This is a genomic window from Parasedimentitalea denitrificans, assembly GCF_011813015.1.
In the GTDB taxonomy this organism is placed as follows: domain Bacteria; phylum Pseudomonadota; class Alphaproteobacteria; order Rhodobacterales; family Rhodobacteraceae; genus Parasedimentitalea; species Parasedimentitalea denitrificans.
In genome coordinates, this window is sequence record NZ_QHLQ01000004.1 from 1 (window position 1) to 115,343 (window position 115,343).

A 115,343-nucleotide genomic window follows, 5' to 3' on the forward strand; every position below is an offset into this window, starting at 1 on the left:
AAACCAGATCGACAGCGAACCGCGCTGTTTTAGGGCTAGGTTGTAGTCTGACCAGTTCCTGGTCTTGTAAGTCGTCGGTGTCCACCTGCTCATGAACTCCAACTATCACGCTGGATTCATACAGTGAATCCCATCAACCGATTTGTGCAACAAAGCCATCACCTGCAAGTCCGCTTTTGGCAAAACTGAAGGCGGCGAAGGTGAATGCCTTCGCTCCAAATGGCGAAGACTTTAGCCCGCTTTATCTCCGCGAAGATGTCGAGGCAGTTCAAAGATAGCTTTCAAATTGTTCGGAAGTCGGTCCATGAACCCTGATATGGCCAAGGCGACAATGCCGAGTGCGCCATACATTCCGCCGAGTGAGATCAGCAAAATCGCACACACTCCACCTGCCTTAATGACACCCGCAGCAAAAACAAACTTATTGACATCGATATGCACGAAGAATGCCAAATCGGCACGCTTATGCCCCATTGGCAAATGTTAAGCTGGTGGGCCGTGCAGGAATCGAACCTGCGGCTTCCAAATTAGGAATTTGGCACTCTATCCGGCTGAGCTAACGGCCCACACACTGAGTGTATTGAAAGAAACCCTTACTCATGTCAACTCAGTAGGTATTAGTAGACCTACTAGAAATAAACACCTGCAAACACTACACTTACACACACACAGTAAGACGTAGGTGGTTATTTTCGCTCTATCCAGTTGAGCCACGGGGCCATATGCAGTGATTGACTGCACCTCCCTCTAACAAATAGAAATTGCGAGCTCAATCCCGTGGCTTGAACCGCGTTGATATTTTGCGGCGGTAGGTTGGGCTGTCTGAATGTTGCCAAATTCAACGCACTTACACCTTATCAACCGGTTACAAATGGCCCCATTGTACTGTGGGGCTTGATTGCGCTAACCTTGTGTGAACAACAACATGAGGCGACACAGTGACATCGGACAACAAACGCCCCCTGACGCTCCGCGATGTATCCGACGCCACGGGCGTTTCCGAAATGACCGTCAGCCGGGTGCTGCGCAATCGGGGCGACGTGTCGGAAAAGACCCGCGTCAAGGTGCTCGCCGCAGCCAAAGAGCTGGGTTATGTGCCCAACAAGATCGCTGGCGCGCTGGCATCAAACCGGGTCAATCTAGTGGCGGTGATCATCCCGTCCCTGTCCAACATGGTGTTCCCCGAGGTGCTGACCGGCATCAACGAAGTACTAGAGACAACTGCCTTGCAACCCGTTGTTGGGGTTACTGATTATCGGGCAGAGAAAGAAGAGAAAGTTCTGTACGAGATGCTGTCGTGGCGGCCCTCTGGGGTGATCATTGCCGGTCTGGAACACTCTGACGCTGCGCGTGCGATGCTAAACGCTGCTGGAATTCCTATTGTTGAGATCATGGACACCGATGGCAAACCCGTTGACGCGATGGTGGGTATCTCACACCGTCGGGCGGGCAGTGAAATGGCCAAGGCAATCCTAAAGGCCGGGTATCGCCATATCGGTTTCATGGGCACTAAAATGCCGCTGGATCACCGCGCCCGCAAACGGTTCGAAGGTTTCACCGAGGCGCTGGCCAAGGAAGGTGTCGAGATCGAGGATCGCAATTTCTATTCAGGTGGGTCCGCGCTGGCCAAGGGCCGCGAAATGACCGCCGAGATGCTGGAACGTTCGCCTGATCTGGATTTCCTGTATTATTCCAACGACATGATCGGCGCGGGTGGCCTGCTGTATTTGCTGGATCAGGGGATCGACGTGCCGGGTCAGATCGGTCTGGCAGGTTTCAACGATGTTGAGTTGTTGCAGGGATTGCCCCGCAAGCTGGCCACTATGGATGCCTGTCGGCTTGAGATCGGACGCAAAGCGGCTGAGATCATCGCAGCCCAGCTCGACAATCCCGAGGAAGAGATCGAAAACCGCATCACTCTGACCCCGACCATCAGCTATGGCGATACGCTAAAGCGACGCTGATGGCTGTTCAACACCTCGACAATCGAGCAGCTCGACGGTTGTTCATGGATCGGCATGCGCTGATTGAGACCCCAACCGGTGCCGCCAAGGGGCCTGCGTTGCTGGATCTGATCACACGTTTGGGGTTTGTGCAGCTGGACAGTATCAACACCGTGGCACGTGCCCATGATATGATCCTGTATTCTCGACGGCCATCGTATCGGGCTAAGCACCTGAAGCAGTTGTACGAAGGCGATCGCGCGCTGTTCGAACACTGGACCCATGACGCCGCCGTTATCCCGATGCAGTTCTATCCCCTGTGGCATCTGCGGTTCCAACGTGATGCAGCCCGGTTGAAATCGCGATATCGGAACTGGCACCGTGATAACTATGAGGCGCAGTTCGACACCGTCCTGAAACACATCCGCGATCACGGGGCGGTTGGGTCGTCTGACGTGGGCAAGGATGAGAAAAAGGGATCCGGTGGCTGGTGGGATTGGCATCCGTCAAAAACCGCGCTGGAGTATCTGTGGCGGTCTGGCGCGTTATCGGTGGTCGGGCGCAACGGGTTTCAAAAGCAATATGACCTGACCGAGCGCGTGATCGAGGAACACCTGCGCCCCGGCGCCCTACCCTGTGTTGAGGCTGATACGGTGGACACCCTGTGTAACGGCGCTTTGGATCGGTTGGGCTTTGCTACATCAGGCGAAATCGCTGCGTTTTGGGACACCGTCTCGTCAACCGAGGCCCGCGCATGGTGTAAGTCGCAGTTGGATCAAGGGGAGCTAGAAGAGATTGAAGTTGCCCATACCGATGGCAAACTGCGCCGCGCGTTTGCCCGACCGGGAGTGGTAGAGGCGGCGCAGGACATTGGCCCTGCCCCAACACGCATGCGGGTGCTTAGCCCGTTTGACCCGGCAATACGCGACCGTAAGCGGGCTGAACGGTTGTTTGGCTTCCATTATCGGATCGAAGTCTTTGTCCCCGCGCCAAAACGCATCTACGGCTATTATGTTTTCCCACTTTTCGAGGGCGAGCGCATGGTGGGCCGGATCGATATGAAGGCGCAGCGCGATGCTGATCGGTTGCAGGTAACTGCAGTCTGGCCCGAGCGCGGTGTTAAATGGCCAGCCGCCCGAGTTCGCAAGCTGGAGAGCGAGTTGCAGCGGGTGGCTCGCTTTGCTGGGCTGTCGCAGGTGGTATTTGCGGACGGATGGCTGCGGGACGCGGTTTAGCAAACTCAAGCCTCAGCCGGCACGGCCCTCAGCGATCTCTATTAACCGAGAAACCCGCGTTCGTGGACCAACCCAACCAGTTCATCCAAGCTTTGCTGGACCTCTCTGCCTGAAGTATCCAATTGCGCCAATGCCTTGCTGTATAACGCTTCGCGACTTGCTAGGATCGACCTAAGCTGCTCCATCGCTTCGGGATTTCCAGCCATTGGGCGTTCATCGCCCTGCGCACGGACACGCGCCATGTGCTCTTCGGCGTCGGCCTTGACCCAAATGGTGTGAAACCCGGTTAGCAGGCTATTATAGGTTTCCGGCTCGCCCACCACACCGCCAGCAGCGGCAAGGATCAAACTGTCATGGGTGGCGGTAATCCGTGAAATCGCCTGCGCCTCTAGGGTGCGATAGCCTTCTTGACCATATAGCGCCATGACCTCGTCCACCGGCATACCGCTTTGGGCCTCAATTTCTGTATTCAGTTCAACAAACGGCAGATCCAGCGCCTGCCCGGCTAATGCGCCCAAGGTCGATTTACCCGCACCGCGCAGCCCGACCAGACAAATCCGTCCGGCACGAAGGTTCGCTTCGGGACCGGGGGACAGCAGGTCCCTTACCATCTGCTGCGTTGTGGCGTTTGAGCTTCGATAAAGCTCGCCCACGCGCAGCGCCTCAGAGGTCCAAGGGTCATCTTCACCAGTTAGCCATTCAATACGATGGTCCAACGCGATGGCCACACGTTGCAGCAACCCGATAGAGATATTTCCCGCGCCGCTTTCCAACTGGGCCAGATAGCGAGGTGATACACCTGATTGCTCTGACAGAACACGCCGCGAGATGCCTTTGCGTTCGCGCGCATGCCTGACCCGCTCGCCCACACGAGTGATCAACCTCTCCACCGAGGTATCCGCATCATCGCGTTCAGAGACCGCCTTGGCCTCGCCGCGGAAATTGGTGATCTCACTCATCAGGGTGCCAAATATGAATCATACTGCATGAATTTAGATCGACAGCTCTGCACCTTCAAACAGAAACCGGCGAATTCGCACACAGGTTGCATTATTTTGCGAAGATATCGCTATTCGGGCCGGATCAGTGGTGTGACGATGTCGCGAATGTCCGGTGGTGCTGGTTTTGATGTGAATGTTTCAGGCGCGATAAAGACGCAGACAAATTTGCCTTCGAAACACAGTTTGCCGTCTTGGCGGGCGTTGACGCGGAACGCGATGGAACTGCTGCCCAGCTTGCAGGGCCAGACCTCACAGATCAGCCGATGGCGTGGGGTAACGGGCGAGCGGAAATCGAGGCTCATATGCACAAAGGGCGTGCCAGTGCCGCGATCCAGCTCCATTTGGAACCAACCGTCGCCGCCCAAGTTATGCTCCCACCAGGCATCAATCGCTTCGAGCGCAAACCAAGGCAACCGACCGGTATATGCAATGCGCGCGGGATCACAATCGCCCCAGCCAACCCGGATTTCATGGGTAAAGTTGGCTGGATCAGCCGCTGTTTCCTGCGATGTCATTCAGTAGGTTTCCACATGGTATCTTCCGTCATCGCGCATGCTATCGCGCAGATCAGACCAGTTCAAATCGATACCACGGGCGATATCCTTCAGCGCCTCTTCAACCCCCTGCTCCATCGCCTTTAGGCCACAGATGTAGATATAACCGTTGGGGTTTTGCAGCAGCTTAGCCACCCGACCAACCTCTTCGCGCAGACGGTCCTGCACATATTGTTTGGGCGCATCTTCCTGACGGGAGAAAGCAAAGTGTTTTGCCATGAAACTGTCGGGGATTTTCTTAAGTGGACCAAAGTACGGCAGCTCAGCCGGCCGACGTGCACCGAACACAAGGGTCATGTGGTCCTGATCCTGTGGCGACACCCGCTGGCGTCGCATGGTGAACCCACGAAACGGGGCAGACCCGGTGCCAGTGCAGATCATCAGGATGTCGGCCTGTGGGTCGCTGGGCAGCAGAAAGGTAGAACCAAACGGGCCAGTCAGTTGCACGTCGTCACCGGCGGCCAGATCACAGACATAGTTGGAGCAAATACCTTCGGGCTCTCGTTTCACCGTCAGCGAGATGTTCAGATAGCCCGGGCGTTCACCATCGCGGGGACTGGAGACCGAATAGAGCCGAGGCAGATGGGGGTGGCCATTGTCATCTGTGCCCGGCGGGATAATGCCAACACTTTGCCCTTCGAGCACGGGAAACGGCAGGCCTGCCATGTCCAGAATGATGTGGCGCACATCAGCGTCACTGTCGGCCTCGGTCAGCCGGTAATTCCCCTGAACCCGCGCGGTAGCTGGTTTGCCGAGGTTATACATGTTGATCGTCGGCTTTGATGCACTCGCCGGGGCCTTGGCCTTGCCGCCTGCCCCAGCATGGGCCTTGGCCAAAAGTTCAGCCATCGCATCATCCAAGGCCTCAAGCCCGCTTTCCGCTTCGCCACCTTCGGCGATGTCGGCCTGTACGGGCATTTCTTCCCAGCTGAACTGATCCTCGACTGAGTGCGGTTCGGTCACAATTCGCCATTCGTCGATCGAGCCGGTTGGGCAGACCGGAATGCAATCCATGCAGAAATTGCACTTGGACGCATCAACAACCACGTTGACGTCATCATGCACGATCGCCTCTTCTGGGCATGTCATCTCGCAGGTGTAACAGCGAATACAGATTTCCGGGTCGATCAGGTGCTGCTTTTGGGCTTGGGTCATTGCGGCCTGCTGGATTTGTTCAAGATGAGATCTGGAACGGTGAGCGCGTCAATCAAGGCCTGACACATACCGGTACAATTACTGCATCCGACACAGGGCCCCTGCAGCCCAACAATCTGGGCTGAGAGGTTGTTGATATTTGGTGTTTCCACCTTGTTGCGGCTGATCTTCATTTCAAATCCTCCGTTGCATAAGACTGACCCGGCTCATAGCAGAGCCGGGTCAATGGCTGGTTTACGCCATGTGCAGTTTTACATACTCAAAATCGCCCGGCTTATTATCAATGCCGACCTTGGGCGGCGCGATCCAGCTGGCGTATTTTCCGGGCTCTGTGCAGGGCTTCATCAGCGACTGGATAAAGTCGCCATCGGCCTTGGTTGGCAACCAATCCTTGACGCGCGCATCCCACTGTTCCTTGGGGATGATATCGCCATCCGGAGTCACACTGACGGCTGAGAACACTCCGATTTTACGGTGGAACCCTTCGTGCGGGATGGTCATTTCAAAATCGACGCCCATCTTGGCGATCAGCTTGTTCCAGCGGCCAACGCCACCAGCTGCATCTTTGACATAGTCATCACGCAGTCGCATGTTGATCGCGGTTAGGGCGGGAACTTCCTCGGCTACGATTTTGCCTTCTTTGATTGACCGAACCACATAGCTGTCATTGTTCAACATGTGGTCGTCTTTGATCCGCTGCTCCATAAACCGTCCCTTGATGCCGGCGTTGAAGGCGTTGGCCGCGTTGGTCGATACCTCTTGGCCGAACAGATCCAGCGAAAGGGTATAGTGCAGATTCAGTTTCTTCTGGATCGTGGGCAGGTCGATGACGCCCAGGTCGCGGATCTTATCGATGTCGTACGGGTCAGTGATGCCTGCAGCCTTCATCGCGTCACAGGTGGCCTGAATAGTGCGGCCTACCCCGGTTTCACCAACGAACATGTGGTGGGCTTCTTCGGTCAGCATAAACCGGCAAGTGCGGCTAAGCGGGTCAAAGCCAGATTGCGCCAGGCTTTCCAGCTGCATCTTGCCATCGCGGTCGGTGAAGTAGGTGAACATGAAGAACGACAGCCAATCCGGCGTTTCCTCGTTGAACGCGCCCAGCATCCGTGGAGCCTCTTCGGAACCCGAGGACCGAACCAGCATGTCATTGGCTTCTTCACGGCCATCGCGGCCAAAGTATTTCTGCAGCAGGTAAACCATCGCCCAGAGGTGGCGGCCTTCCTCGACGTTCACCTGAAACAGGTTGCGCATGTCATACAGCGACGGCGCGGTCAGGCCCAGAAAGCGTTGCTGCTCAACGGATCCCGGCTCAGTATCGCCCTGAATTACAATCATCCGTTTCAGCATGTTGCGGTATTCACCGGGGACCTCTTGCCAGGCAGGTTCACCGTAATGTTCACCACAGGGAATGGTGCGGCCTTCGACCTGCGGGGCCAGCAGGACACCCCAGCGGTATTCCGGCATCTTTACATAGTCGAATTTGGCCCAGCCCTTGGGGTCAACCGACACGGCGGTGCGCAGATAGATCATGCTTTGCTGGAACTGCTGTGGGATCAGGTCGTTCCACCAGTTGATGTAACCTGGGTGCCATTTCTCCAGCGCTTTCAGCACCTTCTTGTCGCTGCTAAGGCCAACGTTGTTGGGGATTTGGGTGTCATAGCTGACGTTAATGAGATCCATCATTTCATTCTCCTATGGGGCGGTGCTGTTACACACGTTCCATGTTGTATTCGCCGCGTTTACCGGTGCCGTAGCGTTGCAAGGCGCCATCCGTGCCAACCGCATTGGGGCGCTGGAAGATCCAGTTCTGCCAAGCGGTCAGGCGGCCAAAAATTCGGGTTTCCATGGTTTCGGGACCGGCAAAGCGCAGGTTGGCCTCCATCCCGGTCATCGCATCAGGCGAGAAGCTAGCGCGCTCTTCCATGAAAATACGAACCTCGTCCTCCCAGTCGATGTCGTCAAAAGCGAAGGTGATCAGGCCCAGTTCTTCGGCGTCATCTGCCTCTAGCGGCTCACCGATCCGTTCTTGCAGGGCGTCGACATCAGCCGGGTCGCTTAGGAAGCGGGTCTGCAGGCGGGTCAGGTCGTTGCCCATTGGGTATGTGCCAAAATTCGATTGGCTTAGAGTGATGGCTGCCAGAGGGCGATTGTCGTCTTCGAATTCTTCCAGCATCATATAACTGCGATCCACCGACCATAGAAGTTCAGCCAGAACGCCAGCAAAGCAGGATCCATGCTCGACCAGTGCCACCAGCGAGCGTGAGGTCATATCGACCCGTTTCAGGACCCGTTTCCAGTACTTCAGAATCTCGTTGGCCAGCCAGTGATCGCGATTCGATAGCAGCAGCTCTTCGTGCGCCAGCAGGGTTTCGGAACTGCCTTGGGTGTGAAACGCGACAAGACCGATTTCACGCTCGTTCAGGCGTAGGTGCAAGATAGCATCGTCGAACTCACGGGCCAATCGAAGCATATACGCCTCGGCACCCTGCGCTTGTAGCGCGGACATTTCTGCAGGTGCACCTTCTGTGGGTCCGTGCAAAGTGACGTTGGCACGTCCGTTTTCCCGATCAATTGTGACTTCGACAGTTGAATACGTAACCGCCCCATCTTCGCCAAAGGTTCGGTTCAGCGGCGTCAGTTCGATGCCGGTCAGACCTGAAGGTTTATCGCTTGTTGCAACAAATTCCGCTGCGCGTTCGATCACTGTAGCGTCAAACTTGGAGTTGGCGACCACTTCGTCCACCAGCTTCCAGTCAACAGCCCGCTGGCCCTTGACCCCCTCTTCGATTGAGCAGAACACATCTGCCAGATCCCGGCGTACTTTGCGTTTGTCGGTGACGCGTGTCAGCCCGCCAGTGCCGGGAAGAACGGCCAGCAACGGCACCTCGGGCAAGGCAACCGAGGAGGCGCTGTCGTTGGTCAGCATGATGTGATTGCAGGCCAGAGCCAGCTCGTATCCACCACCAGCACAGGCGCCTTTGATTGCGGCCATGTATTTCTGACCAGAGTCTGCTTCTGCTGCCTCAAACGTGTTGCGGGTTTCGTTGGTGAATTTGCAGAAGTTCACCTTGTGCGCGTGACTGGCGCCGCCCAGCATTCGGATATTGGCGCCAGCGCAGAACACCTTGTCTTTGGCGGATTGCATCACAACCACTTTGACTTCGGGGTGTTCGAACCGCATGCGCTGCACCACGTCCGCCAGCTCGATATCGACGCCCAGATCATAGGAGTTCAGCTTCAGCTCATAACCAGGAAACAAACCGCCCGTTTCATCGACATCCATAAACAGATTGGCGATTTCTCCATCATACTCGACTCGCCAGTGTCGGTATTTCGACGGGTCGGTCTGGAAATCAATCACCTTGGTCATCGCGCGCACTCCTGAGTCTGTCTTGAGACACAATATAACGTGCAGCAAATGTATGGGTAAAGCTAAATGTGCACGATAATGCTCATTCGCGCTACATTAATTCGACATATCGCACCACGCCTTCCCGCATTGTGCATTATAGCGCACAGATTTTGGGGTTTTTCTTATTCAGGCACTTTATCGCGAAGTTTGAAACGCTGGATCTTGCCGGTTGACGTCTTGGGAAGATCTTCGACGAATTCAATCCAGCGCGGGTACTTCCATTTGCCGATTTCCTCTTTGACAAACTCTTTCAGCTCGGCGGCCAGTTCATCGCTGGGGGCCCCTTCTTTGAGAACGATATAGGCCTTGGGCTTTTCCAAGCCTTCGCCATCACGGGCCGATACTACGGCAGATTCAAGAACCAGAGGATGTGAAATAAGGGCCTGCTCTACCTCAAACGGGGACAACCAGATGCCGGAGACTTTGAACATGTCGTCGGTTCGGCCGCAGTAGATGTAGCGCCCCTGCGCGTTGCGTTCGTATTTGTCGCCTGTGCGGGTCCATTCACCCTGAAAAGTTGCACGACTTTTTTCGCGCTGGTTCCAATACCCATCAGCCGCCGAGGCACCCCGAACCAGAAGTTCGCCAATTTCACCCTGTGCGACCTCATTTTCTGCCTCATCCACCAAACGCAGGTCATAACCCGGAACTGCAATACCAGAGGTTCCATAGACCACGTCATCCGCCCGGTTCGAGAGAAAGATGTGCAGCATTTCGGTTGATCCGACTCCATCTAGGATGTCGACACCCCAAAGAGCGCTCCACCGGCGACCAATGTCCTCTGGCAGGGCTTCACCAGCCGAGATGCAGCGACGAAGCGGGATATTCGGCTTTTCAACCATTTCAAGCTGCGCAAGCGTTGCAGCATATAGGGTCGGCACACCGCAAAACACTGTCGGCTTTTCGGATTCGAGGATGTCCAAAACCACTTCAGGTGTTGGGCGTGCATTGTACAACACGGATGTCGCACCTACCGCCATGGGCATGCTAAGGGCATTGCCCAGGCCATAGGCAAAGAACAGTTTGGCGACCGAGTAGACGACGTCGTCTTCAACCAGTTGCAACACCTGGTCACCATAGGTTTCAGCAGTTGCGCCAAGGGCGCCATGAACGTGACGAACCCCTTTGGGCAACCCGGTAGAGCCCGAAGAATAAAGCCAAAAGGCAACTTCATCTTCGGAACAGTCGACTAGTGGCATTGGTTCGGCGTCAGCGATAAAATCTTCGAGGCTTACAGTTCCGTCCGGTGCATCGCCACCAATGACTACGACTTTCTCTAGATCGGGGACTGCCTTGGCGGCAGGTTCAACAGACGACCACAGTTCAGCGCTGACAAACAACACAGTTGCACGGCTGTCGCGAAAAATCGCCTCGTAAACCGGGGGGGCAAGTAATGTGTTCATTGGTACCGGCACGACACCGGCCTTGATCGTGCCCCAGAATATCTGTGGAAATTCTATCTGATCCAGAACCAGCATTGCAGCACGGGCTTCGCGGCGTATTCCGGCACGACCCAAGGAACTGGCAAGCACACCGCTGTCTTGGGCCAATTGACCGTAACTAAGTTGTCGCTTCTTTCCGGCAGCCTCACGAAAGGCGATCTTGTTCGGTCTTATGTCTACGTGACGGTCGACAAAGTAGCTGGCCGCATTTGCGCTGGCTGTCATTCTTAATTCTCCCTAGACGCCCCCCGGATAAAGCAACCCGGCGGCATGTCGCACAATCTATTGGCGAACGTTCGTGTGCACTCATAATGCACCGGAACGAGAGGCGTGCAAGATATTGCGAGCCAATTATGCATAATAATGCAGGTTCTTGTGAGGGAGATGTAACCCATGGGTTACCCAAACCCACAACCACAAGGAACAATCGAACGATGCCCCTTGTGGATTAAGGCTTGGTTACCTGGGCGGTCAGTGCATCAACATCAGTGGCAACAGGGTGATGACCGGGAACAACACCAGAATGATCACGCGCACCAGATCCGATGCGACAAAGAACATCACCGCCTTGTAGGTGTCGATCATCTTAGTCTTGCGGTCCATCGCATTGATGATGAACAGGTTCATCCCTACGGGCGGAGTGATCAGGCCCACTTCGACCACGATCAGAACCAGGATACCAAACCAAATGGCGACGTATTCAGCCTCGATCCGGTTGGCCATGCCCTTGGTCACGCGAATACCCAGTTCCTTCATCTGGTCGCGGGTCAATTCAGCTCCGGTAGCCATAGCCTCTTTGATCGCGGCAAGCGTTCCATCTGTCATACCCTCGGGCACCCCAGCATTCAGAACCTCACGGGCGGCGTCCGCTTGCATCGCAGCCAAATTGACCAGATCAAAGTCCATGGCGGAAATCACCGGGAAGAAGATGGGAATGGTCAACAGGATCATGCTTAGACTGTCCATCAGGCAGCCAAAGACCAGGTAAAATACCAAAATCAACGCAAGGACCATCCAAGGGCTGAAACCTTGGCTAACCACAAAGTCGGCCAGTTCCTGCGGTACTTGGGTCAGAGCAAGAAAGCCGTTGTAGAAGCCTGCGCCCAGCACAATGAAGAAGATCATTGCGGTTGAACGCGCAGTGACCATGAAGCTGTCGGTCAGATTTGCGCGATCCAACCCGCCGTTCAACCATGCGATCAGTCCAGTACCAAAGGCCCCGACTGCGGCGCCCTCGGTTGGGGTGAACCAGCCCAGATAGATACCGCCAACCACCAGTCCAAAGACGGTCAGAACCGGCCAAACATGGAACAGCGCCGCAAAGCGTTCGCGCATTGGCACCGCTGGACGAGTACCTGCTGCATCGGGGTACAGGCGCACGTAGATAGAAATCACGATCACATAACCAAGCGCCGCCAGAATACCTGGGATAAAGGCGGCAAGGAACAGCTTGGCGATGTTTTGCTCGGTCAGGATGGCATAGATCACCAGCACAACCGAGGGCGGGATCAGAATGCCTAGCGTGCCGCCGGCAGCCAATGTTGCAGCGGAGAACCCGCCGGCATAGCCGTATTGCTTCAGTTCAGGCAGGGCTACCCGCCCCATAGTGGCAGCGGTGGCTAGCGAACTGCCACAAATCGCACCAAAGCCGGCACAGGCACCAATCGCGGCCATGGCAACACCGCCCCTGCGGTGACCTAGGAAGCCCTCGGCTGCTTTGAACAGAGCGCTGGACATGCCGCCCAGTGTTGCAAAGTGCCCCATCAGAAGGAACATCGGTACGATGGTCAGGGAATAGGATGAAAAGGTCGAGTAGGTTTCGTTTTTCAGACGGCCAAAGGCGACTTGGGTTCCGTCGGTGACGATCATCAAGCCCCCTAAGCCAACGAGAAACATCGACAGGCCAATAGGCACCCGCAAGAAGATCAGCGTCATCAGGACGGGGAAAGAGGCAATTCCGATTTCAAGAGTAGTCAATGGTCTGTCTCCACGCCGTCCCAGATAAGGATGCGGCCGGTAAGAAATTCGATAGTGCGCACGGCACCCATGTAGACGCCGACAATGGCGGCAACCACCGCAGCAACCAGGCTGGCGGAATAGGCCCACCACACTGGGAATTCGAGCAAGAGAGAGGTTTCGCCGTTGTGAAGCTTGCTGAGCATCCCTGCTCCAAGCCGCCAGGCGATCAGGACCAGCACTCCGGCAAAGGCAATTTCAGTCACCATACGCAGAAATCTGCTTGCGCCGCGCGAGAAGGAATTGACCAGAATATCAACCGAGGCATGCCCCGCAGTGATCTGACACAACGGAAGGAATGCGAATATCGCGAAGGCAACGCCGGCCTCGACCACTTCGAAATCGCCATTAATTGGACCGACGCCGATAGCGATCATCCATTCCGCAAATTCCGGAGCCAGGCTGGCCATGAGGTCGCCGTGAAAGAAACCATTCAACAGGCGGCCTGAAATCGAAAGACAAGTGAGAACTATTAGCAGCGTGAGAACCACGCCACCGATGGCGGCCATGGACCTAGCAAGCTTCATCATGAACTTGTGCATAGTTACGCATCCCTTTCGCGTCACAAGTAAGGCCGCAGCGGAGTGCTCGCTGCGGCCTCTTTGGTCTGTACCAGACTTACTTCGAGTATTTCTCGATCAGCATGGTGGCTTCGTCGATCAGCGCCTGACCGTCGATACCTTTTTCGGTCATGTCAGCCAGCCATTTGTCGTAGATCGGCTGAGCGCGCGCACGCCATTCGGCAGTCTGAGCGGCATCAAGTGTGATGACGTTGTTGCCCATATCCAGCGCCATTTCACGCGACGGACCATCGGCATCAGCCTGAGTACCACCGGCAAATACTGAGAATTCCAGACCCGAATTGTCGTCGATGATCTGCTGCAGGTCGGCAGGCAGGCTGTCAAACTTAGGTTTGTTCATCGCCAGAACGAAGGTCAGAGTGTACAGCGCTTTGCCAGTAAACTCGGTGTGGTTTTCAACCAGTTCTGGAACCTTCAGCGCTGCGGTCACTTCCCATGGGATGGTTGTGCCGTCGATCACGCCTTTGGACAGACCTTCTGGAACCGCTGGAACTGGCATGCCAACCGGGGTTGCACCCAGCTCTGTCAGCAGCGAGTTGACCGAGCGCGAACCGCCACGGATTTTCATGCCGCGCAGGTCGTCTGGTGTCGCAACCGGATCCGAGGTGTGGATCATGCCGGGGCCGTGAACCCAAGTGCCTAGGATTTTGAGATCCTTGAACTCGGTGTCTTTCATGTGGGTTTCGAACATTTCCCAATATGCACGCGAAACAGCACGGGCGTCGGTCATCATGAATGGGAGTTCGAACACTTCGGTCGAAGGATAGCGGCCTGGCGTATAGCCAACCACAGTCCAAACAATGTCAGCAACGCCATCGATAGCCTGGTCCATCAGCTCTGGTGGCTTACCGCCCAGCTGCATGGAAGGATAACGATCAATCTTGATGCGACCTTCGGAGGCCTCTTCGATCTTGTCCGCCCAAACGTCCAGGATCAGTTTTGGCACGTTAGCCTGTGCTGGCAGAAACTGGTGCAGTTTCAGGGTGACTTCCTGAGCCATTGATGATGTCGCAGTAAGTGCTGCGATGGCTGCGACACCAAAGGCGCCGAGTAGCTTTCTCCGAGTGGTCATGTGATTCCTCCCTTAGGACCATAGTCTCGCACTATAATGCCTTCATTTTAGAAGTTTGCAATATAGTGCATTAATCTTCTCGTTTCTTCCTCTTTCTGGCGGCGCTTCCCCCTGTCTCCCTCATTGGGCGCCACCGTTTTAACTCATTTTTCAATCCGGTCTGACTTTTGCTATTAGTAGAGTTTGTAACCATCAACCGAATATATGCGGTTTTGATTCATCAATGATCCGCGCGTCTTGCTTGGGGTCACGATCATTGCACTGATCCGGCTTCGGCATTTATTTCCATTTTGATGGGCTGAAGTCCGTCTATCCCACCTTCGATAACATCGCCGGACACAACAGGGCCAACACCCGCTGGCGTGCCGGTCAGGATCACGTCACCGGGGCGTAGGTGATAGAACTGTGACAAGTGGCACAGGATTTCCTCGATCGACCAGATCAGCTCGGCCAGCGTAGCATCCTGACGTGTTTCGCCGTTCACATTCAGATGGATGCGCCGTTCGGCGGTTGCTGCCCAATCTGACGCCCGTGTGAAGGGGGCCAAGACAGTGCCGTTTTCCAGGTCTTTGCCCAAGCTCCACGGTCGCTGCTTCTTACGTTCGCGAATTTGCAGGTCACGGCGGGTCATATCCAGAGCGCAGCCAAATCCAAAGATCGCTGCGCGGGCTTGTTCTGGTGTGGCCTGAAACAATGGCGAACCAAGTGCCAGCGCCAGTTCCATTTCGTAGTGAAAGTTATCGGTGCCCGGCGGATAGGGCACCTGCGCACCGCTTAGGACCATATTTGCTGGCGATTTTGTGAAGTAGAACGGCGCCTCTCGGTCCACCTCGACACCCATCTCAGCGGCATGAGCTGCGTAGTTACGTCCAACACAAAAGATACGACCGACCGGGTATCCAGCGCATTCGTTCACGACCGGAACCACTGGAATGGCAGGCAGTTCGAAAAGTGTATCAGTCATGCATGTGCCCCTTTGGGGATAAGTAATACAAAGAGGACTTGGGATTGCAACTTATCGAAGGGGCCAAACTGTTTTGCTATTGGATAAGGCGAAGATGCCGCAGGCACGTGGTGAAGTTTTGCCTGCCGGGTGGAGACCCCAGCAGGCAATATGGATGTTAACCGGCCAGAATCACTTCGAGTGGATCATGTTCCGCGACAAAGTGGTTTGGACTGACCTCATTCAGCTTGGGAACATAGTCGGTCTCCCCGGCGTTCAACCGGCTGGGCAGAAACCGCAGTGCCGCCCTTGGATCCAGTGGTGAGGGAAGTTCGCCCGGAATGTTGATTCGGGTTCGCTGCCGTTCAATCACGGGGTCTGGGATCGGCACCGCTGAAATCAGCGCCTGCGTATAGGGATGCTGCGGACGGGCGCAGATGGTTTCGCCATCACCCAGCTCCACGATACGGCCCAAATACAGAACCATGATCCGGTTAGAGATGGTGCGTACAACCGACAGATCATGGCTGATGAACATCATCGACACGCCGAACTCGGCCTGAAGATCCTTAAGCAGAGTCAGGATTTGCGCCTGGATGGACACGTCCAGCGCCGACACCGCCTCGTCGCAGATCACAAGACGTGGGTTGTTGATCATCGCGCGTGCAATGCCCACCCGCTGGTTCTGACCACCTGACAGTTCGTGTGGGTAACGGTTGATCATGTTCAGATCCAACCCCACACGTTCCATCATCTTCTCGACCGTTTTACGGCGCTCACCCGAGGTCAGATCAGGACGAAAGGTTCTTAGTGGTTCCTGAATCGACGCCGAAATGGTCATACGCGGGTCAAGCGAGGCCAGCGGATCCTGGAACACGATCTGCAGGTCCTTGCGGCGCTTGGTCAGCTCTCGTTTGGCAAGTTTATTCAATGGCGCTCCCAACCAGGTCACGTCGCCGGCTGTGGGTGGAATGAGCTGCAGAATAGATCGGGCCAAAGTGGATTTACCACAGCCAGATTCACCCACGATGCCCAGTGTTTCACCTTCGGCCAGCGAGAAGCTAACACCGTTGACGGCCCGCAATGGGGTTGGCTTGGAGAACAGCCCCTTGTTCTTGATGTCGAAGTTGACCCGAAGATCATCGACCTCAAGCAGTTTGGGTGCCTCAAGCGCGGTGCCGGTAGGTGCATTTTTGGAATCGATACGTGGCATCGAGTCCAAAAGCTTGCGGGTGTAGATATGCTTGGGCTTGGCAAAAATCTCTTTGACGTCGCCGTATTCCACAAACTCACCTTTGCGCATGACCTCGATCCGGTCACACATCCGCGCCACCACACCCATGTCATGGGTGATCAGCGCAATTGCGGTACCCTGCTCTTTTTGCAGTGCGGCCATCAGGTCGAGGATTTCAGCCTGAACAGTCACATCCAACGCGGTGGTGGGTTCATCCGCTATCAGCAGTTTCGGATCACACAACATCGCCATGGCGATCATCACCCGCTGGCGCATACCGCCGGACAGTTCGTGTGGGTACTGCTTCATCCGGCGTGCGGCTTCGGGGATACGCACACGGTTCAGCCAGTCCAGACAATGGGCGCGGGCCTTGGCACCGGTCATGTCTTTGTGGACTTTCAGTACCTCACCCATCTGATCGCCGACGGTCAAATGTGGGGTCAGCGCGGTCAGCGGATCCTGAAAGATCATACCAACGTCATCGCCGCGGATTTTGTTCAGCTTGGAGAGTGGGAGATTGAGGATCTCTTGGCCCTGTAGCTTTACCGATCCGGTGGCTTTGCCGTTGGGGGGTAACAGCCCCATCGCGGCCATGAAGCTTTGGCTTTTGCCGGATCCTGATTCGCCCACGATGCCCAAGCATTCGCCGGGTTTGATGTGGAAATCGACACCTTTGACTGCTTCGACAACGCCGTCGTTGGTCTGAAATGAGACCTTGAGGTCAGTGATAGATAGAACACTCATATCAGCGATCCTTTGGGTCTAGTGCGTCACGCAGGCCATCACCGATAAAGAACATGGTGATGATGATGGTGACATAAAAGAAAAGCGGGAACAGAAGCTGCCAGAGCGTGCCATAGGCCATGGTGCCCGCGCCCTCGGCGATTAACGCCCCAAGCGAGGTGTTGGGTTCTGATATTCCGAGACCAAGGAAAGAGATGAAGCTTTCTGCCAAGATCATGTCAGGCACCAGGATTGAGGCGTAAACGATAACCACACCGGCCAAGTTCGGCACAATGTGACGCGTCACAATCGCGGTATCCGACACCCCACCCGCACGGGCGGCCTCGATGAACTCGCGGCTTTTCAGTGCAAGGGTCTGACCGCGCACGATGCGTGACATGGTCAGCCAGCTGACCGCCCCAAGGGCAAGGAACAGCGTGATGAAGGATTTACCGGCAACAACCAGGATCAAGATGATGATCAGAGTTGTGGGGATAGCCAAGAGAATATCAACAAAGGCCATCATGGCAGTGTCCAGACGACCGCCAAAATAACCGGCTGTCACACCATAGAGTGTCCCCACGCACAGCGCCATTGCAGCACCGATTAGACCAACCAGAAGCGAGGTCTGGGTCGCCTGAATGGTGCGCGAGAATAGATCGCGCCCCAGATCATCGACGCCGAAGAAATGGCCGCTTTCGATTGATGGGTAGCCGAGGCCACGAACGTCGCCCATGGTAGCCCAATCGATTTCTTCGTGGTTCCAGACCGCAAAGAGCGGCCCAATAATGACAAACAAGATCACCATACCGAGCACAAAGCTACAGCCCATGGCGGCCTTGTTTTGAATGAACCGCAGCCAAGCGTCACGCATCAGCGACCGCCCTTTAACTACGCTTTCGCTGGCAACATCTTCTGCGAGATCTTGGGCTTTTTGTGATTTTGCGAACATAAGCCTTCTCCCCTTAGTACCGGATCTTCGGGTCAAGCCAAGCATAGGCCAGATCCGTCAGAAGGTTCACAACAACAGTCAGCACACCATAAAGGATGGTGACCCCAAGAAGGACAGAGTAGTCCCGTGACAGCGCCGACCCAACAAAGGCCTGACCTAGACCGCCCGTCGAAAAGTAAATATCGACAAAGACCGAGCCGGTTAGCACGTAGACAAATACCGGCCCCAGATAGGACATGACCGGCATCATTGTCGGCTTTAGCGCATGGCGCCAAATGATGGTGCGCGCTGGCAGGCCCTTGGCCCGGGCAGTTCGGATGAAATTCGAGTTCAGCACTTCGAGCATCGAAGACCGGGTGATCCGTGAGATCGACCCCATGTAGGAGGTCGACAGGGCAATCACCGGCATCACCAGATACTGCCATTGGCCACCGTTCCAGCCACCGCCGGGCAGTAGACCCAGCCACAGTGTAAAGGTCAGGATCAGGATCGGGCCCATGATAAAGTTCGGCAACGCCTGTGCGGCAATACCAAGACTGACGGTGAAATAGTCGATCCAGGTGTTGTGCCGAATGGCGGCAACACAGCCCAGAACGATACCGACTGAACTGGCTGCAAGAAAGCTAAGGAAACCATAGGTCAGCGAGATTGGGAAACCCTGCGCAATGATGTCGTTGACGTCACGATCCTTGAACTTGAAGGACGGGCCGAAATCAAAATGCAGAACGATATTTGTCACGTAGTCCCAGAGCTGCTTCCACAGGGGCTGGTCCAACCCATAGCGCGCCTCAAGATTGGCAAGAACCGCTGGTGGGGGTGGGCGCTCAGAGGTGAACGGGCCGCCGGGTGCAAAATGCATCAGGAAAAAACAAGCGATGATCAGCAGAAGGATCGTCGGGATGGCAACCAACAGGCGCCGGATGATGTAAGAGAGCATGTCTGGACTCGTGTTTCGACCCCGCCGCCTAAGAACAGGCGACGGGGCTTTTGGTGACAGAAAAGACTAGTTACTCAGCAATCTTGTACAGATCTTTTGAGTACCAATTCTGCTGGACGTTATTCACCGGCCAATTGCCGACGTCGCTATCCATCATGTACACGCCTGCGTAGTGGTAAATTGGGATGATCGGAACTTCGTTCGCGATGATCTGCTCTACTTCGGTGTACAAAGGTGTTGTGTCACCTGAGGTCTTGGCCGAAGCCAGCAGCTCGTCAACACGGGCGCTTTCAAACTTGCCGTCGTTGTAGCCCGACTCGGAGTCCATCAAGTCAAGGAAGGTCGAGGCTTCGTTATAGTCACCACACCAAGCGCCACGGGCCAGTTCAAAGTCCTGGTTGCCACGGGTTTCCAGGAAGACTTTCCATTCCTGATTGGACAGTTCAACTTCGACGCCCAGCTTTTGTTTCCACATCTGGCTCATCGCTACGGCGATCTTTTTGTGACCTTCTGATGTGTTGTACATCATGTTGAACTTGAGCGGGTTGTCTTTGCCAAAGCCAGCTTCGGCCAGCAGCTCAACAGCCATTGCGTCACGTTCGGCTTGGCTCATGCTTGCCATTTTAGCTTCTGGTGGCTCAAAGCCAGCAGTCGCAACTGGGGCAAACGAGAAGGCTTCGGTCTGACCACCAGCCATCACGTTTTCGGTGATGATTTTACGGTCAACCGTGAGAGCCAACGCCTTACGTACACGGACGTCTTTAAACTCTTCCGGGCCGCTGTCGGACAGGTTGAAGGTATAATAGTAGCTGCACAGACGTGGGAAGCTGATTGCCTCTTCTGGGTGCTCTTTCGACATGCGTGGGAATTGACCTGCGGGCATTTCTGTCCGGTCCAGCTCACCAGCCATGTAGCGCGTCAGAGCGACATTTTCGTCGTTGATCACCAGCGCGACAACTTTGTCGATGATGGTCGCGTCATTGTCCCAGTACATTGTGTTGCGTTCGCGTGTCGAACGTTCCTGCGGCAGGTGCTCGGTCAGGACATAGGCACCGTTGGATACGATGTTCTCTGGCTTGATCCACGCGTCGCCGTGCATTTCCACGACTTTTTGTGGCGCCGGGAAGGTGGTCGAGTGTGTGGTCATCTGCGGGAAGTATGGCAGAGGCGCCGACAGAGTTACCTCAAAGGTGAGGTCGTCTAATGCTTTTACTCCCAACGCGTCCAACGGTTTGTCACCGGCGATAACAGCACTGGCGTTCTCGATCGACATCAGCTCGATGTACCACTGATAGGCCGAGGCCAGCTCGGGGCTAGCAGCGCGCTGCCAAGCGAAAACGAAGTCGCTGGCGGTAACCGGGTCACCATTGGACCACTTGGCGTTGTCGCGTAGAGTGAACGTATAAACTGTGTTGTCTTCGTTGGCGGTGTATCCGGTTGCTACGCCGGGAACCAAGTTCCCGTCTGCGTCCTGATTCATCAGGCCTTCGAACAGGTCGCGAACGATTTCCGAACCGGACACATCTTCGACAACCTGCGGGTCAACCGAGGTATGCTCGTCCAGCACGCGATAGATAAAGGTCTGGTCATCTGCCAGCGGCTCACCGGTTGTCGGGTGCGTTCCACCCGCAAAAGCTGTGCCTGTAATAAATGTGCTGGAAAGCAGCCCAGCTACGAATAGTCGTGTCTTCTTTTGCATTTTATTTCTCCCTTTTATTTTATGTGTGCCCCACGTCGCCCTCCCAGAGACATGGCCGCATAACGCACAATTATACCTGACCTTAGCCTTGTTTTGCATCCAATATCCACAGCAATCATAAGGTGCAGGTAATGGACGCATGCGCGTTGGATATGCGTTTGGTTAAATTTAATTATAGTAATAGATCATCTAATTTAAGTATCGGACAAAATCTAGGGGTTACGTGCGTCACGTACGCGCTTGGCCACATTTTCTAACGCTCTTGTCAGGGCTTGCGTGCCGCCAGACTCCGAAAAGTCCTCAAACATCTGCTGGTTCAGGCCGCCGGGAGTAGAGTGATGGTCACGTAACCTTGCGAAATCAATCTCTGGTGCGCGGTCCGCCTTCCGGGACAGCTCAAGAAAGATCTTGGTCAGGTAGCTCTGCGCATTCTGCGGCGATGTCCCCTGCCCGCACAGCCAGTCAGAAGCCGTTTCCATGACACCGAAATACAGCCCCATCAGCGCACTTGCGGCGGCATAGGCATCAAACTCATCAAGCGATTGCGCAACAACTACTGAACCCAGAGCATCATAGAATGACTCGAGCTGATCGTCCGCTGGATAGATCGCAGTTACACCACGCCGGGTAGCCACCGCAGGCAAGGGAATCGAGCGGGTGATTTTGACGTCCGCCCCAATCCAGTCCAGCAAGGATTCAAACGTGACGGTTGCGATCAGGCTGGCGACGTCCTGTCCGGCCCGGAAGTTCAGAGGCCGGATAACCTGTTCTGCGATCTGCGGACGTACAGCAAGAAAAACCAGATCAGCCTCGTCTACAATCTGCTGATTACTACCGGTCACACGAACACGTTTGTCCGCCGCCGCAAGCCGCGCTGATTTCGCGTGACTGCGTTCTGACAAGATGATCTCGGTGACTGGGAAATCTGACGATATCAGACCTGTTACGATCGCCTCGGTGATGACACCAGTCCCGATAAACCCGATTCTCATAGCTATACTCTTCCTCCTGTCAGATGGAATTGCGCCGCCTGCGACACCAAGCGATTCCAATTATCTGCATACTAGAGAGTGGGCCACAGTCGGAAACCCAAAACACAGGACAGTGCAGCACGCCACAGGGGCGTAACTAGCACTAAAGTCTGCATAAAGGAAAAAGTGGTGAGCCGTGATGGGTTCGAACCATCGACCTACTGATTAAAAGTCAGTTGCTCTACCAACTGAGCTAACGGCCCACTTTTTCGAAGCGATCAGATCGCTTGCGTTTCGCTGTTTAAGTCAATTGATCCAAGAAGATCAAGGCCTTAATTCGCTGCCAGTTCAGTTTGAATGTCTCATTTAAACCGTCCTGATAGGCGCACTCTCTAGGGCCAGTGCGGCAGGCGGTCAAGAGCTTTTTTCAACTTTCTTGAGGCAAGGGTGGATTCATTCCTAGGGCAGAGCTATATGCCCGACATGAGCATCAATTCCATCACCGAACTGCCGTTTATGAAGATGCATGGGCTGGGCAACGACTTTGTCGTTGTCGACGCGCGTGCGAATCCAGTGGAGATCACCCCTGCTATGGCTCGGGGCATTGGCCACCGCCAGTTTGGTGTCGGCTTTGACCAGCTTGCAGTGATCGAACAGGGTGCCGGCGACGCGCATCTGACCTTCTATAACTCGGATGGATCAACATCGGCGGCCTGCGGCAATGCCACACGCTGTATTGCCCGATGGCTGATGGATGACACTGGCAAAACCGAACTGCACTTGACGACCGATCGCGGTGATCTGTTCGCGCGTGATGCGGGCAATGGGCTGACCTCGGTCAACATGGGACATCCACAGTTGCTAGCGCGGGAGATCCCGCTGGCCGAAGACATGGACACACTAGAGCTGCCAATCGAAGGCGCACCTACGGCAACCGGTATGGGCAATCCGCACTGCACCTTCTTTGTCGAGAATGCCGAGCAGGTCCGACTAGAGGAATTTGGCGGCCGTCTAGAACACCACCCCTTGTATCCAGAGCGTACCAATGTGCAGGTGGCACACCTGGTTGCCCCAGATCACCTGCGTATGCGCGTCTGGGAACGCGGTGTGGGCATTACACTGGCCTCTGGCTCGTCCTCTTGTGCCACGGCCGTGGCTGCGGCCCGCCGTGGGCTGACAAGCCGCAAAGTACAGATCGACCTGGATGGCGGCACGCTGTGGATTGACTGGCGTGACGATGGTGTCTGGATGACCGGCGCTACTATGCATGTGCTAAACGGCGTATTGACGCGTGAATTTCTAGAAAGCCTGACATGAGTGTACCCAAGTTTGCGACGCTCGGCTGTCGACTGAACGCCTATGAGACCGAAGCCATGAAGGAACTGTCGCAGCAGGCAGGTCTGGAAAACGCTGTGGTGGTCAATACCTGCGCTGTCACTGCCGAGGCTGTACGCAAGGCCCGACAAGAGATTCGCAAGCTGCGACGGGAAAACCCGGATGCACGGTTGATCGTGACCGGATGTGCGGCCCAGACCGAACCTGAAACCTTTACCAACATGGATGAGGTCGACGCGGTGATCGGCAACACCGAGAAGATGCAGCCTGAAACCTGGAAAGGCATGGCGGCGAACTTCATTGGTGAAAGCGAAGCGGTACAGGTTGACGACATCATGTCGGTTACGGAAACCGCTGGTCATCTGATCGACGGCTTCGGCACCCGCAGCCGCGCCTATGTGCAGGTGCAAAACGGCTGCGACCACCGCTGCACCTTCTGCATCATCCCCTATGGCCGCGGCAATTCACGCTCGGTCCCCGCTGGCGTAGTCGTGGATCAGATCAAACGGCTGGTAGATCGTGGCTATAACGAAGTGGTGTTGACCGGGGTTGACCTGACCTCGTGGGGGGCGGACCTGCCCGCTACGCCGAAACTGGGTGATCTGGTGATGCGGATCTTGCGCCTGGTGCCCGACCTGCACCGGTTGCGAATTTCGTCCATCGATTCAATAGAGGTGGACGAGAACCTGATGCAGGCCATCGCCACCGAGCCGCGATTGATGCCGCACTTGCATCTGTCATTGCAGCATGGTGATGATCTGATCCTGAAACGGATGAAGCGGCGCCACCTACGTGATGATGCTATTCGATTCGCCGAAGACGCCAAGAAGCTGCGCCCGGATATGACATTTGGCGCCGATATCATTGCGGGTTTCCCAACCGAAACCGAGGCACATTTCGAAAACTCGCTGAAACTGGTGACCGACTGCGATCTGACCTGGCTGCATGTGTTCCCTTACTCCAAGCGAGAGGGCACTCCGGCTGCCAAGATCCCGAACCAGATCAATGGCAATGTAATCAAGGACCGTGCTGCCCGTTTACGCGCCGCAGGTGAGGCTCAGGTAGAGAAACATCTTACTGCGCAGGTGGGGCGTAGGCATCACGTATTGATGGAAAATCCTCATATGGGTCGCACCGAGCAATTTACCGAAGTGAGCTTTGCCGTTCCACAAGCTGAAGGCCAAATCGTCTCACCCCTGATCACCGGTATTTCGGGCACCCAACTGACCGCCTGAACACGCCCACAGCTTCTTTTTGCTAATAATACTCCGGGGGAAGCGCGCAGCGCTGGGGGCTGGCCTCCTTTTCACCATCTTCAAAGCAAAAACCCCCGCGCCAAGGCACGGGGGTTTTCAATTTTCAATCCAACCAGCGTTTAGCTGTCTTTGCGACCTTTGATAGGCGCCCAGATGCGTTTATTGGTCAGGTACAGCATCACCGACAAGATGGTCAGCATCAGCACACCGACAAATCCAACCGATTGGCGAGCCATCATTTTGGGTTCAGCTGTCCACATCAGGAACGCTGCAACGTCCTGCGACATGGCGCGCACGTCATTGGCGTGACCATCCGAGAACTCAACCTGCTCGTCTGACAAAGGTGGCGCCATGGAAATCCAACCACCAGGGAACGCTGTGTTTGCGTACAGTGTCGTGCCGGCTTCGGTCTTTTCTTCACCAGTATAGCCATCCAGCAGCGAGGCAATATATTCAGCCCCACCCATGCCTTTGAACAGCTGGTTCATGCCCGAGCCATAAGGGCCATGGAAACCTGCACGTGCCTTAGCCATCAGGCTCAGGTCTGGTGCACCAGCATTCGTATTTGCTGGAAAGTTGTCCACTGGAGTTGCCGGACGATCTTCGTCTGCTTCAGCGTCATAGACCGAGAAGTTATCAGCTGCATATGCACGCACCTGATCGGCTGGCATGTGTGGTCCGCCTTCATCCGACAACGTGCGGATAGGGACGAACTTCAAACCGTGACAGGCTGCACAAACTTCTGTGTAGATCTGCAAGCCGCGTTGCAGCTGATTCTGATCATAGGAGCCAAACGGACCCTCATACGAGAACGCAAAGTCCTCGATGTGCTGGTCGCCGCCCCCTGCTGCCACTGCGGCAACAGGAGTCAGAGCAAGAGCGGCACCGATTACAAGTTTCTTCAACATAGTTTCCGGTTCCTTTTCTTATTCGGCGGCTTTGGCGTCGGACGCCTTGCCATAATGCGCATCAAAATCTTCTTCGATGGTCGCAGGAATGGCAGTTGGTTTTTCAATGACACCCAGCAGCGGCAGGATCACCAGGAAGTAACCAAACCAGTATGCAGATGCGATCAGCGAGAAGCTTGCATAGGGCTCTTCAGCAGGCATCGCACCCAGCCACATCAGGGCAAAGAAATCGACAACCAGCAGGTAGAACCACCATTTGAACATTGGGCGGTAAGAACCGGAACGCACGCGGGATGTATCCAACCATGGAGCCAGTGCCATCACAGCGATCGCGCCGAACATCGCCATCACACCAAAGAACTTGGCATCGATGATGCCACCGGTGACGAGCGAGGCAAACTGAACAACCCAGACTTCAGCAGTAAAGGCACGCAGGATCGCGTAGAACGGCAAGAAGTACCACTCAGGAACGATGTGTGCAGGTGTCACCAGCGGGTTGGCCTCGATGTAGTTATCGGGGTGACCCAGGTAGTTCGGCATAAAGCCAACAATTGCCCAGAACACAGCCAGAACCACAACCAGAGCAAAGAAGTCTTTGATCACAAAGTATGGCCAGAACGGCAGTGTATCTTTCTTGGCTTCTTCTTTCGACCCTTTACGGACATCAACACCAGTTGGGTTGTTGTTGCCAGTGGTGTGGAAAGCCCAGATGTGCACGATAACAAGTGCCGCAATGATGAACGGCAGCAGATAGTGCAACGAGAAGAAGCGGTTCAGTGTGGCGTTGCCAACAGCAGGTCCGCCCAGCAGCCATGTTTGCAGCGCCTCACCAATAAAGGGAATCGCGCCAAACAGGCCGGTGATCACGGTTGCACCCCAGAACGACATCTGACCCCAAGGCAGAACATAGCCCATGAAACCAGCGCCCATCATCATCAGGAAGATCAGCATGCCGACAATCCAGGTGATTTCACGTGGCGCCTTGTAGGAACCGTAGAACAGACCACGGAAGATGTGGATATAAACGGCAACAAAGAACAGCGAGGCGCCGTTCATGTGTACATAGCGGATCATGTGGCCGCCGTTCACGTTACGCATGATGTGTTCAACACTGGCAAAAGCCAGGTCCACATGCGGCGTATAGTGCATTGCCAGAATGATACCGGTGACAATTTGCAGCACCAGGCAGAACGCCAGTACAATGCCCCAGATCCACCACCAGTTGAGGTTCTTTGGGGTGGGAATCATGATTGTGTCATACAGCAACCCAACAATTGGCAGGCGGCTATGAAGCCACTTCTCGGCACCAGTTTTGGGTTCGTAATGATCGTGCGGAATTCCGGACATAAATGGTTTCCTTATCCCAGTTTGATCGTTGTTTCATCGAGGAAGACAGCCATAGGAACTGGGAGGTTCTCAGGCGCCGGACCTTTGCGGATACGACCAGCAGTGTCGTAGTGCGATCCGTGGCATGGGCAGAACCAGCCTTCGAAATCGCCAGCGCCGTCACCCAATGGCACGCAGCCAAGGTGGGTACAGACACCCATCATCACCAGCCATTCGCCGGCTTCATCCATAGTCCGGTTTTCATCAGATGCATCTACTTCGCCTTTGTTGGCGTTGCGGGCGATGGCATCCGGCAGTTCATCCAGTGATACGGCGCGCGCTTTGTCGATCTCTTCCTGGCTACGACGGCGAATGAACACCGGCTTACCTAGGAACATGACCCGCAGCTGCGTGCCGACTTCGACTCCGCTGATGTCGACGATGATCGACGACAGCGCCTGAACATCAGCCGAAGGGTTCATTTGATTGACCAGCGGCCAGACGGCGGCTCCGGCGGTGACTGCCCCAGCGCCTGCTGTGGCGTAGTACAGGAAGTCTCTCCGGGTGCCTTCGTTGTCTTCTGCGTGGGACACGAGGTTTTCTCCAATTCCAGCGCCCGTTTCGGGCAAACATGCGCATGCACCCCGAAAATTCGAGGTGGCTCAGGCGGCTATGTACCGATGAGAAAGGCTTTCGTCCAGCGGTCATACACGTGCAGAACGTCGCATAGACGGTTTTCTGACGGGCGGCGGTTGCAAAGCAACACAGATATTGGGGCCGCCCGCCATATTTCAAGGCTAGGAATTAAGCCGCGGGAGGTTTTGTCGCCTGCATGCTCGGGCGTGATTCGAATTCTGCAAACCAGTCCGCCAATGCCTCGTTGCTGTGGCGCCAATTGCTGTCTGGATGACGGAAATCGACATAGGACAGCGCACATCCAACTGCGATGTGGCCAATGTCAAAAGGCCCCTTGAGGTGGCTTATCCATCGCGCGTTCAGCGCGGCACAGGCATCTTGCACCTTACCCATCTGAGCGGTCACCCAGCCATCCCACTGCTTATCCTCGGGACGGATTCGGACCTCATAGGTTGCCGACACAGCGGCATCCATGATGCCATCTGCGGTTGCCTCCATGATTTTGCTGTCCCAGCCACCAGCGTACAGCCCGCCATCGCCACGATCATTGAGGTACTCGCAGATCACTCGGCTATCATACAGCGTCGGGCCATCATCACGGACAAGCGCCGGGATTTTGCCTAACGGATTCGCCGCCTTGGCATCGTCGGCCGTTGACAGAGGGGTTGTTGCCACTTGTTGGATTTCGACCTCGTCCAGCTGACCGGTTTCATGCAACAGCATCATAACCTTACGTACAAATGGGGACGTCGGAGCGTAAATAAGCTTCATAGAATTCTCCTTTCAGCTCGCACTCTAGTTGTGGTTCCAGCAATGAAAAGGCCGAAAGCACACTGAGCCAATCACGTCGCCTTGATCCGCCCCAGCATGAGGTCTGACAGAGCTTTCTGCTCGCCCCCCAAACTCGTCTCGATTTGCTCAGCCACCCCGTAACGGGCCGCATCCTGTTTGTTTTGGCTTAACTTCCAGGTGCCGTCGACGTCAGTTACATGCATCCGCGCAGGCACGATCATACGCATCATTTTGTCCAATACTTCGGGGGTCATTTTGCCGGTCGACCAAGGCGGCTTTGGCAGTAAGTGCGATTCGTAAAAGGCCGATTGCCGATCCAACAGGTCGCGCATCTCTTCGGGTGGGCGCAGCTCCAACTCGCCAGTCAGATGCACGGCGACATAGTTCCAAGTCGGCACCTGATCATCCACCGCATACCAGTCGGGTGAGACATAGCCATCCGGCCCACTAACCGCGATGCGCGCTGGCATGGGTGACTTCAACGATCGGGCAATCGGATTTGAACGAACCATATGCAGCTCCGCCCATTGCCCATCTTCTGACAACAGAAACGGCACATGGCTGATTAGCGGAGCGCCATCAGCCGAAACAGCCAAGACACCGAATGCACGAGAACGAGCGAAATCAAGATTTTGTTTGGTTTCAGCGTCGTGAAATACTTGGTTTGGATGCATTGGGTTCTCCTTTGCGCCCACTGTCGAAAACTAGCTCCGATTTGGCAAGCCTTTGCGCAGGAACCGGGTCGCGCGTCATCTGCTGCAACAGATATGCCCATTCTGTCTCTACAGGATGATGTTCATGACCCAAACTCTTGTCTCGCTTGCTGCTTTTCTGTTCCCACTGGCCTACAGCCCCGGCCCCGGCAACATGTTCTTTGCCGCCAATGGTGCGCGGTTTGGGCTCTTGGCGACGTTACGGGCCAATTTTGGCTATCACCTGGCAACGTGGTTGGTAACAGCCGCGATTGGTCTGGGTTTTGTCACCACATTGGACCGGTTCCCGCAGATTTTCGTTTTGCTCAAATGGGCTGGGGCGGTGTACGTGTTCTGGTTGGCTTGGAAGTTGATCAGGTCGGGTGTGCTGCAAGGGAATGAGTCCGCTCGGCCTGCTTCATTTGTCGATGGGGCCGTGTTGTTGTTGCTGAACCCCAAGGGCTATGTCATCATCGCATTAATGTTTTCGCAGTTTCTGACACCTTCCAACACTGATGCTGTGACCTTTATTCTGCTGATCACAACAGCCTTTACGCTGAACAACTTTATCGCCTTTGTTGTCTGGACCATGATCGGTGATCAGATCGCCAGCCATTTCAGATCACCCGACAGTGCGCGACGTTTGAATACCTTGTTTGGCGGCATGTTGGCGCTGGTTGCGATGTGGATGCTGATTTCTTGATGCCCTCTTGCAAACCGGTCCTTCACTTGCCAAGTTGCGCTTGTTCTCAGGGCGGGGCGAAATTCCCCACCGGCGGTAAGCAGGTTCATCCTGTAAGCCCGCGAGCGGCCCCGTTGTTTGGGGTGTCAGCAGATCTGGTGTGATTCCAGAGCCGACGGTCATAGTCCGGATGGAAGAGAACGTGCGAAAGGGAGCATCATTGGTGCGCCCTGTCGTTCGTTATCGCCTTGGGTGACGTGTCTGTACCAAAGGAGATAACCATGACACACACCCGATATGCCTTTATCAAGGCACAATGGCACGCCGAGATTGTTGATCGCGCTCTCGAAGGTTTCTTGCAGCTGATCCCGGCCGAGCAGGTTGATGTCTATGACGTGCCCGGTGCGTTTGAGATGCCGCTTCTAGCTAAGGATCTGGCTGCAACCGGCCAGTATGCAGCCGTGGCCTGTGCCGCCTTTGTGGTTGATGGCGGCATCTACCGGCATGATTTTGTGGCCCAAGCCGTGGTTGACGGGCTGATGCGCGCCGGAATGGATACTGGGGTGCCGGTTTTGTCGGTGTCGCTGACACCGCACCAGTATCAGGAAACCGACCACCACAATACGATTTACCGCGAGCACTTTGTTGAAAAGGGTCGCGAGGCGGCGCAGGCCGCGTTGATGATCGGCAAGACACGCGACGCGGTTGTGAAAGCCGCTTAACTTCGCTCGTCGCGAAAGCGGCGAGCACGCGTCCGCCCCAAGGCGGGCGCGTTCCGCACCCTCCCGGGCGAACGCCCTACCGCGAGCAACTTCTGCCGATTTAGCTTCAACCCTTGCTTGCTACCCTAGATAAGCCTTGAGCGCCGGTGGCGGATTATCAAGCAGGGTTGCTGTGTCCATCGGCGGATCGGCCTCACCCTCGGCCACCAGCACCACCTGATCCGCAATTCGTCGGGCATCGCTAGGGTCATGGCTGACCATCAACAGGGTTGCACCACTTTCGGCAACCAGTTCGGCCACCAAATCCAGCATCTCGGCTTTAAGCGCTGGCCCAAGCGCGGCAAAGGGTTCATCCAGCAACAACAGATCGCGCCCTTGCACCAACACCCGCGCCAAGGCAACCCGGCTTTGCTGCCCGCCAGACAAGGCAGCGGGTTTGCGATCTCCCATGCCGTCCAGCCCGACGCGGGCCAGTGCGGCCTGCACATTCGCCTGCTGCGCATTGTCCAAGCGCAAGTTCGGATGGATACCCAAGCCGACATTTTGCGCCACGGTCAGGTGCGGGAACAGGTTGCCATCCTGAAACAACATCGCAATGGGACGTTTGCCCGGCTCGATTGGTGTCAGGTCATAGTCACGCCAGCGAATCGCCCCCTCAGAGAGGGCTCGGAACCCGGCCAGCGCCTCGATCAGCGTCGACTTCCCTGCCCCCGATGGCCCGATCACGGCAATGCGGCTGCCCGGCGCGATCTCTAGATCCGCGTGCAAAGCGAACCCCCCGTTTTCAATCAGGCAATTTTCAAGCCTCAGCATGCCAGCGGCCTCCTCGGTCCAAAATCCAAAACGCCGACATCGACAACGCCAGCAACAGCAACGCCGCCCCGGCTGCGGCCTCCATCCGGTAAGCCCCCATCAGACGGTAGACCTGTAGTGGCAGGGTGGCAAACTCGGGGTCGGCAAACAGGGCCACCACGCCCAGATCGCCCATCGACAGCGCCGCAGCCAGACCAGCAGAAAAACCAATTTGTGCTCGCATACGGGGCAGCAGCACCCGCAGCACAAAGGGTAGCCCGCGCATATCCAGTGACATCGACAGGCGGCCATAACGGCCAACCACGGACTTGGCTCGCGGCACGAGTATTCGCAGCGCAAAGGGCAGCGCCATCACCGCATTGACCAGCGCCGTCACCGGCAGCGCCAGCGCAAAGGGGTCGGCGATGGGGTAGATAACGATGAACAACCCGGTGCCGATCACAAGTGGAGAGGCGGCGAGGCCCAATATACCGGCAACCTCGATCACTGTGCCACGTCCCAGTGCAACCGCCGTTGCCATCGGCAGCGCCAAGACCAGCATCAGCACGGTGCTGAGCGTAGCGACCAATATAGAATTCAGGGCCGCAGTCCAAACCGAGGCTTTGAGGCCAACCAGACCGGGCACGCCAGACAGCGCAATGGCGGCCAATGGCAACAGCAGGAAGGCAGCGGCCAGAAGGATCCAGAAACCATCCATGACCCGCGAGGTGGTCGAATTGCCATCCCAACGTTGCAAAGGGCGGTCCAACCCAGCGCCGAACCCCTCGCCAACTGCCACTTTGACCGCCACCAATGCGGCGGCTCCGGTCAGCACCAGTTGCAACCCCGACAACATTGCAGCGCGGCCAAGGTCAAAATCAAAACGAAACGCCTGATAGATCGCCAGCTCGATAGTGGTGGCCCGCGGTCCGCCGCCCAAGGTCAGCGCCACAGCAAAGCTGGACAGGCAAATGGCAAAGATCACCGCCAAGGCGCCGGGTACCACACGGCGCAACATCGGGTATTCCAGCAGGTTTCGCATTGCGCGTGCATCTGCGCCCAGCTGCGCGGCTAAGCGAAAACGCTCTGCCGGGATTTCCTGCCACCCCTGCAAGATCAATCGTGTTGCCAGCGGCAGGTTGAAAAACACATGCGCCAGGACCACGCCGTGCAGCCCATAGATCTGCACCGGTTCCAGCCCAAACAGGGCTAAAACATCACTCAGCCACCCCGCCCTACCAAAGACCTGCAGCAGTCCCAGAATCGCAACAATGACGGGGAGGATAAAAGGCGCGCCCAGCAGTGCGATCAGCAGACGCCTCCCAGCAAACCGCCGTCGCGCCAAGGCGCGCGCCGCCGGTATGGCCAACGCCACACTCAACCCCGCCGACAGGCAGGCCTGTATCAGGGTAAACCGCAGCGCCGCCCAATCGGCACTGCCCAGCCCACGGCCGGGTTCAGCCCGCAAGACAACCGCGGCAAGCGTGCCAAAGATCAGAGCCGCCACAACAAGGGCAGCGCCGATCCCAGCGCGAGCGCTTACTGGCTGAGCGCGGTCAGCCATTCTTCCAATGCGGCATCACGCACCGCTGCAGCCTCATCTTCGGCCAACAACAGAGACTTGCTCGGCTCAACCAGAGTTTCAAAGCCTTTTGGCAGGCCTTCGGCTGGGGTCACGGCTGGGTACATCCAGTTGGTGGTTGGAATGATCGACTGGAACGCATCCGACACCATGAAGGCCAGGAACTGATCGGCCAGCTCGGGCTGGTCGCTGGCCGCCAGTTTCCCGGCAACCTCAACCTGCATGTAGTGACCTTCGTCAAACACGGCTGCGGCCTTGGAGGCATCCTCTTCGGCGATCAGGTGATAGGCAGGGGAGGTTGTGTAAGACAGCACCATGTCAGCCTCACCTTCCAGGAACATGCCATAGGCCTCGGACCAGCCCTTGGTCACGGTGACAACATTGTCGGCCAGATCGGCCCAGATTGCCGGGGCTTCGCCGCCATAGGCCGCCTTGACCCACATCAGCAGGCCCAGACCGGGGGTTGAGGAGCGTGGATCCTGGATCACGATCTTTTTGTCGCTAGCAGCCAGCTCTTTGAAGTTGGCAGGGGCCGCAGCATCAGCGTTGTGTACAAACGAGAAATAGCCCCAGTCATAAGGGGCAAAGGTCGCGTCAGTCCAAGTCACAGGCAACGCATAGTCGGCAGTGACCGAGTGATCGGCAAACAGACCAGTGGCCTTGGCGGCGGCGGTCAGGTTGGTGTCCAGCCCCAGCACAACATCCGCGTCCGAGCGTTCACCTTCCAGCTTGATGCGCGCCAGCAGCGCAGCGCCGTCACCAGCGCCGACCAGTTTCAGGTCGCAGCCACAAACTTCTTCAAAAGCTTTTTCCACCGCCGGGCCGGGGCCCCAGTCGGAAACAAAGCTGTCATAGGTGTAAACGGTCAGTTCAGGTGCGTCGGCATAGGCCGCCGTTGTGCTCAACAGTCCCGCTGCAATCACAAGATACTTCATGGCATCCTCCATTGCGGCGATGGGCAAGGGGGATGTGCTCCCAGACCTTCCCTCCGCCGGTGTTAGCCGGTTCAGGTTCAACGGGTCCGCCATTGATGGCATCTCAGCGCAGTGTCCCACGCACCCCGAGGTGTGGCCGATACCTATGCGCCACCCCGCCCAAACACAAGCAGATCCCAAATCAGGCCCTACCACTTCGACAAACTGGAATGATCCGCCCTTCATCTGGCCATAATTTTTCCTGGGGGGGGGCATCGCAGATGGCGGGGGCCGCACCCCAACCCGGCCCCGATTGTGCAAAACCCCTTGAGAGCCAGCCGCCACACCGCTAAGCACGTCCCGCAAAGGAGCCTGCCCCATGTCGATGAATAGCTTTGGTCATCTTTTCCGAGTCACCACCTGGGGCGAGAGCCATGGGCCAGCGCTGGGCGCCACTGTAGATGGCTGCCCGCCTAACGTCCCGTTGGACGAGGCGATGTTGCAGCAATGGCTGGACAAGCGTCGCCCCGGTCAGAACAAAAACATGACCCAGCGCAATGAGCCGGACGCGGTGAAAATCCTATCGGGTGTGTTCGAAGGCAAAACCACTGGCACGCCAATTCAGTTGATGATCGAAAATACTGATCAGCGTTCCAAGGACTATGGCGACATCGCCACTACCTTTCGGCCTGGTCATGCTGACATCACCTACTACCAAAAATACGGCAATCGCGACTATCGCGGCGGCGGCCGGTCGTCGGCTCGTGAAACCGCAGCACGTGTGGCGGCTGGTGGCATCGCCCGTGAAGCCATCAAAATGTTGGTCCCGGGTGTCGAGATCAAAGGCTACATGGTCGCCATGGGCGAGCTGGACATTGACCGGTCCAAGTTTGACTGGGACGCCATCGACCAGAACGATTTCTGGATCCCCGATGCGGATGCGGTGCAGCAGTGGGAAGACTATCTGCAAGGCCTGCGCAAAGAACATGACTCAGTTGGCGCGGTGGTCGAAGTTGTTGCACGCGGTGTGCCCGCCGGAATCGGCGCGCCGATTTATGCCAAGTTAGACACTGAACTGGCCTCCGCGATGATGTCCATCAACGCCGTCAAAGGCGTCGAGATTGGCGAAGGCATGAATGCGGCCCGGCTGAAGGGTTCAGAAAACGCCGACGAGATTTTCCGCGGCAACGATGGCGCCCCTGTGTATTCATCGAACCATGCAGGCGGCATTCTGGGCGGCATTTCCACCGGGCAGGACGTGGTGGTACGCTTTGCGGTGAAACCAACTTCGTCAATCCTGACCCCGCGTGCTTCGATCCGCAAAGATGGCTCTCCGGCCGAGGTGATCACAAAGGGTCGGCACGACCCCTGTGTTGGCATCCGCGCGGTGCCTGTGGGTGAGGCGATGATGGCCTGTGTGATCCTGGACCAATTATTGCTGCATCGCGGGCAGATTGGTGAAAACCAAGGCACGATTGGCTGAAACTAGGCTCTAATAAGACATTTTAAGCCACATTCTACAAAATCCATCCATGGCCCGGCACCGCCGGGCCGCGCCTGACCTTCCCCACGGGAAGGCGCTTTGCACCTCCCCAAGGTCAGGCACGCCCCTTTTAATCTAAACTCTTACCCGTGATCCCCGGCGCATTGGCTGTGGTCACCTAGCGCCGTCAGCACCTTGCAGCAGCCACCATTGCCGCCGTCACACAGATGACTGATCCGCTCCAGCTCAGTCGCCAACTGTTCCAGCTTAGCAATCCGGTCGCGCACGTTTTCTAACTGGCTGCGCGCTATCTGATCCGCCTCGGCGCAATCATCGCCCAATTGCCCATCCAAACCCATCAGGGCGCGGATGTCGTCCAGAGCAAATCCCAAATCACGCGCATGTTTGATAAAGCCCAGCGCGTCCATCCCTGCCTGATCATAGCGCCGCTGGTTGCCTGAATTGCGTCCTGGCTCGGCTAACAAGCCAATTTCCTCGTAATATCGAATGGTCGGAACCTTTACCCCGGTGGCCTTGGACATAGCGCCGATGGTGTACATCAAAATACCTCTTGAAGCTCTAGTAGCTAGAGCAACTACATTGACTTCGAATCAGAACGAAGGACAAGAGACAATGGCAGGATGCTGCAACCACAACGCCCAGTTTGACGGGGTGTCGGCAGACTATAAACGACGGCTTTGGCTAGTGATCGCCATCAATGCCGGCATGTTTGGAGTGGAAATGAGTGCAGGGCAGATGTCCGGTAGTCAGGCGCTTAAAGCCGATGCGTTGGATTTTCTGGGTGACGCGCTGACCTATGGTATTTCACTTGCGGTGATCGGAGCAAGTCTGCGCACCCGCTCGCTCGCTGCGATGGGCAAGGGCATCAGCCTGCTGCTGATGGGGCTGTGGGTGTTTGGCTCCACTGTCTATTCGGTGTTCTATATTGGTGTTCCACAGGCGCAGATTATGGGTTCGATCGGATTTATGGCATTGGCCGCTAACCTCGCATCAGTGGCGATCTTGGCCCGCTACAAGGACGGCGACGCTAATGTGCGGTCTGTCTGGCTGTGTTCACGCAATGACGCGATCGGCAATATCGCCGTGATGATCGCAGCACTTGGGGTTTGGGGCACTGCCAGCGGTTGGCCGGATCTGATTGTCGCCGGAATCATGGCTGGGTTGTTCCTAAGCTCTGCCTTTCAAATTATGGTGCAAGCTATCAAAGAACGTAGATCAGAGGTCGTTCACGCACACTAAACAGGCTCTAATAAGGGCATATTTTGCATCGGAAGGGATCAATGACAGGAGTTCACCTTGGCAAGGCGAGGTGAAATCAGGCCATTGATCTTTGCCGTTTTGAGGCGCAGGGTCGCGCCATGGTAAAATCGTTAACATCGCATCGACCGCTGCTGGCCGTTGGCCTAAAGGTCGCGGCCATCGGGTTGTTCACCACCATGGCCGCAATCATCAAGGCTACCGCCGAACACGTCCCGGCTGGCGAAGCGGTGTTCTTTCGGTCCTTGTTTGCAATTCCGGTTATCGTGATCTGGCTAATGATGCGTGGAGAACTGCACCATGGTCTGATCGCAAGGAATCCCATGGGGCATGTCTGGCGCGGCGTGCTGGGAACGTCTGCAATGGGCCTGACCTTTACCGGGCTGGGCATGCTGCCCCTGCCCGAGGTCACCGCCATTGGCTTTGCGACACCTATTTTCACCTTGATCCTTGCCGCTATTTTTCTAGGCGAATCCATCCGGTTGATCCGCATTAGCGCCGTCGTCGTAGGCTTGGCTGGGGTTCTAATTATGATCTGGCCTCGTCTTGGTGGTGGAGCGGATACCAGCGACACCGCGACACTGGGAGCCGGTTTAATCCTAATTGCCACGGTCGCACGCGCCATGGTGCAGATTCACATCCGCCAACTTGTGCAGACGGAACATACAGCCGCCATCGTTTTCTATTTTTCAATCACGGCCACAGGGTTATCGCTTCTCACCTTTCCATTTGGCTGGACAGTGCCAAGCTGGGACATTCTGTTGATGCTAATTGGCAGTGGGTTCATCGGTGGCGTCGCGCAAATCCTGGTAACATCGTCTTACCGATTTGCCCCTGCATCCATGCTGGCACCCTATGACTATGCCTCGATGCTGTTTGCTATTGTCATCGGCTATTTCTGGTTCGCCGAGCTGCCAACCCTGGTGATGTTGGCTGGTGCCACTTTGGTCATTGCTGGCAATGCGGTGGTGATCTGGCGTGAGAGCCGGTTAGGAGTGGTGCGTGGTAAAGCCCGCCCAATGATGGATCCAAAGGGCGGGTAGTAGACCCTAACAAGGGGTTTCATTACACTTATACTGCGCGCGTAAGACCACCGTCGATGCGAATATTCTGTCCCGTGGTATAGGCGGCTTCGTCTGATGCCAGATAACCAATCAGTGCCGAAACCTCTTGTGCGGTGCCGTATCGCCCCATTGGGATCCGCGCCTTGCGATCCTCTGTCTCGGGCAGGCTGTCGATGAAACCGGGCAGCACGTTGTTCATACGAACCCCTTGAGCTGCAAATTTGTCGGCAAACAGCTTAGTGAAGCTGGCCAACCCTGCACGGAACACACCCGAGGTTGGGAACAGCGGGTCGGGTTCGAACACCGCAAAAGTCGATATGTTGATAATGGAACCCGAGCCCTGCTCTGCCATGATCGGAGCGACCAAACGACTGGGGCGAATAACGTTGAGCAGATAATAGTCCATGCCCAGGTGCCAATCGTCATCGCTGATCTCCATGATGTCGCCCTTGGGCCCGTGGCCAGCTGAGTTGATCAAGACATCAATCCGCCCCCAGCGCTCCATCGCCTTGTCCACCAAGGTCTGTAGATCTGCGGGTTCCAGGTTTGATCCGGTGACGCCAACGCCGCCTAGTTCTTTGGCTAGCGCCTCTCCCTTGCCTGAGGCAGAGAGAATAGCCACTTGGTAGCCTTTTGCCGCAAGGTGCCGTGCTGCATCGGCGCCTATTCCGCTGCCGCCAGCGGTAATGAGTGCTACTTTGGTCATGTCATGCTCCTTATCTGTTGCAGATAGGATGGAGCCGAACCGCACACTTGACCAATCATCTCTCATCGCGCAAGCCTGTAGGAAACCTACTGGCTGATATATAATGCGTCTTCCTAACCTCAATTCCCTGCGTATGTTCGATGCGGCCGCCCGGCATTTGAACTTTCGACTGGCGGCGGATGAGTTGCATCTGAGCCAAGGCGCGGTGGCCCAGCAGGTGCGGCGGCTAGAGGCAGATCTGGGGCATAAGCTGTTTCAACGGCATGCGCGCGGGCTATCGCTGACTGATACCGGGCGCAGCTACCATCATCCGGTGCGGCAAGCCTTGGCCTTGATCGAAGACGCCACCAACACGCTTGCTCCGGCTGAGCAGAAGATCTCATTGTCCGTACCGCCCTCTTTTGCCTCAAAATGGCTAGTGCCGCGCCTGCCAGAATTTGAGCTCGCCCATCCGAGGATTGAATTGCGGATTCTGGCCGAGGAGGCCCTAAGTGATTTCAGGCGTGATGGTATTGATCTGGCGATCCGCCTTGGTCCTTGTCCAATTGATACCGACCTTCAGTCCGAGCAACTATCAACGTTAGAACTTGTAGCGGTTACGCATCTGAATGTGGCTCTAACACTGAGAAATTCGCCAAGCTTGGCAGATCTTTCGCAGTGCACACTTATTCAGGATGGGCACCATTACTGGGACCAAATACTACGAAAGGCAGGACTGGCGGCGCAAAAACGTATCTTGCAGTTCAACCAAACAGCCTTGGCTATGGGCGCTGCTATGAATGGCCAGGGCATTGCTCTGGTGCCGCGAATTTTTCTGGGGAACCAAGCTTTGCACCAGGTTTGGCAAGCGCCTGAAATGGACGAGATCGGGTTCCATATCGTGTGGCCTCGCAAACGACCGCTCAGCAATGCTCAGCGAACCGTTGTTGAATGGTTGCTGTCACACAGTGAAACGCCGCCATGAGCCCAAACAGAAACGGGCACCAAATTGGCGCCCGTCTGAATAAGTCTTTTGTTCGAGCTTAAGCCCGTACCAGAGCCTCATATGCCTCGGCGATCTCACGGGTCAGCGTGCCGACCTCAAACGTGTAGTCCCCAATCTGCCCTACTGGAGTAACCTCGGCGGCGGTGCCGGTCAGCCAGCACTGTTCAAAGCCTTCCATCTCTTCGGGCATGATGTGGCGTTCGTGGACGGTGATGCCGCGATCCTTGAGCATACCAACCACGGTTTGACGCGTGATGCCGTTCAGGAAGCAATCCGGCAGCGGTGTATGCACTTCGCCATCTTTGACAAAGAAGATGTTGGCTCCAGTCGCCTCAGCCACATAGCCGCGGTAGTCCATGAACAATGCGTCCGAACAGCCCTTGGCCTCGGCCTTGTGCTTGGAGATGGTGCAGATCATGTACAGACCTGCTGCCTTAGCATGAACCGGGATAGTCGCTGGGCTGGGTCGTTGATATTCAGCGATATCCAGTTTTGCGCCCTGCATCTTGGCGTCGCCATAATAGGCACCCCACCCCCACACAGCGACAGCCATGCGAACAGGGTTCTTGGCCGAAGCCACGCCCATGTCTTCGCCCGAACCACGCCAAACCAAGGCACGCACATAGGCGTCCTGCAGTCCGCTGGCTTTTAGCGCTTCTTCCTTGGCGGCTTCGATGTCGTCAACCGTATAGGACATCGGCATGTCCAGTGCCTCGGCTGACTTGATCAGACGTTCTGAATGCTCACGGCTTTTAAAAATCTTGCCGTTATAGGCGCGTTCGCCCTCAAAAACCGACGAGGCATAATGCATGGCATGAGTCAGCACATGTACCTGTGCGTCGCGCCATGGAACCATTTCGCCATCCATCCAAATCACGCCGTCGCGATCATCATATCCCGCCATGCCCTAGCCTCCTAAGCACCGAATCTTTTCACTTGTTGCGCCAATAACGTCCGTATCGGACACATTATTACGCCAAAACTTGAATTCGATACCTCTTCACCCTTGGAATGTCAATAACGCTGACTTAAACTGACATAGCTGAGTTAAGGAGACATATTATGTCAGACGGGCGTTCAGGTCAGAGTTTTAGCGGCGAGAGTTTGCTCTTTCTGACCGATGAGCAGCTACGGCAAGGGATTGAGGCAATGTTTTTTGCCTATCGCGGGTTTACCGCTGATCCGGACCGCATTCTGTCGGAAATGGCATATGGCCGCGCCCATCACCGTGCCATCCACTTTATCAATCGCGCGCCGGGCACCACGGTCAACAACTTGCTGACGATTCTGGGTGTCACCAAACAATCGCTGAATCGCGTCCTACGGACTTTGATCGGCGACGGGCTGGTCGAAAGCCGTGTTGGTACGGTCGACAAACGCGAAAGGCATCTGTTCCTGACCGAACAGGGTCGCGCGCTTGAAACCACCCTATCGGACGCCCAGCGCGCGCGGATGCGGGCTGCCTATAAGGATGCAGGGCCAGAGGCTGTGCATGGCTTTAAGAAGGTACTAGAAGCAATGATGGATGCAGACATGCGCCGCGCCTATGCCAAGCTAAGGGAAACAGGGCAATGAGCCAGTTTGATGCCCACCTATTGATTGTCGACGACGATGAGCGCATTCGGGACTTATTGAAAAAGTTTCTGATGCGGGCCGGATTTCTTGTTACTGCGGCCCGCGACGCGGCCCATGCGCGGCGGGTACTGGGTGGTTTGGATTTCGATCTGATCGTGATGGATGTGATGATGCCCGGCGAAGACGGGGTGTCACTGACAAGGTTTCTGCGAGAAACCCGTACAACACCGATCATGCTGCTGACGGCGCAGGGTGAAACTGAGCATCGCATTGCCGGGCTGGAGGCAGGTGCTGACGATTACCTATCCAAGCCATTCGAACCCAAAGAGCTATTGCTTAGGATAAACGCCATATTGCGGCGGATGCCTGAAACCTCGGCCAAAGAGGCTGCGCCCAAAGTTCTACATCTGGGACCGATCCGATATGATCTGGACCGGGGCGAAATGTGGCAAGGGGATGAATTGATCCGCCTGACCGGTACCGAAAGCCAGTTGATGAAGATCTTTTCTGCCTGTCCCGGGGAACCCGTTAGCCGATCCAAGCTGGTCGAAGACCTAGGCCGCGACAGGGGGCAAGCACAGGAGCGTGCAGTAGACGTGCAAATCACCCGGTTGCGCCGCAAGATCGAGCCGAACCCAAAGCAACCGCAATATCTGCAAACAGTACGGGGTGCGGGATATATGCTAGCCCCCGACTAATTACGTCTTACGCCAACAAAATTGCTAGCCTGTCAGGAACACAGGCTGGCCGCTTCGCCACCCTCGCCTGCAAGCAATCCTTTTACATTAGCTTCGATGACACCGTAGCTAATATTGCCGAATAGTTTCTGTCTTCCACCGTCCAGAACATAGGTCGGGCTACCGGCAATTCCCATTGCCTGAGCTGTTTCATAATCCGCCGATAGCTGAGCAATTGCCTCTCCGGTTTCGATCCGCTTCAGCACCTCGTCAAATCCAATACCGATCTCAGCGGCCACTTGCCGCTGAACATCCCAATGGCACACGTCCTCGCCCCGTTCAAAAAATGCAACGCGCAGTGACCGCGCGGCGTGGGTGGGCAAACTATCGGGAAACCCGGCAGGCACCCCCTGCTGCTGTTCAATCAGCTCTACCGCCTTGATAAACAAATGCGGGCTGGCCGACGATCTTGGTCGGGTTTTGAACCAAGTATCAGGATGTAATTTCAGCCCCTCAAAACCAGCCACAATCGATTTTACATGATCGCCATATCCGTCAAATCCACCGCGCGTGTCCCATTGTTTGTCAATTTTACCCCAAACATCCGGGAAGACTGAGCAATACCGCTGAGTAACCGATATCTGCCCGCCCAAATCGTATTGCAGCCGGTCTAGGCTGGCCTGCCCGACGTAAGCCCAAACACATAGTACATCCGAAAAATGTGAGATCTGAATTGACTGCATGAAATTACCTTTGCGCCTTATGAAACGAGGCTAATCGTATCGAAATGAAATAGCCTCCGAAAGATTTATGTCCGGTTCAGCTTCAAGAGAAAAACTAGCAATTCGCTGGCAATACGCCTGAACACGCTACTCTCTAACATTGCATAGCTGCTTAGGAGTCATTTCTCATGCCAACTTTTTTTTCCAATTCCACCATTTCAGTGGTGGTGGTGATTTCGCTATCCGGTCCTGTTTATGCCGCCGAAATCTGCCAGGGGTTTGGCCCTCAGGCGCCTCGGGATATCACCAAGGTTGAGGGAACCAACCCGCAGAGTTTCCCATTCGCACCACCGGCAACTGAAATGAACCTGTGCAACATCCATATCCATACCAATGCCGAGCATAAGGGGCCTGGATTTTCTCGGTTTGTCGGTGATGGTGAATATGGTGGCTACAAATGCAATGAAAGTGACTACTTGAACGAAGCGGAACTAACTGATCCGACACACGGAAAAGGTGCTTTTAAGGGAGTAAAACCAGGCGACACTATCGAAGTACATTGGGTACATACGTCGTGTCAGGTTGCTCCGGGAAAAAGCTTGGACGCGTGCCTAAGCGACGGATGTGCCAACCCGACATTGCGGGTCGAGACCCAGGTGTTTCTGGTTGTGAATGACATAGGCGCAATGGATTTCAACGATCTGGCTTATGGTGGAAACATAGTGAACGGCCTGCACCAACCCAAATACATTCCTTCTACTACCGGAAAACCCGTGGAATTCCTTGGATCTACCACTGGTCCCTCGTACAACCAATTCACTTGCTCTCCGCTACAGGTCACCTGGAGCGTTCGACCCAATTGCGCCAAGGTCAATTATAACTCGCTGAACGCGTGGGCGGAAAATGGCAACGTATTCGAAGAAGACCACAGTGACGGGGTACGGCAACTGGTCAAAGCAGTGGAGTTACTGTCTCCAATCCGTTGAACTATTTCACTTGCTTAATGCAGCATGCGAAACCTGACTTGTGGCCCTACCCATTGGGGACATAAGCTGCTGGCAATAACCTATAGGTGATTTGCCCATGACCACTGCCTTGATTACCCACGCCGACTGCCTGGACCATGTTAACCCCGAAGGTCACCCAGAGCGCGTTGCTCGGCTAGAGCACATATTACATGCGTTGGAACCGCTGGATCTACTGCGGGTTGGCGCCCCTATGGCGGCCGAGGATGACATCTTGCGCATCCATCCGGCTGCGTATCTGGCGGACCTGCGCAAGGCCCGACCAAATGAGGGGTTCGGTCAAATTGATGGCGATACGTTCCTGTCGCCTGGATCACTGGATGCTGCATTCAGAGCCGCCGGAGCCGTAATACGTGGTGTCGATATGGTACTGGGTGGCGAGGCCCAGAATGCCTTTGCTGCGATCCGCCCGCCGGGTCACCATGCGGAAACTGACACTGCCATGGGATTTTGTCTGTTTGGCAATGCAGCGCTGGCCGCAAAACACGCGCTGGATCACCACGGGCTAAGCCGTGTTGCGGTTGTTGATTTTGATGTTCACCACGGTAATGGCACCCAAGATTTGCTGTGGGACGAAAAACGTGCGCTGTTGATCACGTCACAACAAATGCCACTGTGGCCCGGATCTGGCCGCGTGGATGAGGATGGGGCCTATGAAAACATCCTGAACATCCCACTGCCACCTGAAAGTGGTGGTGCGGAAATGCGGGCGGCCTATCAGGGGCAGGTGTTTCCGCGACTGCGTGACTTCAAGCCCGAGCTGATAATAATTTCGGCGGGATTTGATGCCCATCAAGATGATCCATTGGCCAATCTCAACTGGTCGACACAGGATTTTGCCTGGATCACTCAACAACTGTGTATCCTTGCCGATGAAATGTGTGATGGGCGTATCGTCTCGACTTTGGAGGGCGGTTATGATCTGAACGCGCTCAGCGCTGCCTGCAAGGCACATGTGGAAGAATTGATAGAGGCATCCAAATGACCGAGACCCCCGTTGAAAACATGAGCTTTGAGCAAGCCATGCAAGAGCTGGAAACCGTTGTGGGCAAGCTGGAACGTGGTGATGTGGCACTGGATGCGTCGATCTCGCTGTACGAACGGGGCGCCTTGCTGAAAAAGCGTTGCGAGGACGAGCTGAAGCGGGCCGAGGAAAAGGTCGCCGCTATCACTCTCGACGCAAATGGTGCCGCAACCGGCACCCAGCCGCTGGACGCGGGTTAAGACATTGGCCACCGCAACTATCGTCAAAACCCGGCCTTTTGCCGAGGCACTGACCTATACTCAGGAACTGATTTCCAACCGCGTGAGCCAAGTTCTGACGGGCGACGACGTATTGTCGGATGCAATGCGTTACGCCCTGTCTGGTGGCAAAATGCTGCGCGGATTTCTGGTGCTAGAGAGCGCCCAGTTACATGACGTCGATGAAAACGTAGCATTGGATGCTGCATTGGCGATCGAGTGCATCCACGCCTATTCACTGGTACACGACGACCTGCCCTGTATGGACGATGACGACCTGCGCCGTGGAATGCCAACAGTGCACCGTCAGTGGGACGAAGGCATGGCCGTTTTGGCAGGCGATGCGTTGCAAACATTCGCATTTGAGCTACTGTCTGACGCTAAATTTGGCCCAAATGCGCTGGAATTAATCCGACTTCTGGCGCAGTCGGCCGGCAAAGAGGGCATGGTTTCGGGGCAGATGCTGGATATCACAGCTGAAACCAGCCTTGAACCGCTAAACCTGCAACAAATTACGCGATTGCAGAACCGCAAGACCGGCTGCCTGTTTTCATGGTCTGCTATGGCTGGTGCAGTGATTGCTGGGGCCGATACCACGCCATTGCGGCAATACGCCGATGCTCTTGGCCTTGCTTTTCAAATCTCTGATGACATTCTTGATGTTGAAGGTGATGCTGAAACCGTTGGCAAACGCGTGCGCAAAGATGCAGAGGCCGGAAAGGCCACGTTTGTTTCGCTGTTGGGGCTTGATGTCGCCAAGGCCCGCGCCGCTGAACTGTGCGATCAAGCCTGCGCCGCGCTGGATGTTTACGGTGATCAGGGTGAAACCTTGCGCGAGGCTGCCCGCTTCGTTATCTCGCGAGACAGCTAATTGCCGCCAAGGAGGCGCCGCATGTCCGATCAGACTACTGATAGGCCCAATACCCCACTATTGGACCAGATCAACCGACCGGCTGATCTGAAGTCTCTAAGCGATTCTCAGTTGGCGCAAGTCGCCAGCGAGCTACGCTCGGAAACAGTTTCGGCAGTTTCTGTGACCGGCGGTCACTTGGGCGCCGGATTGGGTGTGGTTGAGCTAACAGTTGCGTTGCATGCGGTGTTTGATACCCCGCGCGACAAGCTGATCTGGGATGTTTCGCATCAGTGTTATCCGCACAAAATTCTGACCGAGCGTCGCGACCGTATCCGCACCTTGCGCGCCAAGGACGGGTTGAGTGGTTTCACCAAACGCTCGGAATCCCCCTATGACCCGTTTGGCGCGGCACATAGTTCGACGTCAATCAGCGCGGCGCTGGGGTTCTCGGTTGCGCGTGATCTGGGTGGTGTCATCCCCGAGGGTAATGGCGATGCGATTGCGGTAATCGGCGACGGGTCGATGTCGGCGGGCATGGCGTTTGAGGCGATGAACAATGCCGGCCATTTGAACAAACGGATGTTCGTGATCCTGAACGACAACGAGATGAGCATTGCGCCGCCAGTTGGAGCCCTGTCGTCCTACCTGTCGCGGCTCTATGCCGAGGAACCGTTTCAAGAGCTGAAGGCCGCCGCCAAAAGCGCGGTTTCCCTGTTGCCTGGGCCGTTCCGCGAAGGTGCGAAGCGCGCCAAGGATATGCTGAAAGGTATGGCCGTTGGCGGAACCCTATTTGAATCGCTGGGTTTTTCCTACCTAGGACCAATCGACGGACACGATCTGGATCAGCTGCTGCCGGTTCTGCGCACGGTTAAGGCTCGGGCCACTGGCCCGGTGTTGATCCACGTACTGACCAAGAAAGGCAAGGGATATGCCCCGGCCGAAGCTGCCCGCGACAAGGGCCACGCCACAGCGAAATTCGATGTCATAACTGGCAAGCAGAAAAAGACCCCATCCAACGCGCCCAGCTATACCGGCGTATTTGGTGATCAGCTGGTGAAGCTGGCCGCCAAAGACGACAAGATCTGTGCTGTGACGGCCGCGATGCCTGACGGTACAGGGTTGAACCTGTTTGCCGAACGTTACCCCTCGCGCTGCTTTGACGTGGGCATTGCCGAACAACATGGCGTGACATTCGCCGCTGCGCTGGCGGCGGGCGGCATGAAGCCGTTCTGTGCGATGTATTCCACGTTCTTGCAGCGTGGCTACGATCAGGTTGTGCACGATGTGGCCATTCAGCGCCTGCCGGTACGCTTCGCGATTGACCGTGCTGGACTGGTCGGTGCCGATGGTGCCACCCATGCCGGTAGTTTCGACATTGGTTTCATGACCAACTTGCCGGGCATGGTGGTAATGGCCGCAGCGGATGAGGCCGAGCTGGTGCATATGGTTGCCACAGCCGCCGCCCATGACGATGGCCCGATTGCCTTCCGCTATCCCCGTGGTGAGGGCGAAGGCGTAGAGATGCCGGATGAGCCGCAGGTGTTGGAAATTGGCAAAGGCCGGATGATTCAGTCCGGTTCCCGTGTTGCGCTGCTGTCGTTCGGCACTCGTCTGGGCGAGGTCCGCAAGGCAGCCGAAGCCCTATCGGCCAAGGGGATCACCCCGACTATCGCCGACGCCCGATTTGCCAAGCCGCTGGATCGTGAGATGATTCTGGATCTGGCCGCCAATCACGAGGCGCTGATCACCATCGAAGAAGGTGCCGTGGGTGGCTTTGGTTCGCACGTGGCACAGCTATTGGCGGATGAAGGCGTTTTTGATCGTGGGTTGAAGTACCGTTCGATGGTGTTGCCTGATACATTTATCGATCAGGCCAGCCCGGCGGATATGTACAAGGTGGCCGGGATGGATGCCGCGCAGATCGAGGCCAAGGTGCTAGATGTTTTGGGCGTAGCAACGATTGGTGAAAAGCGGGCTTAATCGCCTTATTAGAGTCTTCTTCGTTCTTGGTCTCTGCTCCAGAGCGGGCTCTAACGCTTACAACGCTGGAGGCTCTGCTGGCGGCACAAATTTTTCCATATCCTCGGCCTCGAACACTGCCTGCAACCCTACCCGATAGTCGGGATACCGCAGTTTCACACCCAGCTCTTCTTTGATCCGGGTGTTTCTGACCCGTTTGTTCTCGCTATAAAAACTGCGGGCCATGGGGGTCATTGCCGCTTCGTCAAAGGGGACTTCGGGTGGCATGGGTAAGCCTAGTAGTTCCGCTGCGTAGCTAAGCACGTCCTGCGGGGGCACCGGGACATCGTCACAGACATTGTAGATCGCCCCAGGATTGGGTTGGGCGATCGATGCGGCCAACACCTGAGCGATATCGTCCACATGAATGCGTGAGAACACCTGCCCCGGCTTGATGATCAGCCGCGCCCTGCCCGTCATCAGTTTGGCAAATGGTCCACGGCCCGGACCATAGATGCCAGCCAAACGGAAGATGTGCAGCGGCAGACCGTCTATCGACTGCCAATCCACCTCGGCCTGTGCGCGCCATTTTCCGCGGTCAGCCTCAGGAGTTATAAGCGTGGCCTCATCCACCCAGCCGCCGTCGTGGTCTCCGTAAACCACTGTGGTGGACAGATAGCCGACCCACTCCAGATCCTTGGCGGCAGCGATTTTGTCTCGCAGGCCATTCAGTACCGGATCACCATCAGCTGTTGGGCCGATTGAGCACAGGATATGCGTCACTCCATCCAACGACACCTCCTCGCTAGGCCAGGTCAACATCTCTATACCATCTTCAGCTACCGGTTCACGTGAGGTTCCGATAACCCGCCAGCCATCACCTAGCAGACGCTGGGCCAGTGCACGGGCAGAGTATCCATATCCGAGGCAGAGTAGTGTTTTTGTCATGGTGCTTACATTCTGTGGCTGTGTTCTGGCTACAAGGTCTGAAACAGTTCTTAGACTATCAAGACATCAAACTGGCCAACCAAAATGCCGCAACCGATGACAAATTTGGGTTTGACTGTCCGATGCCTCAATATTGATCGCTTGCTGCCAATACCAGTGCAGATAACAAGCAAAATCAGGCAAGTCGCCCCGCGCAGCATCAAAAGCTGCCGCAACACCCAGATCGGCGACATTTGCCACGATGTGGTGGAAATCAACCTGTGCAAACAGCACCGAGGCCTTGCCAAAGAACCCTGCATGAAAGGCTGCGCTAGAGTTTTGCGTCACCACCAGATCACACCCTGACAAGGCCTGTGCCATCGGCATTTCTACAAGTTGGAAACGGCTGTGATGTTGCTGCAATGCGTCTAGGGCATCCCTTTCGGCCTGCGAGTAGGTTTCATTTGGGTGTAGGGTGGCTAGGATCGGCAACTCTGACTGCTGAAGGGTTGCCTCAATCATCTCAACCGGCGAACAGCACTGAAAAGATCGGCAGGTCAGCAGCTTGCCCTGCAAGGGCATGTAGATAAACCCCTGCTTGCTGACCGCTGCGGCGCTCTCGCCGTGCAGTCGGGTGCGCCAATGGTTGAAAAACGCATCAATCTCGGCACGAGGGGTATCACTTGCCGTGAACGCCTGCCGTGCGACTTGCCAGTTCCAACGCGCGCCACTTTGATCGATTTGCCAGAAGGGTCCGCCATAACAGTTGCGAAAGGTAAGCCCACGATTATTCAGCGGGGGTTCCATATGCACCATCGAATACTCCTGCCCCCGAGCGACGCGTTCTTTGGCTTGCTTTGTGTTGAGCAGAACTTCGACCCGCATTCCGGCCTTTTTGGCGACCGAACTGACCACATTCACAATCTCATGCTCGCCATTTTCAGCACGGTTCAGGCTGCGCTTGGTCAGATAGAACCGCAACACATCAGCGGTGTCTTCAGCGTTTGGGCTGACATAGGCATTGCGTGCGATTGGACGCAGCTGTTCTAAGAACCGTTGTTTTCCGTGGCTCCGATCACGCCGATGCTTTGGCACCAGTTTCAATACTGAGATAACGCTGCTGAACAGAAGGAACCCGACACTGGGATCATCAGGACCAGTCAGCTGGTACCCATCAAAAAACGCTTCAACTGCGTCTTGCGGCACCACCTGACCCGCAGGGATGTCACTGGATGGGCGCATAAAGCGGGTGTAGTCCAGCAGGAGCTTCGCAATGTCATGCCCCACCGGTGCCGCACCTGACTTAGCAAAATCTATGCCGCCAATAGACTGATCTGACACAATCAGGTTGCGCATATGAAGATCGCCGTGCTGCAGGCATGACACCGTTTGCTGCCCTTTGAACTGGGGGGCAATCGCCTCCATATGTGCGATACCGCGCAGGATCAGGGGTTTGGCGGGTACCTCGCGCTGGCCAGATTCAATGCTCGCACGGAATTCCCGCAGATGCCGGAGGGTGAATTTGGGCTGGAAGGTTCGGCGTTCGTCTAGATGAGACCGGTGGAAACGATCCAACCAAGCCCCTGCCCGTTTCAAGAGGTCCATCTGCGCAGCCGAATCATTCATTGCCCGCAACATAGGATCTGACAGCGGTTCGCCATTAATATGAGATAACAAACAGGACTGAGTATTCTCATCCAGATAGATCGGCTCTGGCACCTTAAACTCTGGTGTATTGGGGAACGTGTCAAAAACATGTTTGTTGGCTTCAAACTGTTGTTTCACTGATCCGCTGTTTGTTGGCCTAAGCTGGTGTTTGTAGATGTAGGCTCCGCCATCAACATGCATCGCGCGATATACTATGCGGGCACTGTGTGTATCGTCACGTTTGGATAGTTGTTTTAACGTCCACCCATCCGCTGGCAAGTCTGCCTGATCTAGCAACGACACCCAGGCCGTTTCGGCCGAGCGTTCAAGTTCTGTCAAAAACATAATAAGCTTGTGTTCCTAGGATGCAAATCGACCGACCACGCCCAGCGCGGTACGGAATGCATAACACTCAATACTGGTGCGAAACAAACAGAGCCGCCAGAATGAAGTAAATGCGGAGGCGTCTATCTTCCCGTGAGGGACTGAATAAAGCTACTGCACCCTTCTTTCACAAAAACTGTCATCTTCTTGACATCAAAGAGGGTGTATTCGGAACATCAATACATGGCGGGGGCTTGCGCTTGGCGCGACAATCATAACAATTAGCACATGATAGACATTGCTTTCCCTAGTTGGCCCGACGTCGCCCCCAAACTCATTTCAGTTGCCGCCGGACGCGCGTTTGCAGATACGGTCATTCGCCAAGGCAAATGGGTGAACGTCCATACCCGTGAAATTCTCCCTGATCATGACATTGCCATTGTTGCCGGGCGTATCGCATATGTTGGCCCCGACGCATCCTATTGCACCGGCCCCGAAACCGAAGTGATCGAAGCGAACGGTCGTTTCATGATTCCCGGACTGTGTGACGCCCACATGCATATTGAATCCGGCATGCTGACACCGGCGGAATTTGCCCGTGCTGTGATCCCGCATGGCACCACCAGCATGTTCACCGATCCGCATGAAATTGCCAATGTGCTGGGCTTGGATGGTGTGCGATACATGCATGACGAGGCGCTGATGCAGCCCGTCAACATCTTTACCCAGATGCCATCCTGCGCGCCATCCGCGCCGGGGTTGGAGACAACGGGCTACGAGATTTCACCCGAAGACGTGGCCGAAGCGATGAGTTGGCCCGGTATCATTGGCCTTGGGGAAATGATGAATTTCCCCGGTGTCGCCAACGCCGACCCCAAGATGCTGGCCGAGATCGCCGCCACCCAGCGGGCCGGGAAGACTGTCGGCGGGCACTATGCCTCGCCCGATCTTGGTCCTGATTTCGCGGCCTATGTGGCCGGCGGGCCGGCTGATGATCACGAAGGCACCTGTGAGGCCGATGCCATTGCGCGGGTTCGTCAAGGGATGCGATCGATGATGCGGCTGGGATCCGCGTGGTACGACGTGGAAACCCAGATCACGGCAGTGACAGAAAAAGGGCTGGATCCACGCAGTTTCATCCTGTGCACCGATGATTGCCACTCTGGCACTTTGGTCAATGACGGGCATATGAACCGGGTTGTGCGTCACGCTATTGCCTGTGGATGTAATCCGGTGGTGGCACTGCAGATGGCGACCATCAATACGGCAACCCATTTCGGTCTGGAACGCGATATTGGCTCTATCACTCCGGGCCGTCGTGCGGATGTGATCCTGACATCGGACCTGACGGAGCTGCCAATTGAAACCGTGATCGCACGGGGGCAGATTGTTGCAGAATCAGGCTCTATTAAGGTGGATTGTCCACATCTTGATTGGCCCGATAGCGCCCGTGGTACCGTACATCTGGGCCATGAACTGATCGCCAAAGACTTTGAAGTCGCCGCTCCCGAGGGTGCCAACGGTGTGACGGTCAATGTCATTGGTATGGTCGAAAACCAGGCCCCAACCAAGGCGCTAAAGGCTGACCTGCCGGTACGTGACGGTCTAGTCGAAGGCGAAGGCGACACAATGCAGATAGCGTTGGTGGAACGACACCAGGCGACCGGCGGCGTTACCAATGCCTTTGTCTCGGGCTTTGGCTATAAGGGCAAAATGGCGATGGCCTCAACCGTGGCGCATGACAGTCACCACATGATCGTTGTTGGCACCGACCGGGATCAGATGGCGCTGGCCGCCAACCGCCTGGCCGAAGTTGGCGGCGGTGTCACCTTGTTCCGCGATGGCAAAGAGCTGGCATTGGTGGAACTGCCAATTGCCGGTCTGATGTCAGACCAACCCGCCACCGAGGTCGCCGCCAAAGCGCAGGCCTTGGGAGAGGCAATGCAGGCCTGTGGGTGTTCTCTGAACAATGCTTATATGCAGCATTCACTGTTGGCCCTAGTGGTCATTCCCGAGCTGCGGATTTCCGACCTTGGCCTAGTTGACGTGCGCACATTCAAGAAAATTCCAGTGATCGAGTCCATTTCATGATTTCAATATCTCTACCCAAACACCCCGAATCCGAAACCTTTACCGACGCAGCCGCTGCAGTCGAACGGTTGCAATTATTGTACCAACAGGCCACCGATTTTCTGTGCGAAGGCTTTACCAAAGCCATGGGCGACGGCACGACAGGTAGCCATCGTATCCGTGCCTTCTATCCGGAAATCCGTGTTACCACCGCTAGCTTTGCCCAAGTCGATAGTCGTCTTAGTTTTGGCCATGTGGCAAACCCTGGCGAATATGCCACCACGGTGACCCGCCCGGACCTGTTCGAGCACTATTTGACTGAGCAAATTGCCCTGTTGATCCGAAATTATGGCCAGCCCGTCACTATCGGCGTTTCAGACACCCCGATGCCAGTTCATTTTGCCGTTGCCGCCCGTCCTGGCCTGACGATCCCACATGAAGGTGCTGCTGGTTTCACCCTGCGCGATATATTTGATGTGCCGGATCTGGCCACAACCAACGACGATATCGTCAATGGCACCCATACTCCGGCCAATGGAACCGGTCCGCTGGCCCTGTTCACCGCCCAGCGCATTGACTATTCGCTGGCACGGTTAGCACATTATACCGCAACCGATCCTCGGCACTTCCAGAACCATGTGCTGTTCACCAACTACCAGTTCTATGTTGCCGAGTTTGAGGCCTACGCACGGGCGCAACTGGCGGACCCAGACTCGGGCTACACCAGTTTCGTCAGCACCGGAGACCATGAGATCACGTCTGCGGACACCGAGATCCCCGAGACTGCCAAGCAGCCACAAATGCCCACCTACCACCTAAAGCGTGAAGACGGCGGCGGCATAACTTTGGTCAACATCGGCGTAGGTCCGTCAAATGCCAAAACCGCGACCGACCATATCGCTGTCTTGCGCCCACATGCCTGGCTGATGGTTGGCCATTGTGCCGGGTTGCGCAACACGCAGGCCTTAGGCGATTTTGTGCTGGCCCATGCCTATCTGCGCGAGGATCACGTGCTAGATGACGACCTGCCAGTTTGGACCCCAATCCCTGCTCTTGCAGAGATTCAGATCGCGCTGGAACAGGCGGTCGAGGACGTGACCGAACTAGAAGGATATGACCTAAAGCGGATCATGCGGACTGGTACCGTCGCCACCATCGATAACCGCAACTGGGAACTGCGCGATCAGTCCGGTCCGGTTCAGCGTCTTAGCCAATCTCGTGCGGTTGCACTGGACATGGAAAGCGCAACAATCGCTGCCAATGGGTATCGGTTCCGCGTTCCATACGGAACATTGCTATGCGTTTCTGACAAGCCCCTACACGGCGAATTAAAGCTGCCGGGAATGGCATCCGACTTTTACCGAACCCAAGTTGCACGCCATTTAATGATCGGTATACGCGCAATGGAGGGCCTTCGCGGCATGCCTTTGGAGAGGTTGCACAGTCGAAAACTGCGCTCTTTCGACGAAACGGCCTTCCTATAGGGGCATTTTCTGCGTATTTCATCGGAAAATCTCTGGTTTTCCCCATATTTCGTTACACCAATCGTTGTGTTAACCCACAACATAACGCTAAGATTACGCGATGAGGCCCCACAATACGGGCAGACGTAAGGAGACAAAGAATGTCCAAACCAATGACAAAAACCCAGCTCGTTGCCGCTCTGGCCGAGGACATGGGTAGCGATAAAAAAGCCGCTGGCGCAGCTCTGGAAGCCGTTTGTGATCTGATCACCCGCGAAGTGTCCGGTGGCGGTGCTGTTACTTTGCCCGGCGTTGGCAAAATCTATTGCCGTGAGCGTCCTGAGCGCGAAGTGCGCAACCCTGCGACAGGCGAAAAGTTCATGAAAGAAGCCGACAAGGTAGTCAAAATGACTATCGCCAAAGCGCTGAAAGACAGCGTCAACGGCTAAGCTTGAATTTACTTCGAGTTTCAGAAAGGGTCGCCCCAATGGGCGGCCCTTTTTCTTGGGCGTCCCGACAAAGGATAAAACCGAATGGATGGTGTGAATTTATCGCTAATCATGGCCGCCGGATTGCTGGCCTGCCTCAGCCCCGGCCCAGCAACGCTGACTATTGCCGGAACCGCTATGCAACGCGGACGCAAGGCTGGGCTGATAGTGGCTGCAGGTGTCTCGACCGGTTCGTTGATCTGGTCCGTGGCCGCGGCCTTTGGTCTGGGGGCGATCATGCTTGCCAATGCCTGGATGTTCGAAGTGGTCCGATATTTTGGCGCAGCTTATCTGATGTATCTGGCGGTACGTTCAGCACGGTCTGCCCTGACCCCTGGTGCTCCTAAATTGCACAGCTCAGCCGCCAAATCACTGAAGTCGATCTATGCCAAGGGGCTTGCCCTGCATCTGACCAACCCTAAGGCCGTTTTGTTCTTTGGCTCGATCTATGCGATTGCTATTCCACCCGGCACCGAACCTGCGGTTCTGCTGACAGTGATCACGGTCATCGCAGTACAAAGCACGCTAGTCTTCCACGGATATGCTTTGTTGTTCTCAAGCGCTGCGGCAGTGCGGGTCTATCAACGGCTGCGGCGAACATTTGAAACGCTCTTTGCCGCTGCATTTGCTACTGCCAGCTGGCAAATTCTCACGGCACGGTTGGGCTGATCACAATGGATGCACGCGCTATTGCCATGGGGATTGCCTTTGCCCTGATGTGGTCTTCGGCTTTTACCTCGGCACGGATCATCGTCACGGATGCCTCGCCATTGTTCTCACTGGCGCTGCGGTTTGTGGTGTCCGGTTTGATTGGCGTCGGCATTGCCCTTGCCATGGGTCAGACTTGGAAACTCAGCCGAAATCAGTGGCGCGCCACTATCATTTTTGGTGTTTGCCAGAACGCGCTGTATCTGGGGCTCAACTTTGTTGCGATGCAGACTGTTCAAGCCTCGCTTGCCGCTATTATCGCCGCAACTATGCCCTTGCTGGTGGCACTGTCGTCTTGGCTGCTGTTCAAGGAACGGCTAAAGCCACTCGGCATCGCTGGACTAATGGCAGGTGTTGTAGGTGTGGGCCTGATCATGGGAACCCGCATTAGCGAGGGAGTAGACCTATACGGTGTGGCATTGTGTGTGATTGGCGTTATTGCCCTGACAGTGGCGACTCTGGCCCTACGCGGAGCCACATCGGGTGGTAATTTCATGATGGTGGTGGGCCTGCAAATGCTTGTTGGTTCCTCCATACTGCTTGTCGCGGCGGTGTTGTTCGAGGACATCTATGTCAATCCAACCCTGCCTTTGGCGCTGGCATTTGCCTATACCACGTTATTTCCCGGCCTTATTGCCACCTTTATCTGGGTGCTATTGCTGAACCGCATCGGCCCACTGCGTGCCGCGACGTTCCATTTTCTCAACCCGGTGTTCGGCGTTGCCGTTGCCTCGGTTCTTCTGGGGGAACGTCTTGGACCGATGGATATGGTCGGAGTGCTGATTGTGACGCTTGGTATTCTTGCCGTGCAGCTATCGCGACAACCACCACGAGCCGAAAAAGCTGCTGTTGCAGAATGATTTGACCACAAATGCAAGTGCAGTTGCGGGATTCCTGCAGTAGAATCACAGCCAGTAGAAGGAAGTGACCATGTCTGAGAAATTGAATCAGGTCCTGCAAGCCATCGACACAGCCAATGCAGCAGACCCCAAGCGTGAAGACGGCCAGCCGGAATCACAGCTCTATGGTAAACGGATGAGCGAAGAACTGGCCCGCCTGTTCCCTGATGCAAGCGAACCGCTGCAGATCGCCGCCCGTGGTCAACACGTCGAGCGGTGGAAGCTGAAGCGCAACACCTACCCAGAAGGTCGAGTGGGATATCTGACCTGGCGCAAGGATCAGGCCCGGCATCATGCCGATGTGGTCGCCACCCTGATGCAAGACGCCGGATACGCCGCATCGGACATCGAAACCGCCGGTCAGATGCTGCGCAAGGAGGGCCTGAAGCGCGACGCCGGTGTGCAGGCATTTGAAGATGTGATCTGCTTTGTCTTTCTCAAATGGTATTTCGCTCCATTTGCGGCCAAGCACTCTGCGGAAAAGATCCAAAGCATCGTAGAGAAAACTGCGCGCAAGATGTCCCCCGAAGGCCGTGCAAGAGTGCTGCAAGAGTTCGACCTACCGGCAGATCTGGCTGCTGCATTTGCCAGCTAACTCTCCCGCCCGTCGTCAGGATCTGGCAATCCCTTCTCCCGTTGGGCATGGTCACGCCTTTGGCGTGGTTGCACCGCCCGACTTGGAAGCTGCACGATAGCGCGAGTGGGTTGAAACAATCCTTTTCATGTTCAGTACATCTCCCCATCTGCTGGGGGACACAAATTGCCGGAGGCTCAAATGACCAAGTACCATAAAGACCCGGACGCTATCGCCGCCCTTTCCCCCGAGGAATACCATGTAACGCAGAATGCAGGTACCGAACGACCGGGTACAGGTCCGTTGCTGGGGAACAAAGAACCGGGGCTATATGTGGACATTGTCTCGGGCGAACCATTATTTGCCTCATCTGACAAATACGAATCGGGATGCGGCTGGCCCAGCTTTACCAAACCAATTGAACCGGAATTTATGCAGGAATTGCAGGATCAAACACTGGGCATGGTCCGTACCGAAGTGCGATCTACCCATGGCGACAGCCACCTTGGGCACGTCTTTCCTGACGGACCAGCCGACCGCGGTGGCCTGCGGTACTGCATCAACTCGGCCTCGCTACGGTTTATCCACCGTGATGACATGGCGGCTGAAGGTTATGAGAAATATATTGACCAAGTGGAGGACCTAACATGAGCAGCACAGAACGCGCAGTTTTAGCCGGAGGCTGTTTCTGGGGCATGCAGGATCTAATTCGCAAGCGCCCCGGCGTGATCAGCACTCGCGTTGGATATACTGGTGGCGACGTAGAGAACGCGACCTATCGCAACCATGGCACCCATGCAGAGGGGATTGAGATTATCTTTGACCCTTCGGTGACATCGTTCCGCGAGATGTTGGCGTTTTTCTTTCAGATCCACGATCCAACCACCGAAAACCGTCAGGGCAACGACATGGGGATGAGCTATCGCTCGGCGATTTATTTCACCAATGACGAACAGAAAGCTGTGGCAGAGGATACCATTGCAGATGTCGATGCCTCGGGCTTGTGGCCGGGGAAAGTTGTCACTGAACTGGAACCGGTGAGTGATTTCTGGGAAGCTGAGCCTGAACATCAGGATTACCTGCAAAACCGGCCTGACGGGTACACTTGTCATTTTGCCCGTCCGGACTGGGTACTGCCAAAACGCGCGACCGCTTCCACCTAAAGGTGACGCTATGCCAACTGCTGTGCCGCCCAGCGCGCGGCATCAGCAACGGTTACGTCAGGATCATCGGACAAGGCCTGCGCCACGGGGCGCAGGCTGATATCCTGCGAGTTACCAATTGCGTACAACACATTTCGTACAAAACGATCACGACCAATTCGCTTTATGGGTGACCCCGAAAACATCGCCCGAAACCCGGCGTCATCCAGCACGGCCAGTTCGGCCAGTTTCGGGGCCTTCAATTCATCGCGCGCAGCATAACGCATATCACTCGCTGCGACGGCAAACTTGTTCCACGGACAGGCCGCCAAACAATCATCGCAGCCGTAAATACGGTTGCCCAACATTGCGCGCAGCTCTTCATCAACCGGCCCTTTGTATTCAATTGACAGGTAGGAAATGCAGCGCCGTGCGTCGAGCTGATACGGTGCGACAAACGCATCCGTCGGACAGGCATCCAGACAAGACCGACAAGATCCGCATCGATCAGGTTCAGCCGCGTCCACCGGCAACTCCAGAGTGGTGAAAACAGACCCTATAAAGGCCCAATTGCCCCAATCGCGGCTCACCAAATTGCTATGCTTACCTTGCCACCCTAGCCCTGCAGCCTGGCCCAGCGCCTTTTCCGGCACCGGCGCTGTGTCGACAAACACCTTGACCTCAGGCTCCTCACCCTGCGCCTTGGCGACATCAATCAACCAGCGGGCCAGTCGTTTCAGCCTCTTTTTGACTAGATCATGATAGTCCTTGTTCTGCGCATAAACCGAAATCGCGCCACGGTCGCGGTGCTGCAAAATCTCGGTTGGGTCATGCTCGGGCGCATAGCTTTCTGCCAGCATGATCACCGATCGCGCCTCTGGCCACAGCAGTGCCGGGTCGCCGCGCCAATGGGTGCGTTCTGCCATCCAGCCCATCTGCCCGTGATACTCAGCATCAATAAAGGCCGCCAATCGCCCTGGCACCTCAGGCACATCCCATGGGCGACAAACCCGGCACGAGACAAACCCCTCTTCCAGGGCCCGCTTTACCAGATCATCCTTGATTGATGAGTCCATGCTTCTTCTTGTCCCAAATATCTTCGGGGGGAGCCGTCAAGCGGTGGGGGCAGACAGCCCCCAGCTACAGTGACGATCAGAAATCCAAATCGGCGTAATGCGGCGGTGGGCGGAAACCTGATACCTGATCCGCCAGAATAGACCGGAACGCGGGACGGGATTTGATCTTGGCATACCAGTCTTTGACCACTGCCGACCGGTTCCAATCCACATCCGAGATGTAGTCTAGGCACGACAAATGCGCAGCGGCGGCAAAATCTGCCAAGGTCATCACATCCCCTGCCAGCCAGCGCCGCTGATCCAATAACCAAGCCATATAATCCAAGTGGTACTTGATGGCCTTGGCACCATCCTTGACATTACGACTGTCTGGATAGCCCTGACCTGTGATTTTTTTATTCACCCGCTCATACAAAAGCTTCGACGTTACATCGTGGTGAAACTTGTCATCAAACCAAGACACCAACCGACGAACCTCATAGCGCGCATCAGGGTCTTTTGGCATCAGAGGAGGCTCAGGCCGGGTTTCTTCCAGATATTCACAGATCGCCGCGCTTTCGGACATCGTTTTACCGTCCAACCGAACCACAGGTACCTTGCCAGCAGGATTACGGCGCATGAAATCTGGGTCTGCCTCCCAATAGCGTTCTTCGACCAGATCTACCTCGATCTTCTTTTCCGCCAAGGAAAGGCGGACTTTACGGCAAAACGGAGAGAGCGGTACGTGGTGCAAACGGGCCATAGGTGTCAGATGCGTCCTGAAACAAAAAAAGGTGCAGTTCAGCAATGCCCCGCGCCGACAGGAAATTCAATCCTCGAAACACCCAGCGCGTCCATCTGCGCGGATGGTGGCCGCTCCGTCTGCAATAAGAAGCGCTCTCTCTGTCAGTTTTGGGCTGGGGTCCTTTGCAGATCGAGTTTTAGGGGCGGGCAAGACTGCCGCCAACAAGGACGCCTGTTCGGCGTTCAGCTGATCCGGCGGCACATCAAAGTACTTCCGTGCTGCGGCTTTCACACCAAAAACACCTTCGCCCATCTCGGCTACATTCAAATAGACTTCCAGAATTCGCTGTTTGCTCCAGACCGCCTCAACCGCTGGTGTGATCAGGGTTTCCAGCGCCTTGCGTAGCCAGCTACGGTCTTGCCACAGGAACACGTTCTTCACCACCTGCTGTGAAATGGTGGACCCGCCGCGTTTAGCGCCTTCGTCCAGCACCGCACGAACGGCGCGGACATCAATGCCCCAGTGCTGGCAAAATCTGGCATCCTCAGCTGCTACAGCGGTCCGCGCCATGACCGGAGCAATATCCTCAAACGCCACCCACTCCTGCTCAACACGACCTAACCGGCTGCCCTCGGTCCACATGGTATGGGTTGTAGGTGGATTCACGATCGAAAACAAAAGAATGAAAAACCCAATCAGCGCGGCAAACCCTAGGGTCAGGCGCAACAGCCAGCGCCGTATCCAACGCTTGAAACCACCCTTGGCTTTGCTCTTAGATTTTTTCTTTTTTGCCATACTGCCTCTATAGGGCACCGGTTGAGAGGCTCAAACCGGAAATTCACGCCTCGCGGATGAAACAAACATGGTCCTTTGTCAGCTGCGCCCTAGGTGAAGCCAATCTAGGAGGATTGTCCATGTATTCATTTCAACAAACCCTTTGCTGTGTTTCAGCTTCTATTGGCTTGCTCCTTGCCCCTCCGGCTATGGCCCAAGAGGTCCCCAAAGAAGGGCCAGTTGATTTTGTCGTCACAACGACAGGTGAGGCCACGATACTTGCCGCCAGCCAAGGCACGATGCAGCTGAATTACGAGGTCATCGGCATGCGTGACACTTTGGAAAGTGGCGTGAATGGTGTCGCCAGCTTGCATTGTGTTGGTGCGGCCTCAGTCTTTGACGGAAAATTCGACAACGAGAGCGGCTTGTGCCGCACCACCTACCCTGATGGCAGCACAACTGTGATCCGATACGGAGGCGCAGGCATTTTGGGCAGTACAGCCGAAGGCAAATGGTCCTTTATTGGCGGCACTGGCACGTTTGCCGGTATTACTGGCGGTGGAGCCTATTCAAGAATATCTGGTCCGCCCCCCCGTGAAAACAGTTTTGCGTCACGCAACACGGTGACCGGAAATTACGAACTACCCTGAAACGAAAAAGCCCTCGCAACTGAAGTTGCGAGGGCCTTAGTTCGTTGAAGGTATATTTAATTACTCAGCAGGAACTGCTGCTTCTTCGACCGACAGAGGGTGCGGGATGTGTACCAGCATCTCAATCGGGCAGACCTGAACAAAGTTTGCCTTTTCACCGTCCCAGTGCTGCAGGATATCAGCGGCCTTACGGCTACCAGTTTCCTCTAGATGACGCTCAATCAAGCCTTTCAACTGATCCTCCCAATGCGCCACAGTGACTGGATTAGTAACAAGGGTTTCCATGTTCATCATAGGTTGGGCTTTGCCTTCGGGGTCATACAGGTACGCCATGCCGCCAGTCATCCCGGCGCCAAAGTTGGCACCAATCGTTCCCAGAATAACTGCAACACCACCGGTCATGTATTCACAGCCACAGGCGCCGCAGCCCTCGATCACCACTTTGGCACCCGAGTTGCGCACCGCAAACCGTTCACCGGCGCGACCTGCTGCGAACATATAACCATCAGTCGCACCATACAGAACGGTGTTGCCGATAATGGTGTTATCCGATGCTGTCAGCGGGCTGACCTGCGGAGGACGGACTACGATGGTACCACCGGACAGGCCCTTACCAACATAGTCGTTGGCATCGCCTGATACTTCCAGCTTTAGCCCCGGTGCTGCAAAGGCGCCCAGTGACTGACCAGCCGAACCCTGCAGTTTCACCGTCAAGTGATCGGGCTGGAACGAATTTCGCATACCAAAGTTGCGTACGATGTGGCTGGATGTCCGAGTGCCCACGGTACGGTGCGTGTTTTGCACCGCATAGGACAGTTGCATCTTTTCGCCGTCTTCCAAGAACCGGGCTGCATCGCGCACGATTTCAGAGTCCAGCGTATCAGGCACCACGTTGCGAACCTTGTCGCGGTTGTAGATGATGTCAGCCGAGCCATCGACAGTGATAAGCAGCGGGTTCAGATCCAAGTCATCCAAATGGGCCGACCCACGGCTAACCTGTGCCAGCAGATCCGCACGACCAATCACTTCGTCCATGCTGCGCGCACCGATTGAAGCCAGCAGTTCACGGACTTCCTGTGCGTAGAAGGTGATCAGGTTCACAACCTTGTCCGCAGCGTTGTCTACAAACTTGGCACGCAGAGCTGGATCTTGGGTACAGACGCCAACTGGGCAGGTGTTCGACTGGCACTGACGCACCATGATACAGCCCATCGCGATCAGGGCAGCAGTACCAATACCGTATTCCTCGGCGCCCAGCATCGCAGCCATCATGATGTCACGACCGGTGCGCAAGCCACCGTCGGTCCGCAGGGTGACGCGGCCACGAAGGTTGTTCATGCTCAGAACCTGATGTGCTTCGGTCAGGCCCATTTCCCATGGCAGGCCAGCATATTTGATCGAGGTCGCCGGAGAGGCACCTGTGCCACCGTTGTGCCCGGAAATCAGGATCACGTCTGCCTTGGCCTTGGCCACGCCAGCCGCAATGGTGCCAACACCTGACGACGCCACCAGTTTCACTGTCACCTTACAGCGTGGGTTGATCTGCTTGAGGTCATAGATCAACTGCGCCAGATCCTCGATCGAGTAGATATCGTGGTGCGGCGGAGGCGAGATAAGCGTCACACCTTTGGTTGAGTGACGCAGACGCGCGATCAGGTCTGTGACCTTCATACCCGGCAGCTGACCACCCTCACCCGGCTTGGCACCTTGGGCCACCTTGATTTCCAGCTCTTCACACTGGTTCAGGTATTCGGCGGTGACGCCAAACCGGCCCGATGCAACTTGTTTGATCTTAGCGGATGGGTTGTCCCCATTTGGTTCTGGCACAAAGTGTGCCGGATCTTCACCACCCTCACCCGAGTCGGACTTAGCACCGATGCGGTTCATTGCAACGTTCAGGCTTTTGTGGGCTTCAGGCGACAACGCGCCCAGAGACATGCCCGGGGTGACAAAGCGTTTGCGAATCGAAGTAATGCTTTCGACTTCTTCAATCGGCACAGCTTTGCCAAGAGGCTTGATGTCGAGCAGGTCACGCAGGTGGATTGGCGGATTGCTTCGCATTTTGGTCGAATACTGCTTCCACAGTTCGAACGATGCCTTATCGCAAGCCATCTGCAACAGCTTCATCGAGTTAGCTTCCCAAGCGTGTGTCTCACCCGACTTACGCGCCTTGTAGAAGCCGCCAACAGGCAGCACATCCAGGCCATTTTTCCAGCCCTTGGCATGGGCTTGTTCGGCCTTGGTTTGAATGCCAGTCACACCGATGCCCGAGATCCGGCTGGTCATGCCCGGGAAGAATTCGGCGCACATCGCGCGCGACAGGCCTACGGCCTCAAAGTTCAACCCGCCGCGGTAAGAGGAAATCACCGAGATGCCCATCTTGGCCATGATCTTGAGCAGGCCCTGATCAATCGCTTCACGGTAGCGGGTAATGTTCTCTGTCAGGGTGCCGTCCAGCAAACCGCGCTCAACACGTTCAGCAATCGAATCTTCGGCCAGATAGGCGTTTACAACGGTTGCACCACAACCGATCAGCACCGCAAAGTAATGCGGGTCAATGCATTCTGCAGACCGAACGTTTAGCGAGCAGAATGTGCGCAGCCCCTTACGTGTCAGATGCGAATGCACTGCGCTGGTCGCCAGGATCATGGGCATCGCAACCCGGTCGGCATCAGAATGCTGGTCCGTCAGGACCAAATGGCCAGCGCCAGACCGCACGGCCTCTTCTGTTTCAGCACGAACACGTGCCAAAGCGTCACTTAACGCGCCTTCACCGGGGGTAAATGTACAATCAATCTCGGCCAGAGGCGCGTTGAACTCTGCTGTCAGCTTGTCCCATTGAGCATTACCCACGAATGGGCTCTCCAACACGATGATCTCGGTCTGGCTGCTGCTTTCTTCCAACACGTTCTTGAGGTTACCAAAACGAGTTTTCAGGCTCATCACCCGGAACTCACGTAGGGAATCGATTGGTGGATTGGTGACCTGAGAGAAGTTCTGGCGGAAGAAGTGGCTTAGTGGACGGTACATCTTGGACAGAACCGCGCTGGGAGTGTCATCTCCCATCGAGGCAAGGGTTTCTTTGCCGTCTTCAGCCATAGGAGACAAGATCTGCTCCAACTCCTCCATGGTGTAACCTGCCGCACTTTGACGTTTGTGCAACTCTTTTCCGGTGAACAAAGGCTGTTCAGTTACACCAGACAGGGTTTCTTCGAGGTTGTTGATCTTGCCAACCCAGTCGCCAAACGGACGCGCCGCGGCCAGCTGATCTTTGATTTCGGTATCGCGGAACAGTTTGCCTTCTTTCATATCCACGGCAATCATCTGCCCCGGACCCAAGGCGCCCTTGGCGACCACAGTGCCTTCATCAATCGGCACCATACCTGCCTCAGACCCTGCGATCAGCAGATCGTCACCAGTGATGACATAACGCATCGGACGCAAACCATTGCGATCCAAACCTGCGCAGACCCAACGGCCATCTGTCATTGCAAGCGCAGCTGGGCCGTCCCATGGCTCCATCACCGAGTTGCAGTAGGAGTACATATCGACCCAAGGCTGCGGCAAGCCAACGACCTGTTTCGACCAGCTTTCCGGAACCAACATGGTTTTCGCCATTGGAGCAGATCGTCCCGCGCGCACCATGACTTCGAACACACCATCAAGAGCGGCCGAATCTGAGGCCCCGCTGGGCACGATTGGTTTGATGTCCTCTGCCAGATCACCAAAGAAGGCCGATGCCATGCGGATTTCATGGCTCTTCATCCAGTTCAGGTTGCCCTTTAGCGTGTTGATCTCGCCGTTGTGGGCCAGCATCCGGAACGGCTGGGCCAGCCACCACTGTGGGAAGGTGTTAGTGGAATACCGCTGGTGATAGATCGCAAACGCACTGACGAACCGTTCGTCCATCAGATCGGGGTAGAAGACAGCTACCTGTTCAGCCAGCATCATGCCCTTATAGATGATTGAGCGACAGGACAGCGACGCAATATAGAGACCAGCAATACGCGCAGCAGCAGCGGCTTTTTCAATCCGGCGACGGATCACATACAGCTCACGCTCAAATGTTTCTTCGTCGACACCCTTGGAGTTGCTGATCAGGATCTGCTCAATCTCGGGGCGGGTTGCGTTGGCTTTTTCACCAAGGCAGGTCACATCAACTGGCACGTGGCGCCAGCCGTAGATGTAATAGCCCATGCGCAAAACTTCGGACTCGACGATAGTCCGGCAGGTTTCCTGTGCACCGAAATCAGTACGTGGCAGGAAAACCTGACCCACGGCCATCAGCTGATCTTCACGCGGCTCGTGGCCGGTGCGTTTGATCTGGTCATAAAAGAACCGAACAGGGATCTCGACGTGAATACCAGCGCCATCACCCGTCTTGCCGTCAGCATCTACAGCACCGCGGTGCCAGATTGCCTTTAGTGCATCAATGCCGGCTTCAACGACCTTGCGGCTTTTCTTGCCGTCGATAGAGACAACCAGACCCACACCGCACGAAGAGTGCTCTTCCGCTTCGGAGTATAGTCCGTTTTCCGCCATGTACTGGCGTTTGGCTTCTTCGGCACGCACCCATTCGGCATCATACTTGGTCATTGGTCTTCTCCTTCTTCGGGTGCAAACAGCGCGATAGTTTCAGTCGCTGTCAGCCGTTTATGATCACCGGCCAGCGCATAGCCTTCCGGTTTTAGGTCGCTGAAGAACTCCAGCGCCATGGTGTTATTGGCGGCGTTGTCGAACAATCCGGCCGCCAGGCTTTTGTGATCATCGTGCACGGTCGCGTACCAGAGTGCCGATCCGCAGGTGTCACAGAACGCACGTTCTGCCCAATCAGATGAGCGGTAGGTTTTGACAGGCCCAGACACAGCAATTGACCCGGGAGCAGTTGGAACAGACATATACGTGCTGCTGGTCCAGCGACGGCACATGTCGCAATGACACGCCCGGATAACTGGGTCGGCACGGGTGGCAGTAATGGACACCGCACCGCACATGCACTGACCTTTCAACTCGCTCATCCTTTGTCTTCCTTTTGCTATGCTGGCCATCCGGCCCTTTGGCTTTTGTGCCGCCAGCCCAATTATCAGGGCCCGCGACATCCTGTTTCGAATGTCTTGTCAGGTATTCATCTTTGGCTTCAGAAGCACGATGATCTGGTAGAAATCTTCGCTAGAGATATTGGTCCCAACGATGTCCCAGTCCTCGGCGATTTCTGCCAGCTTCTCCAAGGATACGCTGGTATCCCCATAGGCGGGTATTTTGGTCGAGGTGTCCAAGGAATGAGGTGCGAATGCCAGCCCCTTAGTCCGATGAGCCTCGATCAGAGCCTCGGCCCGCTTGGCATACACCGGATTGATGTTCCAATATTCTTCGGGTCGGATGGTTATTGCCAACACCCCATCATCCTTGACCGCGAGGCGTAACGCTTTCAACGCTGCCTTCATTGCGTGGCCAGAGGTATGGGTGAAGACAGAGAACGCAAAGGCAAAGTCGAATGTCTTATCCGGAAACGGCAGCGTTTCCGGCACGTAGTCTGACAGCTTAAGCGCGTTTGGAATATCGCACGACCGACACTGGTCCAATGATGCCTCTAAAGGATCGCATCCGTGAACGTTGTCAGGATCCGAGTAATAGGTCATCAACCGCAAGAAACGCCCGTATCCACAGCCGAAATCTAACATAGTTGCGTCGTTCAAAGTACGCCCGGTTAGTCTGCTATAGTCATCGGCCACAGCACGCACAAAGCTTATGCTTTGCACCATCAGTGGAAGGCCGCTTTGTCCCGTCCATTTTGCCTGAACGGGCAATTCTGTCATTCGGGGTAATATCTTGGAGAGCTGCGGATAGTCGCTGATCGGCAGGCTCCACATTAGTCGGGAAAACCCGTCCAACCCCAACCGGCGTAATACCGAGAGAACCTCTGCTCCACCGGTCGCGGCCAAGTCTTCTGCTTCGTTCAGTATGTCGCGTTCAAAGGCTAGAAACTTGATTTTTTGGTCAGCGTTCTGCGGTCGATTGGACATTACGCCTTGACCGTTTCCAGAGACCTTTTGAACCTGTGGTTCTTCCGATTTTTCGACCGAAAATATGCGTTTGATTGATGCCAATTCCATTAGTCACTCCTTGCGGCAGTGCCGAATATATTATGGATGTTTGAGGCACACTGTGAATCGCCAAAGGCGGCCGTGCCCGTGCAATTGAAGCTCCACAATTGCACAAATCCAGCGCCGACGCTATTGTGCGTGCTGCCTTCATCAAACATACAAATCATTCAATCCACTCGCATCAGAGTTGCTGCCTAGGCAGGCTGAACTTTCACTCAGCCGCCTGGATCATCGCTGCATCCATCTTTTCCAAGATCGCTTGCGCACAATCGCGACCATCTTTGATCGCCCAAACCACCAACGATGCACCGCGCACAATATCACCAACCGCGTAGACACCATCCATTTCGGTTGCGCCTGTGGTAAATTCCGCCTTGATGGTGCCCCAGCGGGTCACTGGCAATTCTGGCTGATCCCAAAGAGTTGGCAGGTCTTCTGGTTCAAAGCCTAGCGCCTTGATCACCAGATCTGCCTCTTCGACATAGTCGGCGCCTTCGATCACTTCTGGTGCTTGGCGACCCGAAGCATCCGGTTGCCCCAAGCGCATTTTCTGCACCACGACTCCCGAAACTTTGCCATTGTCGTCGGCGAACCCTTTCGGGGCTGACAACCACTCAAAAATAACACCTTCTTCTTCGGCATTCTGTGTTTCACGCTGGGAGCCCGGCATATTGGCCCGGTCGCGGCGATACAGACATTTGACCGAAGTCGCACCTTGGCGAATCGACGTCCGCACACAGTCCATTGCGGTGTCACCACCACCAATGACTACAACGCGTTTGCCTTTGGCATTCATCTGACCGCTGGTGAACTCAGCAACGTCGTCACCAAAGCTCTTCTTGTTCGACACCGTCAGAAAATCGATAGCTTTTTCAATGCCAGTTGCGCCGCTGCCCGGCATCGCCAGATCCCTGGATTTGTATACGCCAGTCGCGATGATGATCGCGTCATGTTTGGCACGCAGGTCATCAAAGGAGATATCTTCGCCGATGGCACAGTTCAGTTCAAACTTTACACCGCCGTCAGCCAGCAGATCATTGCGACGCTGAACCACGTCTTTCTCCAGCTTGAAACCGGGAATACCGTACATCAGCAAGCCACCTGCCCGATCCGAGCGATCATACACTGTGACCTGAACGCCAGCCTGACGCAGCATATCAGCGGCGGCCAGCCCGCCGGGTCCAGCACCAATAATCCCTACGCTTTCAGTCCGCTCTTTTTCAGGTGACGCGGGTTTTACCCAACCTTTGTCCCATGCTGTGTCGGTAATGTATTTTTCCACCGACCCGATGGTCACCGTGCCGTGGCCAGACTGTTCGATGACGCAATTGCCTTCGCACAGACGGTCCTGCGGACAGATCCGCCCACAGATCTCTGGGAACGTATTGGTTGCCTGGCTGGTTTGATAGGCCTCTTCCAACCTACCAGTCGCAGTCAATCGAAGCCAATCAGGGATGTTGTTGTGCAACGGACAGTGTGTCTGGCAATATGGAACGCCACACTGGCTGCAACGGCTAGACTGCTCCTCGGCCTTTGCGGCGGCATATTCGGTATAGATTTCGTCGAAATCTTCCTTGCGCGCATCGGCAGTGCGCTTTTCAGGCATATCACGCTCGATTTGCACGAATTTGAGCATCGGTTGCTTGGCCACGGGTCGAACTCCCTGATTTGGCTGGCTGCGATCTAAGGATAGTCAGAGCACGGCATTATTTAGGTCATCAATACTGACATAAGATATCAGCTTTCACCGTGTGATACCTGATGATACGGAAATGTACAGTAATTTTAGGGACTGATCCGGACCTAAATCATAGACTTTCATTTGAGACGCTGCACTTATACAAAACAAGGGCACATTGCGATCTCGCCCCGACCGTCAGGAAACCGAGTTTTATGCCGTTATTTCAGCTTGTTCTGGTCGCGCTCATTCAGGGCATTACAGAATTTCTACCCGTTTCCTCCTCCGGTCATCTGATTCTTCTCCCCTCTTTGACGGGCATGCAGGACCAAGGACAAGTGATCGATGTTGCGGCCCATATCGGCACTTTGGCCGCTGTCGTTATGTTTTTTTGGAGCGATGTCCGAGTCGCGTTACTTGGCCTACCCCGCTTACTATCAGGACGCGCCGACACGACAGGGTCGCGTCTCGCCCTGGGACTGGTGATCGCCACCATTCCAACGGTCCTTTTTGGTACCTTTCTGCATTTCACAGGCCTCAGCAGCAGCCTACGCTCCATGACCGTTATTGGGTGGACCATGTTGGGCTTTGGGATTGTACTTTATATTGCCGACCAAAAAGGCCGCACCCACAAGTCAACCGGCGACTGGGGAGCAAAGGACGCTTTGATCATGGGGCTATGGCAGATGCTGGCTCTCTTCCCCGGCACTTCTCGGTCCGGGATCACCATCACCGGCTCGCGGCAGCTTGGCTACAACCGCACAGACGGCGCCCGCATCGCGATGCTTATGTCGATACCCACGATTATCGCTTCGGGTATTCTTTTAGGCTCGCAAGTGGCCGTCGAAGCTAACACAGCAGTTATCCGCGATGCGGGAATTGTGGCGGCACTATCTATGCTGTCCGCCCTTGTCGCACTTAGCCTTATGATGCGCTTACTGCGCAGCGTTAGCTTTACCCCATATGTGATCTACCGCGTGATCCTTGGCCTGATCCTTCTGACGATTGCATATAGCAGCTAATCGCCAGAAGACTTTCGTTACCAGCCCGCAGTCAGTCGCTGATGCGGGGCCGGACGCAACCCGACAAGATCCAACATGGCAACCGCAAAGTCCGCAAAGGATATGCGAGATTGCCCGTCTTCCTGCCGCACCAACTCGTCACGGCCAAGCGCATAACGGCCCGTTCTCACCTCAGGCAGTAACATCGCTGACGGACGTAGACAGGTCCAGTGTGCACTTTTCTCGCTCACTAATAACGCATCCTGCGCAACACAGGCTTCGGCAATTGGCCGGACACTTTGAGGCAGAAAGTCAGGCGCTGAAACAACGGTGTGATCTGATCCATCACCGAGCCGCAAAGTTGCGGCACCGCCGGTAATATAGACCGGCGTCCCACTGGCTTTGCTTGCGCTTAGAACCTGACCTGTCAGGGTAACCAATACACTTTCCTGCCCTGATGGAGGCCGCAAAGTTGAAATCACCGCATCATGCGCCCGGAACAATTCTTCCAACTTCTGAGGCTCGGCCAGAACATCCAACTGGACTTGTTTTAAATTCGGCTGACCACCCTCATCACCAATCTTCCGTGCGCAGGCCGTGACCTGATGACCACGCAACAACGCTTCGCGCACAGCTTCACGACCAACATCACCCGTAGCGCCCAAGATTAAAACTTTCATTTCAGTTCTCCACCATTTTCATTCTAGCTGCCGCACAGGTCGGCCATTTATCTTGATGTCGAGATAAATGCGATATCTCTTGATGTCAAGATAAATGACCCCGTCGCCAAAAAAGAAAGGCGCAGGGTTTCCCCTACGCCTTGCCCAAATTAGTTTAATTGCCGCCTTAGCCGTCGTGACGCAGATTGCGGGCAGATCCGGTGATTGCGTCGTATTGACCAGATGGACGGAACTTCCAAAGGTAATCCGGCAAAACCGAGCCCAAAATCACTGGCTGCACATCCAGATCAGCAAATCCCTTGGCGCCTTCGGACACCACACAATCACAGGCCAATTGGCGCAATTGATCACGTGTCAGCATACCATTTTTGATGAGCTGGAAACTAATGGCCTGCATCATGTCAAAGCCAAAGGCCGTCAGCCATGCGGCAAACCCAGGGAGGGAAATCACCAGACGACGACGGTGAATCACTTCCAGCATCTCTTCCATCAACGCTTGGAAACTCTTCACCTCTGGGCCGCCCAATTCATAAACGCCACCCTCGGCATCGCCCAGTACACCTTTGACCGCAGCTTTAGCTACGTCATCGGCGAACACTGGCTGGAACAAAGTCTTACCACGTGCAATCGGCAGCACTGGACCGAATCGTGTCATGCCTGCAAATCGGTTAAAGAAGTTATCCTCGGTGCCGAACACAATGGAAGGACGCAGAATCATGGCGTTTGGCATGTGCTGCAACACAGCCGCTTCACCCGCCGCCTTGCTGCGGCCATATGCGCTTGGCGATTCATTATCTGCGCCAATTGCAGACAGATGCACCATGTTTCCGACGCCCTGCTCTGCGGCAATCCGTGCAATCCGTTCGGCACCATCGACATGGATGGCTTCGAAGGTGTTTTTACCAACTTCGCTCAGAACACCGACACAGTTCACCACCGCGTCGCTTCCCTGCATCACCGCAGCAACCGAAGCATCATCCCGGATATTGCAGAAAACCGGCTCTACCTGTCCAGGAACACCATACGGCTTTACGTGCATAGCCTCATTTGGACGGCGCACGGCGACCCGTACCCGCCAGCCTTCCTTGGCCATGCGGCGCGCGATGTAGCGGCCGACAAAACCAGATCCGCCATAGATCGTGACCAGTTGGGACATCATTTGGCTCCTAACTTTAGCTGTTCACCCGATCTACCGCTCTACGCCCCTGCAAACAAGGCGCAAAACACCACAGATTGAACCCAAACATTCCCTTTTCAGTGCCATGCATATGAGAACCCGCAAACCTGAGCGTATAAGAACGGAAAATTCTGCAAAAATCCGTTTGACGGGCTCGGCGACTCGACCTATACGGCCCCCACTACCCCGTGCCCAGATGGCGGAATTGGTAGACGCGCTGGCTTCAGGTGCCAGTGACCGCAAGGTCGTGGAGGTTCGAGTCCTCTTCTGGGCACCAATTCACCCACACTTTGCTCCCAAAAATCTTCAACGCGAACGCTATTTGACTACTTCGCGTCGATGGGAGTTTTTCAGCTCCTTTCGCAGGATGATCTACCGCATCTTTTTTCATTTGACGCTCCTAATGACCTGACTTATACGGCCCCCACTACCCCGTGCCCAGATGGCGGAATTGGTAGACGCGCTGGCTTCAGGTGCCAGTGACCGCAAGGTCGTGGAGGTTCGAGTCCTCTTCTGGGCACCAATTTCTCACCCGGCTCAACTTCTGAGTGTAAGAAATTAGCATAATTTTTGCTTATTTTTTCAGCAACTTGCGTAACTGGACTGATTACCGCAAAAATCTGGACCGATGCATCTACTTGAGATTGCTCCATGCTTCCCTATCGACCTCTGACAGGGAGAATTTTTAATGTCTGAAAACGTAATATTACTCGCAGTTGACGGCAGCGACGGGTCAAAACGCGCGCTGAACCACGTTCGGCGGCGGGCAGAATTAGGCGGCGCCAAGGTGGTTGTCGCTTATGTGATCGAATGGTCCCCATATTCATTCAACACACCAGAAGAAAATGCCGAACGGCACTCGCGTCGTGAAAGCGAAATCGCCAAAGCTCATGACACTGTTGTCGGCCCAGCGCTAAGCCATCTAAGCGAAGGCGGTATTGAAGTTGAAAGCGTTGTACTTCACGGCAACCCTTCGGAAACCCTAATCGAAATCGCCAAGAAAACCGGAGCCGCTCAGATCGTTATTGGCAGACGCGGTGAGTCGGGATTGAAATCGCTGATCTTTGGGTCTGTCGCAGGCAACCTAATTCAGACAGCGCCCATTCCTGTTATGGTTGTTCCATAGATCACGATCCGAAAATTGGAACAAAACCTTCATCGAAATTCGAGGAGTTCGGGATGAACCGGATAATTATTGCCCTTTTGGCAACCCTCGCCTTTGCCAGCCAGGCACAGGCAGGAATTGACGAATCGATCAATGCATTCACCGCGCCTATCGCCCAATTTGTCGGCACGGTAGTTTTCTTCAAAATCCCCGTCGCCGGCGCACAACTGCCACTGGTGGTTCTGTGGCTGGTTGTTGGCGCGGTGTTCTTCACCGTCTATATGGGTTTCATCAACCTACGCGGCTTCAAGCATGCGATTGAGCTTGTACGTGGCGACTATGCTGACCCCAAAAGCTCTGGTGAAGTCTCGCACTTCCAAGCCTTGGCAACAGCCGTTTCCGGTACTGTTGGTATTGGTAACATCGGCGGCGTTGCAGTTGCGGTAACCGTTGGTGGTTCCGGCGCTACATTCTGGCTGATTGTGGCCGGGTTCTTGGGCATGTCCACCAAGTTTGTTGAATGCACACTGGGTGTGAAATACCGGAATGAGAACCCAGACGGGTCGGTCTCTGGTGGTCCAATGTATTACCTGCGCCGCGGTTTTCAGGATCGCGGCATGGACGGCTTTGGCAAGTTCATGGGCACATTCTATGCTGTTGGTATCTTCATCGGCGCACTTGGCATTGGCAACATGTTCCAATCAAACCAAGCCTATGTACAGCTGAATACAGTGGCTGGCGGCGCGCTAGACGGTTACGGATGGCTGGTTGGCCTAATTCTGGCTGGTGTGGTTTTTGCAGTGATTATCGGTGGCATCAAATCCATCGCACGTGTGACTGAAAAAGTTGTGCCATTCATGGCGATCTTCTACTGCTTCTTCGCCATCATCGTGATCCTGTTGAACATCACATCCCTGCCTATGGCAATCAGCAACATCTTTACCGGTGCATTCACCGGCGAAGGCGTAGCAGGTGGTGCACTTGGCGCATTGATCATCGGTTTCCAACGCGCTGTATTCTCAAACGAAGCTGGTATTGGTTCAGCCTCGATTGCGCACGCTGCTGTTCGGACAAACGAGCCAGTGACCGAAGGTTATGTGTCACTGCTAGAGCCATTCATTGATACGATCGTTATCTGTACAATCACTGCGTTGGTTATTGGCACAAGCCAAGTTGCCGACCCCAACTTTGCGGGTGATGCAACAGGTGTGGCAATGACTTCGGCTGCGTTTGAGCGCCACATGAGCTGGTTCCCAGTTCCGCTGGCCTTTGCTGCGCTGTTGTTTGCCTTCTCAACCATGATCTCTTGGTCCTACTACGGACTAAAGGGTTGGACTTACTTGTTTGGCGAAGGCCAGATGGGTCAGACAGTATACAAAGTCATCTTCTGTGCCTTTGTTGCGCTTGGTTGCATCGTACAGCTGGGCCCAATTCTGGATATCTCGGACGCTCTGGTCTTCCTGATCTGCGTACCGAACATTCTGGGTCTGTACTTCCTTGCGCCAATCGTTAAGGCCGAAATGGAAGCATACAAAGCCAAATTGGAAACTGGTGAAATCCGCAAGTTTGCCTAATAGGCTAAGATACTATGGCCCCCGGCGTTTAATTGGCGCCGGGGCGCCCAAATACCAACCTCTGTCGCCCTGCCCATTGAGTTGACGAGGTAAAAGGCCTATCTCCTGCATCAGCTTCTAATAATGATCAGGACTGCAACTCGTGGCCAATCACCTTTATCAAAATGACCTTCCCGACGGGCTAGACCTTGGCCCAATTGTCGCCATTGATTGCGAAACCATGGGGCTAAACCCTCACCGTGACCGGTTGTGCGTGATCCAAATGTCTGGTGGCGACGGGGATGCACATATTGTTCAAGTGTCCATTGGCCAGACCGAAGCACCAAATCTGTGCCGAATGCTGGAAGACCCAGAAGTACTAAAGCTATTTCACTTTGGCCGTTTCGACATCGCCGCCATGTTCAACGCTTTTGGCGCTCTGACCGCGCCAGTTTATTGCACCAAAATCGCTAGCCGATTGATCCGCACCTACACGGATCGACATGGGCTGAAAAACCTGACGCAAGAACTGATCGGCGTCGACATATCCAAACAACAACAGATGAGCGACTGGGGCGCACCTGAACTGACCAAAGCTCAGTTAGACTATGCCGCGTCAGACGTTCTGTACCTGCACCGTCTGCGTGAAGAGCTGAACAAGCGCTTGGCCCGCGAAGGTCGCACTGAAATGGCCCAAGCTTGCTTCGACTTCCTTCCAATGCGCGCCAAGCTTGATTTAGCTGGCTGGCCTGAAACAGATATTTTTGCACACTCATGACAGACGCTGAAAAATTCCTCGCCACCGCGCGACAAGTTGCCCTAGACGAAGCGCGTGCCCTCGAAGCTCTAGCAGAGAGCTTTGATGAACGCTTTGCCGAAGCTGCCCAGATGATCCTGTCCGCTACTGGACGGATCATAATCAGCGGTATTGGTAAATCCGGACACATCGGCCACAAGATCGCTGCCACCTTAGCAAGCACCGGTACACCAGCCCATTTCGTGCATCCAGCCGAAGCCAGCCATGGTGATCTGGGCATGTTGTCCAAGGGCGATGTTGTGCTGGCAATCTCCAATTCCGGTGAAGCACCAGAACTGGCAAACTTGGTGGCATTTACCCGCCGCTTCGACATTCCGCTGATTGGGCTTTCAAGCAAACCGGAAAGCACGCTGATGACCCAGGCCGATGTGCAGCTGCAGATCCCAGCCATGGGCGAGGCCTGCGGTTACGGCATCGTACCGTCAAATTCGACCACGCTGACCTTGGCAATGGGTGATGCTTTGGCCATTGCCATCATGAAGCATCGCGATTTCCGTCCGGAAAATTTTCGCGACTTTCATCCCGGCGGCAAGCTTGGTGCGCAACTCAGCAAGGTGCGCGATCTCATGCATTCCGGCGCTGAGCTTCCAATGGTTTCCACTAACACACCGATGAGTGACACACTTCTTGAAATCAGCCAGAAGGGTTTCGGTGTAACTGGCGTTACGAATTCGGATGGCACCCTAGTTGGTATTATTACTGACGGGGATCTACGTCGGCATATGGACGGGCTTTTGGACTTAACCGCCGAACAGGTCATGACACCAAACCCTACGACTATCGGCCCGGAATCGCTGGCCGAAGAAGCCGTATCTATTATGCACTCGAATAAACCCAAGATCACTTGCTTGCTGGTCGTTGATTCAGACAAAGGGCAAAAGGCCGAGGGGCTTTTACACATCCACGACTGCTTACGCGCTGGCTTGGGTTAAGGGACAGGGCTCAGGCGATGGACCGCTATTCCCGAATGGTCGCATTTCTAAAAGTGCTGCTTCCCTTGGCTGCACTCGCCTTGCTGTCCACGCTTTTCCTAATTTCCCGGGGCGTAAATACCGAGACCACGATCCCTTTTGCCGACCATGAGATCGAAGAACGGATGCGTGGCCAGCAGATCACCGCGCCGTTCTTTTCCGGCACCACCTCGCAAGGGGATGAGATCACGGTGACAGCCAGTATCGCACGTCCTGGCGGACCTACTTCGCCTGCTATTGCAACCGATTTGGTCGCAGTTATCAGTATGGCCGACGGAGGACGCTTATCACTAAGGTCTGACAGCGGCGAAGTGCTGCTGGACAGTGACCTCGCACGGTTCACTGGCAACGTTGAAATCACATCGGCCGTCGGCTTACTGGTGACAACTGATTTACTAAATGCGACTATCAGTGGGTTGGAAGTCGAGAGCCCTGGCCCTGTCCAGGCCGACGGGCCAATTGGCACCCTAAATGCCGGAACAATGCAATTGCAGACAAAAACCCAAGGCGGGCCATTGCATATGCTATTCAATAACGGGGTAAAACTGGTATACGATCCTAGAAATTCAGAAAGATAGCTTGTGTCATATTTTCGCGCTTTGATAATCTGCCTGCCCCTAGCCCTTTTTTCAGGCATCGCCTCGGCTCAGTCCACCTCGATTGCATTCGGCACCATCAAGGCCGATCCTTCATTGCCGGTAGAGGTCACCGCTGACGCGCTTGAGGTCAACCAAGCTGACGGCTCAGCCCAGTTTCAGGGCAACGTTCTGGTCATTCAGGGCGTGATGCGTCTGTCTGCCGATACAGTTCTGGTGTCCTACAAGCCCGAGCAAAAGGGGATCGACCAGCTTAAAGCAACCGGCAACGTAATCCTGGTCAACGGACCGGACGCTGCTGAAGCTGAGCGCGCCGAATATACTATCGACAGCGGCACGGTTGTGATGACGGGTAACGTATTGCTTAATCAAGGCAACAGCACCCTTGCCTCCAATCAATTGGTCGTGAACCTTAACGATGGAACTGCGCAGCTATCCGGCCGTGTCAAAACCATTCTCAATCCGGACGGTGGCAACTAAATGGCCAAGCCTAAACTTACTGTCACTTCAGGCTCTTCAGGTCTCAAGATCGAGAAGCTGCGCAAGTCGTACAGCAAGAAAGTTGTGATCCGTGACGTCTCTATGACGCTTGACCGGGGTGAGGTCGTTGCATTGCTTGGCCCCAACGGATCAGGCAAGACCACCAGCTTCTATGCAATCGCTGGCTTGGTGTTCCCTGAGGCAGGAACAGTCACTGTCGACGGGCAAAATGTCACCACCCTGCCAATGTATCGCCGAGCCCGGCTGGGCATCGGATATCTACCGCAGGAAATGTCCATTTTTCGCGGATTGTCAGTCGAAGACAATATTTCAGCTGTACTCGAGATCGCCGTCCCCCACGCCCACAAGCGCCGTGAACGGCTCGAAGAACTACTATCCGATTTCTCAATCGAGCACCTACGCCGCGCTCCTGCGCTGGCCCTATCTGGTGGAGAGCGACGCCGCGTAGAGATCGCCCGTTGCCTGGCTGCAGAACCTAAATACCTTCTGCTCGACGAACCTTTTGCAGGCGTCGATCCCATCTCGGTTGGCGATATCCGCCACCTTGTTTCCGACCTTAAAAAACGCGGTATCGGTGTATTAATTACCGACCACAACGTTAGGGAAACATTGGAAATCGTCGACCGCGCATATATCCTGCACGACGGCCACGTCCTTATGTCCGGCACCCCCGAGGAAGTGGTTGAAAATGAAAATGTTCGACGCGTTTACCTAGGCGATAATTTCCGCATCTCCTGATTGATCAAGATCGGCTTGTGATCGGCCAGATCACGCCGAACCCGATTATGTGCCGCATAGATAATCTTAGGTTTCCCATTGACTCTCCCGTCATCTTGGCATCGAATTGGCCTATGGTAAAAGTCCCGTTTGACGCATTCCCGGTTCTGACCTTGGAAACAAGGTCTGGTCGAATGCAATCTAGGGTTTTACTTATTCCCCGCGTCCTGAGCTAATTACACCTGTCGGACCCGGTCCGGCTGGAGCTTTGGATGTCCATACGTGAAGGAGATCACATGCGTTACCAAATCAGCGGAAAACAGATCGACATCGGCTCGGCCCTGCAAACACATGTGCAGACCGAACTTGGCGAGGCAGTGGCTAAGTATGCACAGCGCCCTACCGACGCCACCGTCGTCTTTTCCCGTTCGGCGCATGAATATGTGTGCGAAACAACCGTGCATCTTTCGACTGGACTGACCGCCCAGGCTAAGGCGCACGAAACTGAGATTTATGCCGCGTTTGATAGCTGCTGCGATAAAATGGAGACGCAACTACGCCGCTACAAACGCCGCCTTAAGGACCACCACCGTGACCGAAGCGAGCCGGTTGAACTTTCGGCTGCGAACTCTTATATCCTCGCCTCAGAGGAGACTCACGCAGAAGACGAACCCTCTTCGCTGCAGCCAATCATTGTGGCCGAGATGGAGACCAAGATTCCTTCTCTGTCGGTCGGTGAAGCCGTGATGCAGATGGAGTTGGCTGGCGCTCCTGTGTTGATCTTCCGCCAGGAAGGGCAGAACGGACTAAATGTGGTCTATCGACGGGACGATGGAAACATCGGCTGGATCGATCCATAAACTTAGATAACCCTAGGTGCCCTTCGGGGCACCCAAGTGGAGCACAGGGCAATGCAACTTTCCAACATCCTCAAGCCAGAGGCCGTGCGCGTTATTGCCTCGGTCTCAAGCAAAAAGCGACTGTTCCAGGAAATTGCCGACGTTGCTAGTTCGGCCTATGCGCTACAAGCCCCACCTACAGTCGAGGCCTTGCTAGAACGCGAGAGCCTCGGCCCCACCGGTGTCGGGCATGGAGTTGCCCTACCCCACGCTCGGATCAGTGATGTCGAAGACGTTATTGGGGTCTTTGTCGTATTGGAAAAGCCTCTCGACTTTGGCGCCGTGGATCGCCAGCCGATTGACATTGTGTTTTCGCTCTTCGCTCCAGAAGACGCCGGTGTCGAACACCTAAAGGCCTTGGCACTGGTATCTCGCACCCTACGCGAGCAAAGCTTTTGTACCAAGTTGCGCGCCAACCCTGATGCCGCAACCCTCTATACAATCCTCACCGAGAATCAGTCGGTCCAAGCCGCTTAAGACAGCGACCAGATTCCGCATTTCATCTGGCTAAAAATATCCCGGGGGTTGGGGGCTGGCCCCCAACTCTCCATCAGCAACTATAGCGAACAGCTACCGCCAAGCGCCAAACCCAAACATCATATAATCACGTTTATAAATCTTAGCGACTTTCTCTTCCAAAGCCGCATCGTAGATTTCTTCCAACGCATAGGGCCGATCTGCAGCCGCAACAGAAACCTCTCCAGGTTTCATACGACCAACACGGCGCGCCAGATGGGGCAGTTCCTCTGCCAGCTCATCCTCTCGTAGTATCTGATCTGGTGATCCCAATTCTGAAAATCCCGACAGGACCTGTGACTGGCTCGCCCAAGTGGCATCCACACGGATTGCAGTCTGGCCTGCTAGATTTGCACGTAGAAAATCCAGAAACGTATCAAACGCAACCCGGTGATCTGCCAGGCTATAATTTGGGTTCGGACCATCCTTTGGGATCGATAGCTTGAATCTCTTTCGCAACGTCTCGCGGATTCGATTAAAGCTGCCGCTCCCGGCAGGGAGAATCTTTTCACAGAAAACGGCATGCGCGCGCGCAACTGGGTGGCGCACCACCGTGAAGCTCCGGTTGCCGGGATTGCCATTGCGCCACTGTCGTAGTTGCTTTTGGTTCATTTTGGTCAGCAACCCGTCGGCCTCAACACCGTCTAACCCCGCCAGCCAGTTCACCACTTCCGCCACAGGGCCGCCCTGAACCGGCATGTACAACAGTGGCGTCACCACCCCTGCCACATAACCCGGAACCGAAGGTCCCCGGCGGGGTTCAAAATTTGGCGTTCTGGTTAGGTTGAACCGGTCCATCCCCGATAACGCAACAGTCATTTCATCAGCGTTGGCGACCTTTGACAAAACCGGAGCCGGATTCTGCCGCTTTAGACTGTCATCTAGGGACTCCAGCGTATCGCTCAGCCCTAACCAACGGGCCAACCCATTCATAACATCGACGCTCTGCAGATCTTCATATGCAACATAGAACGCCGTCTGGCCGCTTTTTTGCATCCGGTTCATAAGCAGGACCTGAAAATCCTGCAAAGCCTCGACATGCCTGGAAAACTCAGCTCCATCAAAGTCGGCGAGTGCTTCTCTGCGGCGCGTGACGTTGGTCAGTTTCCACTGGCCCGTTGCCTGAGCGATCTTCCAGGACACATAACTGTCTAGCGGATTTCGGGTCAGAATGATCTTGGCACACCGCGGGTCTTCCAGCGCGATATCCAGAACCCGTGGATCATGATCGTGAAAATAACGAAACCCGCCCAATGCTCCGTTCTGAGCCTTGATCTCGCCAATCAATTGCGCGGGGTTCTGGTCGCGTTCATCCTGAGTAATACTCAGGATCTCGGTCTTGTTGGGGTAGCCGATAAAATGAGGATTGAATGCTTCGCCATGGCATACAAGACCATCAAAGGCGTTCAGGTTTACTTCCAGAAAATTGGAACCTGTGCGCATTTCTGCAAACACGATAAAATAGTCAAATTGCTCAGTCATAAATGATCATCGCACCAAATAGGGTTTACGCGGTGGTTTTGGCATATTGACCGGCCCTTGTTCCACCGGGAAATCTCCCATCAAATAGGGGTGCATGCCTTGGTTCTTTAAGTTCTGCAAAAACTGGCCAAACCCATCCAGGTCAACCATCGTCGGGGCTTCGCTTAATCGTTGCTGATAGGTCATGCCAATTTCGTCAACGATGGTCTGAATGGGCTCCATTGGAGCCTCAATAAACTCGGCCATTGTCCAGATTCTAACCCGCGCTTTGGTATATTGCGAACGGAGAATTTTGAGTTGCTCGCTTTCAATACGCTGTAGGCGTGCGGCTTCCTTACGCAGATCAGAGAAGTTTCGGTTCGACCTGAACAATGGTACTGCCCAGGCCCCGGAAATTACCGAAACCTGCGCATTTGGGTCGCGCGCTACAAGCCAATTGGGGTCCTGATTGTCGCGCGGGCCAAATTGAAAACACTGACGTTCTCCCCGCGTGTTCCAAATCAGGTTGGTCAGGAAACTTTCAGCGTTGTAATCTCTGGATTTCGCATTGTCGCTCAGCGCCCCATTTATCAGCACCTGCCCGTCTGCGAATTCAGCTCGCTCCGGTGCAAATAGATGTCCATGCACCCGAGCTCCGGTGGCCTGAGCCAACCAGGGCTCAAAATTCTCAAACAGCTCTGCAAAGCCCTGAAAAACCGAATACGGGTTAGAGGTAATACCATTCTCGGCCCCATGGCGAGGCATCCTGCTCTGCATATACAACCCCGGTCGCCCCCGTGTCCGCCGCTCTACCGCCTTGGCGAATATCCGGTCAATCTTACCCGGATTGGGTTCGGTCTTTTTCATCGCGCCGGCCTGGTCCGTCAGAAAGGCCTGATACAACCGATCGGCATGAGGCCAGATTTTGCGGGCGACAAAGCAATCGGATCTCCGCAGCAGCTGCAAATGATCATCATAAAAAATATGCGGCTTACCCTGAAAATCGAACTTTGACAGTGTCAGCGACCGGCTTTCTATACTGCCGGAATACTGGCGTACCAGTGTCTGGTAATAGCTTTCATCCGGGATCCATACCTTGCGGAAGTAGCGATCATAAGTTGCCCGTTCAGGGTCTTGCAGAATGGCCGAGAGAGTTTGCCGCGTCAGACACCACCACTGACTGCCCATATGCGGCACTAGTCCGGTGGGAATTCGTCGTCTAATTCCCAGTTTACGCTGCAACTCGACATATCGATCAAACAACTGCCGATGTTTCTTCCACGAAAACGGGAACCGCAGTGTGAACCGTTCTGCATCCAGCCCTCCAACCGTCCACGGCACGTCGGCTGTTGTGGCGCTTTCAATAAAGTCGGTACGCGGCCGAGCGGCAAGGTAATCAATCAGTTCCTGCACCGGTCGCAACGGCAGGCAGGACCCCGAAGCCAGATAGATGTGCCGCACGTCCAGGAATTCTGCCATCATCAGCTCAGAGGCGCTTTGTGATGCAGCGACAATTCCCCACGTCCCCCACTCACAGTGGTGACGCTGGGAAAACCGAACCATCGAGTCATCCGCAAGCGACGCGACAAAGGCACGATAGGATTTCTGTGACACGTTGCCGTCCACATGGATAACCACCGGACATCCGCCCGCTGTCCAGTGCCGTGCCACCTGCTCGGCACGGTGAAGGGCCGTATGCACCAACATGACAATGCCAACGGTGCTCATGCCCAGTTCCCCTTGGACATCAATCCCAGGATCTCTAGCTGGCGCCAGTTAATGTACTTTTCGCTCCACTTGCACCACAGATCCGGCTGCCCCTGCTGTGTGTCGGCATAGGCCTTATATTCAGCAGATCCCGCAAAGTGCTGCTTGCGCGTCATTTCCTCGGTTGCTTTGGCGGTGAAGGTATCAAGAAACTTGGCGTGCAACAGGGCTCCACTAGCCTTTTCGCCACCATCAGTTTCGTAGACCTGATTCAATCCACGCGGTAAAAGTGCGTGTGTTGAACTGACATAAGCATACCGCCGGTCCCATTTTACTAAGGGAATCTTGTTCAGTGCCGGTGCCTTCTTCGGCTCATCAGCAAAGAACACCCGACGCCGAGGCCCACCCTGAATCCATAGGTTGCCCCAAGTTGGGTTTTTCTTGACCGAGTAATTGCCACTGTCGAACCACGGCGCAATTTCCAGCGGGTTTTGCCCAGCGCGATATGGCACCTCGTCAATGCGCCCTTTGGGGTACACATCAATCAGCATTGCCGAAAAGCTGCGGATAGCCGAATTATCCAGCCAATCGGTAAGCGCGCGGATCGGCCGGGTATCGCAGAATGGGTAGATAAAGAACTCGTCCGGGTCGACCACCAGCACCCAGTGCCCATGGGCATACTTGCGCTTTAGGTAGTTCATCCAGTCGATACCAAAAGTGGCGCGCTTGTAGCTGTTGGTGGTGTGCCACAGCGAAACGTCCTGCTGGCCGCGCAGGTAGCTTTCAGTGCCATCGGTACTGTCATTGTCCACGATCAGGAAATGGTTGACCCCCAGACCACGGTAGTAATTCAAGAAATACGGTAACCGGATCTGTTCATTTCGCACGGTGGACACAAGCAGAATGTCGGATGGCTTTATCTGGCTGGTGTTGTTCTGCACTGCGCGCAACTCGTCGGATTTACGCACTGCGCGTATGATGCGCCGCTTACGGCGCACTCGCATCCGATAGGAATCCCAAAGGCTCAACGTTTAATCCAGTCCCCATTCACCAAAAAGCGTTCAGGACCACCCCGATCTGATCGCCTCAGTAATTCAAGGCATTATGTCACGGATTTCTTTCTGGAATCAATGGATTTAGAAAGCATTACGACCACCACATTATTCTTGAAATCTGCTGGTGGGACAAGTCAACCTTGCGTCGATCACCAATCCGGCGAACGCATCAATTTCAATGCCTCTAGCTGAGCACAACTTTCCAGTCTTACCGATCCTGGATGCCACATATCTGGTGCTGCGCTGATCCTGTCGTAATAGTCATCGAAGTCAACCGGCGTGTGGAAATGCTGTTGTCGCTGTTTTTCGATTTCCGATTTGGAAACAATCTCAGGCAGAAATTTCGTGTGCAGCAGGATCCCTGATGGTGCCTGACCATCAGGCCCTTCGTACAGATAATTCAATTGGCGAGGCAGAAGCGAGTGCGTTGAGTTAACGTATGAATATCGACGGTTCCATTTCACGAGTGGAATTTTGTTCAGGGTTGGGGAGCGCCGCAGATCATCTCCATGGAATATGCGTGCACGAGCACCACCTTGCACCCATAAGTTACCCATCGGGGATTGGCGCTCCACACGGTAGGGAGATGGATCGAACCACTGCAACACCTCACGCGGATCCTGTCCGGACGTATAGGCACATTGGTCCAGCGAGCCCTTGGGATACAAATCGAGCATCAACGCACCGAAACCGATCCGCCCCTGACCTTCCAGCCATTCGGTTAATGTGCGCAAGTTGCGGGTTTGATCGTCGCTATAAACTAGCAACTCATCGACATCGACCATCAGGCACCAGTGGCCGTGTGCATACCTGACCTGCAACCAGGTCAGCCAATCCAGACCGAAACGTGAGGCTCGATAGCTATGCGCTGTGTTCCAAACCGAGACATCAGGCTGTTCTGCCAGATATTCTGCGCTGCCATCATCACTGCCATTATCCACAACCAGAAACTGTGTCACCCCCAGCTGTCGATAATGCTCGAGAAAGAAGGGAAGCCGAGTAATCTCGTTGCGCAGCACGACAACCGAAAGAATGTCATCCGGTTTAATCGCTCCGGTAAGGTCTCTTACGGCACGCAATTGATGTCGTGACCTAAATGAAGTCCAAAGCGCTCTGCGTCGACGCCAGCGCAACCGGTAGGCGTCGCGCCAGCTAATCTGCTGATTTTGGAGTTGGGGCAATATCAATTCAGGACTCGTAGTGACCTGTCTGGTGCCAGCCCCAAGCATCCCTGATCATGGTGTCCAGAGTTGACCGGGACGGCTTCCAGCCGAGCTCTTGCTCTGCGCGGGTGGACCCTGACACCAGCTTGGTGCAGTCCCCAGCCCGACGCTCCCCAATTGTAAAGGGAACTTCACGGTTGGTGACACGACGTGATTGGTCCATCACCTCGCGTACAGAAAAGCCGGTACCTGTGCCCAAATTGAACACACGACTACCTTTATCGTCCTGTAGCCACTTCAATCCCAAAACATGCGCATCAACCAGATCACAGACGTGAACATAGTCGCGGATGCAAGTGCCATCAGGTGTGTCGTAGTCAGTTCCAAAGATAGTTAGCGCATCGCGTTTGCCTGCCACCGCGTCCAGAACCAATGGCACCAGATGTGTTTCGGGGCGATGAAATTCACCAACTTCAGCTTCGGGGTCAGCACCGGCAACATTAAAATACCGGAAGACCACCGACCGCAGCCCGTAGGCAGCCTCAAAACCCTTTAAAATATCCTCAACCGCGCGCTTACTGGCACCATAGGCATTCAACGGGAGTTGAGGAGTGTCTTCGTCCAGCACAACATTGTCATGCTCGCCATATGTGGCGCAGGTCGATGAGAATACAAAATCCAGACAGCCCGCAGCAACTGACGCCTCGATCAACGTCAACGAGCCACCAACATTGTTGGCCCAGTAACGGCCCGGTTGGCTCATCGCTTCGCCAACTTGGCTAAGGGCGGCGAAATGCATAACGGCAACAGGTTGGTATTTGGCGAACACCTGATCCAGTCGCGCACGATCTGTCAGATCGCCCTGCTCAAACGGGCCAAATTTCACGGCATCTTTCCAACCTGTAACCAAGTTATCATAAACGACAGGCGTGAACCCTGCTTGTTTTAATGCCTTACAGGCGTGCGAGCCAATGTAGCCCGCGCCGCCTGTTACCAAAATATGTGCCACTATGTGTCTTGCCTTCTGTCAAAACCTGCCTTTAGGGCCCAGTTATTCTGCTGCCTTTGAAACATGGGAAATCGAACTCAAATAGCGGCTCAAATCGTCACGCAAATCGTCACGCGCCAGCGCAAAGGCAACTGTTGCCTGCAAGAAACCCGCTTTGGAGCCACAGTCGAAACGTTGGCCACGGAACCGATAGCCATAAACAGGAGTTTCGCTGCCAATGTCTTGTGCGATTGCATCTGTAAGCTGAATTTCTCCACCTGATCCGGACTTTAGCTTGTTCAGATTCCGCAGCACTGACGGCTCAAGAATGTAACGACCAATCACAGCCAAGTTCGATGGTGCTTCTTCTGCCTTGGGTTTTTCCACCATGCCGTTGACCGACACCACGGAACCCATATCGTCCTTCACGTCCAACACACCATAGCTGCTGGTTTTTTCAGGTGGGACTTCCATAGCGGCAACCATATTTCCACCGGTTTCGGAATAGGCGTCAACCATCTGTTGCAAACATGGCGTTTCAGCTGCAATCACGTCGTCTGGCAAAATTACCGCAAATGATTCGTTGGCGATCAAGCGTCGGGCGCACCATACAGCATGGCCCAGACCTAAGGCCTGATGCTGGCGGACATATGCGATCGCGCCACTTTCCATGTTGGTCTCTTTTAGGGTCTCAAGAAGAGCCGTTTTACCTTTTTTCCGCAGCGTCTGCTCCAGAATTGGTGAGTGATCAAAATAGTCTTCTAGCGCACCCTTGCCCCGAGAAGTTACAAAAATGAACTCTTTGATACCAGCGGCGCGGGCTTCGTCGATCGCATATTGCACCAGCGGGCGATCCACCAAGGTCATAATTTCCTTAGGAACGGATTTGGTTGCCGGCAAAAAGCGTGTCCCCATTCCAGCTACAGGAAAAATCGCCTTTGTTACTTTTCTACGCATATCAAACTCTCAATTTTCATCTTGTTGGCGTAGGCTCAAACGCACGACAGACATCGATCAGAACCTTCCAAGTCAAGCTACAATCAAACTGCCATTGAACCCAGCTACCCATAAGGATCAGATCGTATCCAATAGCACAAATTGCAGCCTCTTAATGACTCGGTCACCTTGCACGCAAATTACGGCAAAAATGCACACACAATTACGTCAAAATCATTAATCCTGCCCCATTTCACGCATCATAGCCTCCAACCGGGGTACATCTTCGGGATTGTTCAGCTCCCAGAATTGCCTTCCACGGGCCTCAACTTCTACACATAGTACTTTGCGACCATGCTCCATAAACCGTAGTTGCTCCAATCCCTCTAGTCTCTCCAAGGAACCAGCCTCCCAACGCGGATAGGCACCCAGCGCGGTAGGCCTGTAAGCATAGACCCCAACGTGGTGAAACACTGGTGCAGCTTCATCATCACCGTATTCCTTAGACGTATAAGGCACGACTTCCTTTGAGAAATATAGGGCGTGGTGATCTTGAGTAAATACAGCAGTGGTGCCACCAACACGTCCAGCCTTGCGATCATTCAAGAAACCCTTCAGCGCACGTCCATCGCAACGCAGCACTGGCGTTGCGACTTCGGCCATTGGATCGTCCCGCAGACCTTTGACCAGATCCTCGACGAACCAGTGTGGTGTTAGGGGCGCATCCCCCTGCAAATTCACCACAATCTCGTAGCCACCGCCCAAAGCATCAAAGGCCTCTGCACAACGCTCTGTCCCATTCACGCAGTCTGACGACGTCATCACAACCTCGGCGCCAAATCCCTGCGCCACCTCTTGAATTTGCGCATCGTCGGTCGCCACAACCACACGATCCACACCATTTACCGCCGTGGCGGCGCGCCAAGATCTCTCAATCAGTGTGCGTTCTTCACCCGAGGCGCCAGTCAGTTTAACAAGTGGCTTACCGGGATATCGGGTCGAAGCAAAACGAGCGGGGATTACTACAAGTACAGACATCAGGCTTTCTTCAACTCCACACTAGGTGCATAGGCAATAAAGAACGGGTTTGCATAATCGTCCTTTCCGTAAAGCAGTGGCGAATGGTCATCGAACCGCACGACCTTACCACCGGCACCTGACAGCACCGCATGACCTGCAGCAGTATCCCATTCCATCGTGCGACCCACGCGTGGGTAAATATCGGCCTCGCCAGTGGCCACCAGACAAAACTTCAGCGACGACCCGGCGCTCTTGCTGTCTTTGACATTGTATTTGCTGATGTAATCATCCGTCGCTTGATCGCGATGCGATTTGCTGGCCACGACCATCAGGGCCGCATTGTCACTGTCGGCCACACGAATCGCATTTACTTCTCCCGGAGTGCTTGCATCAAACGGGCCGACCTCTTCTACCGTTGTTCCATCTGCCAGCGTATAGAACATCCGTTCTTTCGCCGGCGCATATACGACACCACGGGTTGGAACGCCCTTTTCCACCAATGCGATGTTGACGGTAAAATCGCCACGACGGTGAATGAATTCCTTTGTGCCGTCCAGCGGATCAACAATCAGGAACGTATCACCCTTGATGCTATGAGAATCCGCTTGCTCTTCGGTCACTAGCTTCATGTCAGGGAACGCAGCCCGCAATCCAGCCGAAATCAACGCATCCGCCGCCTCATCTGCAGCGGTGACAGGACTGTCATCGGACTTCTGTTTTACGTCGAAATCTTCAGAGTTATAGATCTCCATGATCTTGTTACCTGCTTCAATTGCAAGCTGACGGATCACCGGGATAAGGACATCACACTGCACCAAAAGACTCCACCACATGGGATTTGTTGAAAAAAAGTATTTTCCCTCTTATGATCGCGCGGCAACGGAACAGCAAGAATTCCGTGCTATATTTGAGCAAAGTTTCAGGTCCAGAGCACTATGTTTCAGCAGTCTACTAACCCATCAGCCATTTCCAGCGCCCTCTCGATGTTCGAGGTGGTGTTCCATTCTGTTGTGCGCAGTGTGCGATCCAAGCACAGCAACGCCTTTATGGCGTTGGGGTTAAACCTGATGCAAACCTTGTTGATGGTTCTTGCCTTTTACTTAATGTTTTCAGTTCTAAACCTGAAAGGATCGGCCGTTCGCGGTGACTTTCTCCTCTACGTGATGTCCGGCATATTTCTATTCATCACACATACAAAAACAGTTAGTGCCGTAGCCGGGGCCGAAGGGCCAAGCAGCCCAATGATGCAGCACGCTCCGATGAACACTATGGTAGCCATCCTGTCAGCAGCCATCGGGTCGCTTTATATTCAGGTGATGTCCCTGTTTCTCATCCTTTTCGTCTATCACGTCGCTTTTACACCGCTGCATATCGAACAACCTATCCCGGCCTTTGGCATGCTTTTGCTTTCATGGATCGCCGGCGTTGGCGTCGGCTTGATCCTTCTGGTCCTAAAGCCTTGGGCTCCTAATTTCGTTGGGATCGCCTCCACCGTATATCAACGCGCCAACATGATTGCGTCAGGAAAGATGTTCCTGGCTAACACCATGCCATCATTCATGTTATCTATGTTCGACTGGAACCCGCTGTTTCATTGTATTGATCAGGCGCGTGGCTATATTTTCATTAATTACAACCCACATTTTAGCAATTGGGAGTATGCCGCATGGGTGGCGTTAGTTTTAATAATTATCGGATTGATGGGCGAATTTTATACCCGCCGTCACGCATCTCTCAGTTGGAGTGCAGGTCGGTAATTCGACTCGTTTTCATCCTGATAATTGGTTGTATTTTCCTGCAGCCAGTGACGGCACAAGAGTACCCGGCACTGCACAATGTAACAGGCGTTGCCGACAACGACGTTCTGAATATCCGCAGCCAGCCCTCTGCCTCCTCACCCATAATTGGAATTCTTAGACCACACCAAAAATCGATTGAAATTGTCGCCAGTGATGGCTCCAAAAAATGGGGGCTAGTGAACTCAGGTGAAGCATCAGGTTGGGTTTCCCTTCGTCATATGGCCCGCACAGATCAAGGAGATTGGCTGGACTTGGACAACACTCTCTCTTGTTTTGGAACTGAGCCCTTTTGGTCCCTGAACGTGAACAGCAGCCATGTACTCATTGATATGAATGGTGAAGCAAACACCTATACATTGCGAAATCACAGCCGGACTTCTAATCCAAATACCAAGACAGGCTTTGATGCCAGGTCCAACTCCAACCCACGATCATCACTGACCGGCATCATATCCGCACAATCGTGCAATGATGGCATGTCTGACCAATCTCATGGTATTTCAGTTGATCTTATGCTGCTAGAAAAAGCTGGCTTTAGGGTGTTGAGCGGGTGCTGCTCATTGCAACCCTAAACCCCCTGCCAGCGCTTTAGTAGCCAATACCATTGATCAGGGTGTTCCAGAATTCGAGTTGACAGGCTGTCGTTGAATGCTCGGGTCATGGTCTCGGCGTCAGTGTGAGGAATGGGCGTCTCGAAATCGACTTCGAAATCACTACCGTCGCCAATACGTGTACCATAGGCGGGCACCATTGGAAGATCGTATTTCAAAGCCAGCTGCGCTGCTGCCAGCGAGGTCAGCGCCGGACGGCCTAAAAACGGTAGTCGAGTCCCGTCAGGATGCTTTTCGTCCAACAGGATCGCAACCACACCTCCGGCACGCAGGTGTCGCACCAGCGTTTTGGTTCCAACCCGACCAGTTTCCATAATCGGCAATCCACCAGCTTCGATTCCGGCCAGCAGGCGACGCTGATAGTGCCGGTTGCTTTGACGGCGATACACTGCCCCTACTTCGATACCACGCGCTTTAAGCGAGGCGCGCACGGCCTCCCATTGGCCAAAATGGCCAGAAACGATGATGGCGCCTTTGCCTGCCGCCTGCGCTGCCTCAATCACCTCAATACCCGGCCCTGAGACATGGAAATGGTCTAACCGGGTGTGAAATTCAGCATTATGGTAGATCTCGAACAGGGTCTGTCCCATGTTCCGTCCCATTTGACGACGTAGGCAATTCCGCTCGTGTCGGGACATTTCTGGGAACACCAATTTCAGATCACTGTTCATCCGTCGTCGAGCGATGGGGAACCACCGCATGACACCGCCCACTGCACGCCCCAGCGCCGCAGAACGCGTTGTAAAGGAACGCCAACGCGACACGGTCAACATAGACCAAAGAGGAACATACCTTATATGTTGCCAAGCATATTTAACCGGACGTGTAATCATGCACACTATATGGGCAGTTTTTAAACTTACGCCAAGGGCTTCGTTAGCAAAATTCCGCCACGTGAGCTTCTCAAGTCACCACCCTCAATGTCAGATTGATTCGCCCACCTTTTGGTAGCAACCGCGAGGACTTATAGCGAATTCGATCCACACCATGATAGGTTAATCGTCCCTCGCCACCCATTACGACGACATCACCTGAGTTCAGCCAGATCGTTTCCGTCTTTCCACCTCGGGTTTGGCCGCCCATGCGAAAAAGCCCGTCATCGCCGAGACTGATAGAGACCACCGGAAAGGAAAAGTCCGCTTCGTCTTTGTCCTGATGCAGCCCCATTTTCGCGCCTTCGCCATAGTAGTTCAGCAAACAACATTCGGGCTGGCGTTCCAACCCAGTCAGCTGGCGCCAAATTGACAGTACTTGATCCGGAATTGCAGGCCAGGCTTGTCCTTTGGGGTGAGTATCTGTGTATCGATATCCAGCGGCATCAGAATACCAGCCAAACTGCCCGGATGACGTCATCCGAACCGACATTTGTCCACCGCCAGGAACCGTGGGCGAAAACAGCGGAGCGGCCTTTAGGATCGGCCGCAACTCATCTATCAGCCCCTGTTGCGCCTTCAGATCCAAATACCCTTTGTGAATCTCAAACCCGCGGAATCGCAGCTTGGACATCGACATTATTCCATTCTTAACCAAGCCCATTCAAAAAACCGCATAGATTCGCACAAACCGGTGCCATGAGACGGTTGCAGGGCTCATTCCTGCTCCCTATATACGCCGGGACGCACAATGGTGTAGGCCATTGCGCACATAAATCGGGGTTTGGATGCCGAAACGGGTTCAGGCCTCAGGTAATCGCCTTATTGAGAAAAGGGATCAAATAGTATGAGCAAAGTAATCGGCATTGACCTGGGTACCACCAACTCCTGTGTGGCTATCATGGACGGATCGCAGCCTCGCGTTATTGAAAACGCAGAAGGCGCCCGGACAACACCCTCAATCGTCGCGTTCACCGACGACGAGCGCCTGGTTGGCCAGCCTGCAAAACGTCAGGCCGTGACGAACCCGGAAAACACTGTCTTTGGTGTTAAGCGTCTGATCGGCCGTCGCAACAACGACGCAGCTGTCGCAAAAGACAAGAAAATGGTTCCCTTTAAGATCGTCGACGGCGGCAACGGAGACGCATGGGTAGAAGCCAAGGGTGAGAAATACTCCCCTTCACAGATCTCCGCCTTCACTCTGGGTAAGATGAAAGAAACCGCCGAGAGCTATCTTGGCGAAGAAGTGACACAGGCGGTTATCACCGTTCCTGCGTACTTTAACGACGCCCAGCGTCAGGCCACCAAAGACGCCGGCAAAATTGCTGGTCTTGAAGTTCTGCGTATCATCAACGAACCGACTGCGGCTGCGTTGGCCTATGGCATGGACAAAGAAGAAACCCAGACCATCGCGGTTTATGACCTTGGTGGTGGTACATTCGATGTGACCATCCTGGAAATCGACGATGGCCTGTTTGAAGTTAAGTCCACCAACGGTGACACCTTCCTGGGTGGTGAAGACTTTGACATGCGCATCGTCAACTACTTGGCTGACCAGTTCAAGAAAGAACACGGTGTTGATCTGTCCAAGGACAAGATGGCTCTGCAGCGCCTGAAAGAAGCCGCTGAAAAAGCCAAAATCGAACTGTCCTCGGCTTCGCAGACCGAAATCAACCAGCCGTTCATCTCGATGGGCAAAGACGGCGCACCACTGCACATGGTTCTGAAACTGACCCGTGCCAAGCTGGAAAGCCTGGTTGCTGATCTGATCAAAGCGTCGCTAAAGCCTTGTGCCGCTGCGTTGAAGGATGCGGGACTCTCTTCAAGCGACATCGACGAAGTTGTTCTGGTTGGTGGTATGACCCGCATGCCGCGCGTCATCGAAGAAGTCAGCAAGTTCTTTGGTAAAGAGCCACACAAAGGTGTGAACCCTGACGAAGTTGTTGCCATGGGCGCTGCCATTCAGGCTGGTGTTCTTCAGGGCGACGTCAAAGACGTTGTTCTTCTGGACGTAACACCTCTGTCGCTGGGTATCGAAACTTTGGGTGGCGTGTTCACTCGACTGATCGACCGTAACACCACCATCCCGACCAAAAAGTCGCAGGTGTTCTCGACTGCTGAAGACAACCAGAACGCCGTGACCATCCGCGTGTTCCAGGGTGAGCGTGAAATGGCTGCGGACAACAAGATCCTGGGCCAGTTCAACCTAGAGAACATCCCACCTGCTCCACGTGGCATGCCTCAGATCGAAGTGACCTTTGACATCGACGCCAACGGCATCGTGTCAGTAGGCGCCAAGGACAAAGGCACTGGCAAAGAGCAGCAGATCACTATCCAAGCTTCGGGTGGCTTGTCTGACTCTGACATCGACCAGATGGTCAAGGACGCTGAAGAGAATGCAGAAGCGGATAAAGAGCGCCGCGAGCTGATCGAAGCGAAAAACCAGGCCGAGAGCCTCATCCACTCGACAGAGAAGTCGATGGAAGAGCACGCGGACAAGGTGGATCCAACCACCATCGAAGCAATCGAACTGGCTATCGTTGCGTTGAAAGACGAAATCGAAACCGACAACGCCGAGAAGATCAAATCCGGCATCCAGAACGTGACCGAAGCGGCCATGAAGCTGGGTGAGGCGATCTACAAGGCAGCCGCAGCAGAAGAGGGCGAAGAGCCCACAGCTGCCGACGCAGGCCCGGTAGATGATGACATCGTTGACGCCGACTTCGAAGATCTGGACGACGACAAGCGCGCCTAAGCAACTAACCTAGGCCAAAGCGGGCCGGTCCGAAATCAGGGCCGGCCCACTTTCGTTGAGGCAGAAGGGATAAACCGATGTCCAAGCGTGACTACTATGATGTTCTAGGCGTGGCCAAAGGGGCCTCTGCCGACGAAATCAAAAAAGGCTATCGCAAGAAAGCCAAAGAACTGCACCCAGACCGGAACCAAGACAATCCGGACGCGGAATCGCAGTTCAAAGAGGCCAACGAGGCCTATGACGTTCTGAAGGACGGCGACAAAAAAGCCGCCTATGACCGCTTTGGCCATGCTGCCTTTGAAAACGGTATGGGTGGCAATGGCGGCGGACGTCCAGGCCAAGGCTTTGGCGGCGGAGGAGGAGACTTCTCTTCAGCGTTCTCTGACGTGTTTGACGACCTGTTTGGCGACTTTATGGGTGGTCAGCGCGGTGGAGCCGGAGGCGGCGGACGTCGTGCCGCTCGCGGTGCCGACTTGCGGTATAACCTGCGGGTTTCTCTAGAAGAATCCTTTGCAGGCTTGCAGAAGACCATCAATGTTCCAACCGCCGTTGGCTGTACATCCTGTGATGGAACAGGTGCCGAAGGTGGTGTTGAGCCAACAACCTGCCCGACCTGTTCAGGCATGGGCAAGGTACGCGCACAGCAGGGCTTTTTTACCGTCGAACGCGGCTGTCCAACCTGTTCCGGCTTGGGTCAGGTTATCAAGAACCCCTGCAAAAGCTGCGGTGGTCATGGTCGGGTAGAAAAAGATCGGGCCCTGTCGGTCAACATTCCCGCTGGTGTTGAAACTGGCACCCGAATTCGCCTGTCCGGTGAAGGCGAAGCTGGCATGCGTGGTGGCCCTCCGGGTGACCTGTACATCTTTGTCGAGATGACACCGCACAAGCTGTTTGAGCGTGAAGGGCAGAACCTGTACTGTCGCGTCCCTGTCAGTATGGCCAAAGCCTCGCTTGGTGGTGCGATTGAGGTCCCTACGATTGACGGTGGTCGTGGCCGCGTGCAGATCCCCGAAGGCAGCCAGTCAGGTCGCCAGATGCGCCTGCGAGCCAAAGGCATGCCTGCCCTTCGTGGCGGCGCACCCGGTGATATGTTTATCGAGTTGGCGGTAGAGACCCCGGTGAACCTGACGGCGCGGCAAAAAGAGCTGATGCGAGAGTTCGAAGATCTTTCTGAGGACACCAACAACCCAGAATCAGGTAGCTTCTTTTCCTCGGTGAAAAGCTTCTGGGATTCGATGAAGAGCTAATTACCGACCTTAAGGCTGGTATACTGAAAAGGGCGTCACCTTCTTGGTCGGCGCCCTTTTGCTGTTCGATCCGCTCCATGCCCCCATTAACACTTTATCAACCATAACAAGAGCACCCTGTCACCATGGCACGGAGTGATCACTTTCAGGACTCATCTCGGCCGCTGTTTCAAGGCAGTGACGAAGCGCCGTCTGAGGCGCTCCCCAAGAATCGACTGCCATCTTATATTCAAGACCACCGCACCCGGCTTCGCGAGCGGTTTATGCTGGGTGGTGCAACTGCAATGCCCGACTATGAGTTGCTAGAACTGGTTCTTTTCCGCTCTATCCCGCGCCGCGATGTCAAACCTCTGGCCCGCGCACTAATGGACAAGTTTCAAGACTTTAATCGCGTTATCACAGCCCCAGCCGAACGACTGGAAGAGGTGAAAGGGATCGGAGCAGCCGTGATAACCGATCTCAAGATTCTTGAGGCCACTGCACACCGCATGGCGCGTGCACGGGTTATGCAGCGGCAGGTGATTTCGAGCTGGGACGCAGTGCTGGACTATTGCCATACAACTATGGCCCATCGTGAGACCGAACAATTTCGGGTGCTATATCTGGACCGCAAGAACGTTTTGATAGCAGATGAGGAGCAGGCCCGCGGAACCGTTGATCATGTCCCGGTTTACCCCCGAGAGGTCGCCAAGCGTGCCTTAGAACTGAACGCTAGCGCCCTGATTTTAGTTCACAACCACCCATCAGGTGACCCAACACCATCAACCAGCGACATCGACATGACCGACCGGATCAATACCGCCTTGGTAGCTCTCGGCCTAGTTCTGCACGATCACCTGATCATCGGAAAATCCCGCGAATTGAGCTTTCGCAGCGAAGGCTATCTGTAATTATCTTTGAATGTCAGCGCAGCCAAACTTCGACCCGACGGTTAACTTGCCGCCCCCAATCGCTGTCGTCACAGGCCATAGGTAACGCCTCACCAAAAGCGTCCACTGCGATTTCTATACGGTCAAAGCTGGCCGTCTGAGCGGCCTCTACCACTGCATCCCGTACAGCCTCAGCCCGCTTCATCGCAATCTTGCGATTACCAGCCGCCGCTCCTTCGCCATCAGAAAACCCGACGAACATCAGCTTCTTTGCATCGTAAACCCCGGCTTCCATGGCTCGCGCAAGTTGCGAGATATTGGCGCGGGATTGTGCGTCTGGACGTGTGGATCCTGTTTCAAACCGGAACGATGTTGTCAGTCGCTGCATTTCATCCATCAATTCGGCCATGCGCTGCAGCTGGGCCAAGTCGATTTCCTCACCAGCTGATTTAATCGCATTCACCAACCGTTGTCCTTGGGCATCAACCGGAATCTGCTCCGGAGCCTGATCCACAAAGCCAACGCGGCGAATCACAACTTGGGCCGCTGGGCTACGTGCATAGTTCAGAAAGTCGCGTGCGATCTTGGGTAGGCGTCGTGCGGGCAGGTACAAGAACATCGGCGCCCCTAGCGGATAGTCCTCTGTTTTTATTGCGCGACGTCCTGCGGCCAAAGCAAAGCCACAGGAGCCTGTAAGCGTCAGCACTCGTGCTGTGCCTGTTTCTGCATAGCTGGCAATACCAATGGCAAACGGATCAGTTGTCACTGCGCGGGCCAATCCACTGCTAAGATCGTGACGTCGCAAGTCTTGGGACAGAGGGAGCTTTGCTGGCACTAGCAGGCGGTCCTCGACCGCTTGGGTCAATCCAGACCCAGCGACTGGAAGGTGCAAAGAAATCGGCGCATCCGGCCCACCCAACTCCTGCCAATTTGAAATCTTACCGGCAAAAACTTTGGCCAACTGTGGAACTGAAATGCTGGTCACTGGATTTCCTGGCGCCACAACCGGTACCATCGCATCTAAGGCCAGAACTCGACTACGGTTTGGGCCAGTCATGTCCCCCAGCCCAGCATCTCGGGCCAACTTGCGCTCTTCTCGCCGAATTTCGCGCAGGGCCATTACCACATCGGCCTCGTTGGCCAATAGATCAGCAAATCCTTCGTCTGTGTTGCTAATCAAAAACGTGAACCGCGCCACTGGAACAGAGCCCGCCCGCAGCAGCAGATATTCAAAATTCCCGTCTTGCAGATCGTTCCTTTGGGTTTGGTAGTCGTTTCTCAACGCAAAGCCTTCGATCAGGGACGGCAATAGCGCTTCGGCCATGGTCGAAGATCCGGACAACGTCAGCTCGGCAACGAAACCCGCCAAGTTTGGACATCCCGGTCCATCGCAGTTAACGCCTGATCCATCGACTGTCAGTTCACCAAATTGGGTATCGACCCGGTAGAATTGACCATCAAACCCAAGCAGGTCGCCCGTAATTTCGACCGCACCATCCGGCGAAGAAAGCGTTACGTCCTGGGCCAGAGCCGTCAGCGTCGAACCAAAAAGAAAGAGTGCGGCGCTAACCGCCGCACGATGCCATGCCATAAAGAAATCCTAGTGAACCGCAGATCAATTGGCTGCGATTTTCAGGTCTTCTACAAGATTATTCAACACCAGAAAGTCACCAATCGCATTACAATTGGGCATGGACAAAACCAAATCGCGTGTTCGCAGGCCTTGATCACCGCGGATTTCCAAAGTTTGGGCAGAAATTTCGCGTCCACAGTTGCTAGAGGAGATTTCCGCCTCGATGCTAAGAGCAACGGTTCCGTTGTCTTCAGTCATGTCGCGAGCAAAGCTGTAAACCTCGACCATTCGGGGTAACAACTGCGTTGTGTCCCCTAGGCGTAGTACTTGGCTGGCGGGTCCGACGTTGTCTGCCCCTGACCATACATGGCCACCTTGGCCATAATCTGCTCCAAATTCGCGTGCATGAATTTCAAATCCGCCGCGACCTGTCCACTGCAATGCAACGCGATGGACTTTATCCAGATCACTCACCTTAGTTGTTGCCACAGCGCCGGAACCGGAAGCCAGTTCGACGATGTAAACCGCATCTTCCACCAAGGCAGGAACCTGCATGGACAAAACACCGTCACTGTCCGTTGTTTCTGTAAACATCAGCCCAGAGTGGTGAATTGTTACGCGCTCGCTGCTGTTGCATGGAGCTGAGAAAGTCAGTGATACTGTTGCCTTTGGTTCAGGGGTAGCATGTGCGGAAACGGCGCAATCGGCTTGCTCTGAAAACGCAAGCTCAGGTCGTTGGCCGCGGCTAGCTTGCTCTGGTGCCTCTAGATGCACTGTCGACGTCAGCCGAATGTCGCGAAGAACCAGCTCGTCCTGAGCCTCTTCTACAACTGGAAGAGAGGCAGACTGAACATCTCTGGTCGCTGCATTGTACTGCATTGAAAAGCCAATCCCCAACACCATCGCCAAGGTCGTGCCAGTCAGAGCCATCATACGTTTGTCTAGCATCGTCACTTACCTCACTAAATAAGTTAACAACTGATGACTCGGAAAGACGGCTAGTTTGTGACCGTAGCCGGGTGGGAATCAGGCAAATATTTAGAATCCATCTTAATTTCAACGCATCGCGGGCTGAGATTCTACCAGTATGGTCTGGGCTTCTTAGCTACTGAATGCGGAACACCTAAGTCGACTATTGCTAGCTTAGAACGAAAAAGCGCCTCTTGGATCCAAGGACCAAGAGGCGCCAATCGCGGTATAATCGTGAAGTCTAGTTATGCTAGACGGCCATGACAATGTTTGAACTTTTGCCCTGAACCACACGGGCATTTGTCGTTGCGTGCTGGCGATCCCCATGTGGTGGGATCATCCTCGACAAAGCCTGGAGCGGCCTCGCCTGCAACAGCCTGAGCAGGTGCTGTCGCGGCACCCTGCATTGCTGCTTGGCGCGCGGCCATTTCAAGCAGCATCTTCTGCTGCTCTTCTTCACTCATCGGGCGAATATGGCTTAGCTGCTGGCTGACGGTTTCCCGCAGGCTATCCAGCATGCCCTCAAACAATTGGAAGCTCTCGTTTTTGTATTCGTTCAATGGATCACGCTGTGCGTATCCACGGAAACCAACAACCGAACGCAGGTGCTCCAAGGTCAGCAAATGCTCGCGCCATTTTGCGTCGATCGTCTGCAGCAGAACCTGCTTTTCGATGTTGCGCATGTTTTCAGGACCAAAGGCGACTGCCTTTTTGGCCATCAACTCATCGCTTTCCTTGATCAGGCGCTCACGGATTTCTTCGTCATCCACACCTTCTTCAGCGGCCCAGTCAACCAACGGCACATCAATGCCCAGCTTTTCAACAGCTTGTTGTTGCAGACCTTCGGTGTCCCATTGATCAGCATAAGTTTTGGGCGGCATGTGGGTATCAAGAAGATCGTCGATGACCTCGTGACGCATATCACTAACGATATCTGACAGGTCCTCGGCTGACATGATCTCGCGGCGCTGACCAAAGATCACCTTCCGCTGGTCGTTCATCACGTCATCGAATTTCAAAACGTTCTTACGCTGATCGAAGTTACGGCCTTCAACTTTGGCCTGCGCGCGCTCCAGCGATTTGTTCACCCAAGGGTGAACGATCGCTTCGCCTTCTTTCATGCCCAATGTAGTCAGCAACTTGTCCAGCCGTTCCGAGCCAAAGATGCGCATCAGGTCGTCTTCGAGGCTAAGGTAGAAGCGTGTAGTACCTGGATCACCCTGACGGCCCGAACGGCCACGAAGCTGGTTATCAATCCGACGGCTTTCATGGCGCTCTGACGCCATCACCATCAAGCCACCGGCCTCGAGAACCTTTTTCTTTTCTTCTTCGTGCCGTGCTTCTTCTTCAGTACGCAACGCGACTGGGTCCGCATCCGGGTTTTGCTCCAGGACTTCCAGCACCTTCATCTCGACGTTGCCACCAAGCTGAATATCGGTACCGCGACCAGCCATGTTGGTCGCAATTGTCACTGCACCAAGACGACCAGCATCGGCAACGATCTGCGCCTCTTGTTCGTGCAGACGTGCGTTCAAGACGTTATGCTTAACGCCTTCCTTTTCCAGCAGTTGGCTCAGCAGTTCAGATTTTTCAATCGAGGTCGTACCCAATAGAACCGGCTGACCCTTTGCATGGGCCACTTTTGCCTCGTCAATCATGGCAGTGTATTTTTCAGCTGCCGTACGATAGACGCGATCGTCTTCGTCTACCCGTGCGATTGGCTTGTTGGTGGGGACTTCGACCACACCCAGACCGTAGATCTCGGCAAATTCCTCTGCCTCTGTCAGTGCTGTACCAGTCATGCCGGACAGTCTGTCATACAGACGGAAATAGTTCTGGAAAGTAACCGAGGCCAGCGTGGTGTTTTCAGGCTGGATGGTCACATTTTCCTTGGCTTCGATGGCCTGATGCAGACCCTCGGACATACGGCGGCCGGCCATCATCCGGCCTGTGAATTCGTCAATCAGCACCACTTCGCCATCGCGCACGATGTAATCCTTGTCGCGCTGGAACAGTTTATGGGCACGCAGTGCTTGGTTGACGTGGTGCACAATCGATGTGCTTTCTGGATCGTACAACGTGGCACCTTCTGGCAGCAAACCACGCTCTTGCAGTTGCTGTTCCAGATACTCGTTGCCCTCGTCGGTGAACGTCACACCCTTGGTTTTCTCATCCAGCTCATAGTGGTCATCGCCCAGTAGCGGAATCACCTGATCAATGCTCGAATACAGATCCGAACGATCCTCGGCCGGGCCAGAGATGATCAGCGGGGTCCGTGCTTCGTCGATCAGGATGCTGTCAACTTCATCGACGATCGCAAAGTTATGGTACTTCTGGAACAGCTGATCCAGATCCGACTTCATATTGTCGCGTAGATAGTCAAAACCTAGCTCGTTGTTGGTGGCATAGGTGATGTCAGATTCGTAAGCGGCCTTTTTCTCGGCCTCGGGCATGTTGGACCAGATCACACCAGTGGTCATACCGAGGTAAGCAAACACTTTGCCCATCCACTCAGAATCTCGCTTGGCTAGGTATTCGTTCACCGTAACCACATGAACGCCCTTACCTGTCAGCGCGTTCAAGTAGGCAGGGAAAGTCGCAACAAGCGTTTTACCCTCACCGGTTTTCATCTCTGAGATGCTGCCCTGATGCAGGAATGTGCCGCCCATCAGCTGCGTATCAAAGGCGCGCAGGCCCAAAGCACGCTTGGCGGCTTCTCGTACGTTAGCAAAGGCTTCTGGCAGAAGATCATCCAGCGAGGTGCCGTCGAGCGCGCGCTTGCGCAGCTCTTCGGTCTTTTCCTTCAAGCCGTCGTCACTGAGTTTCTCGAACTCGGGTTCCAGCGCATTGATCTTTGCGATCAGCGGCTTTGTCGCCTTGATCTTGCGGTCGTTCGGTGTCCCGAAGACCTTTTTGGCGATTGTTCCGATTCCCAGCATTTGCTCTCCAACGATCCTATCTTGGGCCCTAATATCCGGTAGGGTTGCCCGTCCTGCGTACAACCCATAGACACGGGTATGAATGACGGTCCTGCCACGGCCACTAAGCGATGTAAGCGGCAGGGTTTACAGTGTCAACGCTATGCCCCTTTGAGGCAACAAAATAGGAAGAATCGAATGCGTAAAGGTCTCACTTTTCTGCCTCGCGTGGCTCTGGCCGCCTTGCTGGTCCTACCCCTGCCTGCCGTAGCAGCACCACACGCCAATACAGTTGTTGCAATTGTAAACGGTGAAGAGATTACAATCGGCCACATGATCCTTTCGCGTGCGGTCCTGCCGGTTCAGTACCAGCAGTTGCCAGCCGACGTGTTGTACAATGCGATTTTGGACCAATTGATCCAGCAAACGGCGCTTAAGCAGGCTCTACACGGCGAAGTGCCCCGTTACGTACAGCTATCACTTGAGAACGAGAAACGTTCACTGCTTGCTGCTGATGTCATCGAATCGGTGATGGAAATGGCATCCAGTGAGGCTGATCTATTGGCTGCCTATGACGAAGCATATTCCGAAGGAGATGGCGGCGATGAGTTCAACGCCTCCCATATTCTTTTGGAGACTGAGGAAGAGGCGCTTTCAGTAAAAACAGAGCTGGATGCAGGTGCTGACTTCGCTTCGCTGGCAATGGAACGATCTACTGGTCCATCCGGCCCGAACGGCGGATCACTGGGGTGGTTCAGCAAAGGTCGCATGGTGCCAGAGTTTGAACAGGCCGTTCTAACGCTGAAATCGGGCGAGATCTCTGCGCCGGTCCAGACGCAGTTCGGCTGGCATGTGATCATCCTAAACGAACGCCGCAAATCCGCTGCGCCAGAATTTGATGCAGTCCGGGAAGAACTAGCGACCAAGTTGCGAAATGCGGCCGTCGAGGCGCGTGTGGCGGAGCTAACTGCAGCGGCTACAATCGAGCGTCCAACAGTGGAAGATCTTGACCCCGCCATTTTGCAGAATGTTGATCTGGTTAGGAACTAATCATGTCCCAGTCGATGACACGCTCCCCTCTGGCACCCGCCAGTTTTCCAGACCTGCCTGTTATCAAAGGTGTTCGATTTGCCTCGGCTTCGGCCGGGGTGAAATACCAAGACCGCACTGATGTCATGCTTGCACTATTGGCGCCAGGAACCTCTATTGCTGGCACCTTCACCCGCTCGTTGACTCGCTCAGCGCCGGTGCGCGATTGCCAGGCGAAACTGGGAGATGACTGCAAGGATGGCGCAGCCATTCTGGTCAACTCCGGAAATTCCAACGCTTTCACAGGTCACTTCGGGCAAACATCGGTTGAGCAAATCACCAGCGCTGTAGCCAACGTTACCGAAATTCCAGAAACTCGGATCTTTACAGCGTCCACTGGAGTGATCGGCGAACCACTGCCGCATGATCGTATCATTGCGAAGATTGACGAACTGGCGGACGGGTTATCTGAGGCCCGACTGAAGGACGCCGCAGAAGCCATCATGACAACCGACACCTTTGCCAAAGGTGCTTCGGCGCAGGTTGAGATCGAAGGCCAAACTGTATCCATTGCCGGCATCGCCAAGGGATCAGGCATGATCGCGCCGGATATGGCCACAATGCTGGTCTATATCTTTGCCGATGCCAAGATGGAGCAATCCGCACTTCAGTCGCTGTTGTCGTCAATTTGCGATCGTACGTTCAACTGCATCACTGTCGATAGCGATACATCGACGTCAGACTCTCTAATGCTTTGCGCGACTGGCGCATCGGGCGTTGATGCAACCGGCAACGATGCTTTTGCCAGTGCGTTGGAAACGGTGATGCTTGAATTGTCACATCAGGTGGTAAGAGACGGTGAAGGCGCAACAAAATTTGTTGAAATTCAGGTCACTGGCGCAGAAACTGACTCTGACGCCAAGACTCACGGTCTGTCCATCGCCAATTCTCCGCTAGTCAAAACTGCGGTAGCTGGTGAAGACCCAAACTGGGGTCGGATCGTCATGGCGATTGGAAAATCCGGTGCTGCTGCTGACCGTGATCTGCTATCCATTTCCTTTGGTGATGTTCTTGTGGCGGAAAAGGGCTGGGTTTCACCAAATTATCGCGAAGACGACGCTGCTGAGCTGATGAAACAGGATGAAATCATCATCAAGGTGGATCTTGGCCTTGGCGAGGGCCATGCGACTGTATGGACCTGCGATTTGACCCACGGCTATATCGAAATCAATGCGGACTATCGGTCTTGAAGACGCTTCTTGTTTCCGCTGTTGCGCTAATTGATACCGAAGGTCGGGTATTGCTAGCGCAACGCCCCGAGGGGAAATCCATGGCCGGATTGTGGGAGTTTCCCGGAGGCAAAGTAGAGCCAGGAGAGACACCCGAGAACGCTTTGATCCGCGAACTAGAAGAAGAACTGGGCATCAACACCTGGTCCTCCTGTCTGGCTCCGCTGACATTTGCCAGCCATAGCTACGATGATTTCCACCTGCTAATGCCACTTTTTGCCTGCCGAAAATGGCAGGGCATCCCACAGCCGCAAGAAGGCCAAACCCTAAAATGGGTTCGGGCGAATGATTTGCGCAAATACCCGATGCCAGCTGCTGATGTCCCACTGGTTCCAATTCTTCGAGACTGGCTGTAAGGGCGATCTCTCTCCACTTTGCACACCTACTCAGTGTGCCTTCTTGCTGTTCGTAAAGATTGTGGCAATTTTGCGGCTTTTGTGAAGAGTTTATTAACCTTTTTTCTGTCAAATGACGTTAACCAAGGTTAAACACATCCAAGGCAATTCCTTTGGGGAGGATATGACATGCTTCGCACTATCACTTTAGGCAGCTGTGTCTCAGTTCAGGGGACATTTGTCCGCTCGCTTCCGGACGGCAGAATCGCCGTGAAGGTAGGACAACAAGTGTATGAAGGTCGCCCAGTTAAAGTAGCGGCCTAGAATTCACAAAATTCACGGAATGAGTTGGAGAGGATTACCATTTGGTAGTCCTTTTTTTTGTGACCCTATAACGAAAAACCCCGGCGCATGGCCGGGGTTTCTGAATTCATATAACTGGGTACCGTCAGGACAGTGTCCGTGTAACCTCTTCGCGCTCGAAGATTTCGATGACGTCGTCTGGACGAATATCGTCGTAGTTTTCAAACGCCATACCACATTCCTGACCGGACTGAACCTCAGGGACTTCGTCCTTAAAGCGCTTCAAAGTCTTCAGTGTGCCTTCGTGGATAACAACGTTATCCCGAAGCAGGCGTACACCTGCCGAACGACGTGCGACGCCTTCGGTAACCAAACAACCAGCAACTTTGCCGATGCCGGTAACTTTGAACACCTCTTTGATGTTCGCGTAACCGATAAAGTTCTCGCGGATCTCGTTGCTCAGCAAGCCAGAGGCAGCCGCTTTAACGTCATCTACCAGGTCATAGATCACCGAATAGTAACGGATCTCTACGCCCTTTTGGTTGGCTGTGTTACGGGCCGAAGTGTTGGCACGTACGTTAAAGCCAAACACTGGAGCACCCGATGCTTCGGCCAGGCCGATATCGGTTTCAGTGATCGCGCCAACGCCAGAGTGCAGAACCCGCACGCGGACTTCGTCGTTACCGATTTTGGCCATCGCCTGGACAATCGCTTCAGCCGAACCCTGTACGTCTGCCTTAACCAGAATAGGCAGCTCAGAGACGTTTTCGTCATCCTTGGCCTTAGCCATCAGCTGTTCCAGCGTGGTCGCAGCACCAGCAGCGGCGCGTTTGTCTTTTGCAGCCTGAGCACGATACTCGGCAATTTCACGTGCCTGAGCTTCGGTTTCGGTCACGTTCAACACGTCGCCTGCTTCTGGTGTGCCGTTCAGACCCAGAACTTCAACTGGAACCGACGGTCCGGCTTCTTTGATCCGCTCACCCTTGTCGTTGATCAACGCACGGACCTTACCGTACTGCTCACCCACAACAAAGATATCGCCTTGGCGCAAAGTACCGTTCTGAACCAGAACAGTTGCAACCGGTCCACGGCCAACATCCAACTGAGCCTCAATCACGGCACCTTGGGCAGCACGATCAGGGTTAGCTTTCAGTTCCAGAATTTCTGCTTGCAGCGCAATGGCTTCCAGCAGTTGGTCCAGACCCTGACCAGTGGTCGCCGAGACTTCAACGTCCTGAACTTCACCAGACATTTCTTCCACGATAACCGAGTGCTGCAACAGATCGGTGCGCACTTTGGTTGGGTTCGCGGCAGGTTTGTCGATCTTGTTGATAGCAACAATCATCGGCACATTGGCAGCCTGGGCGTGGTTAATCGCTTCGATAGTCTGAGGCATGACCGCATCATCAGCAGCCACAACCAGGATCACGATATCGGTCACATCCGCACCGCGAGAGCGCATAGATGTAAATGCCGCGTGGCCCGGAGTATCCAAGAAGCTAAGAACAGCACCGTCCTTGGTTTTCACCTGATAGGCGCCGATGTGCTGAGTGATGCCACCTGCTTCGCCAGCAACAACCCGCGCATTACGGATTGCGTCCAAGATCGACGTTTTACCGTGATCGACGTGACCCATAATCGTAACAACCGGAGGCCGTGGCTTCAGGTCTTCGTCTTTATCTTCGGTTTCGTTGATGACGTCTTCAACGTCCGAGTCGGAAACGCGAACCATTGTATGGCCGAATTCCTCGATAATCAGTTCCGCAGTATCCGCATCGATTGTCTGGTTCTGAGTAACCATCAGGCCCATGTTCATCAGCGCTTTTACAACGTCGCCAACACGCTCGGCCATTCGGACAGCCAGCTCAGAAACCAAAATGGCTTCCGGCAGCTGAACTTCGCGGAATACCTTTTCGCGCTCAACGGTACCCATAGCTTTTTGACGAGCACGTTCCTGTTTGCGCTTCATCGATGCCATTGAACGGTGACGGTTACCGGCACCACCAGTGGCCTGACCCAGTGTCAGTTTGCCCGAACGACGGCTGTCGTCCTGACCTTTGCCACGGTTCTGTCGTTGGTCACGCTCACGGTCTGATTTGCGCGGAGTAGCCGCAGGGGCAGGGGCAGGCTTGCCAAAGTTCGCAGTACGTGGTGCGGAACTGGCAGGCTTTTTCTCATCAGGAACAGCCGCAGCGCGTTCGGCTGCCACTTCAGCTTCACGCTTCTTGCGCTCTGCTTCTTCAAGCTTAGCCTTGGCGCGCTCTTCAGCTTCGCGTTGCTCTTGCTCTTTCTGTTCCATTTCCGCACGACGACGCGCGCGGCTTTCTTCACGTTCTTTTTCCTCGGCTGCGCGCTTGGCGGCATCTTCCGCCTCGCGTGCGCGAGCAACTTGAAGCGCCTTCATGCGGCGCGCCATTTCGTTATCGGTGATGCCTGCAGGCCGTCGCGAAGGATCACCAACAATCGTAGCGCTGGCGCCATCACGGCCGGCACCCGGCTTAGGAACCACAACGCGCTTGCGCTTGGTTTCCACTACGACATTCTTAGTCCGACCATGGCTGAAACTCTGTTTCACGTTCCCGGGCCGGGACCCACCACGAAGACCCAAAGGTTTTTTGCCGTCACTATCGCTCATTAAGATACTTATCCTTCTGTGCGGCCCGTGCCGCCCACCGTTTTACGCATGCCCTGCAGTCGCTGCGCTTCCTCTACAACACGTTTGCTGAGTCCACCAGAGGCAAGCGCCGCATGTATCACAGTTTGACGCCCAAAAGCCATGCCTAGCTCATCTGCGGTTAGGCAACCAATGTAGTTACCCATGTGCGGCGTGCTTAGTTTTGACTTACCACGCCCCGACCCATCAACTGCTTGTATCAGCACCTGGGCCTCTTCTTTGGACAGCCAGTCTTTGACTTTTTCATAGCCACCAACTGCTGCCCCCGATTTCCTTGCCAGACTTAGTAGCTCGATCAGGCGGCGCAAAATTTGTCGCTCCACCTCATCGACCAGCCCATCAGGCATTGTTACCTGGGTCTTGAAACCACGGGAAAAGAGTTTCTTCTTTACCGCAATTTCAAGAGCTTCCCGCTCAGCGGCCACATAGACCCCACGACCGGGCAGCTTGCCCATAATATCCGCAACAACCTGTCCATCCGGACCGATGACAAAACGCACCAACCCGTGTTTCGGCTGCACCTCACCTGTGGCAAGACACTTGCGATCTGGACCATTGCTCAGGTCCGTTGAGTTGCTACCGCCACCCATGTTCAATCACTCGAGGCCTGAGATCAGGCCTCGGCCTCCGACTGTTGCTCATCTTCGTCTGCGTCTTCAGAAACGTCCTCGTCTGTCTCCAAATCTGCAGGATCTACCCAGCCCAGCATAATGCGGGCGGTCATTACGAGATTTTGTGCATCTTCCAGCGACATTTCGAAAGGTTCGAGGATGCCGTCGTCCTTGATTCGCTCGCCGTTATCGGTGGTCCAGCCACCAGCCAGCTCCCAGTCAGCGCATGTTGCAAAGTCTTCCAGCGTTTTCACGCCATCTTTTGCCAGAGCTTCGACCATCAGTGGTGTCAGACCTTCGAAGTTAATCAGGCTGTCTTCAACACCCAAGGCGCGGGCGGCTTCGATAGCTGCCTTGGCCTGAGCCTCCAGATTGTCGCGAGCGCGGGCCTGCAGCTCGGATGCTGTATCAGTATCGACACCATCAATAACCAGCAGCTCTTCCAGCTCGACGTAGGCAACTTCTTCCAGGTTAGTAAACCCTTCGGAAACCAGCAGCTGAGCAAAGAACTCGTCCAGGTCCAGAGCGGCCATGAACAGCGCGGTGCGAGCTTCGAATTCCTTCTGGCGGCGTGCGCTTTCTTCTTCTTCGGTCATGATGTCGATATCAAGACCGGTCAGCTGAGACGCCAAACGCACGTTCTGGCCGCGGCGACCAATCGCTAGGCTCAGCTGCTCTTCAGGAACTACAACTTCGATTTTGCCGGCTTCTTCATCCAGAACAACCTTGGAAACCTCGGCTGGCTGCAACGCGTTGACCAGGAATGTTGGCTGGTCTTCGTTCCACGGGATGATGTCGATTTTTTCGCCCTGCAGTTCGTTGACCACAGCCTGCACACGCGAGCCGCGCATACCAACACAGGCACCAACTGGATCAATCGAGCCGTCATACGAGATCACAGCGATTTTGGCACGTGAACCAGGGTCACGGGCTACAGCCTTGATATCGATGATGCCGTCATAGATTTCAGGCACTTCCATCTTGAACAGTTCGGCCATGAATTCTGGCGCGGTCCGGGACAGGAAGATCTGTGGGCCACGCTGCTCGCGGCGTACGTCTTTGATGAAACACCGGATACGATCATTCGGGCGATAGCTTTCGCGGCCGATTTTCTCGTTGCGACGCAAGATTGCTTCGCCAGCGCCTACGTCAACGATGACGTTGCCATACTCCTCGCGCTTGACCAGACCATTGATGATGCTGCCCGCGCGGTCTTTGAATTCTTCGTACTGGCGATCACGCTCAGCTTCGCGAACCCGCTGCAGGATCACCTGCTTGGCGGACTGCGCTGCAATCCGGCCCATTTCAACCGGTGGGACTTCCTCGACGAAAGTATCCCCAACTGCAGGTTCTGCCATGTATTGCTTGGCTTGCTCGACGGTGAATTCGGACTGGTAGTTTTCCAGCTCTTCGTCTTCGACCACTGTACGCACACGGGTAAATGTGGCTTTGCCGGTTTTGCGGTCAATGGACACGCGGATGTCCATTTCACTGCCGTAACGGCTCTTGGCGGCTCGGGCCAAGCTTTCTTCCATCGCATCGACAACCAGGCTGGGGTCGATCATCTTTTCTCGGGCAACCGCTTCGGCGGTTTGCAAGAGCTCCAGCTGGTTAGCAGAGGTGATTGCCATTATTCTTTCTCCTCTTCGGACCCTTCGGTCTCGATCTCGTCAAATGCGTCTTCGTTCAAAACGCCTGCATCTTTACGTTGGCGCAGCATTTCCTTGATCAACTCGTCGGTCAATACCAGCTTGGCATCGCTCAACCAGTCAAACTGCAACCCAATGGTGCCTTCTTCAATATTGATCAGCACCTCTTCGCCCTCGACGCCCGCCAGTTGCCCCTTAAAGCGGCGGCGGCCTCCGATCAGCTCACCAGTCTCGATCTTGGCTTCATAACCTTCGAACATGGCGAAGTCTTTCAACCGCGTGAGTGGGCGATCAATACCTGGGCTCGACACTTCAAGAGCATAGGCATCCAGGATCGGGTCTTCTACATCCAAAACCGCGCTTACTGCGTTTGAAATAACCGCGCAGTCGTCAACTTCGATGCCGCCATTCGGTTTATCAGCCATAATTTGCAGGCTTGTCGTCTTACCGGACATCAGGCGAACACGCACCAACTCATAGCCGAGGTCTTCAATCACCGGAGTGATAATCTCGGCCATACGGCGGTCAATGGCAGCTTTGGCAATCAGGTCGTTTGTCATCATGATCCATCACATGCGTTTAAGCACAAAAAAACGGGCGCGCGGCCCGTCAGATCATCCCGATGGTGCTTCGTACCCAAGGCCCGACGCGCCGCTGTTGAAACGGGATATAGGCGGGACAGGGTGAGTCTGCAAGCCCTCAGTTCTACTTGCCGCAAATACATTAGCCCAAGCTAGATTAAAGTTGTTACTTAAACCCTCCACCACCGTTCGGCGATGCGACCGTCATCCAAAGCAGTGCGACTGCCGATTACCTTTGGCACACCAACCCCAGAGTGGGTCGCGATTGCCATTTCCTGCTGTGACGGCAGATACCTGAAATCGCCACGTTTGATCAGCCCCTTTGGATCGGGCAATGCTGAAATGTCAACATAGCCTTCGCGAAGCGCTTCGGCACGGACGGTTTCGTCCGGGATCACGATTACTTCTATCTGATCGGCCCAGCCAGCTTGGCCATCTTTAAAATGACCCTCTACCCGCGAGGCACGAAAATGGCGGTTCTCTTGATACTGATCGACCCGGTAGCAGCCCGTGCCACACGCCTGAGCCAACGGTGCATCAACACGCCCAGCGCGGGCGACAAACAGTGCGGAATCCGCCAAAATATAAGGAAAATCAGGGTTTGGTGCAGAAAGTTCAACTTGCAACTGCAGGTCTGACACCACGGTGTAACCCAGAATGTCTGCACCATCTGGCAGGGTGTGTGCCGACAACGAAGCCACTACATCCACAGCGGTCATTTCGTGTCCATCGCTGAAGCGAACGCCGGGACGTAAATCAAATGTCCAGATGCGGGCATCCTGACTGCTGTGCCAATGGCTTGCCAGTTCACCACGCAGGACACCGTCTGGCGATATTTCAGTCAGGCTGTGATACAACGCGCCGCGTACGACTTGATCTAGTAAGTCTCCATCACGGGGAACGGCTAACCGTAGAACACCACCGCGCAAAGGTGCCGCTGACAAGGATGTGCCCGTAGCTGCCAACAATGCGGCGGCCGCACCCGAGGCAAACAAGGCACGACGGTCAATCCGTCTCATCTATAGTTCCTCCGCAATGCGGTTCATCACTTGCACCAATTCGGCACTGATTCCCGGTTCCGACAGTGCATGTCCAGACCCCCGAATCATTTTCAGTCTCGCCTCGGGCCACAACTCGTTCAAGCGCCAAGCCATGACGGGTGGACAAATCATATCATACCTACCCTGAACGATGTCACCCGGAATATGCGAAATCCGACCCATATTTGCCAGAATTTGACCATCACTTTCCAAGAAGCCGTCGTTGATGAAATAGTGGTTCTCTAGCCTTGCAAAGGCGCGGGCATACTCGCCCGGGCTTTCACCGGTTCGTCCATTTGAATAAACTGACGCCAAGGCGTTTTCCCAAGCTGACCACGCCTTACCGAACCGGATTTCCTCAGAAATTTTACCAGAAAACAACCGCTTATGATAGGCGCCGATGATATCACCGCGTTCGTTCTCGGGGATCAACGACACAAATTTGGCCCATACCTCAGGCCAAAACTTGCCGGCACCGCCGCCGTAGAACCAGTCCAATTCGCCCCTGGTCATCAAGAACACCCCCCGAAGGATCAGATGACGTACGCGATCTGGGTGGGCCTGGGCGTAGACCAACGACAGAGTTGCGCCCCAACTGCCACCAAAGACCATCCAGTCGTCGATTTCCAGCAGGCGGCGAATCTGTTCCATATCCGCGACAAGGTGCCAGGTCGTGTTGTCCTCGCATGAGGCATAGGGACGAGAGCGCCCGCACCCGCGTTGGTCAAACAGAATTACCCTGTAGATATCCGGATCAAAGTAACGCCGCATCGCTGGGCTGCTACCACCGCCTGGTCCCCCGTGACAAACTATCACAGGTACCCCGCGAGGGTTGCCGCTTTGCTCTACGTATATTCGGTGCCCCTGTCCTACATCAATCATCCGCTGATCAAATGCTTCGACCGGCGGGTAAAGATATTGAACTGCGCGCTTTTGATCCCGGAGTTTGTCCATTATTGACCTAAGTTAGAATATCTGAACCAAAAGAACACACGGAGACAGGAATGCAAACGCCTCAATCCACCGTTGACCCCTCTGAAATCGCAAAATTTGAAGCGATGGCGGCTGAATGGTGGGATCCGAACGGTAAGTTTAAGCCACTGCACATGCTGAACCCTTGTCGGCTGGATTATATCACACAGCAGATCGCTGGTGAATTTGATCGTGATCTAACGAAACCGCTGCCGTTTACTGGGTTGCGACTGCTGGATATCGGCTGTGGCGGCGGACTGCTATCGGAACCGATGGCGCGCCTAGGGGCCACTGTTGTCGGAGCTGACGCTGCTGAAGGAAACCTACCAGTAGCGCGCATTCATGCCGAACAATCCGGGTTGGACATCGATTACCGCCACACCACAGCCGAAGCCCTTGCCGAAGCTGGCGAACAATTCGACGTCGTTCTTAATATGGAAGTTGTTGAGCACGTTGCTGATCCCTTGGCATACTTAACCGCAACTCAGCAACTGTTGCGTCCGGGTGGTCTGCAAATCTGTTCGACGATCAACCGCAACGCCAAGAGCTATGCCATGGCAATTATAGGTGCTGAAGTGATTATGCGCTGGTTGCCAAGAGGCACGCATGAGTGGGCAAAATTCATCACGCCTGACGAGCTGTTTGATCTGCTATCACAAGCAAGATTGTCTCCTGTTGATCGGAAAGGTTTCCTTTTCAACCCAATAACTTGGAGCTGGTCCATCTCTGAACGGGATCTGAGCGTAAATTACGTTACTGCTAGTATTAAGCGCTAATCCTCAAACCTATACTTTAGGATAGGTCGCGGATCCTTCTGCGCCTTTGTTCAAGGTATTAGGCGGTGCTACGCTGAATGAACACGCACTCAGGAATGACCCTGGGGGTTATTAGGGTAGAAAATCGCCCTTAATCGAGTGAATGCTACTAAGTTTCTATCGGCCACTTAATGCTCACGGACCCGATTGAAACAGCGAGGTATCTGGGAGCAGATACCTCGTTTTCATTTAAAGCAACGAATTAAACATCACTTTCAAGTTTACTTCGCAGCTCCCGCAGAATTGGCAGCGCGGCGCGCACTCGGTCACTTCCCAGCTCACTCACCACTTCTGAGATTATCGGAGTAATTCCAGCCAGGGCAGCATTGCGGGCTTCTCGGCCGGCTGAGCTGATCGCCACCATCTTGCGCCGAGCATCGTCCCAGTCTGGGCGGATATGTATATAACCTGCAACTTCCAACTTGCTAAGCGTGTTCGTCATCGCGCCGCGCGTTACGTGAAATGCCTTGGCCAATTGCGCAGGAGAACGTTCCAGCCCGACCCTTGCCAAGTGATTTAGAACCGAAAAATGAGACAGTTCCATGCCCTTGGGCAGCGCCTTGGTCAGGCGTGAGCGGGCTAATTGGTCTGCCATCAAAATTTCGCTAAACAGCGAAACTGCAAGAGAATTATTTTCTTCCATCAGGTTCGTCGAACTTCCGATCATGTGTCAACGCAGGAATACGCCTGCGTGCTTCTGACACTTTTTTCACGTCCAAATCAACGTAGCTCACCCCTGGATCGATGCCAGCATCCGATAAAACTTCGCCCCATGGGGCAACAACTAGAGAGTGCCCATAGGTTTGACGGCATCCACCAACGCAGGCAGAGTGTTTTCCGGTTTGAGCAGGAGCCAAGATGTAACAGCCGGTTTCTATCGCGCGGGCACGCAAAAGTGTGTACCAATGGGCAGCGCCGGTCACATGTGAAAATGCTGCCGGAACAGTCAATATATCCGCGCCAGCCTTAGCCAGTGCTCGATGTAGGTGCCCGAACCTGACATCGTAACAAATGCTCATGCCAACGCGGCCAAACGAAGTTTCGGCCAGAACAGCCCGATCGCCAGGGCGGTATCCATCTGACTCGCGGTAGGTTTCTTCCGGCGTCACGTCCACATCAAACATGTGGATTTTGTCGTACCTCGCGGTGATCTCACCCTGTGGTGAAATCAGGAATTGCCGGTTGGCAAAGCGCCCATCGCTGTCGTGCGTTTTGACAGCCAATGACCCCAACAACAGCCAGACCCCGTGTTTTGCCGCAGCGATTTGCAAAGCTGCCAACGTGGGGTCGTCTTCTTCGTGATGCAACACGGCTTGCTGGTGCCTGCGGCTGGTACTGACGCAGTTGGTGACCTCCGGCGTCAGAACAAATTCAGCACCACCCGCCGCGGCCTCTGCCAACATCGCTTTAACTGTGATCAGGTTTTCACCCGGATCATCGCTCGATGTCATCTGCAACAGGGCCGCGCGCATTTGGATCTCCGAATTTAGGCCGCGAGCAGAGGATCAAGTTTTCCCGCCTGCTCAAGCGCGTACAAATCATCGCAGCCGCCCACATGGGTGTCGCCGATAAAAATCTGCGGCACAGTACGGCCACCATTGGCGCGCTGAATCATCTCTGGCTTACGCTCAGGATCGGTCAACACGTTCACCTCGGCAAAGGTAACACCTTTTTGGGTGAGCAACCGTTTGGCAGCATGACAAAAACCGCACAATGGCGAGGTATATATTTCGACCGATCTCATTGAGGTCTCCATTTCATTCAGCTTTGACGTTGTGGGGGATTTGGGGAGCCAATGCAACAATTGCGAGGGACGCGCGAAAACGTGATCAATTGATCACTGTTTGGTGACGCGCGCCAGCGTCACCACCCTAACCTTTGCCGCACCACCGCGCAGGCATGCATCAGTACAGGCCGTCAATGTTGCACCAGAGGTCATTACATCATCAACCAACAGAACCACCCTCCCCTGTAAATTAAACTTTTGACGTGGGTTACAGATGATAGCATCGCCCAGCGCCACATACCGTTGTTCTCGTGTCTTACCATCCAGTGACTCGGTCCGCTTGCGCCGGACCAGCAAATCTACACAGCATTGAAGCTGGGATTGTTTAGCCATTTGCAGTGCCAGTAGTGCTGATTGATTGTAACGCCGTTTCAGTAAGCGAGACCAATGAAGGGGCACCGGAACAATAATTGGATCGTTTTCCAGCAACGGTTTTGCAATCGTCAGAATCCACGAGGCCGCAGGTTTGGCAATGTCACCCCGATCCCCGTGTTTCAATGCCAGCACCAAGGACCGCGCCTGATCGCGATAGAGCAGCGCCGCCCGACCTTGGCTCCACGCCCGCGGGTGCGCCATGCAATCATCGCAATCCAACCGAAACCCGTCTGCTGACCCCGGCAATGGCGTGCCGCAACTTTCGCAGACGGTGCCACCAATAAATGGTGTTTCTCGCCAGCACACACCACACAGGCCAAAGTCGCTATCGACCAGATCCCCGCATCCAATACAACGTGGTGGGTAAATCAGTGAAACAGCCATTTGTATCTGCTTCAGCATCAGCCTAAACAGCCCTTATGACGCAAGCCCCACAAAATCAGCCAGCCCTGTTTGACCGCCCTGCCCTAAGCGCCCACCGAGCGCGCCGCCAGCCGACGGCTCTGTTCCTGCACGAAACCGCACGGGATGAAGTCGAGGATCGGCTCTCTATGGTTAACAGAACCTTTACGGCCCCTGCCATCATCTCTCCTTTTGCGGAGATTTGGCAGGACAGCCTACCAGGCGCAAAGATCGTATCTGATGACGATGTATTAGACTTGGAACCGGGCAAGCATGATGTGGTGATCCATGCTATGTGCCTACATTGGGCCAATGATCCAGTTGGTCAGCTGATCCAATGCCGTCGCGCGCTTAAAGAAGATGGGTTGTTGCTGGTCCTGATGATGGGTGGGCAAACCCTACACGAGCTGCGCAGCGCCCTAGCCGAAGCCGAGACCACGATAACCGGAGGCTTGTCCCCGCGGGTGGTGCCGATGGGCGAAATCCGTGATCTGGGCGGGCTATTGCAACGCGCCGGATTTGCGTTGCCGGTTGCTGATCTGGTGCCGCTGACCGCTGAGTATCGCGATTTATACCACCTGATGCACGACCTACGTGACATGGGTGAAAGCAACGCAATCGCCCAACGTTCCAGAACTCCTACGTCTCGCCTTCTGTTTGAGATGGCGGATCACCTGTA

The 115,343-nt window shown here is 54.8% G+C and carries 108 protein-coding genes, 4 tRNA genes, 1 pseudogene and 2 riboswitches (1 of these 115 running past the window's edge); of the genes and pseudogenes, 48 read left to right on the forward strand and 65 right to left on the reverse strand.

Annotation, left to right across the window (positions count from 1 at the left end; translation table 11 throughout):
* From DL239_RS05805 to DL239_RS05815, 3 genes and pseudogenes are all read right to left on the reverse strand, one after another.
* Positions 1–93 (reverse strand): annotated as a pseudogene (locus DL239_RS05805) (IS5/IS1182 family transposase); the annotation flags it as partial.
* A 138-nt stretch (positions 94–231) separates the two neighbouring features.
* Positions 232–474: a hypothetical protein gene (locus tag DL239_RS05810; RefSeq protein ID WP_167683062.1), complete on the reverse strand. Its 243-nt coding sequence runs from the start codon at positions 472–474 to the stop codon at positions 232–234.
* Between the two features lie 15 nt (positions 475–489).
* Positions 490–566, reverse strand: a tRNA-Arg gene (locus DL239_RS05815).
* Between the two features lie 372 nt (positions 567–938).
* Here DL239_RS05815 and DL239_RS05820 point away from each other — a divergent pair.
* Positions 939–1,964, forward strand: coding sequence for a LacI family DNA-binding transcriptional regulator (locus tag DL239_RS05820; RefSeq protein ID WP_167683063.1), 1,026 nt, complete (start codon positions 939–941; stop codon positions 1,962–1,964).
* Entirely contained in the window at positions 1,964–3,178 is a 1,215-nt protein-coding gene (locus tag DL239_RS05825) for a winged helix-turn-helix domain-containing protein (protein WP_167683064.1), read from the forward strand. The genes DL239_RS05820 and DL239_RS05825 overlap by 1 nt, the downstream gene beginning before the upstream one ends.
* A gap of 41 nt (positions 3,179–3,219) precedes the next feature.
* Here the strand turns inward: DL239_RS05825 and DL239_RS05830 are convergent, their stop codons facing one another.
* The 16 genes from DL239_RS05830 to DL239_RS05905 all read right to left on the reverse strand — a co-directional run bounded on the left by DL239_RS05830 (position 3,220) and on the right by DL239_RS05905 (position 22,136).
* Positions 3,220–4,137, reverse strand: a complete 918-nt coding sequence (locus DL239_RS05830; protein ID WP_167683065.1) for a helix-turn-helix transcriptional regulator — start codon at positions 4,135–4,137, stop codon at positions 3,220–3,222.
* Positions 4,138–4,247: 110 nt separating this feature from the next.
* Positions 4,248–4,694 (reverse strand): acyl-CoA thioesterase, encoded by a 447-nt coding sequence (locus tag DL239_RS05835; RefSeq protein ID WP_167683066.1) that lies wholly within the window; start codon positions 4,692–4,694, stop codon positions 4,248–4,250.
* Positions 4,695–5,888, reverse strand: coding sequence for a benzoyl-CoA 2,3-epoxidase subunit BoxA (gene boxA, locus DL239_RS05840; RefSeq protein WP_167683067.1), 1,194 nt, complete (start codon positions 5,886–5,888; stop codon positions 4,695–4,697). It abuts the gene before it with no gap.
* 234 nt (positions 5,889–6,122) lie between these two features.
* On the reverse strand, positions 6,123–7,574 hold the full coding sequence (gene boxB, locus DL239_RS05845; protein WP_167683068.1) for a benzoyl-CoA 2,3-epoxidase subunit BoxB: 1,452 nt from the start codon (positions 7,572–7,574) through the stop codon (positions 6,123–6,125).
* 25 nt (positions 7,575–7,599) lie between these two features.
* Positions 7,600–9,261: a 2,3-epoxybenzoyl-CoA dihydrolase gene (boxC, locus tag DL239_RS05850; RefSeq protein WP_167683069.1), complete on the reverse strand. Its 1,662-nt coding sequence runs from the start codon at positions 9,259–9,261 to the stop codon at positions 7,600–7,602.
* A gap of 164 nt (positions 9,262–9,425) precedes the next feature.
* Positions 9,426–10,970 carry a benzoate-CoA ligase family protein gene (locus DL239_RS05855; protein ID WP_167683070.1) on the reverse strand — a complete coding sequence of 515 codons (1,545 nt, stop codon included), beginning with the start codon at positions 10,968–10,970 and terminating at the stop codon, positions 9,426–9,428.
* A gap of 246 nt (positions 10,971–11,216) precedes the next feature.
* Entirely contained in the window at positions 11,217–12,722 is a 1,506-nt protein-coding gene (locus tag DL239_RS05860) for a TRAP transporter large permease (RefSeq protein ID WP_167683071.1), read from the reverse strand.
* On the reverse strand, positions 12,719–13,303 hold the full coding sequence (locus tag DL239_RS05865; RefSeq protein WP_167683072.1) for a TRAP transporter small permease: 585 nt from the start codon (positions 13,301–13,303) through the stop codon (positions 12,719–12,721). The genes DL239_RS05860 and DL239_RS05865 overlap by 4 nt, the downstream gene beginning before the upstream one ends.
* Positions 13,304–13,379: 76 nt before the next feature.
* A complete protein-coding gene (locus DL239_RS05870; RefSeq protein WP_167683073.1) occupies positions 13,380–14,414 on the reverse strand; it encodes a TRAP transporter substrate-binding protein in 1,035 nt (344 codons plus the stop codon).
* Between the two features lie 253 nt (positions 14,415–14,667).
* A complete protein-coding gene (locus DL239_RS05875; RefSeq protein ID WP_167683074.1) occupies positions 14,668–15,378 on the reverse strand; it encodes a fumarylacetoacetate hydrolase family protein in 711 nt (236 codons plus the stop codon).
* A gap of 157 nt (positions 15,379–15,535) precedes the next feature.
* The gene (locus DL239_RS05880) at positions 15,536–17,335 is read right to left on the reverse strand and encodes an ABC transporter ATP-binding protein (RefSeq protein ID WP_167683075.1); all 1,800 of its coding nucleotides are present in this window, start codon (positions 17,333–17,335) and stop codon (positions 15,536–15,538) included.
* A 1-nt stretch (position 17,336) separates the two neighbouring features.
* Positions 17,337–18,266: an ABC transporter permease subunit gene (locus DL239_RS05885; RefSeq protein ID WP_167683076.1), complete on the reverse strand. Its 930-nt coding sequence runs from the start codon at positions 18,264–18,266 to the stop codon at positions 17,337–17,339.
* Between the two features lie 13 nt (positions 18,267–18,279).
* A complete protein-coding gene (oppB, locus tag DL239_RS05890) occupies positions 18,280–19,203 on the reverse strand; it encodes an oligopeptide ABC transporter permease OppB (RefSeq protein WP_167683077.1) in 924 nt (307 codons plus the stop codon).
* Positions 19,204–19,273: 70 nt separating this feature from the next.
* Positions 19,274–20,902: a peptide ABC transporter substrate-binding protein gene (locus DL239_RS05895; RefSeq protein ID WP_167683078.1), complete on the reverse strand. Its 1,629-nt coding sequence runs from the start codon at positions 20,900–20,902 to the stop codon at positions 19,274–19,276.
* Between the two features lie 212 nt (positions 20,903–21,114).
* A complete protein-coding gene (locus tag DL239_RS05900) occupies positions 21,115–21,894 on the reverse strand; it encodes a pyrroline-5-carboxylate reductase (RefSeq protein ID WP_167683079.1) in 780 nt (259 codons plus the stop codon).
* Positions 21,895–22,060: 166 nt separating this feature from the next.
* Positions 22,061–22,136, reverse strand: a tRNA-Lys gene (locus DL239_RS05905).
* Positions 22,137–22,347: 211 nt separating this feature from the next.
* Here DL239_RS05905 and dapF point away from each other — a divergent pair.
* Both dapF and mtaB read left to right on the forward strand, forming a co-directional pair.
* The gene (gene dapF, locus DL239_RS05910; RefSeq protein WP_167683080.1) at positions 22,348–23,190 is read left to right on the forward strand and encodes a diaminopimelate epimerase; all 843 of its coding nucleotides are present in this window, start codon (positions 22,348–22,350) and stop codon (positions 23,188–23,190) included.
* Positions 23,187–24,443: a tRNA (N(6)-L-threonylcarbamoyladenosine(37)-C(2))-methylthiotransferase MtaB gene (gene mtaB, locus DL239_RS05915; protein WP_167683081.1), complete on the forward strand. Its 1,257-nt coding sequence runs from the start codon at positions 23,187–23,189 to the stop codon at positions 24,441–24,443. Before dapF ends, mtaB begins: the two co-directional genes overlap by 4 nt.
* Positions 24,444–24,583: 140 nt before the next feature.
* Here mtaB and DL239_RS05920 read toward each other — a convergent pair whose 3' ends face one another.
* The 5 genes from DL239_RS05920 to DL239_RS05940 form a co-directional block, all read right to left on the reverse strand.
* Positions 24,584–25,372, reverse strand: a complete 789-nt coding sequence (locus DL239_RS05920; RefSeq protein WP_167683082.1) for a cytochrome c1 — start codon at positions 25,370–25,372, stop codon at positions 24,584–24,586.
* An 18-nt stretch (positions 25,373–25,390) separates the two neighbouring features.
* Positions 25,391–26,719: a cytochrome b gene (gene petB, locus DL239_RS05925; protein ID WP_167683083.1), complete on the reverse strand. Its 1,329-nt coding sequence runs from the start codon at positions 26,717–26,719 to the stop codon at positions 25,391–25,393.
* An 11-nt stretch (positions 26,720–26,730) separates the two neighbouring features.
* Positions 26,731–27,291, reverse strand: a complete 561-nt coding sequence (gene petA, locus DL239_RS05930) for a ubiquinol-cytochrome c reductase iron-sulfur subunit (RefSeq protein WP_167683084.1) — start codon at positions 27,289–27,291, stop codon at positions 26,731–26,733.
* A 211-nt stretch (positions 27,292–27,502) separates the two neighbouring features.
* Entirely contained in the window at positions 27,503–28,105 is a 603-nt protein-coding gene (locus DL239_RS05935; RefSeq protein ID WP_167683085.1) for a glutathione S-transferase, read from the reverse strand.
* A gap of 71 nt (positions 28,106–28,176) precedes the next feature.
* Positions 28,177–28,800: an FMN-binding negative transcriptional regulator gene (locus tag DL239_RS05940; protein ID WP_167683086.1), complete on the reverse strand. Its 624-nt coding sequence runs from the start codon at positions 28,798–28,800 to the stop codon at positions 28,177–28,179.
* A 124-nt stretch (positions 28,801–28,924) separates the two neighbouring features.
* On the opposite strand from DL239_RS05940, the gene DL239_RS05945 reads away from it, so the two are divergent.
* Both DL239_RS05945 and DL239_RS05950 read left to right on the forward strand, forming a co-directional pair.
* On the forward strand, positions 28,925–29,521 hold the full coding sequence (locus tag DL239_RS05945; RefSeq protein WP_167683087.1) for a LysE family translocator: 597 nt from the start codon (positions 28,925–28,927) through the stop codon (positions 29,519–29,521).
* Between the two features lie 38 nt (positions 29,522–29,559).
* Positions 29,560–29,706: riboswitch (FMN riboswitch) on the forward strand.
* Between the two features lie 75 nt (positions 29,707–29,781).
* Complete coding sequence (locus DL239_RS05950; protein WP_167683088.1) at positions 29,782–30,222, forward strand: 6,7-dimethyl-8-ribityllumazine synthase; 441 nt, start codon at positions 29,782–29,784, stop codon at positions 30,220–30,222.
* 120 nt (positions 30,223–30,342) lie between these two features.
* Here DL239_RS05950 and DL239_RS05955 read toward each other — a convergent pair whose 3' ends face one another.
* Genes DL239_RS05955 through thiB form a run of 3 tightly spaced genes read right to left on the reverse strand, consistent with a single transcriptional unit; the run spans position 30,343 to position 33,531 of the window.
* Complete coding sequence (locus DL239_RS05955) at positions 30,343–31,035, reverse strand: thiamine ABC transporter ATP-binding protein (RefSeq protein ID WP_167683089.1); 693 nt, start codon at positions 31,033–31,035, stop codon at positions 30,343–30,345.
* Positions 31,022–32,578, reverse strand: a complete 1,557-nt coding sequence (locus DL239_RS05960; RefSeq protein ID WP_167683090.1) for an ABC transporter permease family protein — start codon at positions 32,576–32,578, stop codon at positions 31,022–31,024. Before DL239_RS05960 ends, DL239_RS05955 begins: the two co-directional genes overlap by 14 nt.
* The gene (gene thiB / locus DL239_RS05965) at positions 32,554–33,531 is read right to left on the reverse strand and encodes a thiamine ABC transporter substrate binding subunit (RefSeq protein WP_167683091.1); all 978 of its coding nucleotides are present in this window, start codon (positions 33,529–33,531) and stop codon (positions 32,554–32,556) included. The genes DL239_RS05960 and thiB overlap by 25 nt, the downstream gene beginning before the upstream one ends.
* Positions 33,532–33,562: 31 nt before the next feature.
* Positions 33,563–33,669: riboswitch (TPP riboswitch) on the reverse strand.
* A gap of 220 nt (positions 33,670–33,889) precedes the next feature.
* On the opposite strand from thiB, the gene aroC reads away from it, so the two are divergent.
* Entirely contained in the window at positions 33,890–34,993 is a 1,104-nt protein-coding gene (gene aroC / locus DL239_RS05970; RefSeq protein ID WP_167683092.1) for a chorismate synthase, read from the forward strand.
* Between the two features lie 143 nt (positions 34,994–35,136).
* Here the strand turns inward: aroC and DL239_RS05975 are convergent, their stop codons facing one another.
* Positions 35,137–35,553 (reverse strand): MerR family transcriptional regulator, encoded by a 417-nt coding sequence (locus DL239_RS05975; protein ID WP_167683093.1) that lies wholly within the window; start codon positions 35,551–35,553, stop codon positions 35,137–35,139.
* A gap of 73 nt (positions 35,554–35,626) precedes the next feature.
* Between DL239_RS05975 and DL239_RS05980 the strand changes: the two genes are divergently transcribed.
* Positions 35,627–36,253: a cation efflux transmembrane domain-containing protein gene (locus DL239_RS05980; protein WP_167683094.1), complete on the forward strand. Its 627-nt coding sequence runs from the start codon at positions 35,627–35,629 to the stop codon at positions 36,251–36,253.
* Positions 36,254–36,372: 119 nt separating this feature from the next.
* The gene (locus tag DL239_RS05985; protein WP_167683095.1) at positions 36,373–37,314 is read left to right on the forward strand and encodes a DMT family transporter; all 942 of its coding nucleotides are present in this window, start codon (positions 36,373–36,375) and stop codon (positions 37,312–37,314) included.
* 28 nt (positions 37,315–37,342) lie between these two features.
* Here DL239_RS05985 and DL239_RS05990 read toward each other — a convergent pair whose 3' ends face one another.
* On the reverse strand, positions 37,343–38,041 hold the full coding sequence (locus tag DL239_RS05990) for an SDR family oxidoreductase (RefSeq protein ID WP_167683096.1): 699 nt from the start codon (positions 38,039–38,041) through the stop codon (positions 37,343–37,345).
* 103 nt (positions 38,042–38,144) lie between these two features.
* Between DL239_RS05990 and DL239_RS05995 the strand changes: the two genes are divergently transcribed.
* The gene (locus DL239_RS05995; RefSeq protein WP_206188360.1) at positions 38,145–39,005 is read left to right on the forward strand and encodes a LysR substrate-binding domain-containing protein; all 861 of its coding nucleotides are present in this window, start codon (positions 38,145–38,147) and stop codon (positions 39,003–39,005) included.
* Between the two features lie 58 nt (positions 39,006–39,063).
* Here the strand turns inward: DL239_RS05995 and DL239_RS06000 are convergent, their stop codons facing one another.
* Positions 39,064–39,930: a branched-chain amino acid aminotransferase gene (locus DL239_RS06000; RefSeq protein WP_167683097.1), complete on the reverse strand. Its 867-nt coding sequence runs from the start codon at positions 39,928–39,930 to the stop codon at positions 39,064–39,066.
* Positions 39,931–40,088: 158 nt separating this feature from the next.
* On the opposite strand from DL239_RS06000, the gene DL239_RS06005 reads away from it, so the two are divergent.
* Together DL239_RS06005 and DL239_RS06010 are read left to right on the forward strand one after the other, a co-directional pair.
* Entirely contained in the window at positions 40,089–40,601 is a 513-nt protein-coding gene (locus DL239_RS06005; protein WP_167683098.1) for a MarR family winged helix-turn-helix transcriptional regulator, read from the forward strand.
* Positions 40,598–41,299 carry a response regulator gene (locus DL239_RS06010; protein ID WP_167683099.1) on the forward strand — a complete coding sequence of 234 codons (702 nt, stop codon included), beginning with the start codon at positions 40,598–40,600 and terminating at the stop codon, positions 41,297–41,299. The genes DL239_RS06005 and DL239_RS06010 overlap by 4 nt, the downstream gene beginning before the upstream one ends.
* A 32-nt stretch (positions 41,300–41,331) precedes the next feature.
* Here the strand turns inward: DL239_RS06010 and DL239_RS06015 are convergent, their stop codons facing one another.
* Positions 41,332–42,021, reverse strand: a complete 690-nt coding sequence (locus DL239_RS06015) for a DsbA family oxidoreductase (RefSeq protein WP_167683100.1) — start codon at positions 42,019–42,021, stop codon at positions 41,332–41,334.
* Between the two features lie 167 nt (positions 42,022–42,188).
* Between DL239_RS06015 and DL239_RS06020 the strand changes: the two genes are divergently transcribed.
* The 5 genes from DL239_RS06020 to dxs all read left to right on the forward strand — a co-directional run bounded on the left by DL239_RS06020 (position 42,189) and on the right by dxs (position 47,100).
* Positions 42,189–42,986, forward strand: a complete 798-nt coding sequence (locus DL239_RS06020; protein WP_167683101.1) for a delta-class carbonic anhydrase — start codon at positions 42,189–42,191, stop codon at positions 42,984–42,986.
* A 97-nt stretch (positions 42,987–43,083) separates the two neighbouring features.
* A complete protein-coding gene (locus DL239_RS06025) occupies positions 43,084–44,010 on the forward strand; it encodes a histone deacetylase family protein (RefSeq protein ID WP_167683102.1) in 927 nt (308 codons plus the stop codon).
* Positions 44,007–44,249, forward strand: a complete 243-nt coding sequence (locus DL239_RS06030; RefSeq protein WP_167683103.1) for an exodeoxyribonuclease VII small subunit — start codon at positions 44,007–44,009, stop codon at positions 44,247–44,249. Before DL239_RS06025 ends, DL239_RS06030 begins: the two co-directional genes overlap by 4 nt.
* Before the next feature lie 4 nt (positions 44,250–44,253).
* On the forward strand, positions 44,254–45,138 hold the full coding sequence (locus DL239_RS06035) for a polyprenyl synthetase family protein (RefSeq protein WP_439650847.1): 885 nt from the start codon (positions 44,254–44,256) through the stop codon (positions 45,136–45,138).
* Positions 45,139–45,159: 21 nt separating this feature from the next.
* Positions 45,160–47,100 (forward strand): 1-deoxy-D-xylulose-5-phosphate synthase, encoded by a 1,941-nt coding sequence (gene dxs, locus DL239_RS06040; protein ID WP_167683105.1) that lies wholly within the window; start codon positions 45,160–45,162, stop codon positions 47,098–47,100.
* Positions 47,101–47,157: 57 nt separating this feature from the next.
* Here dxs and DL239_RS06045 read toward each other — a convergent pair whose 3' ends face one another.
* A complete protein-coding gene (locus DL239_RS06045) occupies positions 47,158–48,027 on the reverse strand; it encodes an SDR family oxidoreductase (RefSeq protein ID WP_167683106.1) in 870 nt (289 codons plus the stop codon).
* Positions 48,028–48,093: 66 nt separating this feature from the next.
* Positions 48,094–49,998, reverse strand: coding sequence for an aminoglycoside phosphotransferase family protein (locus DL239_RS06050; protein WP_167683107.1), 1,905 nt, complete (start codon positions 49,996–49,998; stop codon positions 48,094–48,096).
* Positions 49,999–50,265: 267 nt separating this feature from the next.
* On the opposite strand from DL239_RS06050, the gene ade reads away from it, so the two are divergent.
* The 8 genes from ade (at position 50,266) to msrA (ending at position 57,342) form a co-directional block, all read left to right on the forward strand.
* Positions 50,266–52,068, forward strand: a complete 1,803-nt coding sequence (gene ade, locus DL239_RS06055; protein WP_167683108.1) for an adenine deaminase — start codon at positions 50,266–50,268, stop codon at positions 52,066–52,068.
* Positions 52,065–53,531, forward strand: a complete 1,467-nt coding sequence (locus DL239_RS06060) for an AMP nucleosidase (RefSeq protein ID WP_167683109.1) — start codon at positions 52,065–52,067, stop codon at positions 53,529–53,531. The genes ade and DL239_RS06060 overlap by 4 nt, the downstream gene beginning before the upstream one ends.
* 140 nt (positions 53,532–53,671) lie before the next feature.
* Positions 53,672–53,959: an HU family DNA-binding protein gene (locus DL239_RS06065; protein ID WP_127750552.1), complete on the forward strand. Its 288-nt coding sequence runs from the start codon at positions 53,672–53,674 to the stop codon at positions 53,957–53,959.
* Positions 53,960–54,043: 84 nt separating this feature from the next.
* Complete coding sequence (locus tag DL239_RS06070; RefSeq protein WP_167683110.1) at positions 54,044–54,667, forward strand: LysE family translocator; 624 nt, start codon at positions 54,044–54,046, stop codon at positions 54,665–54,667.
* 5 nt (positions 54,668–54,672) lie between these two features.
* Positions 54,673–55,566 carry a DMT family transporter gene (locus DL239_RS06075; RefSeq protein WP_167683111.1) on the forward strand — a complete coding sequence of 298 codons (894 nt, stop codon included), beginning with the start codon at positions 54,673–54,675 and terminating at the stop codon, positions 55,564–55,566.
* 70 nt (positions 55,567–55,636) lie between these two features.
* On the forward strand, positions 55,637–56,200 hold the full coding sequence (locus DL239_RS06080) for a DUF4202 domain-containing protein (protein ID WP_167683112.1): 564 nt from the start codon (positions 55,637–55,639) through the stop codon (positions 56,198–56,200).
* Between the two features lie 180 nt (positions 56,201–56,380).
* Complete coding sequence (msrB, locus tag DL239_RS06085; RefSeq protein WP_167683113.1) at positions 56,381–56,830, forward strand: peptide-methionine (R)-S-oxide reductase MsrB; 450 nt, start codon at positions 56,381–56,383, stop codon at positions 56,828–56,830.
* On the forward strand, positions 56,827–57,342 hold the full coding sequence (msrA, locus tag DL239_RS06090; RefSeq protein WP_167683114.1) for a peptide-methionine (S)-S-oxide reductase MsrA: 516 nt from the start codon (positions 56,827–56,829) through the stop codon (positions 57,340–57,342). The genes msrB and msrA overlap by 4 nt, the downstream gene beginning before the upstream one ends.
* A gap of 8 nt (positions 57,343–57,350) precedes the next feature.
* On the opposite strand, the gene queG is transcribed toward msrA, so the two are convergent.
* From queG to mtgA, 3 genes are all read right to left on the reverse strand, one after another.
* A complete protein-coding gene (gene queG / locus DL239_RS06095) occupies positions 57,351–58,397 on the reverse strand; it encodes a tRNA epoxyqueuosine(34) reductase QueG (protein ID WP_167683115.1) in 1,047 nt (348 codons plus the stop codon).
* 76 nt (positions 58,398–58,473) lie between these two features.
* Positions 58,474–59,139, reverse strand: a complete 666-nt coding sequence (gene fzlA / locus DL239_RS06100) for an FtsZ-binding protein FzlA (RefSeq protein ID WP_167683116.1) — start codon at positions 59,137–59,139, stop codon at positions 58,474–58,476.
* Positions 59,140–59,205: 66 nt separating this feature from the next.
* Positions 59,206–59,916: a monofunctional biosynthetic peptidoglycan transglycosylase gene (mtgA, locus tag DL239_RS06105; RefSeq protein WP_167683117.1), complete on the reverse strand. Its 711-nt coding sequence runs from the start codon at positions 59,914–59,916 to the stop codon at positions 59,206–59,208.
* Positions 59,917–60,035: 119 nt separating this feature from the next.
* Here mtgA and DL239_RS06110 point away from each other — a divergent pair, with 119 nt between their 5' ends.
* On the forward strand, positions 60,036–60,545 hold the full coding sequence (locus DL239_RS06110) for a hypothetical protein (RefSeq protein ID WP_167683118.1): 510 nt from the start codon (positions 60,036–60,038) through the stop codon (positions 60,543–60,545).
* A gap of 60 nt (positions 60,546–60,605) precedes the next feature.
* Here the strand turns inward: DL239_RS06110 and gltB are convergent, their stop codons facing one another.
* The 4 genes from gltB to DL239_RS06130 all read right to left on the reverse strand — a co-directional run bounded on the left by gltB (position 60,606) and on the right by DL239_RS06130 (position 68,300).
* Positions 60,606–65,141, reverse strand: coding sequence for a glutamate synthase large subunit (gene gltB, locus DL239_RS06115; RefSeq protein WP_167683119.1), 4,536 nt, complete (start codon positions 65,139–65,141; stop codon positions 60,606–60,608).
* Positions 65,138–65,563, reverse strand: a complete 426-nt coding sequence (locus DL239_RS06120) for a GFA family protein (RefSeq protein WP_167683120.1) — start codon at positions 65,561–65,563, stop codon at positions 65,138–65,140. The genes gltB and DL239_RS06120 overlap by 4 nt, the downstream gene beginning before the upstream one ends.
* 99 nt (positions 65,564–65,662) lie before the next feature.
* Entirely contained in the window at positions 65,663–66,658 is a 996-nt protein-coding gene (locus DL239_RS06125; protein WP_167683121.1) for a class I SAM-dependent methyltransferase, read from the reverse strand.
* Between the two features lie 202 nt (positions 66,659–66,860).
* A complete protein-coding gene (locus DL239_RS06130) occupies positions 66,861–68,300 on the reverse strand; it encodes an NAD(P)-dependent oxidoreductase (RefSeq protein ID WP_167683122.1) in 1,440 nt (479 codons plus the stop codon).
* A 242-nt stretch (positions 68,301–68,542) separates the two neighbouring features.
* Here DL239_RS06130 and DL239_RS06135 point away from each other — a divergent pair, with 242 nt between their 5' ends.
* Positions 68,543–69,349: an undecaprenyl-diphosphate phosphatase gene (locus DL239_RS06135; RefSeq protein WP_167683123.1), complete on the forward strand. Its 807-nt coding sequence runs from the start codon at positions 68,543–68,545 to the stop codon at positions 69,347–69,349.
* A gap of 17 nt (positions 69,350–69,366) precedes the next feature.
* Here the strand turns inward: DL239_RS06135 and DL239_RS06140 are convergent, their stop codons facing one another.
* Both DL239_RS06140 and DL239_RS06145 read right to left on the reverse strand, forming a co-directional pair.
* Complete coding sequence (locus tag DL239_RS06140; RefSeq protein WP_167683124.1) at positions 69,367–70,008, reverse strand: NAD(P)-dependent oxidoreductase; 642 nt, start codon at positions 70,006–70,008, stop codon at positions 69,367–69,369.
* Positions 70,009–70,174: 166 nt separating this feature from the next.
* Entirely contained in the window at positions 70,175–71,164 is a 990-nt protein-coding gene (locus tag DL239_RS06145) for a complex I NDUFA9 subunit family protein (RefSeq protein ID WP_167683125.1), read from the reverse strand.
* A 211-nt stretch (positions 71,165–71,375) separates the two neighbouring features.
* On the opposite strand from DL239_RS06145, the gene DL239_RS06150 reads away from it, so the two are divergent.
* From DL239_RS06150 to DL239_RS06200, 11 genes are all read left to right on the forward strand, one after another.
* Positions 71,376–71,462 (forward strand) — tRNA-Leu (locus tag DL239_RS06150).
* Between the two features lie 159 nt (positions 71,463–71,621).
* Positions 71,622–71,708, forward strand: a tRNA-Leu gene (locus tag DL239_RS06155).
* Between the two features lie 165 nt (positions 71,709–71,873).
* Positions 71,874–72,311, forward strand: a complete 438-nt coding sequence (locus DL239_RS06160) for a universal stress protein (protein ID WP_167683126.1) — start codon at positions 71,874–71,876, stop codon at positions 72,309–72,311.
* A gap of 53 nt (positions 72,312–72,364) precedes the next feature.
* Positions 72,365–73,864, forward strand: a complete 1,500-nt coding sequence (locus DL239_RS06165; protein ID WP_167683127.1) for an alanine/glycine:cation symporter family protein — start codon at positions 72,365–72,367, stop codon at positions 73,862–73,864.
* A gap of 142 nt (positions 73,865–74,006) precedes the next feature.
* Complete coding sequence (locus tag DL239_RS06170; protein ID WP_167683128.1) at positions 74,007–74,621, forward strand: ribonuclease D; 615 nt, start codon at positions 74,007–74,009, stop codon at positions 74,619–74,621.
* Entirely contained in the window at positions 74,618–75,592 is a 975-nt protein-coding gene (locus tag DL239_RS06175; RefSeq protein ID WP_167683129.1) for a KpsF/GutQ family sugar-phosphate isomerase, read from the forward strand. The genes DL239_RS06170 and DL239_RS06175 overlap by 4 nt, the downstream gene beginning before the upstream one ends.
* A 17-nt stretch (positions 75,593–75,609) precedes the next feature.
* Entirely contained in the window at positions 75,610–76,209 is a 600-nt protein-coding gene (locus tag DL239_RS06180; RefSeq protein WP_167683130.1) for an LptA/OstA family protein, read from the forward strand.
* 3 nt (positions 76,210–76,212) lie between these two features.
* The gene (gene lptA, locus DL239_RS06185) at positions 76,213–76,707 is read left to right on the forward strand and encodes a lipopolysaccharide transport periplasmic protein LptA (RefSeq protein ID WP_167683131.1); all 495 of its coding nucleotides are present in this window, start codon (positions 76,213–76,215) and stop codon (positions 76,705–76,707) included.
* Positions 76,708–77,466, forward strand: coding sequence for an LPS export ABC transporter ATP-binding protein (lptB, locus tag DL239_RS06190; RefSeq protein WP_167683132.1), 759 nt, complete (start codon positions 76,708–76,710; stop codon positions 77,464–77,466).
* A 275-nt stretch (positions 77,467–77,741) separates the two neighbouring features.
* Entirely contained in the window at positions 77,742–78,305 is a 564-nt protein-coding gene (gene hpf / locus DL239_RS06195; protein WP_167683133.1) for a ribosome hibernation-promoting factor, HPF/YfiA family, read from the forward strand.
* 51 nt (positions 78,306–78,356) lie between these two features.
* A complete protein-coding gene (locus DL239_RS06200; protein WP_167683134.1) occupies positions 78,357–78,821 on the forward strand; it encodes a PTS sugar transporter subunit IIA in 465 nt (154 codons plus the stop codon).
* A gap of 93 nt (positions 78,822–78,914) precedes the next feature.
* Here DL239_RS06200 and DL239_RS06205 read toward each other — a convergent pair whose 3' ends face one another.
* The 8 genes from DL239_RS06205 to cysQ all read right to left on the reverse strand — a co-directional run bounded on the left by DL239_RS06205 (position 78,915) and on the right by cysQ (position 87,942).
* Positions 78,915–80,342 carry a sulfotransferase family 2 domain-containing protein gene (locus DL239_RS06205; protein ID WP_167683135.1) on the reverse strand — a complete coding sequence of 476 codons (1,428 nt, stop codon included), beginning with the start codon at positions 80,340–80,342 and terminating at the stop codon, positions 78,915–78,917.
* A gap of 6 nt (positions 80,343–80,348) precedes the next feature.
* Positions 80,349–82,049 carry a DUF5927 domain-containing protein gene (locus DL239_RS06210; RefSeq protein ID WP_167683136.1) on the reverse strand — a complete coding sequence of 567 codons (1,701 nt, stop codon included), beginning with the start codon at positions 82,047–82,049 and terminating at the stop codon, positions 80,349–80,351.
* A complete protein-coding gene (locus DL239_RS06215; protein WP_167683137.1) occupies positions 82,046–83,032 on the reverse strand; it encodes a glycosyltransferase family 2 protein in 987 nt (328 codons plus the stop codon). The genes DL239_RS06210 and DL239_RS06215 overlap by 4 nt, the downstream gene beginning before the upstream one ends.
* Before the next feature lie 200 nt (positions 83,033–83,232).
* The gene (locus DL239_RS06220) at positions 83,233–84,162 is read right to left on the reverse strand and encodes a glycosyltransferase family 2 protein (protein ID WP_439650849.1); all 930 of its coding nucleotides are present in this window, start codon (positions 84,160–84,162) and stop codon (positions 83,233–83,235) included.
* Between the two features lie 109 nt (positions 84,163–84,271).
* Positions 84,272–85,255: a UDP-glucose 4-epimerase GalE gene (galE, locus tag DL239_RS06225; RefSeq protein WP_167683139.1), complete on the reverse strand. Its 984-nt coding sequence runs from the start codon at positions 85,253–85,255 to the stop codon at positions 84,272–84,274.
* Between the two features lie 42 nt (positions 85,256–85,297).
* Entirely contained in the window at positions 85,298–86,191 is an 894-nt protein-coding gene (gene galU, locus DL239_RS06230; RefSeq protein ID WP_167683140.1) for a UTP--glucose-1-phosphate uridylyltransferase GalU, read from the reverse strand.
* A 216-nt stretch (positions 86,192–86,407) separates the two neighbouring features.
* Positions 86,408–87,208, reverse strand: coding sequence for a 3-deoxy-manno-octulosonate cytidylyltransferase (locus tag DL239_RS06235; RefSeq protein ID WP_167683141.1), 801 nt, complete (start codon positions 87,206–87,208; stop codon positions 86,408–86,410).
* Positions 87,208–87,942 carry a 3'(2'),5'-bisphosphate nucleotidase CysQ gene (gene cysQ / locus DL239_RS06240; RefSeq protein WP_240931774.1) on the reverse strand — a complete coding sequence of 245 codons (735 nt, stop codon included), beginning with the start codon at positions 87,940–87,942 and terminating at the stop codon, positions 87,208–87,210. Before cysQ ends, DL239_RS06235 begins: the two co-directional genes overlap by 1 nt.
* 183 nt (positions 87,943–88,125) lie before the next feature.
* On the opposite strand from cysQ, the gene DL239_RS06245 reads away from it, so the two are divergent.
* Complete coding sequence (locus DL239_RS06245) at positions 88,126–88,947, forward strand: ABC transporter permease (protein ID WP_167683143.1); 822 nt, start codon at positions 88,126–88,128, stop codon at positions 88,945–88,947.
* Positions 88,857–89,561, forward strand: a complete 705-nt coding sequence (locus DL239_RS06250; RefSeq protein WP_167683144.1) for a COG3650 family protein — start codon at positions 88,857–88,859, stop codon at positions 89,559–89,561. The genes DL239_RS06245 and DL239_RS06250 overlap by 91 nt, the downstream gene beginning before the upstream one ends.
* Here DL239_RS06250 and DL239_RS06255 read toward each other — a convergent pair.
* Together DL239_RS06255 and DL239_RS06260 are read right to left on the reverse strand one after the other, a co-directional pair.
* Entirely contained in the window at positions 89,558–90,373 is an 816-nt protein-coding gene (locus tag DL239_RS06255; RefSeq protein ID WP_240931760.1) for a lysophospholipid acyltransferase family protein, read from the reverse strand. The genes DL239_RS06250 and DL239_RS06255 overlap by 4 nt on opposite strands.
* 130 nt (positions 90,374–90,503) lie before the next feature.
* A complete protein-coding gene (locus DL239_RS06260; RefSeq protein ID WP_167683146.1) occupies positions 90,504–91,106 on the reverse strand; it encodes an alpha-ketoglutarate-dependent dioxygenase AlkB family protein in 603 nt (200 codons plus the stop codon).
* A 213-nt stretch (positions 91,107–91,319) separates the two neighbouring features.
* Here DL239_RS06260 and dnaK point away from each other — a divergent pair, with 213 nt between their 5' ends.
* The 3 genes from dnaK (at position 91,320) to radC (ending at position 95,364) form a co-directional block, all read left to right on the forward strand.
* Positions 91,320–93,227: a molecular chaperone DnaK gene (dnaK, locus tag DL239_RS06265; protein WP_167683147.1), complete on the forward strand. Its 1,908-nt coding sequence runs from the start codon at positions 91,320–91,322 to the stop codon at positions 93,225–93,227.
* Positions 93,228–93,304: 77 nt separating this feature from the next.
* Positions 93,305–94,474 (forward strand): molecular chaperone DnaJ, encoded by a 1,170-nt coding sequence (gene dnaJ, locus DL239_RS06270; protein WP_167683148.1) that lies wholly within the window; start codon positions 93,305–93,307, stop codon positions 94,472–94,474.
* Between the two features lie 125 nt (positions 94,475–94,599).
* Positions 94,600–95,364 (forward strand): RadC family protein, encoded by a 765-nt coding sequence (radC, locus tag DL239_RS06275; protein ID WP_167683149.1) that lies wholly within the window; start codon positions 94,600–94,602, stop codon positions 95,362–95,364.
* A gap of 13 nt (positions 95,365–95,377) precedes the next feature.
* Here the strand turns inward: radC and DL239_RS06280 are convergent, their stop codons facing one another.
* The 3 genes from DL239_RS06280 to secA form a co-directional block, all read right to left on the reverse strand.
* Positions 95,378–96,934, reverse strand: a complete 1,557-nt coding sequence (locus DL239_RS06280; protein ID WP_167683150.1) for a phosphate ABC transporter substrate-binding/OmpA family protein — start codon at positions 96,932–96,934, stop codon at positions 95,378–95,380.
* A gap of 24 nt (positions 96,935–96,958) precedes the next feature.
* On the reverse strand, positions 96,959–97,864 hold the full coding sequence (locus tag DL239_RS06285) for a hypothetical protein (protein WP_167683151.1): 906 nt from the start codon (positions 97,862–97,864) through the stop codon (positions 96,959–96,961).
* Between the two features lie 266 nt (positions 97,865–98,130).
* A complete protein-coding gene (gene secA, locus DL239_RS06290) occupies positions 98,131–100,824 on the reverse strand; it encodes a preprotein translocase subunit SecA (protein ID WP_167683152.1) in 2,694 nt (897 codons plus the stop codon).
* A gap of 177 nt (positions 100,825–101,001) precedes the next feature.
* On the opposite strand from secA, the gene DL239_RS06295 reads away from it, so the two are divergent.
* The 3 genes from DL239_RS06295 to mutT are packed head-to-tail and all read left to right on the forward strand — an operon-like array spanning position 101,002 to position 103,477.
* Positions 101,002–101,853 carry a peptidylprolyl isomerase gene (locus DL239_RS06295; protein WP_167683153.1) on the forward strand — a complete coding sequence of 284 codons (852 nt, stop codon included), beginning with the start codon at positions 101,002–101,004 and terminating at the stop codon, positions 101,851–101,853.
* Between the two features lie 2 nt (positions 101,854–101,855).
* Complete coding sequence (gene argJ / locus DL239_RS06300) at positions 101,856–103,082, forward strand: bifunctional glutamate N-acetyltransferase/amino-acid acetyltransferase ArgJ (RefSeq protein ID WP_167683154.1); 1,227 nt, start codon at positions 101,856–101,858, stop codon at positions 103,080–103,082.
* Positions 103,079–103,477 (forward strand): 8-oxo-dGTP diphosphatase MutT, encoded by a 399-nt coding sequence (gene mutT, locus DL239_RS06305; RefSeq protein WP_167683155.1) that lies wholly within the window; start codon positions 103,079–103,081, stop codon positions 103,475–103,477. Before argJ ends, mutT begins: the two co-directional genes overlap by 4 nt.
* 427 nt (positions 103,478–103,904) lie before the next feature.
* Here the strand turns inward: mutT and infB are convergent, their stop codons facing one another.
* From infB to pip, 6 genes are all read right to left on the reverse strand, one after another.
* The gene (gene infB / locus DL239_RS06310) at positions 103,905–106,394 is read right to left on the reverse strand and encodes a translation initiation factor IF-2 (protein WP_167683156.1); all 2,490 of its coding nucleotides are present in this window, start codon (positions 106,392–106,394) and stop codon (positions 103,905–103,907) included.
* Between the two features lie 8 nt (positions 106,395–106,402).
* Entirely contained in the window at positions 106,403–107,023 is a 621-nt protein-coding gene (locus tag DL239_RS06315; RefSeq protein WP_167683157.1) for an RNA-binding protein, read from the reverse strand.
* Between the two features lie 23 nt (positions 107,024–107,046).
* Positions 107,047–108,675: a transcription termination factor NusA gene (gene nusA, locus DL239_RS06320; RefSeq protein WP_167683158.1), complete on the reverse strand. Its 1,629-nt coding sequence runs from the start codon at positions 108,673–108,675 to the stop codon at positions 107,047–107,049.
* Entirely contained in the window at positions 108,675–109,253 is a 579-nt protein-coding gene (gene rimP, locus DL239_RS06325; RefSeq protein ID WP_167683260.1) for a ribosome maturation factor RimP, read from the reverse strand. Before rimP ends, nusA begins: the two co-directional genes overlap by 1 nt.
* A gap of 191 nt (positions 109,254–109,444) precedes the next feature.
* On the reverse strand, positions 109,445–110,293 hold the full coding sequence (locus tag DL239_RS06330) for an ABC transporter substrate-binding protein (RefSeq protein WP_167683159.1): 849 nt from the start codon (positions 110,291–110,293) through the stop codon (positions 109,445–109,447).
* Positions 110,294–111,268, reverse strand: coding sequence for a prolyl aminopeptidase (pip, locus tag DL239_RS06335; RefSeq protein WP_167683160.1), 975 nt, complete (start codon positions 111,266–111,268; stop codon positions 110,294–110,296).
* Between the two features lie 50 nt (positions 111,269–111,318).
* Here pip and ubiG point away from each other — a divergent pair, with 50 nt between their 5' ends.
* A complete protein-coding gene (gene ubiG / locus DL239_RS06340) occupies positions 111,319–112,062 on the forward strand; it encodes a bifunctional 2-polyprenyl-6-hydroxyphenol methylase/3-demethylubiquinol 3-O-methyltransferase UbiG (RefSeq protein WP_167683161.1) in 744 nt (247 codons plus the stop codon).
* Positions 112,063–112,303: 241 nt separating this feature from the next.
* Here the strand turns inward: ubiG and DL239_RS06345 are convergent, their stop codons facing one another.
* The 4 genes from DL239_RS06345 to DL239_RS06360 form a co-directional block, all read right to left on the reverse strand.
* Entirely contained in the window at positions 112,304–112,744 is a 441-nt protein-coding gene (locus DL239_RS06345; RefSeq protein WP_167683162.1) for a MarR family winged helix-turn-helix transcriptional regulator, read from the reverse strand.
* Positions 112,731–113,573: a carbon-nitrogen hydrolase family protein gene (locus DL239_RS06350; protein ID WP_167683163.1), complete on the reverse strand. Its 843-nt coding sequence runs from the start codon at positions 113,571–113,573 to the stop codon at positions 112,731–112,733. The genes DL239_RS06345 and DL239_RS06350 overlap by 14 nt, the downstream gene beginning before the upstream one ends.
* Positions 113,574–113,587: 14 nt before the next feature.
* Entirely contained in the window at positions 113,588–113,845 is a 258-nt protein-coding gene (gene grxC / locus DL239_RS06355; protein WP_167683164.1) for a glutaredoxin 3, read from the reverse strand.
* Positions 113,846–113,938: 93 nt separating this feature from the next.
* Positions 113,939–114,646 (reverse strand): ComF family protein, encoded by a 708-nt coding sequence (locus tag DL239_RS06360; protein ID WP_240931761.1) that lies wholly within the window; start codon positions 114,644–114,646, stop codon positions 113,939–113,941.
* Positions 114,647–114,681: 35 nt separating this feature from the next.
* Between DL239_RS06360 and DL239_RS06365 the strand changes: the two genes are divergently transcribed.
* Positions 114,682–115,343 carry the 5' portion of a methyltransferase domain-containing protein gene (locus DL239_RS06365; protein ID WP_167683165.1) on the forward strand. Its footprint extends 169 nt past the window's final position, so 662 of the gene's 831 nt are visible here — the first part of the coding sequence; it begins with the start codon at positions 114,682–114,684; the stop codon falls past the right edge of the window.

Coding starts and splice junctions, on each gene's coding strand:
- cysQ (WP_240931774.1), bottom strand. CDS start 87,942: ATGGAGATCTATAACTCTGAAGATTTCGACGTAAAACAGAAGTCCGAT.
- DL239_RS05885 (WP_167683076.1), bottom strand. CDS start 18,266: ATGTTCGCAAAATCACAAAAAGCCCAAGATCTCGCAGAAGATGTTGCC.
- DL239_RS05835 (WP_167683066.1), bottom strand. CDS start 4,694: ATGACATCGCAGGAAACAGCGGCTGATCCAGCCAACTTTACCCATGAA.
- DL239_RS06280 (WP_167683150.1), bottom strand. CDS start 96,934: ATGGCATGGCATCGTGCGGCGGTTAGCGCCGCACTCTTTCTTTTTGGT.
- DL239_RS05895 (WP_167683078.1), bottom strand. CDS start 20,902: ATGCAAAAGAAGACACGACTATTCGTAGCTGGGCTGCTTTCCAGCACA.
- aroC (WP_167683092.1), top strand. CDS start 33,890: ATGTCGATGAATAGCTTTGGTCATCTTTTCCGAGTCACCACCTGGGGC.
- mtaB (WP_167683081.1), top strand. CDS start 23,187: ATGAGTGTACCCAAGTTTGCGACGCTCGGCTGTCGACTGAACGCCTAT.
- DL239_RS06145 (WP_167683125.1), bottom strand. CDS start 71,164: ATGTCCCAACTGGTCACGATCTATGGCGGATCTGGTTTTGTCGGCCGC.
- DL239_RS05995 (WP_206188360.1), top strand. CDS start 38,145: ATGCGTCTTCCTAACCTCAATTCCCTGCGTATGTTCGATGCGGCCGCC.
- DL239_RS06080 (WP_167683112.1), top strand. CDS start 55,637: ATGTCTGAGAAATTGAATCAGGTCCTGCAAGCCATCGACACAGCCAAT.
- ubiG (WP_167683161.1), top strand. CDS start 111,319: ATGCAAACGCCTCAATCCACCGTTGACCCCTCTGAAATCGCAAAATTT.
- DL239_RS05830 (WP_167683065.1), bottom strand. CDS start 4,137: ATGAGTGAGATCACCAATTTCCGCGGCGAGGCCAAGGCGGTCTCTGAA.
- DL239_RS05870 (WP_167683073.1), bottom strand. CDS start 14,414: ATGACCACTCGGAGAAAGCTACTCGGCGCCTTTGGTGTCGCAGCCATC.
- DL239_RS05920 (WP_167683082.1), bottom strand. CDS start 25,372: ATGTTGAAGAAACTTGTAATCGGTGCCGCTCTTGCTCTGACTCCTGTT.
- DL239_RS06110 (WP_167683118.1), top strand. CDS start 60,036: ATGTATTCATTTCAACAAACCCTTTGCTGTGTTTCAGCTTCTATTGGC.
- DL239_RS06030 (WP_167683103.1), top strand. CDS start 44,007: ATGACCGAGACCCCCGTTGAAAACATGAGCTTTGAGCAAGCCATGCAA.
- oppB (WP_167683077.1), bottom strand. CDS start 19,203: ATGCTCTCTTACATCATCCGGCGCCTGTTGGTTGCCATCCCGACGATC.
- DL239_RS06260 (WP_167683146.1), bottom strand. CDS start 91,106: ATGTCCAAGCTGCGATTCCGCGGGTTTGAGATTCACAAAGGGTATTTG.
- DL239_RS05855 (WP_167683070.1), bottom strand. CDS start 10,970: ATGACAGCCAGCGCAAATGCGGCCAGCTACTTTGTCGACCGTCACGTA.
- DL239_RS06345 (WP_167683162.1), bottom strand. CDS start 112,744: ATGGAAGAAAATAATTCTCTTGCAGTTTCGCTGTTTAGCGAAATTTTG.
- DL239_RS05980 (WP_167683094.1), top strand. CDS start 35,627: ATGGCAGGATGCTGCAACCACAACGCCCAGTTTGACGGGGTGTCGGCA.
- DL239_RS05945 (WP_167683087.1), top strand. CDS start 28,925: ATGACCCAAACTCTTGTCTCGCTTGCTGCTTTTCTGTTCCCACTGGCC.
- fzlA (WP_167683116.1), bottom strand. CDS start 59,139: ATGGCCCGTTTGCACCACGTACCGCTCTCTCCGTTTTGCCGTAAAGTC.
- DL239_RS06315 (WP_167683157.1), bottom strand. CDS start 107,023: ATGGGTGGCGGTAGCAACTCAACGGACCTGAGCAATGGTCCAGATCGC.
- gltB (WP_167683119.1), bottom strand. CDS start 65,141: ATGACCAAGTATGATGCCGAATGGGTGCGTGCCGAAGAAGCCAAACGC.
- DL239_RS05935 (WP_167683085.1), bottom strand. CDS start 28,105: ATGAAGCTTATTTACGCTCCGACGTCCCCATTTGTACGTAAGGTTATG.
- pip (WP_167683160.1), bottom strand. CDS start 111,268: ATGGACAAACTCCGGGATCAAAAGCGCGCAGTTCAATATCTTTACCCG.
- DL239_RS06165 (WP_167683127.1), top strand. CDS start 72,365: ATGAACCGGATAATTATTGCCCTTTTGGCAACCCTCGCCTTTGCCAGC.
- radC (WP_167683149.1), top strand. CDS start 94,600: ATGGCACGGAGTGATCACTTTCAGGACTCATCTCGGCCGCTGTTTCAA.
- boxA (WP_167683067.1), bottom strand. CDS start 5,888: ATGACCCAAGCCCAAAAGCAGCACCTGATCGACCCGGAAATCTGTATT.
- dnaK (WP_167683147.1), top strand. CDS start 91,320: ATGAGCAAAGTAATCGGCATTGACCTGGGTACCACCAACTCCTGTGTG.
- DL239_RS05950 (WP_167683088.1), top strand. CDS start 29,782: ATGACACACACCCGATATGCCTTTATCAAGGCACAATGGCACGCCGAG.
- DL239_RS06025 (WP_167683102.1), top strand. CDS start 43,084: ATGACCACTGCCTTGATTACCCACGCCGACTGCCTGGACCATGTTAAC.
- DL239_RS06245 (WP_167683143.1), top strand. CDS start 88,126: ATGTTTCAGCAGTCTACTAACCCATCAGCCATTTCCAGCGCCCTCTCG.
- DL239_RS05940 (WP_167683086.1), bottom strand. CDS start 28,800: ATGCATCCAAACCAAGTATTTCACGACGCTGAAACCAAACAAAATCTT.
- DL239_RS06235 (WP_167683141.1), bottom strand. CDS start 87,208: ATGTCTGTACTTGTAGTAATCCCCGCTCGTTTTGCTTCGACCCGATAT.
- DL239_RS06070 (WP_167683110.1), top strand. CDS start 54,044: ATGGATGGTGTGAATTTATCGCTAATCATGGCCGCCGGATTGCTGGCC.
- DL239_RS05900 (WP_167683079.1), bottom strand. CDS start 21,894: ATGAGAATCGGGTTTATCGGGACTGGTGTCATCACCGAGGCGATCGTA.
- DL239_RS06360 (WP_240931761.1), bottom strand. CDS start 114,646: ATGGCTGTTTCACTGATTTACCCACCACGTTGTATTGGATGCGGGGAT.
- DL239_RS06065 (WP_127750552.1), top strand. CDS start 53,672: ATGTCCAAACCAATGACAAAAACCCAGCTCGTTGCCGCTCTGGCCGAG.
- DL239_RS06180 (WP_167683130.1), top strand. CDS start 75,610: ATGGACCGCTATTCCCGAATGGTCGCATTTCTAAAAGTGCTGCTTCCC.
- msrB (WP_167683113.1), top strand. CDS start 56,381: ATGACCAAGTACCATAAAGACCCGGACGCTATCGCCGCCCTTTCCCCC.
- DL239_RS06210 (WP_167683136.1), bottom strand. CDS start 82,049: ATGAGCACCGTTGGCATTGTCATGTTGGTGCATACGGCCCTTCACCGT.
- secA (WP_167683152.1), bottom strand. CDS start 100,824: ATGCTGGGAATCGGAACAATCGCCAAAAAGGTCTTCGGGACACCGAAC.
- boxC (WP_167683069.1), bottom strand. CDS start 9,261: ATGACCAAGGTGATTGATTTCCAGACCGACCCGTCGAAATACCGACAC.
- DL239_RS05880 (WP_167683075.1), bottom strand. CDS start 17,335: ATGAGTGTTCTATCTATCACTGACCTCAAGGTCTCATTTCAGACCAAC.
- DL239_RS06205 (WP_167683135.1), bottom strand. CDS start 80,342: ATGACTGAGCAATTTGACTATTTTATCGTGTTTGCAGAAATGCGCACA.
- DL239_RS06075 (WP_167683111.1), top strand. CDS start 54,673: ATGGATGCACGCGCTATTGCCATGGGGATTGCCTTTGCCCTGATGTGG.
- queG (WP_167683115.1), bottom strand. CDS start 58,397: ATGGACTCATCAATCAAGGATGATCTGGTAAAGCGGGCCCTGGAAGAG.
- DL239_RS06005 (WP_167683098.1), top strand. CDS start 40,089: ATGTCAGACGGGCGTTCAGGTCAGAGTTTTAGCGGCGAGAGTTTGCTC.
- thiB (WP_167683091.1), bottom strand. CDS start 33,531: ATGAAGTATCTTGTGATTGCAGCGGGACTGTTGAGCACAACGGCGGCC.
- DL239_RS05865 (WP_167683072.1), bottom strand. CDS start 13,303: ATGCACAAGTTCATGATGAAGCTTGCTAGGTCCATGGCCGCCATCGGT.
- mtgA (WP_167683117.1), bottom strand. CDS start 59,916: ATGGCAAAAAAGAAAAAATCTAAGAGCAAAGCCAAGGGTGGTTTCAAG.
- DL239_RS06020 (WP_167683101.1), top strand. CDS start 42,189: ATGCCAACTTTTTTTTCCAATTCCACCATTTCAGTGGTGGTGGTGATT.
- DL239_RS06045 (WP_167683106.1), bottom strand. CDS start 48,027: ATGACAAAAACACTACTCTGCCTCGGATATGGATACTCTGCCCGTGCA.
- DL239_RS06015 (WP_167683100.1), bottom strand. CDS start 42,021: ATGCAGTCAATTCAGATCTCACATTTTTCGGATGTACTATGTGTTTGG.
- DL239_RS06160 (WP_167683126.1), top strand. CDS start 71,874: ATGTCTGAAAACGTAATATTACTCGCAGTTGACGGCAGCGACGGGTCA.
- DL239_RS05975 (WP_167683093.1), bottom strand. CDS start 35,553: ATGTACACCATCGGCGCTATGTCCAAGGCCACCGGGGTAAAGGTTCCG.
- dapF (WP_167683080.1), top strand. CDS start 22,348: ATGCCCGACATGAGCATCAATTCCATCACCGAACTGCCGTTTATGAAG.
- DL239_RS06295 (WP_167683153.1), top strand. CDS start 101,002: ATGCGTAAAGGTCTCACTTTTCTGCCTCGCGTGGCTCTGGCCGCCTTG.
- DL239_RS06120 (WP_167683120.1), bottom strand. CDS start 65,563: ATGAGCGAGTTGAAAGGTCAGTGCATGTGCGGTGCGGTGTCCATTACT.
- DL239_RS05825 (WP_167683064.1), top strand. CDS start 1,964: ATGGCTGTTCAACACCTCGACAATCGAGCAGCTCGACGGTTGTTCATG.
- DL239_RS05990 (WP_167683096.1), bottom strand. CDS start 38,041: ATGACCAAAGTAGCACTCATTACCGCTGGCGGCAGCGGAATAGGCGCC.
- DL239_RS06285 (WP_167683151.1), bottom strand. CDS start 97,864: ATGCTAGACAAACGTATGATGGCTCTGACTGGCACGACCTTGGCGATG.
- DL239_RS06140 (WP_167683124.1), bottom strand. CDS start 70,008: ATGAAAGTTTTAATCTTGGGCGCTACGGGTGATGTTGGTCGTGAAGCT.
- DL239_RS06200 (WP_167683134.1), top strand. CDS start 78,357: ATGCAACTTTCCAACATCCTCAAGCCAGAGGCCGTGCGCGTTATTGCC.
- argJ (WP_167683154.1), top strand. CDS start 101,856: ATGTCCCAGTCGATGACACGCTCCCCTCTGGCACCCGCCAGTTTTCCA.
- rimP (WP_167683260.1), bottom strand. CDS start 109,253: ATGACAAACGACCTGATTGCCAAAGCTGCCATTGACCGCCGTATGGCC.
- DL239_RS06250 (WP_167683144.1), top strand. CDS start 88,857: ATGGGTGGCGTTAGTTTTAATAATTATCGGATTGATGGGCGAATTTTA.
- galU (WP_167683140.1), bottom strand. CDS start 86,191: ATGCGTAGAAAAGTAACAAAGGCGATTTTTCCTGTAGCTGGAATGGGG.
- DL239_RS06350 (WP_167683163.1), bottom strand. CDS start 113,573: ATGCGCGCGGCCCTGTTGCAGATGACATCGAGCGATGATCCGGGTGAA.
- petB (WP_167683083.1), bottom strand. CDS start 26,719: ATGTCCGGAATTCCGCACGATCATTACGAACCCAAAACTGGTGCCGAG.
- DL239_RS06010 (WP_167683099.1), top strand. CDS start 40,598: ATGAGCCAGTTTGATGCCCACCTATTGATTGTCGACGACGATGAGCGC.
- dxs (WP_167683105.1), top strand. CDS start 45,160: ATGTCCGATCAGACTACTGATAGGCCCAATACCCCACTATTGGACCAG.
- DL239_RS05875 (WP_167683074.1), bottom strand. CDS start 15,378: ATGACTGATACACTTTTCGAACTGCCTGCCATTCCAGTGGTTCCGGTC.
- DL239_RS06125 (WP_167683121.1), bottom strand. CDS start 66,658: ATGGAATTGGCATCAATCAAACGCATATTTTCGGTCGAAAAATCGGAA.
- ade (WP_167683108.1), top strand. CDS start 50,266: ATGATAGACATTGCTTTCCCTAGTTGGCCCGACGTCGCCCCCAAACTC.
- DL239_RS06175 (WP_167683129.1), top strand. CDS start 74,618: ATGACAGACGCTGAAAAATTCCTCGCCACCGCGCGACAAGTTGCCCTA.
- infB (WP_167683156.1), bottom strand. CDS start 106,394: ATGAGCGATAGTGACGGCAAAAAACCTTTGGGTCTTCGTGGTGGGTCC.
- dnaJ (WP_167683148.1), top strand. CDS start 93,305: ATGTCCAAGCGTGACTACTATGATGTTCTAGGCGTGGCCAAAGGGGCC.
- DL239_RS05960 (WP_167683090.1), bottom strand. CDS start 32,578: ATGGCTGACCGCGCTCAGCCAGTAAGCGCTCGCGCTGGGATCGGCGCT.
- boxB (WP_167683068.1), bottom strand. CDS start 7,574: ATGATGGATCTCATTAACGTCAGCTATGACACCCAAATCCCCAACAAC.
- DL239_RS06050 (WP_167683107.1), bottom strand. CDS start 49,998: ATGTTTTTGACAGAACTTGAACGCTCGGCCGAAACGGCCTGGGTGTCG.
- msrA (WP_167683114.1), top strand. CDS start 56,827: ATGAGCAGCACAGAACGCGCAGTTTTAGCCGGAGGCTGTTTCTGGGGC.
- DL239_RS06000 (WP_167683097.1), bottom strand. CDS start 39,930: ATGGCGGGATATGATGATCGCGACGGCGTGATTTGGATGGATGGCGAA.
- DL239_RS06215 (WP_167683137.1), bottom strand. CDS start 83,032: ATGCGAGTGCGCCGTAAGCGGCGCATCATACGCGCAGTGCGTAAATCC.
- lptB (WP_167683132.1), top strand. CDS start 76,708: ATGGCCAAGCCTAAACTTACTGTCACTTCAGGCTCTTCAGGTCTCAAG.
- nusA (WP_167683158.1), bottom strand. CDS start 108,675: ATGGCAATCACCTCTGCTAACCAGCTGGAGCTCTTGCAAACCGCCGAA.
- DL239_RS06135 (WP_167683123.1), top strand. CDS start 68,543: ATGCCGTTATTTCAGCTTGTTCTGGTCGCGCTCATTCAGGGCATTACA.
- grxC (WP_167683164.1), bottom strand. CDS start 113,845: ATGAGATCGGTCGAAATATATACCTCGCCATTGTGCGGTTTTTGTCAT.
- DL239_RS06330 (WP_167683159.1), bottom strand. CDS start 110,293: ATGAGACGGATTGACCGTCGTGCCTTGTTTGCCTCGGGTGCGGCCGCC.
- DL239_RS06060 (WP_167683109.1), top strand. CDS start 52,065: ATGATTTCAATATCTCTACCCAAACACCCCGAATCCGAAACCTTTACC.
- DL239_RS05810 (WP_167683062.1), bottom strand. CDS start 474: ATGGGGCATAAGCGTGCCGATTTGGCATTCTTCGTGCATATCGATGTC.
- hpf (WP_167683133.1), top strand. CDS start 77,742: ATGCGTTACCAAATCAGCGGAAAACAGATCGACATCGGCTCGGCCCTG.
- DL239_RS05955 (WP_167683089.1), bottom strand. CDS start 31,035: ATGCTGAGGCTTGAAAATTGCCTGATTGAAAACGGGGGGTTCGCTTTG.
- DL239_RS06255 (WP_240931760.1), bottom strand. CDS start 90,373: ATGTTGACCGTGTCGCGTTGGCGTTCCTTTACAACGCGTTCTGCGGCG.
- DL239_RS05985 (WP_167683095.1), top strand. CDS start 36,373: ATGGTAAAATCGTTAACATCGCATCGACCGCTGCTGGCCGTTGGCCTA.